This window comes from Peribacillus sp. NPDC101481, from assembly GCF_044767165.1.
GTDB lineage: Bacteria > Bacillota > Bacilli > Bacillales > DSM-1321 > Peribacillus.
The window spans coordinates 941063-1039901 of sequence record NZ_JBIWNJ010000001.1; the positions used below are offsets into that span (position 1 = coordinate 941063).

General features: G+C 41.5%; 99 protein-coding genes and 2 riboswitches (1 of these 101 only partly in view). Of the genes, 15 read left to right on the forward strand and 84 right to left on the reverse strand.

Annotated elements, in window-relative coordinates; genetic code table 11:
• On the reverse strand, positions 1 to 26 hold the beginning of the coding sequence (locus tag ACIROD_RS04490; protein ID WP_157831000.1) for a hypothetical protein. Its footprint begins 136 nt before the window's first position; 26 of the gene's 162 nt are visible here — the first part of the coding sequence; the start codon lies at positions 24 to 26; its stop codon lies off the left edge, out of view.
• A 305-nt stretch (positions 27 to 331) separates the two neighbouring features.
• Here ACIROD_RS04490 and ACIROD_RS04495 point away from each other — a divergent pair, with 305 nt between their 5' ends.
• A complete protein-coding gene (locus tag ACIROD_RS04495; RefSeq protein ID WP_034308217.1) occupies positions 332 to 505 on the forward strand; it encodes a hypothetical protein in 174 nt (57 codons plus the stop codon).
• A gap of 104 nt (positions 506 to 609) precedes the next feature.
• Here ACIROD_RS04495 and gndA read toward each other — a convergent pair whose 3' ends face one another.
• From gndA to mce, 5 genes are all read right to left on the reverse strand, one after another.
• Complete coding sequence (gndA, locus tag ACIROD_RS04500; protein ID WP_101222501.1) at positions 610 to 2022, reverse strand: NADP-dependent phosphogluconate dehydrogenase; 1413 nt, start codon at positions 2020 to 2022, stop codon at positions 610 to 612.
• Between the two features lie 42 nt (positions 2023 to 2064).
• Positions 2065 to 3339, reverse strand: coding sequence for a DNA polymerase IV (locus ACIROD_RS04505; RefSeq protein ID WP_101222502.1), 1275 nt, complete (start codon positions 3337 to 3339; stop codon positions 2065 to 2067).
• A 382-nt stretch (positions 3340 to 3721) separates the two neighbouring features.
• Positions 3722 to 4843 (reverse strand): tripeptidase T, encoded by a 1122-nt coding sequence (locus ACIROD_RS04510; protein ID WP_101222503.1) that lies wholly within the window; start codon positions 4841 to 4843, stop codon positions 3722 to 3724.
• A 232-nt stretch (positions 4844 to 5075) separates the two neighbouring features.
• On the reverse strand, positions 5076 to 6626 hold the full coding sequence (locus ACIROD_RS04515) for an acyl-CoA carboxylase subunit beta (RefSeq protein WP_402938312.1): 1551 nt from the start codon (positions 6624 to 6626) through the stop codon (positions 5076 to 5078).
• A complete protein-coding gene (mce, locus tag ACIROD_RS04520) occupies positions 6623 to 7048 on the reverse strand; it encodes a methylmalonyl-CoA epimerase (protein ID WP_230176991.1) in 426 nt (141 codons plus the stop codon). Before mce ends, ACIROD_RS04515 begins: the two co-directional genes overlap by 4 nt.
• Positions 7049 to 7214: 166 nt before the next feature.
• On the opposite strand from mce, the gene prli42 reads away from it, so the two are divergent.
• Positions 7215 to 7310, forward strand: coding sequence for a stressosome-associated protein Prli42 (gene prli42 / locus ACIROD_RS04525; RefSeq protein WP_155726463.1), 96 nt, complete (start codon positions 7215 to 7217; stop codon positions 7308 to 7310).
• 40 nt (positions 7311 to 7350) lie between these two features.
• Here the strand turns inward: prli42 and ACIROD_RS04530 are convergent, their stop codons facing one another.
• The 15 genes from ACIROD_RS04530 to ACIROD_RS04600 all read right to left on the reverse strand — a co-directional run bounded on the left by ACIROD_RS04530 (position 7351) and on the right by ACIROD_RS04600 (position 26578).
• Positions 7351 to 7866 carry a L,D-transpeptidase gene (locus ACIROD_RS04530; RefSeq protein WP_063233115.1) on the reverse strand — a complete coding sequence of 172 codons (516 nt, stop codon included), beginning with the start codon at positions 7864 to 7866 and terminating at the stop codon, positions 7351 to 7353.
• Between the two features lie 31 nt (positions 7867 to 7897).
• The gene (locus ACIROD_RS04535) at positions 7898 to 8887 is read right to left on the reverse strand and encodes an aromatic acid exporter family protein (RefSeq protein ID WP_402938317.1); all 990 of its coding nucleotides are present in this window, start codon (positions 8885 to 8887) and stop codon (positions 7898 to 7900) included.
• Between the two features lie 191 nt (positions 8888 to 9078).
• Positions 9079 to 9801, reverse strand: a complete 723-nt coding sequence (locus tag ACIROD_RS04540) for an amino acid ABC transporter ATP-binding protein (protein WP_101222507.1) — start codon at positions 9799 to 9801, stop codon at positions 9079 to 9081.
• Positions 9794 to 10453: an amino acid ABC transporter permease gene (locus ACIROD_RS04545; protein ID WP_101223460.1), complete on the reverse strand. Its 660-nt coding sequence runs from the start codon at positions 10451 to 10453 to the stop codon at positions 9794 to 9796. Before ACIROD_RS04545 ends, ACIROD_RS04540 begins: the two co-directional genes overlap by 8 nt.
• Before the next feature lie 117 nt (positions 10454 to 10570).
• On the reverse strand, positions 10571 to 11374 hold the full coding sequence (locus tag ACIROD_RS04550) for a transporter substrate-binding domain-containing protein (RefSeq protein WP_170971507.1): 804 nt from the start codon (positions 11372 to 11374) through the stop codon (positions 10571 to 10573).
• 312 nt (positions 11375 to 11686) lie between these two features.
• Positions 11687 to 12124, reverse strand: a complete 438-nt coding sequence (locus ACIROD_RS04555) for a BrxA/BrxB family bacilliredoxin (protein WP_034308239.1) — start codon at positions 12122 to 12124, stop codon at positions 11687 to 11689.
• A 210-nt stretch (positions 12125 to 12334) separates the two neighbouring features.
• Positions 12335 to 13462, reverse strand: a complete 1128-nt coding sequence (gene meaB, locus ACIROD_RS04560) for a methylmalonyl Co-A mutase-associated GTPase MeaB (RefSeq protein ID WP_402938322.1) — start codon at positions 13460 to 13462, stop codon at positions 12335 to 12337.
• Positions 13462 to 15654, reverse strand: a complete 2193-nt coding sequence (scpA, locus tag ACIROD_RS04565) for a methylmalonyl-CoA mutase (RefSeq protein WP_101222511.1) — start codon at positions 15652 to 15654, stop codon at positions 13462 to 13464. Before scpA ends, meaB begins: the two co-directional genes overlap by 1 nt.
• Position 15655: 1 nt before the next feature.
• A complete protein-coding gene (locus tag ACIROD_RS04570; RefSeq protein WP_402938325.1) occupies positions 15656 to 17572 on the reverse strand; it encodes a methylmalonyl-CoA mutase family protein in 1917 nt (638 codons plus the stop codon).
• Between the two features lie 601 nt (positions 17573 to 18173).
• Positions 18174 to 19460, reverse strand: a complete 1287-nt coding sequence (locus ACIROD_RS04575; RefSeq protein WP_402938328.1) for a dihydrolipoamide acetyltransferase family protein — start codon at positions 19458 to 19460, stop codon at positions 18174 to 18176.
• Between the two features lie 26 nt (positions 19461 to 19486).
• Entirely contained in the window at positions 19487 to 20470 is a 984-nt protein-coding gene (locus ACIROD_RS04580) for an alpha-ketoacid dehydrogenase subunit beta (RefSeq protein ID WP_101222514.1), read from the reverse strand.
• A 12-nt stretch (positions 20471 to 20482) separates the two neighbouring features.
• Entirely contained in the window at positions 20483 to 21478 is a 996-nt protein-coding gene (locus ACIROD_RS04585) for a thiamine pyrophosphate-dependent dehydrogenase E1 component subunit alpha (RefSeq protein WP_101222515.1), read from the reverse strand.
• A gap of 24 nt (positions 21479 to 21502) precedes the next feature.
• The gene (lpdA, locus tag ACIROD_RS04590) at positions 21503 to 22924 is read right to left on the reverse strand and encodes a dihydrolipoyl dehydrogenase (RefSeq protein WP_402938331.1); all 1422 of its coding nucleotides are present in this window, start codon (positions 22922 to 22924) and stop codon (positions 21503 to 21505) included.
• Between the two features lie 131 nt (positions 22925 to 23055).
• Positions 23056 to 24153 carry a branched-chain amino acid dehydrogenase gene (gene bcd / locus ACIROD_RS04595; RefSeq protein ID WP_101222517.1) on the reverse strand — a complete coding sequence of 366 codons (1098 nt, stop codon included), beginning with the start codon at positions 24151 to 24153 and terminating at the stop codon, positions 23056 to 23058.
• A 367-nt stretch (positions 24154 to 24520) separates the two neighbouring features.
• Positions 24521 to 26578 (reverse strand): sigma 54-interacting transcriptional regulator, encoded by a 2058-nt coding sequence (locus tag ACIROD_RS04600; RefSeq protein WP_402938334.1) that lies wholly within the window; start codon positions 26576 to 26578, stop codon positions 24521 to 24523.
• Positions 26579 to 26782: 204 nt separating this feature from the next.
• On the opposite strand from ACIROD_RS04600, the gene ACIROD_RS04605 reads away from it, so the two are divergent.
• Positions 26783 to 27019 carry a DUF2627 domain-containing protein gene (locus tag ACIROD_RS04605; RefSeq protein ID WP_101222519.1) on the forward strand — a complete coding sequence of 79 codons (237 nt, stop codon included), beginning with the start codon at positions 26783 to 26785 and terminating at the stop codon, positions 27017 to 27019.
• 44 nt (positions 27020 to 27063) lie between these two features.
• On the opposite strand, the gene ACIROD_RS04610 is transcribed toward ACIROD_RS04605, so the two are convergent.
• The 28 genes from ACIROD_RS04610 to ACIROD_RS04745 form a co-directional block, all read right to left on the reverse strand.
• The gene (locus ACIROD_RS04610; protein ID WP_402938336.1) at positions 27064 to 27798 is read right to left on the reverse strand and encodes a glycerophosphodiester phosphodiesterase; all 735 of its coding nucleotides are present in this window, start codon (positions 27796 to 27798) and stop codon (positions 27064 to 27066) included.
• A gap of 71 nt (positions 27799 to 27869) precedes the next feature.
• Positions 27870 to 28079, reverse strand: a complete 210-nt coding sequence (locus ACIROD_RS04615; RefSeq protein ID WP_230176998.1) for a hypothetical protein — start codon at positions 28077 to 28079, stop codon at positions 27870 to 27872.
• 1015 nt (positions 28080 to 29094) lie between these two features.
• On the reverse strand, positions 29095 to 29886 hold the full coding sequence (gene spo0A, locus ACIROD_RS04620) for a sporulation transcription factor Spo0A (RefSeq protein ID WP_402938340.1): 792 nt from the start codon (positions 29884 to 29886) through the stop codon (positions 29095 to 29097).
• A 329-nt stretch (positions 29887 to 30215) separates the two neighbouring features.
• A complete protein-coding gene (gene spoIVB / locus ACIROD_RS04625; RefSeq protein ID WP_402938343.1) occupies positions 30216 to 31508 on the reverse strand; it encodes a SpoIVB peptidase in 1293 nt (430 codons plus the stop codon).
• Positions 31509 to 31669: 161 nt separating this feature from the next.
• Positions 31670 to 33385, reverse strand: coding sequence for a DNA repair protein RecN (gene recN / locus ACIROD_RS04630; RefSeq protein ID WP_101222523.1), 1716 nt, complete (start codon positions 33383 to 33385; stop codon positions 31670 to 31672).
• Between the two features lie 22 nt (positions 33386 to 33407).
• Positions 33408 to 33857: a transcriptional regulator AhrC/ArgR gene (gene ahrC, locus ACIROD_RS04635; protein WP_034308279.1), complete on the reverse strand. Its 450-nt coding sequence runs from the start codon at positions 33855 to 33857 to the stop codon at positions 33408 to 33410.
• 329 nt (positions 33858 to 34186) lie between these two features.
• Positions 34187 to 35014, reverse strand: coding sequence for a TlyA family RNA methyltransferase (locus tag ACIROD_RS04640; RefSeq protein WP_402938347.1), 828 nt, complete (start codon positions 35012 to 35014; stop codon positions 34187 to 34189).
• 4 nt (positions 35015 to 35018) lie between these two features.
• Positions 35019 to 36911 (reverse strand): 1-deoxy-D-xylulose-5-phosphate synthase, encoded by a 1893-nt coding sequence (gene dxs, locus ACIROD_RS04645; protein ID WP_101223461.1) that lies wholly within the window; start codon positions 36909 to 36911, stop codon positions 35019 to 35021.
• 248 nt (positions 36912 to 37159) lie between these two features.
• Positions 37160 to 38053 carry a polyprenyl synthetase family protein gene (locus ACIROD_RS04650; protein ID WP_402938350.1) on the reverse strand — a complete coding sequence of 298 codons (894 nt, stop codon included), beginning with the start codon at positions 38051 to 38053 and terminating at the stop codon, positions 37160 to 37162.
• Between the two features lies 1 nt (position 38054).
• The gene (locus ACIROD_RS04655) at positions 38055 to 38288 is read right to left on the reverse strand and encodes an exodeoxyribonuclease VII small subunit (RefSeq protein ID WP_034308286.1); all 234 of its coding nucleotides are present in this window, start codon (positions 38286 to 38288) and stop codon (positions 38055 to 38057) included.
• Complete coding sequence (gene xseA / locus ACIROD_RS04660) at positions 38285 to 39637, reverse strand: exodeoxyribonuclease VII large subunit (protein ID WP_101222526.1); 1353 nt, start codon at positions 39635 to 39637, stop codon at positions 38285 to 38287. The genes ACIROD_RS04655 and xseA overlap by 4 nt, the downstream gene beginning before the upstream one ends.
• Positions 39638 to 39766: 129 nt before the next feature.
• A complete protein-coding gene (gene folD, locus ACIROD_RS04665) occupies positions 39767 to 40642 on the reverse strand; it encodes a bifunctional methylenetetrahydrofolate dehydrogenase/methenyltetrahydrofolate cyclohydrolase FolD (RefSeq protein ID WP_101222527.1) in 876 nt (291 codons plus the stop codon).
• A gap of 69 nt (positions 40643 to 40711) precedes the next feature.
• Entirely contained in the window at positions 40712 to 41104 is a 393-nt protein-coding gene (gene nusB / locus ACIROD_RS04670; protein ID WP_101222528.1) for a transcription antitermination factor NusB, read from the reverse strand.
• Positions 41105 to 41553: 449 nt separating this feature from the next.
• Positions 41554 to 41958 (reverse strand): Asp23/Gls24 family envelope stress response protein, encoded by a 405-nt coding sequence (locus ACIROD_RS04675; RefSeq protein ID WP_222620245.1) that lies wholly within the window; start codon positions 41956 to 41958, stop codon positions 41554 to 41556.
• 37 nt (positions 41959 to 41995) lie between these two features.
• Positions 41996 to 43348: an acetyl-CoA carboxylase biotin carboxylase subunit gene (gene accC, locus ACIROD_RS04680; RefSeq protein ID WP_101222529.1), complete on the reverse strand. Its 1353-nt coding sequence runs from the start codon at positions 43346 to 43348 to the stop codon at positions 41996 to 41998.
• A gap of 14 nt (positions 43349 to 43362) precedes the next feature.
• Positions 43363 to 43854, reverse strand: coding sequence for an acetyl-CoA carboxylase biotin carboxyl carrier protein (gene accB / locus ACIROD_RS04685; protein ID WP_101222530.1), 492 nt, complete (start codon positions 43852 to 43854; stop codon positions 43363 to 43365).
• Positions 43855 to 44468: 614 nt separating this feature from the next.
• Positions 44469 to 45062: a SpoIIIAH-like family protein gene (locus tag ACIROD_RS04690; RefSeq protein WP_101222531.1), complete on the reverse strand. Its 594-nt coding sequence runs from the start codon at positions 45060 to 45062 to the stop codon at positions 44469 to 44471.
• Between the two features lie 14 nt (positions 45063 to 45076).
• Positions 45077 to 45748: a stage III sporulation protein AG gene (spoIIIAG, locus tag ACIROD_RS04695; RefSeq protein WP_402938356.1), complete on the reverse strand. Its 672-nt coding sequence runs from the start codon at positions 45746 to 45748 to the stop codon at positions 45077 to 45079.
• A 7-nt stretch (positions 45749 to 45755) separates the two neighbouring features.
• Entirely contained in the window at positions 45756 to 46364 is a 609-nt protein-coding gene (gene spoIIIAF, locus ACIROD_RS04700; RefSeq protein WP_101222533.1) for a stage III sporulation protein AF, read from the reverse strand.
• Positions 46365 to 46380: 16 nt separating this feature from the next.
• Positions 46381 to 47589 (reverse strand): stage III sporulation protein AE, encoded by a 1209-nt coding sequence (spoIIIAE, locus tag ACIROD_RS04705; RefSeq protein ID WP_402938360.1) that lies wholly within the window; start codon positions 47587 to 47589, stop codon positions 46381 to 46383.
• Positions 47590 to 47622: 33 nt separating this feature from the next.
• Positions 47623 to 48003, reverse strand: a complete 381-nt coding sequence (gene spoIIIAD / locus ACIROD_RS04710; protein ID WP_230177096.1) for a stage III sporulation protein AD — start codon at positions 48001 to 48003, stop codon at positions 47623 to 47625.
• Positions 48004 to 48026: 23 nt separating this feature from the next.
• Positions 48027 to 48230 (reverse strand): stage III sporulation protein AC, encoded by a 204-nt coding sequence (spoIIIAC, locus tag ACIROD_RS04715; RefSeq protein ID WP_034308319.1) that lies wholly within the window; start codon positions 48228 to 48230, stop codon positions 48027 to 48029.
• Positions 48231 to 48251: 21 nt separating this feature from the next.
• The gene (gene spoIIIAB / locus ACIROD_RS04720) at positions 48252 to 48767 is read right to left on the reverse strand and encodes a stage III sporulation protein SpoIIIAB (RefSeq protein ID WP_402938363.1); all 516 of its coding nucleotides are present in this window, start codon (positions 48765 to 48767) and stop codon (positions 48252 to 48254) included.
• Entirely contained in the window at positions 48760 to 49692 is a 933-nt protein-coding gene (gene spoIIIAA, locus ACIROD_RS04725; RefSeq protein ID WP_402938366.1) for a stage III sporulation protein AA, read from the reverse strand. Before spoIIIAA ends, spoIIIAB begins: the two co-directional genes overlap by 8 nt.
• A gap of 739 nt (positions 49693 to 50431) precedes the next feature.
• Positions 50432 to 50989: an elongation factor P gene (efp, locus tag ACIROD_RS04730; protein ID WP_034308328.1), complete on the reverse strand. Its 558-nt coding sequence runs from the start codon at positions 50987 to 50989 to the stop codon at positions 50432 to 50434.
• Between the two features lie 26 nt (positions 50990 to 51015).
• Positions 51016 to 52077, reverse strand: coding sequence for a M24 family metallopeptidase (locus ACIROD_RS04735; protein WP_101222538.1), 1062 nt, complete (start codon positions 52075 to 52077; stop codon positions 51016 to 51018).
• Positions 52078 to 52524, reverse strand: a complete 447-nt coding sequence (gene aroQ, locus ACIROD_RS04740; RefSeq protein WP_402938370.1) for a type II 3-dehydroquinate dehydratase — start codon at positions 52522 to 52524, stop codon at positions 52078 to 52080.
• Between the two features lie 95 nt (positions 52525 to 52619).
• Positions 52620 to 53132 carry a YqhR family membrane protein gene (locus ACIROD_RS04745; RefSeq protein WP_101222540.1) on the reverse strand — a complete coding sequence of 171 codons (513 nt, stop codon included), beginning with the start codon at positions 53130 to 53132 and terminating at the stop codon, positions 52620 to 52622.
• 332 nt (positions 53133 to 53464) lie between these two features.
• On the opposite strand from ACIROD_RS04745, the gene ACIROD_RS04750 reads away from it, so the two are divergent.
• Entirely contained in the window at positions 53465 to 54418 is a 954-nt protein-coding gene (locus ACIROD_RS04750; protein WP_402938373.1) for a DUF1385 domain-containing protein, read from the forward strand.
• A 138-nt stretch (positions 54419 to 54556) separates the two neighbouring features.
• Positions 54557 to 54931, forward strand: coding sequence for an SA1362 family protein (locus ACIROD_RS04755; protein ID WP_048677789.1), 375 nt, complete (start codon positions 54557 to 54559; stop codon positions 54929 to 54931).
• Positions 54932 to 54955: 24 nt separating this feature from the next.
• Here the strand turns inward: ACIROD_RS04755 and ACIROD_RS04760 are convergent, their stop codons facing one another.
• A complete protein-coding gene (locus tag ACIROD_RS04760) occupies positions 54956 to 55837 on the reverse strand; it encodes a patatin-like phospholipase family protein (RefSeq protein WP_402938376.1) in 882 nt (293 codons plus the stop codon).
• An 83-nt stretch (positions 55838 to 55920) separates the two neighbouring features.
• Complete coding sequence (splB, locus tag ACIROD_RS04765; protein WP_101222543.1) at positions 55921 to 56946, reverse strand: spore photoproduct lyase; 1026 nt, start codon at positions 56944 to 56946, stop codon at positions 55921 to 55923.
• Positions 56947 to 57072: 126 nt separating this feature from the next.
• Here splB and ACIROD_RS04770 point away from each other — a divergent pair, with 126 nt between their 5' ends.
• Positions 57073 to 57261, forward strand: coding sequence for a hypothetical protein (locus ACIROD_RS04770; RefSeq protein WP_101222544.1), 189 nt, complete (start codon positions 57073 to 57075; stop codon positions 57259 to 57261).
• Between the two features lie 151 nt (positions 57262 to 57412).
• Here ACIROD_RS04770 and ACIROD_RS04775 read toward each other — a convergent pair whose 3' ends face one another.
• The gene (locus ACIROD_RS04775) at positions 57413 to 59983 is read right to left on the reverse strand and encodes a vitamin B12-dependent ribonucleotide reductase (RefSeq protein WP_260359035.1); all 2571 of its coding nucleotides are present in this window, start codon (positions 59981 to 59983) and stop codon (positions 57413 to 57415) included.
• A gap of 388 nt (positions 59984 to 60371) precedes the next feature.
• Positions 60372 to 61208, reverse strand: a complete 837-nt coding sequence (locus tag ACIROD_RS04780) for a lipoate--protein ligase family protein (protein WP_101222546.1) — start codon at positions 61206 to 61208, stop codon at positions 60372 to 60374.
• A 203-nt stretch (positions 61209 to 61411) separates the two neighbouring features.
• Here ACIROD_RS04780 and ACIROD_RS04785 point away from each other — a divergent pair, with 203 nt between their 5' ends.
• Positions 61412 to 61795: a rhodanese-like domain-containing protein gene (locus ACIROD_RS04785; protein WP_076365383.1), complete on the forward strand. Its 384-nt coding sequence runs from the start codon at positions 61412 to 61414 to the stop codon at positions 61793 to 61795.
• Positions 61796 to 61934: 139 nt separating this feature from the next.
• On the opposite strand, the gene gcvPB is transcribed toward ACIROD_RS04785, so the two are convergent.
• Genes gcvPB through gcvT form a run of 3 tightly spaced genes read right to left on the reverse strand, consistent with a single transcriptional unit; the run spans position 61935 to position 65855 of the window.
• Positions 61935 to 63392 carry an aminomethyl-transferring glycine dehydrogenase subunit GcvPB gene (gcvPB, locus tag ACIROD_RS04790; protein ID WP_101222547.1) on the reverse strand — a complete coding sequence of 486 codons (1458 nt, stop codon included), beginning with the start codon at positions 63390 to 63392 and terminating at the stop codon, positions 61935 to 61937.
• Complete coding sequence (gcvPA, locus tag ACIROD_RS04795) at positions 63385 to 64731, reverse strand: aminomethyl-transferring glycine dehydrogenase subunit GcvPA (protein ID WP_402938381.1); 1347 nt, start codon at positions 64729 to 64731, stop codon at positions 63385 to 63387. The genes gcvPB and gcvPA overlap by 8 nt, the downstream gene beginning before the upstream one ends.
• Positions 64732 to 64748: 17 nt before the next feature.
• Positions 64749 to 65855 carry a glycine cleavage system aminomethyltransferase GcvT gene (gene gcvT, locus ACIROD_RS04800; RefSeq protein WP_101223462.1) on the reverse strand — a complete coding sequence of 369 codons (1107 nt, stop codon included), beginning with the start codon at positions 65853 to 65855 and terminating at the stop codon, positions 64749 to 64751.
• A 138-nt stretch (positions 65856 to 65993) separates the two neighbouring features.
• Positions 65994 to 66077: riboswitch (glycine riboswitch) on the reverse strand.
• A gap of 3 nt (positions 66078 to 66080) precedes the next feature.
• A riboswitch (glycine riboswitch) is annotated at positions 66081 to 66168 on the reverse strand.
• Between the two features lie 376 nt (positions 66169 to 66544).
• Between gcvT and ACIROD_RS04805 the strand changes: the two genes are divergently transcribed.
• Positions 66545 to 68233 carry a DEAD/DEAH box helicase gene (locus ACIROD_RS04805; protein WP_101222549.1) on the forward strand — a complete coding sequence of 563 codons (1689 nt, stop codon included), beginning with the start codon at positions 66545 to 66547 and terminating at the stop codon, positions 68231 to 68233.
• On the forward strand, positions 68211 to 69008 hold the full coding sequence (locus tag ACIROD_RS04810) for a YqhG family protein (protein ID WP_402938385.1): 798 nt from the start codon (positions 68211 to 68213) through the stop codon (positions 69006 to 69008). Before ACIROD_RS04805 ends, ACIROD_RS04810 begins: the two co-directional genes overlap by 23 nt.
• Positions 69009 to 69054: 46 nt before the next feature.
• On the opposite strand, the gene ACIROD_RS04815 is transcribed toward ACIROD_RS04810, so the two are convergent.
• The 9 genes from ACIROD_RS04815 to ACIROD_RS04855 form a co-directional block, all read right to left on the reverse strand.
• Positions 69055 to 69240, reverse strand: a complete 186-nt coding sequence (locus ACIROD_RS04815; RefSeq protein ID WP_063233067.1) for a YqzE family protein — start codon at positions 69238 to 69240, stop codon at positions 69055 to 69057.
• Between the two features lie 107 nt (positions 69241 to 69347).
• On the reverse strand, positions 69348 to 69734 hold the full coding sequence (comGG, locus tag ACIROD_RS04820; RefSeq protein WP_230177009.1) for a competence type IV pilus minor pilin ComGG: 387 nt from the start codon (positions 69732 to 69734) through the stop codon (positions 69348 to 69350).
• The gene (gene comGF / locus ACIROD_RS04825) at positions 69727 to 70209 is read right to left on the reverse strand and encodes a competence type IV pilus minor pilin ComGF (RefSeq protein WP_402938388.1); all 483 of its coding nucleotides are present in this window, start codon (positions 70207 to 70209) and stop codon (positions 69727 to 69729) included. The genes comGG and comGF overlap by 8 nt, the downstream gene beginning before the upstream one ends.
• Positions 70157 to 70495, reverse strand: a complete 339-nt coding sequence (locus tag ACIROD_RS04830) for a hypothetical protein (protein ID WP_402938391.1) — start codon at positions 70493 to 70495, stop codon at positions 70157 to 70159. Before ACIROD_RS04830 ends, comGF begins: the two co-directional genes overlap by 53 nt.
• Positions 70482 to 70925 (reverse strand): competence type IV pilus minor pilin ComGD, encoded by a 444-nt coding sequence (gene comGD, locus ACIROD_RS04835; RefSeq protein ID WP_101222554.1) that lies wholly within the window; start codon positions 70923 to 70925, stop codon positions 70482 to 70484. The genes ACIROD_RS04830 and comGD overlap by 14 nt, the downstream gene beginning before the upstream one ends.
• A 7-nt stretch (positions 70926 to 70932) precedes the next feature.
• Positions 70933 to 71244, reverse strand: a complete 312-nt coding sequence (gene comGC / locus ACIROD_RS04840) for a competence type IV pilus major pilin ComGC (protein ID WP_290370120.1) — start codon at positions 71242 to 71244, stop codon at positions 70933 to 70935.
• Between the two features lie 76 nt (positions 71245 to 71320).
• Complete coding sequence (gene comGB, locus ACIROD_RS04845; protein WP_402938394.1) at positions 71321 to 72355, reverse strand: competence type IV pilus assembly protein ComGB; 1035 nt, start codon at positions 72353 to 72355, stop codon at positions 71321 to 71323.
• Entirely contained in the window at positions 72339 to 73424 is a 1086-nt protein-coding gene (gene comGA, locus ACIROD_RS04850; RefSeq protein ID WP_402938397.1) for a competence type IV pilus ATPase ComGA, read from the reverse strand. Before comGA ends, comGB begins: the two co-directional genes overlap by 17 nt.
• Positions 73425 to 73519: 95 nt before the next feature.
• Positions 73520 to 73900: a Spx/MgsR family RNA polymerase-binding regulatory protein gene (locus ACIROD_RS04855; protein WP_101222556.1), complete on the reverse strand. Its 381-nt coding sequence runs from the start codon at positions 73898 to 73900 to the stop codon at positions 73520 to 73522.
• A gap of 214 nt (positions 73901 to 74114) precedes the next feature.
• On the opposite strand from ACIROD_RS04855, the gene ACIROD_RS04860 reads away from it, so the two are divergent.
• Together ACIROD_RS04860 and ACIROD_RS04865 are read left to right on the forward strand one after the other, a co-directional pair.
• Positions 74115 to 74816, forward strand: a complete 702-nt coding sequence (locus ACIROD_RS04860; protein WP_402938400.1) for a helix-turn-helix transcriptional regulator — start codon at positions 74115 to 74117, stop codon at positions 74814 to 74816.
• An 85-nt stretch (positions 74817 to 74901) separates the two neighbouring features.
• Positions 74902 to 75144, forward strand: coding sequence for a DUF2626 domain-containing protein (locus ACIROD_RS04865; RefSeq protein WP_076365317.1), 243 nt, complete (start codon positions 74902 to 74904; stop codon positions 75142 to 75144).
• Positions 75145 to 75197: 53 nt separating this feature from the next.
• Here the strand turns inward: ACIROD_RS04865 and ACIROD_RS04870 are convergent, their stop codons facing one another.
• Together ACIROD_RS04870 and ACIROD_RS04875 are read right to left on the reverse strand one after the other, a co-directional pair.
• Positions 75198 to 76298 carry a class I SAM-dependent methyltransferase gene (locus tag ACIROD_RS04870; protein WP_402938403.1) on the reverse strand — a complete coding sequence of 367 codons (1101 nt, stop codon included), beginning with the start codon at positions 76296 to 76298 and terminating at the stop codon, positions 75198 to 75200.
• Positions 76299 to 76589: 291 nt separating this feature from the next.
• Positions 76590 to 77216 (reverse strand): MBL fold metallo-hydrolase, encoded by a 627-nt coding sequence (locus tag ACIROD_RS04875; RefSeq protein ID WP_101222559.1) that lies wholly within the window; start codon positions 77214 to 77216, stop codon positions 76590 to 76592.
• Positions 77217 to 77447: 231 nt separating this feature from the next.
• On the opposite strand from ACIROD_RS04875, the gene ACIROD_RS04880 reads away from it, so the two are divergent.
• On the forward strand, positions 77448 to 77621 hold the full coding sequence (locus ACIROD_RS04880; RefSeq protein ID WP_101222560.1) for a DUF2759 domain-containing protein: 174 nt from the start codon (positions 77448 to 77450) through the stop codon (positions 77619 to 77621).
• Between the two features lie 41 nt (positions 77622 to 77662).
• Here ACIROD_RS04880 and ACIROD_RS04885 read toward each other — a convergent pair whose 3' ends face one another.
• The 5 genes from ACIROD_RS04885 to ACIROD_RS04905 all read right to left on the reverse strand — a co-directional run bounded on the left by ACIROD_RS04885 (position 77663) and on the right by ACIROD_RS04905 (position 84172).
• The gene (locus ACIROD_RS04885; protein ID WP_402938406.1) at positions 77663 to 78835 is read right to left on the reverse strand and encodes a YqgU-like beta propeller domain-containing protein; all 1173 of its coding nucleotides are present in this window, start codon (positions 78833 to 78835) and stop codon (positions 77663 to 77665) included.
• A gap of 173 nt (positions 78836 to 79008) precedes the next feature.
• Positions 79009 to 80175 (reverse strand): M14 family metallopeptidase, encoded by a 1167-nt coding sequence (locus ACIROD_RS04890; RefSeq protein ID WP_402938408.1) that lies wholly within the window; start codon positions 80173 to 80175, stop codon positions 79009 to 79011.
• A 768-nt stretch (positions 80176 to 80943) separates the two neighbouring features.
• Positions 80944 to 82797: an LTA synthase family protein gene (locus tag ACIROD_RS04895; RefSeq protein WP_402938411.1), complete on the reverse strand. Its 1854-nt coding sequence runs from the start codon at positions 82795 to 82797 to the stop codon at positions 80944 to 80946.
• Positions 82798 to 82976: 179 nt separating this feature from the next.
• On the reverse strand, positions 82977 to 83948 hold the full coding sequence (locus tag ACIROD_RS04900) for an ROK family glucokinase (RefSeq protein WP_402938414.1): 972 nt from the start codon (positions 83946 to 83948) through the stop codon (positions 82977 to 82979).
• A 14-nt stretch (positions 83949 to 83962) separates the two neighbouring features.
• On the reverse strand, positions 83963 to 84172 hold the full coding sequence (locus ACIROD_RS04905; protein ID WP_101222565.1) for a YqgQ family protein: 210 nt from the start codon (positions 84170 to 84172) through the stop codon (positions 83963 to 83965).
• A gap of 213 nt (positions 84173 to 84385) precedes the next feature.
• Here ACIROD_RS04905 and ACIROD_RS04910 point away from each other — a divergent pair, with 213 nt between their 5' ends.
• Positions 84386 to 85243 carry a hypothetical protein gene (locus ACIROD_RS04910; protein ID WP_402938417.1) on the forward strand — a complete coding sequence of 286 codons (858 nt, stop codon included), beginning with the start codon at positions 84386 to 84388 and terminating at the stop codon, positions 85241 to 85243.
• Here ACIROD_RS04910 and ACIROD_RS04915 read toward each other — a convergent pair.
• The 5 genes from ACIROD_RS04915 to ACIROD_RS04935 form a co-directional block, all read right to left on the reverse strand.
• On the reverse strand, positions 85231 to 86775 hold the full coding sequence (locus ACIROD_RS04915) for a rhomboid family intramembrane serine protease (protein ID WP_402938420.1): 1545 nt from the start codon (positions 86773 to 86775) through the stop codon (positions 85231 to 85233). The genes ACIROD_RS04910 and ACIROD_RS04915 overlap by 13 nt on opposite strands.
• 165 nt (positions 86776 to 86940) lie before the next feature.
• Positions 86941 to 87129: a hypothetical protein gene (locus ACIROD_RS04920; protein ID WP_101222568.1), complete on the reverse strand. Its 189-nt coding sequence runs from the start codon at positions 87127 to 87129 to the stop codon at positions 86941 to 86943.
• Positions 87130 to 87204: 75 nt separating this feature from the next.
• Positions 87205 to 87777, reverse strand: coding sequence for a 5-formyltetrahydrofolate cyclo-ligase (locus ACIROD_RS04925; protein WP_260359048.1), 573 nt, complete (start codon positions 87775 to 87777; stop codon positions 87205 to 87207).
• Positions 87778 to 87956: 179 nt separating this feature from the next.
• Entirely contained in the window at positions 87957 to 88106 is a 150-nt protein-coding gene (rpmG, locus tag ACIROD_RS04930) for a 50S ribosomal protein L33 (RefSeq protein WP_028391797.1), read from the reverse strand.
• Between the two features lie 118 nt (positions 88107 to 88224).
• On the reverse strand, positions 88225 to 88833 hold the full coding sequence (locus ACIROD_RS04935) for a hypothetical protein (protein WP_101222570.1): 609 nt from the start codon (positions 88831 to 88833) through the stop codon (positions 88225 to 88227).
• A 426-nt stretch (positions 88834 to 89259) separates the two neighbouring features.
• Here ACIROD_RS04935 and ACIROD_RS04940 point away from each other — a divergent pair, with 426 nt between their 5' ends.
• The gene (locus tag ACIROD_RS04940; RefSeq protein WP_260359049.1) at positions 89260 to 89640 is read left to right on the forward strand and encodes a hypothetical protein; all 381 of its coding nucleotides are present in this window, start codon (positions 89260 to 89262) and stop codon (positions 89638 to 89640) included.
• A gap of 2 nt (positions 89641 to 89642) precedes the next feature.
• Entirely contained in the window at positions 89643 to 90095 is a 453-nt protein-coding gene (locus tag ACIROD_RS04945; RefSeq protein WP_101222572.1) for an endolytic transglycosylase MltG, read from the forward strand.
• A gap of 68 nt (positions 90096 to 90163) precedes the next feature.
• On the opposite strand, the gene phoU is transcribed toward ACIROD_RS04945, so the two are convergent.
• The 7 genes from phoU to ACIROD_RS04980 form a co-directional block, all read right to left on the reverse strand.
• Complete coding sequence (phoU, locus tag ACIROD_RS04950) at positions 90164 to 90817, reverse strand: phosphate signaling complex protein PhoU (RefSeq protein WP_101222573.1); 654 nt, start codon at positions 90815 to 90817, stop codon at positions 90164 to 90166.
• A 20-nt stretch (positions 90818 to 90837) separates the two neighbouring features.
• Positions 90838 to 91659 (reverse strand): phosphate ABC transporter ATP-binding protein PstB, encoded by an 822-nt coding sequence (gene pstB, locus ACIROD_RS04955; RefSeq protein WP_402940108.1) that lies wholly within the window; start codon positions 91657 to 91659, stop codon positions 90838 to 90840.
• A gap of 21 nt (positions 91660 to 91680) precedes the next feature.
• Complete coding sequence (pstA, locus tag ACIROD_RS04960) at positions 91681 to 92559, reverse strand: phosphate ABC transporter permease PstA (RefSeq protein WP_101222575.1); 879 nt, start codon at positions 92557 to 92559, stop codon at positions 91681 to 91683.
• Positions 92560 to 92562: 3 nt separating this feature from the next.
• Complete coding sequence (pstC, locus tag ACIROD_RS04965) at positions 92563 to 93462, reverse strand: phosphate ABC transporter permease subunit PstC (RefSeq protein WP_402940111.1); 900 nt, start codon at positions 93460 to 93462, stop codon at positions 92563 to 92565.
• 138 nt (positions 93463 to 93600) lie between these two features.
• Complete coding sequence (locus ACIROD_RS04970) at positions 93601 to 94566, reverse strand: PstS family phosphate ABC transporter substrate-binding protein (protein ID WP_106026896.1); 966 nt, start codon at positions 94564 to 94566, stop codon at positions 93601 to 93603.
• A gap of 212 nt (positions 94567 to 94778) precedes the next feature.
• The gene (locus ACIROD_RS04975; protein ID WP_402938427.1) at positions 94779 to 96947 is read right to left on the reverse strand and encodes a peptidoglycan D,D-transpeptidase FtsI family protein; all 2169 of its coding nucleotides are present in this window, start codon (positions 96945 to 96947) and stop codon (positions 94779 to 94781) included.
• A gap of 193 nt (positions 96948 to 97140) precedes the next feature.
• Positions 97141 to 98361 (reverse strand): MFS transporter, encoded by a 1221-nt coding sequence (locus ACIROD_RS04980; protein ID WP_402938429.1) that lies wholly within the window; start codon positions 98359 to 98361, stop codon positions 97141 to 97143.
• Positions 98362 to 98839 lie beyond the last annotated feature (478 nt).

Consider the following 98839-nt stretch of genomic DNA (forward strand, 5'->3'; position numbering starts at 1 on the left):
GCTACAGCCCACCAGATGATGAACATAAGTCACCCGCTCCTTCTCTCTTCTATCTGCCTACTTGTATCCTACGGTCCGTCCATCTCTTTCAATGTTTATATTCCTCTTTTCGCAGGTGTTTAAACCTAAAAAGCATGGATGAATGACATACATCATACTATGTTTTTCCTAAAAAAGGTAAATTAATTGGAACTATTTACAACTAGTTCATCTTTACCATTTTAACCCTTCCAACCTCTTTATAGAAATAGAATGGTAAGTCCTTGCTAAGGTTACACTAGAAAAGGCGCCAGTGACGGCACCACTAACTTCGATGTGGAGGGATTAAACGATGGACATTCGTGAAGGATTAATTCCAACAGCCTTGGGCACAGCCGTGACAGCTGCGGGTTATGCAATGAAGCAGACCCGTGGCTCAAACAAAATGGTAGCTAATACGGTTTTTGGTTTCGGTCTGGCACATGTTGTATTAGGGGTCATTGACCTTGTAGAGCATCGGAGATAGTAAAAAAAGAGGGCGCCAAGCGCCCTCTTTTTTTACTACAACTGGATCCCGAAACAAAAAAGCCGGTTTAAAAGGGAATCCCCTTCAAAGCCGGCTTGAACTTTTTATTTTTCCATCCATTCGGTATGGAACGTTCCTTCTTTATCAATGCGTTGATAAGTATGAGCTCCAAAATAGTCACGCTGTGCCTGAATAAGATTAGCTGGCAGCGTTTCTGTACGATAGCTGTCGAAATAGGCAAGTGCTGATGACAAGCAAGGAACCGGGATTCCATTCATCACTGCCGTTGATACTACCTCACGCAAAGCTCCTTGATAGCTTTCGACGATTCCTTGGAAGTAAGGATCTAGAAGAAGGTTGTTCAAGTTCGCTTCACGATCGTATGCTTCCTTGATTTTTTGGAGGAATTGTGCACGGATGATACATCCGCCACGGAAAATCATCGCGATGTCCCCATATTGCAAGTTCCAGTCATTTTCTTCCGATGCTGCTTTCATTTGTGCAAATCCTTGTGCATATGAACAGATTTTGCTCATATAAAGTGCTTTACGGATACTTTCGATCAAAGCCTTTTTGTCGCCTGTAAATGATTCGGCTTTTGGCCCACGAAGGATTTTACTCGCTTCAACACGCTCGTCCTTGATTGCTGAAATAAACCGGGCGAATACGGATTCCGTAATGATTGGAAGCGGAACACCAAGATCAAGCGCACTTTGACTTGTCCATTTCCCAGTACCTTTTTGGCCAGCTTTATCTAAAATGACATCGACCATCGGCTTGCCGGTTTCTTCATCATATTTTTTAAATATATCAGCAGTAATTTCAATTAAATAGCTATCAAGTTCCCCTTCATTCCATTCAGAGAAGACTTCATGCAATTCTTGAGCAGATAATCCAAGAAGATTTTTCAGAAGGAAATAAGATTCGGAAATCAATTGCATGTCTCCGTATTCAATACCATTATGTACCATTTTAACATAATGACCTGCCCCATCCGGTCCGATATACGTGCAGCAAGCATCCCCATCGACCTTAGCTGAAATGTCCTTCAAGATCGGTGCAACCAGTTCATATGCTTCTTTTTGACCTCCAGGCATGATGGATGGACCTGTCAGAGCTCCTTCTTCCCCTCCTGACACGCCTGTACCGATGAAATGGATGCCAAGCTTGCTTAACTCCTCATTGCGGCGCTGAGTGTCCTTGAAGAAGGTATTCCCTCCATCAATAACGATATCACCTTTTTCAAGTAACGGTTTTAACTGCTCGATTGTTGCATCCGTTGCCGCTCCTGCTTTAACCATCAATAAAATTTTGCGGGGTGTTTCCAAAGAATTGACGAATTCTTCAAGCGTATAAGCGGCTGTTACGTTTTTGCCTTCCGCTTCCTTCATCATTTCGTCCGTTTTTGATCCTGAGCGATTATACACGGAAATTGAATATCCCCTGCTTTCAATATTAAATGCAAGGTTCTTGCCCATTACGGCTAGTCCGATAACGCCAATCTGCTGTTTTGTCATGATTCATCTTTCCCTTCTCTATATCTTTACACAGCCTGTACGCTAATCTTTGTCAAAAGAAGGATCATTCCTCCTGGTTTGCTCAAAGAAATCTTTACTGAAGCTAGTGTCTGTTCCAATTGAACGATTTTTCAAGGGTAATCCCTTTTTAATAATATTTTCTCCGTACTTATTTTGCAAGTGTTCCATCGCTTCATACAGAGGTTCTTTTTCTGCATCCTCTTGAAAGGAGAAAATATCCAGTTGCTTGAAGGCCGACTCTTTTTCGATGACATCATAGGCAGTGACACCAAGAAGCCTGATTCCTTCCCCATTCCAATTTTTCATGAATAGATCGATAGCTCCATCCAAAATATCCTTTTTTTCAAAAACTGGATTAGGAACCGTTCTGCTTCTCGTTATAGTGCGGCGGTCTTTGTAACGGATCGTCACACCTATTTTTTGACCAAGCAGGCGTTTATTTCTCAAACGGACGGCTACCTTGCCGGAAAGCTTATCCAATACACCAATCAGTTCTTTTTGATTGGCAGAGTCATGCGGAAGAGTTGTCGAGTTCCCAATGCTCTTATGCTCAAAAATCGCTTCGGGATCCACTACTCTGGGGTCGATTCCATTAGCCCTATCTTTCAAACGGATGCCATTGATACCAAGTAGCTGTTTAAGTTGACTATCATTGGCGTGTGCTAGGTCCCTTATCGTCTTTATCCCGATAGTTTGAAGCTTTTCCGAGGTCTTATCCCCGATGCCGTGCATTTCGCCAACTTGTAAAGGCCAGAGCTTTTCCGGAATGTCCCGTTTCCTTAACACAGTGATTCCCATAGGTTTCTTCATATCGGAAGCAGTTTTGGCCAAAAACTTATTAGGGGCAATCCCGATGCTGCAAGGGAGATCCATCGTATTAAAAATTCTTTCCTGAATGCTATTGGCTATATCTAAAGGCGAACCCAACTCGGCGCATTCACTAATATCCAGATACCCCTCATCAATCGAAACCGGTTCAACCATCTCTGTATATTGCCTCAATACATCGAAAATAGCCAGTGATGCCTTTCGATAGCGCTCGAAATTCGGTTTCTGAATGACTAATTGAGGACATAGTTTTTTTGCCTGCCAAATCGGCATGGTCGTTTTAACCCCGAACTTCCTCGCCTCATAGCTGCAGGTGACGATTATCCCCCTTCTCTCTTCAACATTGCCCGCAATGGCTAGCGGTTTGCCTTTCAATGAAACATCATATGACATTTCCACTGAAGCATAGAAACTATTCATGTCTACATGGAGAATGACCCTGCCATTTTTGGGATACATGTCCTTCATGTTTGACCGTCACATCCTTGTAAAAATAAGAAACACCGGATTATAGGGACAATAAAAAACCATTTCTATTAAGGTACCCCTATTTATCTTTGGTAACCTCGGTGAAAGATGCTCCACTCCAAGAAAAACAGCCATCATGTCATTGATGACTGTAATCCTACAATACTTTGAACGCCTTCCAAATATATACGAGTTCTTGCTGATCAATGTCGTAATCAAACGGCAATACCGATTACTTAATAAGGCACCGTTCAATGGGTATAAATCAAGAATTTCACGGGTTCAATCGAAAAGGCATATCCCTTATCCTTCGCAAGAAATGCGACCACCTTTTCGATTCACTCAGGAAAACTCCTACATTACACTGTCATATTGCAGGTGATTATTCCCCTGATACTTCTTTGATGATAGCGACGACCATTTCAGCTAGCTTCGTTAATTCCTCAACCGGAATTCTTTCATTCGTAGTATGGATATCTTCATAGCCCACTGCGAGATTGACAGTAGGGATGCCAAAGCCTGCAATGACATTCGCATCGCTTCCTCCGCCGCTTTTAACCAGCTCGCATGGACGGCCGATTTTCTCTGCTGCCTTCCTTGCAATTTCGACTACATGATCACCAGCACCATATTTAAAACCAGGATACATGACGTTAACTTCAACTTCAGCACGTCCGCCCATTTCAATGGCTGCAGTCTCAAATGCCTCTTTCATTTTCGCTACCTGTATTTCCATTTTTTCAGGAATCAAGGATCTTGCTTCTGCAAGGATTTCCACATGGTCACAAACAATATTGGTTTGCTGTCCACCCTGGAAACGTCCGATATTGGCTGTCGTTTCCTCGTCGATTCTGCCTAATGGCATTCTAGAGATTGCTTTGGCAGCGATCGTAATGGCCGAAACGCCTTTCTCAGGAGCGACACCAGCGTGAGCAGTCTTGCCTAAAATGGTTGCAGACACTTTCGCCTGAGTAGGTGCAGCAACAACCACATTGCCCACTTTTCCATCACTATCAAGTGCAAAACCGAATTTAGCCGTTACAAGGGAGCGATCCAATGCCTTTGCACCAACCAAGCCAGATTCTTCACCGACTGTTATGATGAATTCGATTGTTCCATGTTCGATATTCTGTTCTTTCAACACTTTAAGCGTTTCTAGCATGACCGCTAATCCAGCTTTGTCATCCGCCCCTAAAATGGTCGTTCCGTCTGACACTATGTATCCATCTTTGATGGAAGGCTTGATTCCGTTCCCTGGAACAACCGTATCCATATGGGAGGTGAAATAAATGGTATCTACGCCTTCTTTCATTCCTTTTAAAGTACATACTAAATTCCCTGCACCATGACCGGTAACTGCTGTTGTATCATCTTCAAAAACTTCTACACCCAGTGCCCCGAATTTTTCTTTCAGCACTTTGGCGATGGCTGCTTCATTTTTCGTTTCGGAATCAATCTGCACCAATTCCATAAATTCATTAACTAAACGTTCTTCATTAATCATAAAATAAAACCTCCAAAAAAGTTTTCCTCTTTAATTATACTTCTAAAAGCCGCGCCCCGGCAAATAATGTGATAGGAAGAACCCAGCCTGATAAAACATGCTGGTCATTTCCCTGCCGGAGGGCCTTGTTAAAAAGATGAATGAAGACTTAAATATTGTTTTCTTTAAAATGATAGCTTCCCAGTATGGAAAAGAGCCCAAAACAGATGGTTTGGGCTCTTTTCCATGTTGATCACAACGGGATATTTCCGTGTTTTTTCCATGGTCGAGTTTCTTTTTTGTTGCGCAGCATTTCTAGAGATTGAATGATCTTAATCCTGGTTTCACGGGGATCAATAACATCATCCACCATTCCAAGACTTGCGGCAACATATGGATTGGCGAACTTCTCACGGTATTCTTCAATTTTAGCTGCACGTGTCGACTCTGGATCTTCGCTATTTTGTATTTCACGGGCAAAAATGATATTTGCCGCTCCAGCAGAGCCCATTACCGCAATTTCAGCATTCGGCCATGCAAACGTAAGATCCGCACCGATGGATTTACTATTAAGTGCCACGTAAGCTCCTCCGTATGCTTTACGCAGGATGATCGTCAATTTTGGTACTGTCGCTTCCGAATAAGCATACAGGAGCTTTGCACCATGGCGAATGATCCCGCCATGTTCTTGTTTAACGCCCGGGAAAAAACCCGAAACGTCTTCAAACGTAATTAGCGGAATGTTAAACGAGTCACAGAAACGAATGAAACGGGCAGCCTTATCTGATGAATCAATATCAAGCCCCCCTGCCAACACCTTTGGCTGGTTACAGACAAGCCCCACTGATTTCCCTTTGATGCGCGCCAAGCCGACAACTATGTTTTTTGCAAAACCCTCTTGAACTTCCATAAAGGAATCCTCATCGACAACCTGCTCCAATACTTTCCGGACATCATATGGACGGATCCCTTCATAAGGTACTACATCCGTTAAGTCCGGACGGTAGTCATCTCCATCGTCAGCTTCCAAAACCGGCGGCTTCTCTTCATTATTTTGTGGAAGATAGCTCAGGAGGCGTCTAACGTCTGCCAGTACTTGCTCCTCAGATGCCCCCTTGAAATGGGCATTACCGCTTATGGTATTATGTACAGTCGCTCCACCCAATCCTTCAGATGAAATCTTTTCACCTGTAACCGTTTCAATGACTTTAGGCCCTGTTATGAACATTTGGCTCGTTTTTTCAACCATGAAGACAAAGTCGGTTATGGCTGGGGAATATACGGCTCCGCCTGCACAAGGTCCCATAATAACCGAAATCTGTGGAATGACCCCTGAATAAATCGAATTCCGGTAAAATATTTGGCCATATCCGTCAAGCGAAACTACACCTTCTTGAATACGAGCCCCGCCAGAATCGTTCAAACCAATGAATGGCGCTCCATTTTCCGCTGCCAAATCCATAACATTGGCAATTTTCAGAGCATGCATTTCACCGAGTGCTCCGCCAAAAACAGTAAAATCCTGTGAAAACAGATAAATGTCGCGGCCGTTGACCTTGCCGTAACCGGTGACAACCCCTTCTCCCGGCCCTTCTTCCTTTTCCATGCCAAAATTGGTATTACGGTGTTTGATAAAAGGATTAAGCTCTATGAAAGTACCCGGATCAACTAAAAGTTCAATTCTTTCCCTTGCAGTTAGTTTTCCCTTTTCATGCTGCTTATCGATTCTTTCTTCACCGCCGCCCATTTCCACTTTACGGCGTCTGTCATATAGGTCATTGATTGTATCATATATGTCTGTCATTCCTGCTCCTCCTTTGATAATGCTTGTTCACAAAGCTCATATAATACACCCGCGGTTGACTTGGGATGAACGAAAGCAACATTCGCATTGTGCGCTCCCTTTCTTGATGAGTCATCAATCATGCGCAATCCAGATTCTTTGATTTCCTTTATTCTATCTTCAATATCATCGACCCCAAGGGCAACATGATGAATCCCTTCACCGCGTTTTTCAATGAATTTGGCGATTGGGCTTGCCGGTGATAACGCTTCCAACAACTCCAAACGCGTATTGCCTGCCAGGATGAAGGCCACTTTCACTCCTTGGCTCTCCACTGTCTCGATTCCTTCAAGTTGCAATTTCAACGTTTCCGTGTAAAGCGGCAAGGCTTCATCCAGGGACTTGACGGCAATACCGATATGATCGATATTTTTAATCATCATAAAAACCTCCATGCTATGTATTATTGGATGACTCCATTAAAATACTACTAATCTTGCATAAAACCTTTTAAGATTCGGAATAATATGAACATTATACTTTTACTTGTTTCTACTAAATGTTCAAGTTAAAATAAAATCAATTAAACTGTTTTAAGGGAGAGGGCATATGGGAAACAAGAAAATCAGAAAAATCGTCGTGTATTTAATGCTTATCTCAATGTTATTAACAAGCTTATTATCAGGTATCGCATTTCTTTTGTAATAGACACCGTAATCGGGAGGGAAGCAAAGCTTCCCTCTCTTTATTTTATCGCTCCATTTTTCTTTGCCAACGTTTTGAAATCCTCGTTCGATATGGTGATCAACACCTTAGTGCCGATGGGGACTTTTTCGTACAAACGCTCTACATCGGATTTATGCATCCGTACACAGCCATTTGATATGTATTTACCAATTGATGATGGCTGATTCGTACCATGGATGCCGTAAATCCTCCCATCGGTATTTCGTGCATCGAATCCAATCCACCGCGACCCGAGAGGGTTCCTTGGATCGCCTCCAGGAATATTCTTTTTCCGGTAATATGGATTGACCGCTTTTACTTTTACCGTGAAAATCCCTTCAGGCGTCAGTTCCTGACTCTTTCCCGTACCGACCGGCAGAATCTCCTTGACCTCGTTATCATCAATGAACGCCAATTTATTGTTGGCTTTATTGATGATGATAAACGGATCGCCAGGCTTGACCGACTGAGGTTGGGCCTGTACCTGAAGCGGCCACAACGATAGCATAAGCAACAAAGAAAGGATCCATTTCATTTGTATCAATTCCTTTACTTTTTTGCTTAGTTTAAGCCAAGTGCCTCTTTTTCATTCGGTTGCTGGTCAGCTCGGGCAACCCCTTGAAAGAATGCTTCAACAATAAATAGCGCTCCATTTCCTTCATGAGCTGCAGTAATGCGGCCCTGGATTCGAACTCTTCCCGTGTCTGCGGCAGTGCCATTCCCCTAAAATGAATCTCCATTTCTTCAAGTTTTTTCAGATAAAGAATGGCCGTATTTTGCGGGTGGACGTTTTCTGCCAAATCTTCTATAAAATCAGCCACTATCCCGCTTTGCTTGACGACCAACGGAATATTCGTGACTAGGGGAAGAATTCGTTCAATTATTTCAAATTGCTTTTCACGCATTTTGAAATAATGGTAATACAGGTCTTCTTCCCTTAAAAAATGATTTTCCACATCCCTGAAGGCAAGGCTTTTGGCCTGATTAAGAAGATTGGCCGTTTCGGTGATTTCCTTACCATCCCATGTGTGATCATTATCCCTTAAGTAGCGGACAATCCCCATCAAGATCGCACTAAAATTAGTTTCGATACTTTCCTGATAGGCCAGCAGTTTGTCATCGACACTGGGCATGTACAGGTTCATGACAAGCGCCACTCCAACTCCAACTGCAATTAATATCGTTTCATTGATCAGCAGGGAAAAAGTGATGTCACCAGACCCATATAGGTGCATGATGATGACGCTGCTCGTTACAATCCCCTCATTAATCTTCAAGGCAACTGTCGTTGGAATGAAAATCAAGAGGATCAAACCTATTACCAGCGGGTGGAATGCGATGAACTGAAACAATAGGGATGCATAGGCCATTGCAATCAAACAAGCTAATAACCGGTGCCAGGAGGCATACACCGACTTCTTTTTCGTAACTTGAATGCATAAGATCGCAATGATTCCCGCAGCAGAGAAATATTCGAGATTAAGCATTTGTGCAATAATAATTGCCAGGGTGGCCCCCAAAGCAGTTTTAATCGTCCTGTATCCGATTTTAAACATTGTTATGTATCACCTGGCTCTTTCTCTATCTATTATAATACTATCAGGAAATGAGATATTTTCACAGTCCTTTGCGAGTTAAATTTCCAATTTTTCTAAATACATTCACGCAAAAATACATTATAGGAAAAAAATAAAAAAGGTAACCTAAACGTTACCTTTTTTCACAATTATATACTATTCACTTTAACTTATAAAACTTTTTCCAAAAAGTCTTTTGCACGCTGGCTTTTCGGATTGGTAAAGAATTCTTGCGGAGCACTTTCCTCAACGAGCAGACCTCCGTCCAGGAATAGTACTCGATCGGCCACTTCTTTGGCAAACCCCATTTCATGCGTTACGATCAGCATGGTCATCCCCGTATGTGCCAGTGACTTCATAACCTCAAGCACTTCTTTTACCATTTCGGGATCAAGCGCTGAAGTCGGCTCATCGAAAAGCATTACTTCCGGGTTCATTGCCAATGCCCGTGCAATAGCGACCCTTTGTTTTTGTCCGCCTGACAGTCGATTTGGATAAGCCGATTCTTTATCGGCCAAACCGACTTTAGTCAAAAGCTCACGAGCTTGTTTTACAGCCTCGGCCTTTGATAATTTTTTCACCTTCATTGGTGCATATGTCAGATTCTCCAGTACGGTTTTATGCGGAAATAAATGAAAATGCTGAAATACCATTCCGACATTTTCACGCACCTTCATGATATTGGTCTTTTTTTCAGTGATGATTTGATCTTTAAACCTGATTTGACCATCAGTTGGAGTTTCCAGCATATTGATGCAGCGCAAGAAAGTTGATTTTCCCGACCCTGATGGACCGATGATCGCTAACACTTCACCTTGCCCTATCTCGGTGCTGATTCCTTTTAATACCTCGAGCTTGCCATAGTTTTTTTTGAGTCCATCAATTTTAATCACTGCGTCTCATTCTCCTTTCAATCACTTTGCCTAAGATGGTGAGAACCATGACCATCACATAATAAATGAGGCCGGCAAATAATATCGGCTCGAAGAATTTATATGTCTCACCGCCGACAATATAAGAACGGCGCATGATATCCCCTAATCCAATAATGGTGACGACGGCTGATTCCTTCGTTAAGGAAATCAATTCGTTCACAAGGGATGGCAGGATATTCTTGATGGCCTGCGGTAGGATAATATTAAGCATCATTCCTGAATAGGGAACACCAAGTGCAAGCGAAGCCTCGCGTTGGCCTTTATCGACAGCTAAAATGCCTCCCCTGATAATTTCAGAGATGTATGCTGCTGAATTTAGCCCGAATGCTAAAAATGCTGCTTGGAACGCTTCGATTTGAATCCCTAATATTTGTGGTGAACCAAAATAAATCAGCATTAATTGCAGCACTAAAGGGGTACCGCGAAAAATGGATGTATAAAAGTCAGCAATCCAATTTAAGGGCTTGATTCTGCTGATCTTAAGTATAGATAATAATATTCCCAAAACAAATCCGATTACTGCCGCTACCGCTACAACCTTTAATGTAGTCGGTATCCCCTCCAGGATATATGGAAGGGAAGGAATAATCCTTTCAAATTCAAGATTCACTCCATTCATCCTCTCTTATGAAGGCCGTTAACGGGCCTTTCTCCTGCTTCATTTTATTAACAATAAAGCGCGGAAAAACGTTCAGAAGGCATTCTGAACGCTTTTCATCTCTCTGTTTTATTCAGTTTCACTGCCACCGAACCATTTTAATATTAATTTTTCCATTTCGCCATTTTCCATCATTTTTTTCAACTCGGCATTGAATTCTTCAGTTAACTTGCTTCCTTTTTGGAATGCGATTGCCGAACCGGCATCTTGATCACCAGACTCGATCACATGGCCCACCAATTCTTTATTATCTTTCAAGTAGCCTTTTGCAACAGTATCTTCCATGATCACGGCGTCAAAACGTCCTGTTGACATTTCTTGAACAACTTCTGGAATACGATTCCGTTTTTCAACTTTCATCCCGATATTTTGGGATTTATTCAAATCATTTGCCAATGTCTCCTGGATGGATGCAAGCTGTACGCCTACCGTTTTCCCTTTTAAATCTTCAACAGTTTTGATCTTACTGTCCTCTGTCGTGATGATCATGTTTTTAGCTGTATAGTAAATATCACTGAAATCGACTGATTGCTCACGTTTTTCAGTTGGAGTCATTCCAGAGATAACGAAATCGACCGATTTATTTTCCAGAGCAGGAACAAGACTATTAAAGTCAATGTCCTTCACTTGGACTTCATAACCTAATTTTTTTCCGATTGCTTTAGCGATATCAATGTCAAATCCTTTGATTTCATCACTTTTAGACGTTTCAACAAATTCAAATGGCGGATAATCCGCAGATGTTCCCATTACCAGAACCTTTTTGTCTTCTTTGTCAGCTGTGTTCTTATCTTCTTTCTCTGATGTTCCGCATGCCGCTAAAATACCTACTAATAAAACAGAAGTAAGCAACAATGCTAACTGCTTTTTCAACTTCATTATTATTCCTCCAAAATGATATTTTCAATTCTCTTGTTATTAAATTCGGTTTAGTTAAAATTTGAATAACTAATATTCATACACTAATGTGTATTTTAACACACTCTAATAATTATTCAATAACGTAAATAATAGATTCATTTTTCAGAATATTACTATAATTCCATTTCTGGATTCACGCTTTTTCCTTAAAGGGAATATTTCGGCTTCCTTATCTATCTTCTTTCCTAAACGTTCCTTATTTATGCAGATTCATGAATAAAAAAACCCGCCGATTGGGCGGGTTTTTTAGGTTATCGCTATGGGTTACACTTCTTCGCAATATTGATCGAAGTAGTCTTGTAATTTTTCTACTACAGACATCGGGTGGTGTCCTTCAATTTCATGGCGCTCTATCATCGTGATGATTTTTCCATCCTTAAGCAATGCAAATGATGGAGATGACGGCGGATATCCTTCGAAATAATCACGGGCTTTCTCCGTCGCCTCTTTATCTTGCCCAGCAAAAACGGTTACAAGCTGATCTGGGCGTTTATCATTATGGATTGCATGTGCCGCTGCAGGTCTAGCTATTCCCCCGGCGCAGCCACAAACGGAGTTGACCATAACAAGTGTCGTTCCTTTTTGTGCAAATACTTCCTCAACTTCCTCGGGAGTAGTCAATTCTGTATATCCAGCAGTCTTTATCTCATCGCGAGCCTGTTTGACTACGTCGTTCATTAAAAAATTAAAATCCATATTCATGGCATGTGCTCCTTCCAAGTTTTCTCTTCAATCCTATCATAACAATTGCGACTTCGTGATTCAATAAATTTACCTGTCAAAACTGCATAAACCATTTCCGAACACGTTTAAAACGAAAGGTAAGCGGGAATCATGTGTGTAACAACAAGACTTACAAAAGGATGGGGCAGGCGTGGGAGACAATCCACGCCTGCCTCATCCCATTTCTTTTTAATTTGACTTAAATGTATCGGTAAAAGATTGAAAGGCCTGCTTAACAGCAGCAGTGACCGTTTTATTCCCTGACATCACTTGATTCTCGAGAATTGGGAGAAGACTCTTGACTGTTTCATTTTTATAAAACATCATTTTAAGCTGGTGATCCATCAATGAATAAAGCCATTCCTTAGATTGCATTCTTCTCCGTTCTTGAAAAACACCCGATTCCTTGGTCAAATCGGAAAATTCATTCATTACATCCCAAAGCTCAGGAATTCCTTTACCGGTTATGGCTGAACAAGTATATGCCTTTCCTGCCCAACCCTTTGTTGCTGGCTGAAGGAAGTGCAAGATTCTGCTATATTCGGACTTCGTCCTAATCGCCAGCGGAATGTTCTCTCCATCGGCTTTATTGACCACAATTCCGTCCACAAGTTCCAGAATACCTTTTTTCATCCCTTGTAATTCATCTCCGGCACCTGTAAGGACAAGGAGCATGAAGAAGTCGACCATACTTCGAACTATAGCTTCACTCTGACCGACACCGACCGTTTCAATCAGTATCACATCAAATCCTGCCGCTTCACAAAGCAACATCGTTTCCCTCGTTTTGCGGTGAACTCCTCCTAGAGTGCCTTCGGATGGAGAGGGTCTTATGAAGGCATAGGGGTTTCTTGCCAGCTCCTCCATCCTTGTCTTATCGCCTAGTATACTTCCGCCATTGATCGAAGAGCTTGGATCGACGGCTAGAACGGCAACCTTATGGCCCCTGTCACACAAATAGGTTCCGAACGTCTCGATGAAGGTACTTTTTCCGGCACCGGGCACTCCGGAAATCCCGATGCGAATCGAATTTCCTGTATGAGGAAGGATGCTATGCAATAATTCCTGTGCATGATCCAAGTGGTGGGATGCATTGCTTTCAACCAATGTAATCCCTTTAGCCAGCTTGGCCCTGTCACCTTTTATGATTCCCTCTTTAAGTTCATGGACCGGTATGTTTACATTATGTTTTTTGACGAATTTGCTTTTAGAAGGTTTGTTATGGCTTGCTGCTAATTCTACACCTGGCTTTAATGAAGAAGCAAAACCTTCTTGATTGTTTTGATCGACCCATTCGGGCTTCTTGTCTTCACTCATTATTGAGCCACTTCCTCATATCCGAGGCGATTGTATATTTCCTGAAGCACTTTCTTTGCTGCCTGCGGAATGACCGTACCAGGTCCAAAAATGGCTGTAGCTCCATTTTCCATTAGGTAATCATAATCCTGTGCAGGGATGACGCCGCCTACGATCACTATAATGTCCTCACGTCCCAAGTTCTTCAGTTCCGTCATAAGCTGCGGCAACAATGTTTTATGGCCGGCAGCAAGCGAACTCATTCCGACTACATGCACATCATTTTCCACGGCCTGGATGGCGGTTTCTTTCGGTGTTTGGAATAATGGACCGATATCGACATCATAGCCCAAATCCGCAAACCCCGTTCCGACTACTTTAGCTCCGCGATCATGACCGTCCTGACCCATTTTAGCCATTAACAAACGCGGTCTTCTTCCTTCATTTTCAAGAAACTCTTCCGTCATGCGGACGACTTCTTCAATTTCCGCTTCCTTTGAGTATGCCGAGCTGTATACACCGCTGATAGAACGGATCGTTGCTTTGTGACGTCCAGCAACCTCCTCAATCGCATCGGAGATTTCACCTAATGAAGCCCGTACTCTTGCAGCTTGCACAGCCAGTTCAAGAAGATTGCCTTCGCCAGTTCTGGCAGCCATGGATAGCGCTTGAAGGGCTTCATCCACCTTTTCCTGATCACGTTTCGCTTTTAATTCGCTCAAACGCTTAAGCTGACTTTCGCGAACTGCTGTATTATCAATCTCCAGTATTTCAATCGGATCTTCTTTTTTCAAACGATACTTATTTACACCTACGATCGTTTCATCCTGAGAATCGATTTTAGCCTGACGCTTTGCAGCGGCTTCCTCGATCCTCATTTTTGGAAGGCCGGTTTCAATAGCCTTCGCCATTCCGCCAAGGCCTTCGATTTCTTCTATGTGAGCCCAAGCCCGTTCGATCAATTCATTTGTGAGTGATTCTACATAGTATGAACCCGCCCATGGATCGATTACTTTTGTGATCCCCGTTTCCTCCTGCAGATATAACTGTGTATTACGTGCAATTCGTGCCGAGAAATCCGTTGGCAGGGCAATGGCCTCATCCAATGCGTTCGTATGCAGGGACTGTGTATGCCCAAGTGCAGCGGCATGCGCTTCAATAAGGGTCCTTGCGACATTGTTAAACGGATCCTGCTCGGAGAGGCTCCAGCCGGAGGTTTGGGAATGGGTTCTCAATGCCATCGCTTTATTATTTTTCGGCTCGAATTGTTTCATCAGTTTTGACCAAATGAAACGAGCCGCCCGCATTTTCGAGACTTCCATGAAATAGTTCATTCCTACAGCCCAGAAGAATGACAGTCGTGGTGCGAACTTATCGATATCAATACCTGCTTTCATTCCGGTACGTGCATACTCAAGCCCATCAGCCAACGTATAGGCAAGTTCGATATCAGCCGGTGCCCCCGCTTCTTGCAGATGATAACCGGAGATGGAAATGGAATTGAATTTGGGCATATATTTGGATGTATACTCAAATATATCAGCTATGATTTTCATGGACATTTCAGGTGGGTAGATATACGTATTCCGAACCATGTATTCCTTTAAGATGTCATTTTGAATCGTGCCTGAAAGCTTATCCTGTGTTACGCCTTGTTCTTCAGCTGTCACGATATAAAATGCAAGAATGGGTAATACTGCGCCGTTCATCGTCATTGACACGGACATTTGATCAAGCGGAATGCCGTCAAATAGGATTTTCATGTCAAGAATTGAATCAATGGCAACTCCCGCCTTTCCCACATCACCGACAACGCGTGGATGATCGGAGTCATAACCGCGGTGTGTAGCTAAATCAAAGGCAACTGAGAGCCCTTTTTGCCCCATCGCCAGGTTACGTCTGTAAAACGCATTGGATTCCTCAGCAGTCGAAAAACCTGCATACTGACGTACCGTCCAAGGACGATTGACATACATCGAAGGATACGGTCCTCTTGTAAAAGGAGCGATGCCTGGCACACTTTCCATATGCTCCAAGTCACGATTATCTTTCTCAATATAAAGCGGTTTGATTTTTATTTGTTCATTGGTTTCAAACAAAAGATCCTCAATGTTTTTCCCAACGGCTTTTTCGGCTTCCTTTTTCCATGCCTCCACCGTACCTTTAACCTCAGACTTAGCAGGATTTATAGCAGAAAAATTCGGTTTTTTCATTTCAGTTCACCCCCAGCTTCTGCAATAATTCCGATAAAATGGCTATTGCATTCGTTTTGACATGGATAAAATCTTTGACTCCGGCTTCACATAGTGTAATCTCAAATTCTTCTTGCTGCTTGCCGGCACTATAAATAGTGATTTCAGGGAATTGCTTTTTAATTTCTTTAATGGTGACTGGCGCCAATTCCGAATAGTCACCATCACTGCCGCAAACACAATAGATAGGGAGCTTGGTCGCAGCTACATAATCGACTGCTTCCTCAACGGTTTGACACCCCTTACTGCCGGTTGTTTCAATACCACCTGCTGCAGCAAGACTTGTAACGAAATCTGCACGAGGTTTATAAGATTTGAGATTTTTCAAATTAATTAAACCAATAGTTGGGGCCGTTCCACTTATTTCTTTATACTTTTCACTGCGTAGCCTTAACTGTTCGAACTGAATGGATACCCGATCCAAGTAAAGTGGTGTAATGCCAACTGGCTTCTCAACTTTCATATATGACACATGGTTATCCCGTGTCGTGTTTTTAATCTTATCAGCAGGATTCGGATATACATTCGTTCCGATGATACTTTCTTTTCTGAAAGCCGCATTTTGAACCTTTTCTTGGTAAACTTCAGCTATTTCCTTCTGAAGGGTGCCTTGTTTAATTAGCTCAAGAATCCCTCCAGCTGCATCGATTTCAAGGAATTTCGCCCAAGCCTTTTCAGCCAATTCATCCGTTAGTTGCTCAACATACCATGAACCGCCAGCAGGATCGACCACTGTTGTGATATTTGTTTCTTCTTTTAAAATCAAGTGAATATTACGGGCAATTCTTTCTGAGAAATCATCGGTTTCACCAGTTGCGTGTGTGAATGGATGAATTTGAAGATATTGAATGCCTCCAATTGCGGCAGCGAAAGCTTGGTTTGTTGTCCGAAGAATATTGACGTGCTGATCATATAGCGTTTCTGTCAACTCGGAAGTAACGGCATGTATCTCCATTTTAAAATGGTCAGATGCTGTATCGAAAGCTTCTGCAAGACCTGCCCAAAGCCTTCTTGCAGCCCGTAGCTTAGCGATGGACATGAAGTAATTCGAATCCACAGCAAAAGAGAATACTATTCTTTCGGAAACCGAAGCAATAGAAAGCCCTTGCTTTTGCCCTTCCAATAGATATTGGACCGCTGCCGATAATCCGTAAGCTATTTCTTGTACGGCATTGGCTCCTCCATTATGGTAGACTGCCGTATTAATCAAAACTGTTTTTAAATCCCTGCCTACCTTCTGATAATCTTGGATTGTCTTCAGCCAGTCTGCAAAATAGTTATCCGTATCTTCTGGCAGCTGACCGCAAATGAGCCATTCTGCAATGGGATCTTCAGCAATAACGCCTGTCATTTGGGTATTTTGTGCTTCAGCAACCGCTTTGAAATGAGGGAATAATCCTTTTTGTTTCCCCTTAAGGTCAATGAAAACCGGTATTTCTTTTAATGGGATATCCTTAAACAATTTTTCAGCCCTTGCTCCCTCGGCAAGCAATCGTGCAGGGTATGCCACGACATTTTGACCGCGCTTGAATGAAGCCTTCATCTTTTCATTTGCTTCTTCAGCCGTGATACCGCTTACAGGTTGAACGACAAGCCAAGGTTTCTCATGATATCCCGTTGGGGACGTTCCTCGGGTGAAAGGGAAGAATCCTGGAAATTCAGCTTCAGCTACTTTTTCCGTTGATTCCGCCTTTTCTGTATAGAGCGGATATAAAGTGATGCCCTCATATGTATTCGTTTTTAGCTTTTCTACACTTTTCCCTTTTAAACTTGCTTCCGCAGCTTCTTTCCACTCTTCAAAAGAAGGCTTAGGAAAGGTTATGTTTTTTACATCTTTCAGTTCCATCTGTAATCGCTTTCTTATCTTTTGCCGCCTCATACGCCCTGTCCCTTCATTGGGAGAACGAACGCTCAGTCAGTTTTGGATAAGAAAACCACCCTCCCGTCAATTTAATCTGGATTATACTAACATTCTACCATATTTTTCTTGAAATTTAAGACAATAGAAATTAGCAAATCTGTTATAAGGGAAAACACTAGCCTATTTCGCCTCTTTATAAATCAAGTACAGCCCTGATCTGTATTAGAACAGCTCTTAATAAAATAATAGCAAAAATAAAATTTTTGTCGATGTTTTTCTACGGAAAAGAGAAATGACTGGGTTAAACTTTGGCGAACGAATCGGCATACTTCATCTTTGACTAAATCAAAAGTGAAAGGGAAATCGATAACTGCTAGACTAAATGAAGTTCAGGAACCACCCTCATCACCTTAGGTATGGTTTCAAAATTTTAGAACAATGGTGATTGAAACGGGTTTGCGAGACTCCTGCTTGGAAGAGCTCGTCCAGTGGAACCCCATGCCTGGAGTTCCAAACAACGTTCAAATTGTAGCAATCATAAAAAAACTGTAGGCAAACTCGATTCATCGAGTTTGCCTACAGTCTAAAGGAATAACCCTCGGCCTTCCTTTTTTTCATTTTAGTAAATGGAAGTGTTATCTTTGGAAATCTTTTCGATGATTTCTTTAACCCTCGCGAGGAATCGTCCGCATACCAGTCCGTCCAAAACACGATGATCAAGTGATAAACAGAGATTTACCATATCTCGTACTGCAATCATGTCATTTATGACCACTGGGCGTTTTACAATCGTTTCAACTTGTAAAATGGCCGCCTGTGGATAATTGATGATTCCCATGGACTGGACAGAGCCGAATGAGCCAGTGTTATTAACAGTGAACGTACCACCTTGCATATCCTCTGCTTTTAACTTACCCGACTTCACTTTGGATGCAAGTTCCTGTATCTCCCTTGCTATACCTTTGATTGATTTTTCATCTGCATTTTTAATGACCGGTACAAATAATGCATCTTCAGTTGCAACGGCTATCGATATATTGATTTCTTTCTTTTGTATGATTTTTTCGCCTGCCCACATCGAATTGAGCTCTGGAAATTCCGTAAGGGCTTGAGCAACCGCTTTTACGAAAAAGGCAAAGTACGTTAAATTATAGCCTTCTTTTTGTTTAAAGTCGGATTTTAGATTATCACGCAATTTCACCATATTGCTTGCGTCAACTTCCACCATCGTCCAAGCATGCGGGATTTCGTGCTTACTTTTCAACATATTGGACGCAATTGCCTTACGGATTCCGGTAACGGGTATTTCCTTGTCACCAGCAGCAGTCGGCACATTTGTTACTGGACTGGTTTGACGACTAACTTGAGGGGCGACCTCTTTTGGAGCCGGATCGGATATCACGGAAGGCTCATCCGCCTTAGGAAGATTCCCTGATTCAACAAGTTTCAGTAAATCTTTACGGGTGATCCGTCCCTCATTCCCCGTTCCTTTAACCTTTGAAAGATCGATTCCATGCTCCTGGGAAAGTTTTAACACGGCAGGCGAATAGCGAGCTTTCCTTGATGGTTCGGCCGCTTGCTGCACTTCTCTTGTAACAGGTGCATCAACATTTTCCTCATTCTGAGAAACAGCTTGCCCAGCATTATCGTTATCCGTCTTTGCCGTTTCGACTTCAATCGAGCAAATGACTTCCCCGACTGCCAATGTTTGATTCTCATCCGCTTTCAATTCCTTGATGATGCCCGTAAAGGAGGAAGGAACCTCAGCATTTACTTTATCCGTCATCACTTCAGCTAGCGGATCGTATTTCGTGACATGATCCCCAGGCTTCACTAGCCATTTACTGATGGTTCCCTCTGTGACACTTTCGCCTAGTTGAGGCATCTTCATTAATTCCATAGCCATAAATCGTTCCTCCTTCTTAACAGTCATTAATACTCAGCCAATTCCCTCATTGCTTTTTCCACTTTATCAGGATTCACCATAAATTGTTTTTCCATCGTAGGCGCATATGGCATGGCTGGTACATCAGGTCCGGCCAATCGTTTTACAGGGGCATCCAAATCAAAAAGGCAATGCTCGGCAATGATGGCTGCGACCTCACTCATGATGCTTCCTTCTTTATTATCTTCCGTAACCAGTAATACTTTCCCCGTTTTAGAAGCCGCTTCTATGATAGCATCCTTATCCAAAGGATAGACGGTACGCAAGTCAAGAACATGTGCAGAAATTCCATCTGCAGCTAATTTTTCTGCTGCCTGAAGGGCAAAATGCACACAAAGGCCATAGGAGATGACAGTAATGTCTTCCCCTTCCCTTTTCACATCCGCCTTACCGATGGGAAGTACATAATCTTCAGTGGGTACCTCACCCTTGATCAAGCGGTACGCGCGTTTATGTTCAAAGAAAAGCACTGGATCTTCGTCGCGAATGGCAGCTTTAAGCAAACCCTTTACATCATAAGGAGTGGAAGGCATCACTATTTTCAAACCCGGCTGATTGGCAAAGATCGCTTCAACCGATTGTGAATGATAAAGAGCTCCATGAATCCCTCCGCCATATGGAGCACGGATTACCATTGGACAGCTCCAGTCATTATTAGAACGATATCTAATTTTGGCTGCCTCCGAAACGATTTGGTTAATGGCAGGCATGATGAAATCAGCGAATTGCATCTCAGCTATCGGCCGAAGCCCATACATGGCGGCTCCAATTCCAACTCCTGCAATTGCAGATTCAGCGAGCGGGGTATCGATGACCCTGGCTTCACCGAATTGGTCGTATAAACCATTAGTGGCTTTAAAGACCCCACCTTTTTTTCCTACATCCTCACCCAATACGAATACACGGGAATCACGTTCCATCTCTTCCCTCATTGCCATTGTCACGGCATCTATATATGAAATCACTGGCATTCTATTACCCCCTTACTTTTGTGCATACACATGATTCATAGCACTTTCAGCCTTCGGATATGGAGCATTTTCAGCATAATCGGTTGCTTCGTTGACTATCTTCATGACTTCATCATTCATTTGTTTCTCTAGGTCATCATCCATGATTCCCACTTCTTTTAAATACGCTCCAAATGTCATTATGGAATCCTTCGTTTTGGCTTCGGCCACTTCGTCCGCCGTCCGGTAGCTTCGGTCATCATCATCACTTGAATGAGGTGTGAGCCTGTATGAAACGGTTTCTACCAGTGTAGGACCTTCTCCCCTTCGTGCACGGTCAGCCGCTTCTTTCACCGCTGCATACACTTCCAACGGATCATTGCCATCCACCGTTATTCCAGGCATCCCATAGCCAATCGCCCTGTCGGAAACATTTTCACACGATAGCTGTTTCGAAATAGGAACGGAAATCGCATATTTATTATTTTCACACATGAAAATGACCGGTAGCTTATGCACACCTGCAAAGTTGGCCCCTTCATGAAAATCGCCCTGATTGGATGAACCTTCCCCAAACGTTACGAATGTTACCAAATCCTTACCTTCCATCTTCCCTGCAAGGGCAATTCCAACAGCATGCGGGACCTGTGTCGTTACAGGTGATGATCCAGTGACAATCCTATTTTTCTTTTGACCGAAATGACCAGGCATCTGGCGCCCGCCGGAATTGGGATCTTCCTCTTTGGCGAAACCGGAAAGCATCAAGTCTTTAGCGGTCATTCCGAAGGTAAGTACCACACCTACATCCCGATAATAAGGCAGTACATAATCCTTTTGCCGATCTAGCGCAAACGCTGCCCCAACCTGTGCAGCTTCTTGCCCCTGGCAGGAAATCACGAAGGGAATTTTCCCGGATCGGTTTAAAAGCCACATGCGCTCATCAATTCTGCGGGACAAAAGCATTGTCCGGTACATATCTAAAACCGTTTCCTCATTTAAGCCTAATTGTTCATGACGTTTTTCTACCATCATAAAACCTCCTGACCTTATTCTTTAAGAATGTATGGCACGTCCATCGACAGCAAGGGCCGCCTCTCCGATTGCTTCAGAAAGACTTGGGTGCGGATGGATTGTTTTGCCTATCTCCCAAGGTGTCGCATCAAGCACTTTCGCAAGTCCCGCTTCAGAAATCATATCCGTAACATGTGGCCCGATCATATGAACGCCCAGTATATCATCCGTTTTCTTATCGGCGATGATTTTGACAAAACCATCCGCTTCCCCGAAAACAAGGGCCTTACCAACTGCACGGAATGGGAATTTCCCAATTTTAAGATCAAAGCCTTCCTTGTTTGCCTGTTCTTCCGTCAAACCGACACTTGCAGCTTCAGGGCTTGAATACACACATTTTGAAATGAGCGAATAATCCAGCCGTTCCGGTTTTTGGCCTGCGATATGTTCAACGGCCGTAATGCCTTCATGGGAGGCAACGTGAGCCAATTGCAGACCGCCGATACAATCACCGATCGCATAAATATGTGATTCCTTCGTTTGGAAGAAGTCATTGGTTTCAATAAAACCTTTTTCTTTCACAATTTCCGTATTTTCAAGGCCAATCCCTTCAACATTTGCTGATCTGCCTACGGACACCAACATTTTTTCAGCTGTGAATTCCTCTACCGAACCTTTGACTTCAGCAGAAATGGATACTGAAGCATCCGTTTTCAGGGTTTCAGGCAATACCTTGGCACCTGTAACGAACTTGACGCCTTTTTTCGTTAGGAGACGAAGCATTTCACTGGAAATATCATGGTCTTCAGTCGGGATGATTCTATCTGCATATTCGAGTACTGTCACTTCCACACCAAAATCATTAAGCATCGAAGCCCATTCAATGCCGATAACTCCACCGCCTACAATAATCATTGATTTTGGCAGGCTCTCAAGCTTTAGAGCTTCATCCGATGTAAGCACCAATTCCCCATCAATCGCTAAACCGGGAAGTGTCTTCGGACGCGAACCCGTTGCAATGATGACATTCTGGGGAATGAGCATTTCATTTTCACTGCCATCATTCATTTCCACGGAAATTGTCCCAGGCATCGGTGAAAATATAGAAGGACCCAGTATACGCCCTAACCCTTCATAAACCGTTATCTTTCCTTGTTTCATCAAGTGCTGAACACCTTTATAGAGTTGATCGACCACTTTATTCTTTCTTTCCTGCACCTTAAGGAAATTCACCTTTACATCCCCGGTAACAATACCGAATTCCTCACTTTTCACTGCAGTCTGATAAACTTCCGCACTCCTTAAAAGTGCTTTCGAAGGGATACAGCCTTTATGTAGACACGTTCCGCCGAGCTTGCCTTTCTCCACGACAGCCGTTTTCAATCCTAATTGAGCAGCCCTTATTGCCGCCACATACCCGCCTGTTCCTCCTCCGAGGATAACGAGGTCAAATTCTTCAGCCAAAACCACTCCTCCTCACAAATACATACAGTTTGTCACCATTTTTACTTGTCCTATGTTTATTACGTTATCCATGTTGAAAATTCCTGTGTTTATTAAAAAAAACACAGGAATCTAATCTTGTAAAACTACATTCATTTTCTTCCATTCAAGATATGTTTTTCATTTTGCAGGAATTGGCTCCTTGAATTCCTCATGCGAGCAATTCGCTCCTCTGCCATCCTATCCGCGGCTTTATAAGTTGGGATTTGATCACGTTTTGCAATCTCGATGACTCTTTCAATTGTATCATAAACCGTTTCCACTTTCTTAAGGGCTCTTTCCCGATTATACCCTAAAAGCTCATCGGCCACGTTTATGACTCCACCTGCATTAATAACATAATCAGGGGCGTATATAATACCTTTTTCATGAATTTGATCGCCATGAACAGTTTCTTTTAACTGATTATTGGCCGCACCTGCAATGACCTTCGCCTTGATTTGATTGATTGTTTGATCATTTATGACAGCCCCTAAAGCACACGGTGCATAGATATCACAGTCGACTCCATAAATTTCATCTGGATTAACTGCGGACGCCCCAAAGGACTCAACCGCACGGGCCACGCTTTCTTTATTGATATCCGTAACGATCAGCTTGGCGCCCTCCTCATGAAGGTGACGGCATAAATTATAAGAAACATTCCCGACGCCTTGGACCGCAACCACCTTACCTTCTAAAGAATCAGTTCCGAATGCCTCTTTTGCAGCAGCCTTCATACCTCGGTATACCCCATATGCAGTTACAGGGGAAGGATTACCCGAAGAACCGAATGCAGGGGAAATCCCAGTGACAAAATCCGTCTCCTCATGAATGAGATCCATATCCTCAACCGTTGTACCTACATCTTCAGCTGTTATATAACGCCCATTCAGCCCTTGGATATATCTTCCGAATGCACGGAACATCTCTTCATTTTTATCCTTACGCGGGTCGCCGATGATGACGGTCTTCCCCCCGCCTAAATTCAAACCTGCAGCGGCGTTCTTATATGTCATTCCTCTCGAAAGCCTTAAGGCATCTTCAATGGCATCTTCTTCAGATGCATACGTCCACATCCTTGTGCCTCCAAGCGCAGGCCCTAATGTTGTATCATGAATGGCAATAATCGCTTTCAAACCCGATTGTTTGTCCTGACAGAATAGCAATTGCTCGTAATCATACTTCTCAAGATATTTAAAAATTTCCATAAAGGAATCCTCCCTAGATGTTTTAATACATGTCAGATATGAGGACACTGAATTTCTCCTCATTCCTACTTGTTCCCACGTTCATTTTAAATAAAATCCGCTACTCACATGATATTTTCCCTATGGGGAATGGTTCCCTTGAAAAATCCATACACCTTTAAATATGCAAATAACATGCCAATAAAATACATAATGAGAGCGTTTTTATCCAAAATAAGGAGATGCTGGTTTATATGTTGGCAACTATAGCCTATAACAAATTGAAAAAAATTTCATGTTAGAAGTGGAGTCTCGCTTAAATTAAAATAAATCAGAAAATTCCGTGCAGTTTTTTTCATAGTGCGCAATTACTTGCGTGCAAAAAATTTCACAGTTTTAGTTTTTCCATTTTGTAATATAGATTTCTGACAGATATCCCAAGAGCTTTTGCCGTAAGTGTTTTATTTCCCTTGTGGGTATGGAACGCTTGCTGAATGATATCGGCTTCATACTGGTCTATTATCTCCGAGAGCGGTTTCCCCGATACGTAGCCAGAAGGGTTCATTAATAATTTCTCTTGCTTTACTGGAATCTCTTCGATAAAATCCGGAATATGCTGTATATCAATGATCGTCTCGTTCAATTTCATGAAAATGATTGCCCGTCCTAAGATATTTTCCAGTTCCCTAACATTACCTGGCCAGTTGTAGATTTGCATTTTATGTATAGCTGCTGCTGTAATTCCCTCTATGCTTCGTCCATACTCCTGATTGATTTTATTAATCAAATGCTCCGCCAATTCTCTCAAATCCTCTTTTCTCTTTCTTAATGGAGCAATGAAAATAGGCATGCGGTTCAGCCTGAAATATAAGTCTTCCCTGAATGATCCGTTTGCGATTGCCTCTTCGAGATTGATATTCGTAGCGGCTATGACCCGGACATTGATGGGAATCGGCTTCGTCCCCCCCACTCTGACGATTTCCTTTTCTTGTAAAACTCGAAGTAACTTAGCTTGGATGTTGGCTGGTAATTCACCAATTTCGTCCAAAAAGATACTCCCTTGATTTGCCTCTTCAAAAAAACCGACCTTTCCGCCCCTATTTGCTCCTGTAAATGCTCCTTCATCATAACCGAACAGTTCACTTTCAAGTAATGATTCCGAGATGGCCGCACAATTTACACGAACGAATTTATTGAATTTCCTATCGCTCGCATTATGGATGGCATGTGCAAATAACTCTTTGCCAGTCCCTGATTCCCCTCTTAATAAGACAGTAGCAGGTGTTCTTGCCGATAATTTCGCCTGTTCAATGGGAAGCTTCATCTCTTCGGAAGCCCCGATTATATCATCAAAGGAATATTTAGCCTGCAATGTCCGGATGATCTGTCTTGCCCGATTCAGTTCGTGGGTCAGGGCTTGAATTTCCGATACATCATGAATGACGCCAACGCTCCCTTTCAGGCACCCGTCCACAATGATTGGAGCAACATTCACGATCACTTCCTTATGTTTTGGGCCGACACGCATATTGACACCCCGAACAGGCTTTTTTGTCTGAAGTACTTTCATATGCATACTTTCACCTTCATAAATATCAATGGAAGCCGGCTTACCGATCACTTGGGTCTTTGTTAATCCCGTGATTCTTGTATATGCCGGATTGATCAAAAGCCCCCTGCCTTGATCATCCACAACGGATATGGCTTCATCACTGGATTGAATGATCGCCTGAAGCATCGTCTGTATCTCTTTTAAATCGGTGATCTGCTCCGCCAATTGTACAGCTTCCGTTTTATTCCTAAACACTGAAAAAGCCCCTATGATTTTCTTATCGGCATTCACAAGAGGTATCCTTGTCGTTATGAGTTCCATTCCATTGCTAAGGGTGATTTCCTGATTCACTTCTTTTTGGTTTGTTTGCATCACTCGCAGCAATCCAGTTGAAGGGATGAAATCTTTGATATGTCTGCCTATCACATCCTCGCGCTTTGTGTCAGTTGCTCGTTCAGCACTATCATTGAACATGATGATAAATCCTCCATGATCAATCACCACCATCCCTTCACTGGTCGTATTAAGAATCAAGTCCATTTTTGCCGAGGTATTCTCCAATTTACTTATTAAACGATTTTTCTCTTCAAACAACTTAGTCATAATGAGGGCGACACTTCCAGGAATGAGAATCGTTTGTTCGTCCATGTCCCTTTTTATCTTTTTATAGACAGACGGGTCTCCGGTCGTATCAAAAATGATGTCCAAATCCCGCTCCAATCCCAGGCTCCAATTAGTCACTGAAGGGATCCCTCGTTCCTTTGCAGCAAGCATCCCTTCAGCGGATTCATTCGTATCAGCCATACAAACAATGGAGAATACTTCACTTTCCGATAGGAGTTTCAACACGGTTGTCCCTCCCACTCCTCCCCCTACTATCATGACCTTTTGCATGAGCCATCCCCCTTAAGATATAATTACCCTTTTATTAGATCAATCTATGCAATTTTTTTCATACTTCACACCATTTTACCATATCGGCCCCCTTTAAAAACAGCCACCAACTCCCAGTCATTATCTATATTCCCGAAACTTGACAAATAATTTATATCCTTTATCATTTTTTAAAGACGGAATTTTCGGAAGGGATTTGACTGCATGAAACGTTTAATCGCTTTTTTGATTCTTTTTATACCCGGTGCCTTTGCTGCCTATGGCATAAAAATAATGAGGGACATGGTGTTCGGTATTCTACAGCCTCCCTATCCAGTCCTTTGGCTGCAATTTTTAATAGGACTACTCATTACGATTGGCGGAATAGCCTTCATCGCCGGCTTCGTCCTTCATCGAGATCGAAAACAAAATAAGGTCCAAAGCAGGTTCAATAAATTTTAAACGCAAAAAGAAGGTGCCATGTATCAATATGGCACCTTCTTTCTTTATCTTGATTTCAATCCTTCCCTGACCCGTACGGCTGCCTCGGGAAAATCGGTTATGATGCCGCTGCACCCCAATTTGAATAGCCTCTTCATCTCGGCTTCTTTATTAATGGTATATGGCCGTACAGGAACACCCATACTCACAGATGTTTGAATGAGCGCATCAGGGACAACCCGGATATTTGGATGGATTGCACTTCCTCCTATTGCCTTGGCATATATCCAAGGCATGTATAGACCATCCCTATAAAGCGGTGCGGTTTCCAATTCAGGTGCCAATTGATGGCAATTGACCAAGCTATAATGATTGAAAGAAGAAAGGATAATCCTTTCCTCCATATCGTAAGTACGGATGAGTCGGATGACTTTCTCTTCTAAGCCTGGATACATAAAAAGTGTATTTTTTAACTCAATGTTGCAAAAAAGCTGATTATCGTCAAGCCAAATGAATAGTTCTTCAAGTGTCGGAATCTTTTCTTTACCCAATTTACCAATATAGTTTGAAGAAGCATTAAGGTTTTTCAACTCCTTCAAGGTCCTGTCTTTTACATATCCCGAGGCATTCGTGGTCCGATCGAGCTTTTCATCGTGAATGATGACCACTTCCCCATCTTTTGAGAGCTGGACATCCGTTTCAATACCGTCCGCCCCGACACGGGCAGCTTCTTTGAACGCCGACATCGTATTTTCCGGATGTGTTCCTGCTGAGCCTCGATGTGCAAAGATTAAGGTCATGGAGAAACGCCGCCTCTCTCAATAATGGTTATATCCCAATGTTATGAACAGAAACAGCAAATTATTTTCATCTAGTTCAATACTTTAATAAAATGCAGTTGATTATTTTCTGCATAGAAGGTTCCTTTCGTCAAATCACTCAATTTTTTTTGCATGCTTTTGATTTGCAAGCAAGCATCCGGAAAAGCCATTTGACCAATCGTAATTTCCCCTCCCCCTTTTGATTCAAGCATATCCATGATTGACTTCCGTTTTTCATCCAATATATATATTTGAACCATCAACCTCTCGTATTGATTTCCAGTTTGTTCATATTGAAAATTTTGCTCACAAGTCAATTCTCCAAGAGGCGTTTGATAAACTTCAAGCTTTTCATTATTGATTCAAGTTTCATTATTATTGAAACATATTTTGTCTTCCCAATTCCTCAATCAGCGTCTATAAATAACCTGAAAGAAATTTTACCAAAAAATATCATAAATTTAGTTTAATATCCGTTTCAATAGTATACAAAAAAAGATTGTCCAAAATGGAAAACCTCCAATATGTTTTGCGCCTCTGAACTTTATAACTTAAGATTAAACTATGCTTCTTTTTTAACGAGCTTCTTCTACTTTTTTAAACATTTCTCCCCTCCGGTCCTTTTCTAACAGGTTTCCGGATTCCCATTACACCAGCTTTATCACTCGTTTAAGTCCACTTTATTAACTGAGTTGAATCTGTTACGGAATCGAAAGGTAAAATAACCGACATTATTACGCAACTATTTTCCAACTGTGTTGCAATGCACATAGTCGAGTGTTTGAAAATGTGCGTATAAAGATGCCTGACCTTATAAATTTACAAACGAAGTCGGCAAGTAGAAATCATAAAAAAAACGCCCAACAATGGACGTCATGACTCTTCCCTATAAAATATTTGATTGACCGTGATTTCCTTTCACTAATGAGCTTTGCATTGTTAAAAAGGTTCACTGGCCTCTTTTTCGTAGCGGTTATACTGATATACGCTTAGCCCTATAATTGCGCAAATTCCGTTCGGGTCATACGATGGTCATGACGTCATTCTTTCAATCGATACGGATTGACATAAATACCAGGCCCCTATACAAAAATAATAGCCGCCCAGTTTGGACGACTGCGGAATTTTCCTATATACTGACTCGTAACGATGCCGTTTATCCGCAAAATACGATCAGTCTTTATTGATATTCCACCGGAAAGTTTATCGGATTAGCGATAAATTCACGGTTAAATTCCCGTCCAAATTGCCGTCAAATCAACGATCCTACACTTGTCAAGAAGCTTTGTGTTCGAGACGCAGCTTATCAGCAACCATGGCAATGAATTCGGAATTTGTAGGTTTTGCCTTAGTCATGCTTACGGTATATCCGAAAAGGGATGAAATGGATTCTATATTGCCACGGCTCCAGGCCACTTCAATCGCATGACTGATAGCACGTTCAACACGGCTCGCCGTAGTATTGTATTTTTTTGCGATATCCGGATATAAAACTTTGGTGATGGAACCCAATAGTTCAATATCATTATATACCATGGATATGGCTTCCCTTAAATACAAATAGCCCTTTATATGTGCAGGGACTCCAATCTCATGAATGATGCTTGTGATGCTGGCATCGAGGTTCTTCGGCTTGGATTCATTTTGGGGACGATAGCTAAACTGACTATGATTTTTTAAAACTGCCTGACCTTTACTGCTTACCTGACGTATGTGATTGGCCAGATTTTCCATATCAAATGGCTTCAGGATAAAGTAAGACGCACCCAAATCAACAGCTTTTTTCGTTACATCTTCTTGACCAAAGGCAGTAAGCATAATCACATTAGGCATGGCACCCCGTTTTACTTCACGAAGTTTTTCTAGCACACCTAACCCATCTAAATGAGGCATGATAATATCGAGGATCAATATATCCGGGTCAACGCTTTCAAGCATACCCAGGCAATCTTGACCGTTATGTGCCACCCCAATTACTTCCATGTCATCCTGTGCAGAAATGTATTCTTCCAGAAGGCCAACAAGTTCTCTATTATCATCTACAACGCACACCTTAATTTTTTTCACGCTTGATTTCCTCCTCAACTACAATTGGTCTTTTTTTCTATATGACTAAATTCTATTGTAATTGAACTTTTCGACAATGGAAACTAAATTCCTTTTATTTTTGAAAAAATATAAGGAATTCAATATTATTCTCCGGATATCTCTTGTTTTCGACTTCGTTTGCTATTCGAATAAAGCGATTGTCGAAAAATCTTCATTTCGTTATCATTTTATCACATCGTTTCAAAAAAACCTCTATTTTTTGAAGAAATCAATTTAATTCCTACCCAAAATCTATGCTATTCATAACTTTCCATTAAAAAGGGGCATCCAAAAGGATACCCGGATTCTTAGCTTGCCTTTTCATAATTATCTTTGTCGTATATATTAATACCGGCTTCGTTTAACATCCATTCGATATGGACTCCATACCCACTTGTAGGATCATTAACGAATACATGGGTGACTGCACCGATTAATTTCCCATTTTGTATGATAGGACTGCCGCTCATACCTTGAACGATCCCACCCGTTTTTTGTAGCAATTCCTTATCCGTCACTTTTAAGACCATTCCCTTAATTGCGGGGAACTTCTGTGGTATGGAACTGACGATTTCAACATCGAATTCCTCCACTTCAGAACCATCCACCACTGTAAGGATTTTTGCTGGTCCTTCCTTTACCTCATGGGAAAGGGTGATGGGGAGTGGCTTATCGTTAATTCCATTTTTAAAATCTTGATTTAACTTCCCAAAAATTCCAAAGGGACTATTGCGATTGATATTTCCTATTTTTTCTTTATTGGAAGAAAAGCGTGCAAGTTTTTCTCCCGGATCACCATTGCTTCCCTTTTCGATGGATGTGACCGTCGATTGAACAATCTGTCCGTCCTTGACAACAATCGGCTTCTTTGTATCCATATCGGATATGACATGTCCCAAAGCCCCGTATTTTTTCGAATCCGGGTGATAAAACGTCATCGTTCCGATGCCAGCTGCCGAATCACGGATATACAAACCCAATTTGTAAGTTCCTTCATTCTTATCTTTTAGAGGTAATAGGGTACTGTGAAGCACTTCATTATCACGGTTAATGACAAGATTCAACGCCTCACCCTTTTCACCTGCCTGCTGAACAAAAGGGGTTACATCCCCCATCTTCTTTATCGTCTGACCATTGATTTCTGTAATAATATCACCGATTTGAATTTTTGCTTTTTCTCCCGGTGATTTTTTCCCCTGCGCAGTATCAATAAGATGATGACCTACTACGAGAACCCCAAGAGTATTAAGCTTTACTCCAATGGATTGGCCTCCAGGCATGACCTTAAAGTCTTTTAACACCCTGATGTCGACCTTTTTGGCAGGTAAGCCTGCTACATCGAGTAACACTTCATTCGTACCTGGTTTCTCAGCACCAAGTGTAATCGAGGCTTGTTCATCATGAAGCGAAATTCCATCACTGGATCCCGAAGTTTTTGCAGTAACAGGCAATGATTTGGAAATACTATATTGACTTCCTTCAAATAGTACAAGATGATTTGGAATTAAAAAATATTCACGAGATGGCTGGTATAACCCTAATGTTAATAGCGAAACAAGGAGAATTCCACCGATGATCCTGTTTATCCATATAAATTTCAATCCATTCACTCTCCTCGCTCTCTGAAACTTTATGGCTACACCTTTAATTTAGCCCTCATGACAATCATTTATAACAGGTGCAAAAAATAAAAGCTATCCGTTTTTGGATAGCTTTACAATGAATGCTTATGATAAGTTTAAATAATGTTCTTACTGGCCCTTCATGATGTAATCTTCAGCCTTTTGGCCAGCTGGATTAATTCATTGGCATGCTGCTTCGTCAAATCCGTTATCTCGACTCCTGAAATCATCCTGCCGATTTCTTTTACTTTTTCGGTTTCAATTAGCGGCTTGACCGAGGTATTCGTGCGTCCGGCCCTTACATTTTTCGCTATAAAAAGATGGGTATCCGCCATAGCGGCCACTTGTGGCAAATGGGATATGCACAATACTTGTGATCCAGTTGCCACTTTATAGATCTTTTCGGCAATGGATTGTGCAACCCGTCCGCTCACACCTGTGTCAACTTCATCAAATATAATGGATGTTATGCCTTGATGCTTGGAGAAAATGCTTTTCAAAGCCAGCATGATCCTCGACAGTTCTCCCCCAGATGCGATTTTGGAAAGAGGTTTTAACGGTTCACCTGGATTGGTGGAAATATAAAATTCCATTGAATCCAGACCTGACTGATTAATGCCCCTATCTGACAATTCATCGAAAGTATAAGCCGTTTGAAGGAAATGTGGTTCGAAAATTGTCTTTTCCATGTATAAATCTTTTAATTCCTGATGGATCTTTTTGGTTAACTGCTGAGCGAATTTCTGGCGAAGTTCAGAAAGATTTTTTGCTTCGACAATTAAATCTGCCTTGATGGATTTCATTTCCTTTTCGAGCTTCGCTATATGGGTTTCCCTATTTTGCAGTTTTTCGACTTCTTCTTCTATAGCGGCTCCATATTCCAGGATTTCCTCGATGGTCCGCCCGTATTTCCGCTTTAATTGATTTATTTCATTAAGGCGGCCTTCAATGAATTCCACACGTTCTGTATCATAATCCAAGGAGTCTAATTGGTCTCGGATGTTTGACACGGCCTCTTCAAGCAGGAAGTAGCTATTTGAAACGGTTTCAGAGCTATTCTTTAAACCCTCATCAAGCCCTGCCGCTTCCTCTAAATTATTCATGGCTACGGAAAGCCAATCAATTGCATGCTGCTCACCATTTAAAGCATTATAACTGGTTTGCAGCGCTTCATGAATTTTTTCGAAATTATTAATTTTCTTCCGCTCTTCCATCAATTCTTCATCTTCGCGTAACTTCAAATCAGCTTTTTGGATTTCATCGAATTGAAATTGGATCAAATCAAGGCGATGGACCATTTGCTGTTCATTTTGGCTCAAGCCATTCAATTGTTTAGAAGCGGTTTCATAACGTTTAAATAGCTTTTGGTATTCAGTGAGCGCAGATGCGATTTTTTCACCGCCGAATTGATCGAGCAGTGGAAGATGGAGTCGTTCATCCATTAATTCCTGATGCTCATGCTGACCATGGATATCTATCAATGTCCGGCCTATCTCGCGTAAAGTGGAAATCGTTACAAGCTTACCATTCACCCTGCAAACGCTTTTGCCGCTTTGTGAGATGTCCCTTCGAAGTATCGCCATCCCATCATTCATATCCAGGCCAAACTCTTCCGCTTTGGCAAAGACCGGGTGTTTTTCATCTTCAATTTGGAATAATCCTTCTATTTCGGCCTTAGACTCTCCATGCCGAATGAACTCTGCTGAACCACGTCCACCAACCAAAAGATGAACGGCATCTATTATGATTGACTTCCCTGCCCCTGTTTCTCCTGTCAAGACCGTCAAGCCTTTCTCAAATGAAACGGACAGGCTGTCTATGATCGCAAAATTCCTAATCGATAGTTCTGTTAACAAACTAGGTCACCTCACAACATTATTAGAGCATGTCCAAGAATTTGCCGGAAATGATCTTTGCATCTTCCTCAGAACGGCAGATAATCAAACAAGTATCGTCGCCGCCGATCGTCCCGAGTATTTCTTGCCAATTTAAATTATCAATCAATGCGCAGATTGCCTGGGCATTACCTGGGAGCATCTTCATAACCAGTAAATTGTTGGCTGAGTCAATGCGTACAAATGCATCGACAAGGATTCTCTTTAATTTTTGAAGTGGATTGAAGCGCTGGTCGGCCGGCAGACTGTATTTATACCTTCCATCCGTCAATGGAACCTTTACAAGGTGAAGCTCTTTAATATCCCTTGAAACAGTGGCTTGAGTTACATTGTATCCAGCTAATTTCAATTCTTCAACTAACTCATCCTGGGTTTCGATATCATTATTCGTTATGATGTCCCTTATTTTTATATGTCGTTGTCCTTTATTCATAAGTAGAAGCACCTCTTCTCAACTGTTGCTCATATTAATGGTAATTGGTATCACTTTCATTTTTCACTTAAGCAAGCTGCCCCAATATGGGATTGCTTCGTTATTTTCAGTACGTGCAAATAGGCCGCTTTAGAAAGTGGCTAATATTAATGTTATCGGATTTTTATGCAATTGTACAACTTTTTCTCTAAAAATGAATACAAGTCTATTTTTTGTACGTACCTATTTTATGTATGCACCCTTAAATGATTCAATGGGATGACCACAATGTAAAGGTAAAAAGCTCCTTTAGCCAACCATTCAGCCAAAGGAGCCCATACAAGTTCTAACTATTCTTTTTTAAATTGTGCATGGGCATCTCCAACGATGTCATCAACCGTTTTCGAAAGCAATATCGCTCCATCATCCTTCGACCCTTGCCAGTGTAAATGAAGTAAGAATTCAATATTCCCATCACCGCCTGTAATCGGTGAGAAGGAGGCATCCTTAATATCATAGCCTTCCTTTATAGAAAAAGAAATGATCTTATCCAATACTTGTTTATGAATTTTGGGATCGCGAACAATCCCCTTTTTACCCACTTGATCCTTTCCAGCTTCGAATTGCGGTTTAACCAATGCAACGACATCACTATTCGGGACGAGCAAGGTCTTTAGCACAGGTAAAATTAACGTAAGCGAGATGAAAGAAACATCAATGCTTGCAAAGTTTGGCATCTCCCCATCGAGATCGGCGGGTGTAACATAACGGAAATTGGTTCGTTCCATTACCTTAACCCGCTCATCCTGCCTAAGCTTCCAGGCAAGTTGATTATAGCCCACATCAAGCGCATATGACATGAGAGCGCCATTTTGCAACGCACAATCCGTGAACCCACCAGTCGATGAACCGATATCAAGCAGTACTTTTCCATTCACTTGTAAATCGAATTCCCTTAATGCCTTCTCAAGTTTAAGACCGCCTCTTGAAACGTAAGGCATGACTTTTCCTTTGATCGTGAATTCGAGATCGACCGGCACTTTTTCCCCCGGTTTTTCGTACCTTTCTTCATTCGCGTAAACAAGGCCTGCCATGACCATACGCTTCGCTTTTTCACGTGTATCGGCCAAGCCTTGTTCTACAAGTAATACATCTACTCTTTCTTTCATCACTTTCATATTGTCAGGCCCTTTTTTCTTTTTTGGGTGTTATCATTTTAATCTTCTTGATCGCGGTCTCAGTCGTTAAACCGATTTCTTCAAGCAGTTCATCGACACTTCCATGTTCAATGAAATAATCAGGTATCCCCATTCGATCTATAATTGCCCCATAAAATCCTTGATCATGGGCATATTCAAGTACTGAACTACCAAAACCACCTTGAAGAACCGCTTCTTCTATTGTCAAAATCGGCATTTTTTCACCAAGGAGACTGCTTAGCATGTTCTCATCCAAAGGCTTAATGAAGCGGGCATTGATCACCTTAACTGAATAATCCTCTTTCTCGAGTAGTTCTGCCGCTTCAAGAGCCATCGGAATCGTTGTACCGAACGTTAAGATGGCAGCATCCGTTCCTTCTTTAAGAACTTCCCACGAACCGATTGGAATCTGCTGTAATTCAGTATCCATCACAACTCCCCAACCATTCCCACGAGGGAAACGCATAGCAATCGGACCATCATTATAGTTTAAGGCCGTATTGACCATATGCTGACCTTCGTTTTCATCTTTCGGCATCATCAATACCATATTCGGTACATGGCGTAAGAAAGCAATGTCGAAAACGCCTTGATGCGTTTCACCATCGGAGCCAACCAATCCGGCACGGTCGATCCCGATGAATACGTTCAAATTCTGACGGCAGATATCATGCACCACCTGGTCATAAGCCCTTTGCAGGAATGTTGAATATATAGCCAGGAAAGGTTTCATTTTTTGCGTTGCCAATCCGGCTGCAAAAGTTGCAGCATGCTGCTCGGCAATCCCTACATCATAGAAACGCTCTGGAAACTCTTGGGAAAAGCCCACCAATTTCGAACCTACGGGCATTGCAGGTGTAATCGCGACAATCCGCTCATCGTCACGGGCTAGCCTGCTGACAGTATCGCTTACAAGAGCGCTCCAAGCAGGACCTTTACTAGGGGATTTCACGAAATCGCCTGTCTCGATTTTGTATGGGCCTGTCCCATGCCAGTTTCCTGTTGTATCCAGCTCGGCAGGTGAATAGCCCTTGCCTTTTTTCGTGATGACATGCAGCAGTACAGGCCCCTTCGTTTTCTTGGCATATCTTAAATTCTCCAGCAATTCTTCATAATTATGACCATCCACTGGTCCTAGGTATGTGAAACCGAGCTCCTCGAAAAAGATTCCTGAAACCAATAAGTACTTCATGCTATCCTTCAGGCGTTCAGCTGTAGCTGCAAGTTTGCCACCGACTGCAGGGATTTTTTTCAAAAGCAGCTCCAATTCATCTTTTGCCCAGTTATATTTGCCTGCTGTACGCAATCTTCCCAATATCGTGTGCAGGGCACCTACGTTAGGGGCTATGGACATTTCATTATCATTCAGGATAACGATCATGTCCTTTTTTTCATCACCGATATGATTTAACGCTTCAAGCGCCATTCCGCCTGTTAGGGCACCGTCCCCGATCACTGGCAAAATAAAACTGTTTTCACCTTTGATATCACGGGCAGCCGCCATTCCCATTGCAGCTGAAAGGGAAGTCGAACTGTGACCGGTTTCCCAAACATCATGGGGGCTTTCAATCATTTTAGGAAAACCGCAAAGACCTTTGTATTTCTTTAAGGTATCGAACTCCCCTGCTCTGCCAGTCAGGATCTTATGGACATAGGATTGGTGTCCGACATCCCATAAAATTTTATCATTCGGACTGTCGAATTCTTTATGCAAGGCTATAGTCAACTCGACGACACCTAAATTCGGACCAATATGCCCACCTGTCACCGATAATTTTTCCACAAGGAATTTACGTACTTCCACACTTAACTCGACAAGTTCTTCATTATTCATCTTCTTCAAAAAAGAAGGGTCTTTTATAGATAGAAGATCCAAACAGGACCACTCACTTTCTGTCATTTTCGGTTGTAAGCATAAACAAAGCCTCATAAAAGAGGGCTATGGGGGACTTGACCGAAAAATTGGTTTTAAGTTAAAAAATAGCCGCCAACACCCAGGTGATTTCGGCGGCTTAATATACCTATTTTATCACGTATCTCAATTAAAAAATTCATTATGATTTTCACATATTTTTGCACAATGAGTATACCATAAAACCTCAATTGATAACAAATTTAGCTCAATCAATGGTTACGGTTCGCTATTAAATCGGTTAGTTCATTCAACAAACCCGTTTGTAGGGCTGTTTTTCCTAAAGCGGCATGGGCAAGTTCTATATGATGCTCCAACTTTTCCTTTGCCCCTTGAAGCGTGAGTAAAGAAGGATATGTGCTTTTATGATTACCCACATCACTGCCAACCGGCTTGCCGATCAACTCGACGGACCCTTCAATATCCAGAATATCATCCCGAATTTGAAATGCAAGCCCCAGGTGGTATGCAAAGTCACGTAAATGGAGTTGCTGTTCTTCATTCGCCCCGGATAATATAGCACCGGAAAGGATGCTTGCAGTCAATAACTTCCCTGTTTTATGTTCATGGATATACTCTAATTCCTGAAGGGTCAGCTGTTTATTTTCACCTTCCATATCGGCAACTTGACCTCCAACCATTCCTTCGGCTCCGGCAGACTTCGCAATTTCACTTACAAGGTTCAGCTTCATTTCAGCCGTCACCTCGGGATCGATCATATCCGTCACCAATTGAAAGCTGTATGTAAGAAGCGCGTCACCTGCCAATATTGCAACCGCTTCACCGAACACTTTATGGTTAGTCGGTTTTCCGCGGCGGAGATCATCATCATCCATCGCTGGAAGATCATCATGAATCAAAGAATATGTATGGATCATTTCAATGGCAGCCGCTGCAGGTATCCCGATCCTCAAGCTTTTCCCAAAGGCCTCCAGAACCGCAAAGACCAATAACGGGCGAATCCGTTTACCCCCTGCCTCCAGCGAATAGATCATGGCTTCTTTGACCACTGCCGGTGCTTTAAGTTTATTGACATATTCTACGATTTCCCGTTCTATAACCGTTTTATATTCTTTAGAAAACATTTCAAAGGACGCCGTACCCATGTCATTCTTCCTCCTGTACAGCGAAGTTTTCAAGTTCCCCATCTTCGCGTAAAATTTGAGTCAACTGATCTTCAACAGCCTTAAGCTTTGAATGGCAAAGCCTTGATAAATCCATTCCTTGTTTATATATGGAGATGGCTTCTTCCAAGGGCACATCGCCTTCTTCCAACTGTTCCACAATTTTTTCGAGATTCTCCATCGCTTCTTCAAATGTAGCTTCTTGTTTTTTTGTCATGGTTCAATCCGCTCCTTTATTTCTTTAATTTCACATTCAAGGGTTCCATCTTTAATCGAAACCGCTATCTTATCCCCTTTGGATACTTGCTGTGTACTTTTCACTAATGTCTCATCTTCAGCAAAAACTAATCCATAGCCCCGTTCCATGATTTTTAGTGGACTGAGGGCAGACAAAGTGGCTGTAATATGAACGAATTGCTGTGATTTTTGCCGATAGATGGCTTCCATGGCCCTACGTAAAACCTTTGCATGCTGCTGCAATTCATCTTTCGCATTTTTCACCGCTTGTTCAGGATGCTGCTTTTTCAGAATTTCGTTCAGCTGATTCAGCTCATCTCTCTTTTTCATGAAATATCGCGTGCTGGTCCTCCCTAGCCTGTCCATCGTCTTGTCTAGCTGTTCCAGCTTCTGTTCATACATTTTATGCGGATAACGGAAAGCATAAGACCTCTCCATCCTGGTCAAACGGGTTCGTTCAAAATTGACCGCTTCTTGAATGGAGCGGGTCAACCGATTTTTGCGGTTCATCAGGCGTTCGAGTATTTCATTTAAGTGAGGAACCGCTAACTCCGCTGCACCAGTCGGTGTAGGAGCACGCATATCGGCGACAAAATCAGCAATGGTAAAATCGGTTTCGTGACCGACAGCAGAAATTACCGGTATATCGGAATCATAAATCGATTCAGCCACTATCTCCTCATTAAAGGCCCATAGCTCCTCGATCGACCCGCCGCCCCTTCCAACAATGAGAACATCACTTTCCGCCCTTGCGTTAGCCATTGAAATTGCCTTGGCAATCGATTTAGCGGCATTATTCCCTTGTACAAGTGCCGGATAAACGATAATCCTGGCGATTGGATATCTCCGCTTGATGGTTATCAGGATATCTCTTAATGCAGCTCCGGTCGGAGATGTTATGACTCCTACAGACTTAGGGTACTGCGGGATCGGCTTCTTATGTTCGGCCAAAAACAAACCTGCCGCCTCCAGCTTTTTCTTCAGCTGTTCATAAGCAAGATACAAATCCCCCACACCATCAGGGGCCATGCTTTTCACATAAAGCTGATACTGTCCCCCAGCTTCATATAATGATATATCGCCCTTAACAAGTACCTTCATACCATTTTCGGGCAGGAATTTCATCCCTTTATTATTGGCGGCAAACATAACGGAAAGAAGTCGGGCCTTCTCATCCTTTAAAGTAAAATACATATGTCCGCTTGTATGTTGTTTAAAATTCGAAATTTCACCTTTTATGTATACATTTTGCAAATGGGGGTCGGCATCGAATTTCCTTTTGATGTACTTAGTTAAAGCCGACACACTCAAATATTGTTGGTTGCTCATATAATGTCTCCTTCCGATTGAAATCGGATTTAAAGAAAACTCACCTATGGATCCATGAATGGAAAAAAAGCGGTCTCCCGTTATTATAAAACAAGAGGTCCGCTTCTTTAAAATAATTTAACGTTTTTTTCAGCTTTTTAATGCTTGCTTGTTCAGTTCAAGTGCTTTTTGAGCAGATTTGACCGTATTCTTCATAAGCATCGTAATCGTCATGGGACCAACGCCTTTAGGAACAGGTGTAATGTATGAAGCCTTATTTTTCACTTCATCAAACGCCACATCACCGCAAAGCTTCCCTTCATCATTCCTGTTCATTCCGACGTCAATGACGACTGCGCCTTCTTTAATATGGTCACTCGTGATCGTGTCCCTCTTTCCGACAGCTGCGACAACGACATCGGCTTGCTTGGTATAATATGCAAGATCCTTTGTCCGTGAATGACAGTAAGTAACGGTTGCATTTGCATTCAAGAACAATTGTCCTGCTGGTTTTCCGACGATATTACTTCTCCCTACGATGACAACATGCTTACCTTCAAGGTCATAGTCGATATACTCAAGCATCACCATGACGCCGTATGGGGTACAAGGTAAAAATGCATCCTGTCCCGTCATCATCCGCCCAATATTAATCGGGTGGAAACCATCTACATCCTTTTCAGGGGAAATCGCTTCAATGATCGCTTTTTCCTGAATATGTCCAGGCAATGGCAGCTGCACCAATATACCATGAATGCTGTCATCCTGGTTTAATTCAGCAATGCTCTGAATTAATTCCTCCTGAGAGAGCTCCGCAGGCTTTTTAATTAATACGGAATGCATGCCCAAGTCCTCACAGGCCTTTTGCTTATTGCGCACATAGGTTTGTGATGCTTGATTGTCACCCACCAGGATTACAGCCAAACCTGGAACGATATTTTTTTCACGTAACTGTTGAACTTCCTTACTGATTTCCTGCCTAACTGACTCTGCAATTTCTTTACCATTAATGATTTGAGCTGACATGTGTTTATTCCTCCCAAGTTAATTTTGCTAAAGAAATTGCTGAGAGAATCCTTGCTCAAGGCTACAGCTTTAGCTGCCGCTTTTCACCTTCACTTTGGATAAAACGGCATTTACAAAGCTGCTCGATTGATCATCACCGAATTTCTTAGCAATTTCAATAGCTTCATTCATTGCAACACTTACAGGAACATCTTCACTGTGAATCATTTCATAAACCGCGATACGCAGTAAATTCCGATCAATGTTCGCCAGTCTTTCCAACGTCCAATTCTCTAAATTGTCCCTGATCATTCCATCAATTTGTTCACGATTTTCCGTTATCCCCATTACTAATTTCTTGAAGTATTCATCAGTAGGAGCACCATCCAGTACGCTTTCCATTGCTTCTTCTGCATTCGAGTTGGCAATATCTATTTGATATAGTGCTTGAAGGGATTTTTCACGGGCTTCTCTTCTTTTCATAATCTTACTCCTTTAACATCTACTATTATATATGAAAATGCTAGAACAAACGAACATTAAATAACATTTTTTCAAAAATATTAAGATTTTCGCTATATTATTAAAAAAATAAGCTAAATCCCACTAAAATTAAGGCCAAAAGACTCAAATATCTTGATTCAGGATAACAATACAAGATTACATTCGGAATTAAACGGCCAACACAGTCCCATACTTTTTGAAAGTGTCAAAAAGCTCATGCCTAGCTTTCATGCTCATATTTCACCTTTTACACTCTAACAGAAATCACCCTTGAATTAAAGGGAAACTTCCAGACACCGCCTTATTATGTTCATTTAAATTTAATATTATAAGCAGGCCTCAAAAACGGGGTATCTGGAGTTAACTTTCAAAAAAACAAAAACCCGGCTTTTGCCGGGTTTTTGCAGGTGCGAATCGAATGAAGCCACTTACACTTCTTGTTCGTAATCCGCTTCTTGTTTAGCGTTTTCAAACGCAATGCCCACTACATGAATGTTCACTTCGCCCGCGTCGATAGCGGTCATATTCAACAAAGCTTCACGAATGTTATCTTGCACTTCCTGAGCAACTTTCGGAATTGAAACACCAAACTTCATGACACAATAAAGTTCGACTTTGATGGATTCTCCCGTTAAGTCCACTTTAACACCCTTACCGTGGTTCTTTTTCCCAAGCTTTTCAACAACACCCGTAGCGAAATTCCCGCGCATATGTGCAACACCTTCAACTTCCGATGCAGCGATACCCGCAATCACCTCTATTACCTCAGGTGCGATCTCCACTTTGCCCAGCCCACTATTATAATCATTCATTTCGAGTAATTGGCCTTCCATTTCACTCATTCAAAAGCACCTCCTGTCTTCCTTTACATTATGAGTTCATTACATCATATATTTCAAGGAATTTGGTATTAAATTCTCCGGAAACAAATTGTTCATGCTGAAGTAACTTAATATGGAAAGGAATTGTGGTACTGATCCCTTCAATGACAAACTCACCTAGGGCGCGTTTCATCTTTTCGATTGCCTCTTCCCTAGTAGGTGCATGGACAATCAATTTAGCGATCATGGAATCGTAATACGGCGGTATCGAGTACCCAGGGTATGCCGCGGAATCAACACGAACTCCGTAGCCGCCTGGCGGTAAATACATTTGAATCTTACCTGCGGAAGGCATGAAATTCTTTTCTGGATTTTCAGCATTGATCCGGCATTCGATAGACCATCCGTTATAAGTGACATCCTCTTGCGAAAGCGATAGTTTGCTGCCTGAAGCAACTTTGATCTGTTCTTTAATCAAATCCACGCCCGTTACCATTTCTGTAACAGGGTGTTCAACTTGGATACGTGTATTCATTTCCATAAAGTAGTATTTTCTATTCACATAGTCATAAATAAATTCTACTGTTCCGGCACCTGAATAATTAACGGCAAGTGCTGCCGTTACTGCAGCCTGCCCCATTTCCGCACGTGTTTCACCATCCAATGCCGGTGAAGGGGTTTCTTCAACAAGCTTTTGCAAACGTCGCTGGACCGTACAATCACGCTCACCTAAATGGATGGCATTGCCATGATTATCTGCCATGACCTGTATTTCAACGTGTCGGAAGTCCTCGATGAACTTTTCAATATACACGCCTGGATTTCCAAATGCCGTCGCGGCTTCCTGTTGTGTGATGTTAATGCCTTTAATTAGCTCTTCTTCCGTCCTTGCGACGCGGATACCTTTACCGCCCCCGCCGGCAGTAGCTTTGATGATGACTGGATAGCCCATTTCATTAGCTAAAGCTACACCCTCATCCGTATCCTTGATTATGCCTTTAGAACCTGGAACGATCGGTACACCAGCTTTACGCATGGTTTCCCTTGCTACGTCCTTTGTTCCCATTTTATTGATAGCTTCGGGGCTAGGACCGATGAAAATGATATTGCATTCACGGCATAGCTCAGCAAAGTCAGCATTTTCAGCAAGGAAGCCATATCCTGGGTGAATCGCATCGGATCCGGTTTTCTTGGCTGTGCTGATAATGTTCGTTGTATTTAAATAACTGTCTTTTGATAATTTAGGACCGATGCAATATGCTTCATCCGCAAGCTGGACATGTAATGCTTCTTTATCAGCTTCTGAATAGACCGCAACAGTCTCGATTCCTAATTCCTTGCATGCCCGGATGATTCGGACAGCAATTTCCCCGCGATTAGCAATTAATACCTTTTTAATCATTTAGAAACAGCTCCTCATTCCGGCTTTACTAAAAATAATGGTTGACCATATTCTACAAGCTGGCCTTCTTTTACAAGGACTTCAACGATTTCACCGCTTACTTCGGCTTCGATTTCATTGAAAAGCTTCATGGCTTCCACGATGCAGACGATGGAATCCCCTGTTACTTTATCGCCTGTTTTTACGTATGCAGGTGAATCCGGTGCAGGAGATTGGTAGAATGTCCCAACCATCGGAGAAGTGATTTTATGTAAATTTTCAGTGTCTGCTGCAGCCGGTTTTGCAGGTTCAACAGCTTTCGGTACTTCAGGGGCAGGGGCCGCTGCGGGCTTGACCTCTACAGCTGCATTGGTTTGAACAACTGCTGGAGCTGCTGCTTGGTGTAATACTGTACCCGTTTCAGTTTTTTTCAATTTAATTTTCGTTCCTTCATTTTCAAAAACGAATTCACTGATATTTGATTGATCGACTAGCTTAATAATTTCACGAATTTCTTGCACTTTCATTTTGTGGCACCCCTTGTCTAATTTAATATGAGTTTGTGAGGCAATAATATTTTATGTAACCTTACCCTTAGCTTATCCTACTTTGTCCAATACTGCACAAAGTAGCCGCTTTCTTTATGCGAATGCGAATAAACTGAATACAAACCTCATCTGTATTATAACAGATATTTCACTTTCTCAAAATATTGTTTCCCTTAGAGAATTGAAAAGTTTATGACCAGCTTCTAACATCATACAATATTAGCTTATACAAATTCAATGATAGATTAGTTGTAACTTGTTATCCATACTTTTATATTACACCTTTATTATAATATTGTGAATATTTTTCAACTGGGACACCTTAACGCTTTCTCTTGAATTTTGCATTCATTCGTAGAAAATCAGCAATAATATCCACTATAATTACTTTTCTAGAATATTACGGAGGATCATTATCACCGATTCTATTTGAGTTCCTGATATCAATTGACATAAAAAAACTTTTCCTCTAAAGTTTCCCGGTTTAAACTATTTAAAAAAATCATAATAAAAAGCCTCCCTTTTTTTATTAAGGAGGGCTTTCTAATTTTTAGGATGTTGCACTGTTCTGTATCAGCGTTCTGTATGTGTCATCACTTTTCCGGTTGAAAGTCGACCACTACATTTTGCGCATCGCTCACTTCTTTCCTTACGAGGCGGATAATGTTATTAGCCTCTGTTTTCGTTTGTTTATCGGCCTTGACACTCACCTTTACATCCGTTCCGTCCACCCTGACCAGTGCGGCATTGTAATCCATGGCAACAATTAAGTTTTCGATGATATTTTCTTTTACTTTCGTTTCACTTAATTGTTCGATTTTTGCATAAGCCTCGTCTCGTTCTTCAGCTGATAATTCTGTGTTGCCCATCTTTGCAGTCAATTCTTCATTCAGCTTCGCCCGTTCATCTTCAATCTGCATCCTTAAAGATTCGAACTCATCTCCAGATGCAATGGTTACAGAGGAACCTTCTGTATTTTTGGACGTTTCTTTTTCACTTTTAGTTTCCCCTTTTGTATCCGCTTTGTTCTCTGTTTTGCTTTCAGTTTTATTTTCTTTCTGTTCCATTTGCTCTGTTGACGTCATATCGGCGGCATTTTCTTCCGGAGCTGTTAAATAATAGACTGAAAGCACAACGACCAAACTTAGCATAGTCAATAACCAAACGGTTTGTTTTTTTAATAACATGTAGATTTTCCCCCTTATTTTTTAGGCATGACAGAAACCCTATGACTCGGTACATCAAGTGAGCGTGTGACAGCCTCGATGATCCACTTCTTTATTTGAATGTTTTCGGCCCCTTTTGCGACTACCAGGACTCCTCGTACACTAGGTTTTTTCGTTTCCGAAATGATCGGTCCTTCTTTCTCACCGCTCTTGACCAAAACGAGCTGATCATCAACCGATGTGTCTTCGACCGTCCTTTTGCCGCCTTCCTGGTCGGTTTCTTCGGTGACTTGTTTTTGGGTGACTTTGTTTCGTTCATATACTTTCTTCTCGGATGCATCGACGTAGATTACGACTTTTACATCCTGGACACCTGCAATGGATTCAAGCGCTTCCTTCATTTCATTCTGTAGATATATTTCATAGTCTTTTGTAGTCTTGAATTCTGATTTCTTCTGACCGAATGTTTCAACATCCTCTTCATCATCCTGCTGTTTATCATTATTGAATACAGTCGTCACTTCAGATGTTTGTCCCGTCTGGTTGGTGGTTAACAAATTCCCGGCCATCATGATTCCCGATCCCAAAAGGACAACTATTAGAGCATAGACATACAGGGAAGGTTTTTTTTCCTTAGGCTCTTTTTGGTCAGGGTCTTTATTTAATAGTTTTTGCAGCCAGGATAATGGACCTTTGTCTTTGTTCAATACTCAGTCACTTCCTTTCCCCGGCGATTTCAATGATCTCTTCATCAACGGACCAACTTGTTGCCAGAAACCTTTTGACAGCATCCAGATTGGCATCATTTGAAGTGGATGGGCTATCTGCATTGATATCAACCTTCGCTACTGCCTCTATCTCCGAGTTTTCTTTCCCTTCTGCCTTTTCCAATGAGATGGTTATGTTCTGCAGATCATCAACACCAGGTTCTTCCTCATTCTTGACCCCTACATCAATTGAACTAATCTTCATGTTATAATCCACCATCAGCTCCTCTTCCACTTCTGTCTGTAATTGGACAGCCATTTGTTCTAAAATATATGCACCCTGTGCTGCTTGTATTTCTTTTTTCTTCATTTCTGTCAAATTTCCTAAATCTTTTTTTTTCTGATCCTCAAATTCACTAGTAGCCGCAGAGAGGATTTCGTCGAAGTCCTTATTGAATAATCCCAATATAGGAGTGATGATGATCGCAATCAGTAAAAGTCCGATTACCATTTTGGCATACTTCTGTAAAGCCGAATTCGGAAGAAGCATATCGATCACAGTAGCCAGCAATACAAATATGATGATGTTGGATACCCAGCCAGCTAAAAAACTCACCAAGCCCTCCTCCTTTCTAACGAACCATCAAGGTAATGTTTCCAGAGGCGATAATTACCGTGATACTTAAAAAAAACATGAGTGAGACAATGGCCAATGCAGCGAAAATATAAATCATGCTTTTACTAATAATGTCTAGGCATTTTATTACAGGTCCTCCGCCAAGCGGCTGCAAAAGGCTCGCTGCCAATTTATAGACAAAAGAAATCATCAGGATTTTTATGGCGGGAAACGTGGTAATGAGCAAGAGTATGATGACGCCAGACAAGCCGACTGTATTCTTCAATAGAACGGAGGCACTTATGACCGTATCCGTTGCATCGGTAAACATGCGCCCTATTACCGGTATAAAGTTACCTGTCACGAATTTGGCCGTCCTGATCGTCACTCCGTCAGCTACAGCAGATGATGCCCCCTGAACGGATATCACACCAAGAAATATGGTCATGAAAGCCCCAAGGATGCCGATAGCAAAATTACGGAGAAGCTGTGCCAGCTGTGTCACTTTGTAATGTTCGGTCAGCGTACTGACAATGCTTAAAATCGCTGCAAAGAATAATAACGGAAGGACGACAAACTGGATCAAGATACCGCTTGTATTCATCAAAAACATCAAAACCGGATGAAAGAAGGCTGCCGATACAAGTCCCCCTGAAGCAGCTATCAATGCCAAGAGTAAAGGGATGAGTGCCATTAAAAAGGAAATCATCAAATCTATCGTATCTTTTGTATATTCAATCGCCACATGAAAACTGTTAAGTGCCAAAATGATCAGCACCATATAAACGATTGCATAAGCGACCTTACTCACGGAGCTTTGCTCGAACGCATTCTGCAAAGACTGGAGGAACATGCTGAAAACGGTTAATAAAATGAGTGATCCCAGCAGCTTTCCATTCACGAGCAGTTCATGAAAAATGAATTTTGTCATTCCCTTAATCCATTGCTCAAAGGAAAATTTCTTGTCGCCGCTTACGAAGTCCATAAAGCTCCCTTTCTGGCTTTCCGGTAGAAACCCTCCATATTCCGTAACGATGTCATCCCAATATTGTTTGAGCTCATCGACACCCAGCCTTTCTATTTGGGCTTGTACCAGCTCGGACTGCATGATGGGCTCTTGTTCGATTTCACCATTTTCAGGATTTTCGGCAGCTTGTCCAATAGATGCATGCAAAAAAAAGAGTAAAACGAATAGAATGGATAAGTAAGGCATCCGCTGCTTCATACATTCACCTCATTGACTAGTAGGAGTAATCCGTTAACTTGGGAGCATCTGTATAATCGTTTCGATAATGACCGTTAAAATCGGAATCGCCATGGCAAGTATCAAGATTTTTCCGCTTAATTCTATTTTGGAAGCGAGGGAACCTTGCCCTGCATCTTTTGTAATTTGAGAAGCGAATTCTGCAATATAGGCAATTCCGATTATTTTTAAGATGGTCTCTAGATACACGGTATTTACATTTGCATTAACCGCAATTTTTTCTAACATTAAAATAATTTCGTATATTTTGTCAGCTAAAAAAAGAAAAATGGAACATCCTACAAAAACGACAAGCAGGAATGCTAAATTTGGTTTTTGCTCTTTGACGATCAATGCCAAGAAGGTGGCAACTAGGGCAATGGCCACGATTTTTATGATTTCAATCGCGAATCCCTCCCTTACTGAAATAGAAATACAGATTTAATTTTTTGAAATAAATCCTCTACTACAGAAGCTACCATGAATAAAATATAGATGAATCCGAAAAGTGTCACCCACTGGGCATATTCCTTCTTCCCAACCTGATCGAGTATCGTGTGAAGAAATGCCACTACTAGCCCCACACCCGCTATTTTAAATATGATGTCCACATCAATGCCCATTTTCATTCCCCCCACATATTCCTACATCAGCAAGATGATCAATAATAGCCCTGATAAAAAACCAAGACTTTTCATCATTTTTTCATATTTCCCCTGTCGGTCGAGTGCATCGCTCTCTTCCCGTTCCAAGTGTGCCATCGTTAGCATGATTTGCTTTTGCTGATGATATTTATCGCTTTTTCCAAGCGTCTCCCCAAACTGTGAAAGAATCTCGAATTCTCCCTGTTTTAAAGCAAGGAATTGCCATATTTTCTTCAAACTATCATCCCATGCTTCCTTGACAGTGGTCTCTCCGGACTCGAGCCGGTTTGCAAATGCATCGAAAAAGATGGATAAAGGTTTGGCCATCTGTTTAGAAAGTTTCCTCGCCGCTTCTTTCAAAGGTGTATGACCAAACATTATTTCGGCTTCAAGCGATTGCATGGCGACTTTCAGCTGTCTCAGTTGACGAGGCCTCATACTTAATTTTTTCGCAGCTTCGAAACCTGCCCATGTCGTTGCAATAATAATGATCGCAGCTCCTATTAACTTAAACATGCGGGTTCACACCTTCCCCTAAGAAAATGGGAACTCCAGCAGCATCAAGGACTTTGTAGCTCCTCTTACCGGATTTACATCTCTGTAATTCTATAAAACGTTCAAAGATGTTTTGCTTTAATATTTCGGCTATAAAAGGTCGCTTCTTAATTTCATCCAGTGTATGGCCATGTGTAGTTATCATGAGTTTAATACCTGCGTTCACCGCTTCCAGCACAGCCTGCGTATCCGCCGCGCGGCCTATTTCATCCACGATCAATACATCCGGGGACATCGAACGGATCATCATCATCATCCCTTCCGCTTTAGGACATCCATCGAGCACATCAATCCTTGTTCCAAATTGGAGCTGCGGCACTCCATGAACACATCCGGCAATTTCCGAGCGCTCGTCCACTATCCCCACCTTTTGAGGGGCAATGCCGTGTTTTTCATTACCACTGGATATCATTCTTGCAATATCACGTAATATGGTCGTTTTTCCCGTTTGCGGAGCACCGATCAACATTGTATGCTGCCATTCCCCGTCATATAAGTAAGAAGTGAGCGGTTCAGCTGCACCTATTTTTTCACGTGCAACCCGAATATTGAAGGAGGAAATATCCCTGATCGCTTTGACAGATCCATTTTCCAAAATCACCTTGCCAGCAAGCCCCACCCGATGTCCGCCTGCTATGGTTATATAACCTCGCTTTAATTCTTCCTCAAGTGTATATAACGAAAATTGACCTATTTGATTCAATAATTGATCCGCATCCGAATGGGTCACTTCATAGGAAAAGAAGTATGGTTCCCCACCTACAATGACCTCAAGCGGCCTTCCAACCCGAATTCTCAGCTCTTCCATCTTATCGATCATCATCGGTGTCATCCCCCGGAGTTGCTCACATATTTTTTTCGGTAAAAAAGAAAGAATCGTTTCCATTTTGACAATCCTCCTGTATACACCACTTTCAATAAAATATATGCCGACCAGCCTGCAATGATGACAGGCTATTAAAGAAACAGACCATTTATTGATTTTTTTATACTTCGGGGTCTAAAAAACACACAAAAAAAAGCCGAGAAATTAATCTCGGTCTCAGGCTGTAAAAAAATTCGAACAAAGCGAGTTTGCCCACAGGTTTTTATGGCTTGTACAATTTGGAAGTTGATTATAACGTAGGGGCACTCGCTTTCCGCTGGCGGTCCGCCCTTGGCGGCATTGCCGCCTGTGGGTTCTCACCTGGACGCGGTTTTCCCGCAGGAGTCTCGAACACCCGCTCCAATCAACTTTTTTTAACTTTTAGATAGATCCCTTTTACCTAAAGTCTTTATTGTTTTAAAATAGAATTATTAAAACTTGAGTGATGTGTTTTCTTTTTTAACATGATTCTATTCAGCGAGATCAGCTTGAAATGATTACTTTAGACCAACTGGTTCCAGCTTGTAAGTACACAACAACAAATAAAAAGGGCTATCGTGAGTACAAATCCTACAGTGTACAGAAAATAAAGACCACCAGATAGTGGTGACACGCCATATTCGGCAAGAATATATGGAATCATCTGCGTCATCAAGAAGCCAAATCCACTAAAAAATCAAAAAGGTTTCGGAATGAGTCCATTCCGAAACCTTTTTGTCTACAAACTGAAACCGAGATCTTCATCTCGGTCGTCTTTCAATTATGCACGTGATACGTATGATCCTTCATTTGTATTGATCAATAGTTTGTCACCTTGGTTGATGAAGAATGGAACTTGAACCGAAAGGCCCGTCTCAAGTACGGCTGACTTCGTGCCGCCTGAAGATGTATCGCCTTTAATTCCCGGCTCCGTTTCCGCCACTTCAAGTTCCACTGTGTTTGGAAGCTCGACCCCAAGTGTTTCCGCTTGGAAAGTCATGATATGCACTTCCATATTTTCCTTAAGGAATTTAAGTTCACGTTCAATGCTTGATGCAGGCAGCTCGATTTGGTCATATGTTTCGTTATCCATGAATACATGGCTATCCCCACTTGCATAAAGGTACTGCATCTTGCGGTTTTCGATATGTGCTTTAGCAACTTTTTCACCAGCACGGAATGTTTTCTCTTGGATTGAACCCGTACGAAGGTTACGAAGTTTAGAACGTACAAAAGCTGCACCTTTACCAGGTTTAACGTGTTGGAACTCGATAACCTGCCAAATTCCATTATCTACTTCAATCGTAACACCCGTGCGAAAATCGTTTACAGAAATCATAAATTTGTCCTCCTACATGTACATGTTTACAGAATGATTAACTCTTTAGTTGAATGAGTAAGTGCTTCGTTACCATCATGTGTAACGATTGTATCATCTTCAATCCGCACTCCGCCTACCCCCGGTAAGTAAATGCCCGGTTCAACGGTTACGGCCATACCTGGTTCTAAAATGATATCAGACCTAAAGGATAATGCTGGACCTTCATGAACTTCAAGACCGATACCATGTCCAGTCGAATGTCCAAAATACTGCCCGTATCCCTTTTCTTCAATTAGATTTCGAGTTAGTGCATCCGCTTCCTTGCCAGTCATACCAGGTTTGATCCCAGCCATTCCTCGCAGTTGAGCTTCTAAAACAATGTCATAAATATTAATAAGTTCTTCACTTGGCTTGCCAACCGCTAATGTCCGAGTGATGTCAGACACATACCCATTATAGTATGCCCCGTAATCCAATGTGACGAAATCGCCTTTTTCAATGATTTTATCCGTAGCCACTCCATGCGGAAGTGCGGACCTTAAGCCGGATGCTACAATAATATCAAAGGAAGAAGAAGTTGCCCCTTGTTTCCTCATAAAGAACTCAAGTTCATTGGATACATCCAGTTCCGAGATCCCTGGACGCAGGAAATCGAGAATATGTGTAAACGCAGCATCAGCAATAGCAGCCGCTTCCTTTAATATCTTAATCTCTGAAGAAGTCTTTATCAAGCGTAAATTCTCAATAACCCCCGACACCGGCAAAAGTTGTCCATCAATGGCCGCTTCGTATGCCTTATATGTAGCATAAGTCAGGTGTTCTTGTTCAAAGCCCAGCTTGCCGATATTCATCGCTTTAGCCTGCTTGCCGACTTCTTCGATGATGGTTCCTTTATGTTGAACGACCTCATAGTCCGGGGCCTGCTTGCCCGCTTGTTCCACGTATCTGAAATCAGTGATGAATTTAGCTTCTTTTTGGGAAATAAGTACAACGCCTGCACTTCCCGTAAAGTTGGTCATGAATCGACGGTTATATGTACTGGTAATCAAAAAACCATCAATGCCCGCCTTTTCCATTGAGGCTCTTAAGCGCATTAGTTTATTCATTTAATTTCTCCCCTTTGCAATCTTTGTGATCGCCTGCAACGCCAATTCATATCCGTGTATCCCCAAGCCGACAATCTGTCCCGCCGATACCGCGGCGGTCACTGATTCATGCCGAAAGCTTTCACGGGCATGTATGTTCGAAATATGCACTTCCACCACTGGAACATCAATTCCGGCTATTGCATCACGAATCGCATAGCTATAATGAGTAAAAGCTCCAGGATTAATGATAATCCCGTCGATCCCATGATCCTCTGACCAATGGAGCTTGTCGATAATCGCTCCTTCATGGTTCGTTTGAAAAGAAGTCAATTCCACTTCTAACCCTTGTGCTTGCTGCATTAATTGCGCTTCCACATCCGCAAGCGTCGAGGATCCATAATGCGCAGGTTCACGCTTCCCCAAGCGATTTAAATTCGGTCCATTGATTAGTAAGATTTTTGTCATCATCAAACACCTGCTCATGTTAAAAGAATGCCTTTCCATGAACATTCTATCATAATTACAAATTGTCTTACTACTTTTTTACAACCAAGAAGCAATCAGCTTTCCGATTGCTTCTCGGCTTTGTTTTTTTGACGGATATATTCCTGTTGATCGTATGAAATAGAAAACCCTACAAAAAGACCGTATATAATAAAAATGCATACACTAGTTATAACCGTATTTGCTGACATTTTAGAAAAGGTTGGCAAATCGACGAACATCGGTTTCAGGATAAATACCAGCAAAGCCCAGCAAACCACCCCCAAAATAATACCCGGAAAAATACTCTTCATCCTTTTAAAAAGACTATAGTATATAAAAGCGATCCCCACGGATAGAATTCCGAACAAAATTATGGTCATCACCGTACCGAGCCAATGATCGATCCAGGTCATATTGGACCACGAGGTAAGTATGAATTTTGGGCTAAAATCCATAAAGTTAATATAATGGGCTATGATTCCGATAAAACTGGCTAAAGCCCCCCCAACAAAACCGACAGCAAGTACATTGTAGATTAACATGCTTTGATATTCCTGTTGAATTTGTCCTTTTTCATTAGAAGACATATCAATCACCTCCGCTACGTAGTATGCCCTTTGTTAAATAGAACTATTTTTTTTTATTCTTAGGAAGGAGAATCACTAGAGGTTTTGGGATTTATTCTGTATGATTAAATCATAAATAATCTGCTTTTTTCAGAGGAAAATACCCATCCTCTGTTGAAGTTTATAATGTACACGGGATACTAGCTTCCTGTGATTCAACATTCATAAAGTAATTGCAGGGTTAAAGCTTCCATTCAATTTTGGAGGAGCGCCTTTACCCTTGTGATGCTTGATAATAAACATGTTAGCACCCTTGAGAGAGCTACGTGAATAACTATTAGGTTGGTGTAGAAATGTCTGAGGTTCAAAAACCCGTTTACGGAGGGCAGGCTGTTGTGGAAGGCGTCATGTTCGGCGGCAAACATCACACAGTCACTGCGGTACGCCGCAAAGATTCGTCGATTGTATATTATCATCTGCCTCGTGAATCGAAACCTGTTGTCAACAGCTTAAAAAGAGTACCGTTTCTACGGGGTATCGTATCACTGGTTCAGTCAAGTGCCACCGGCTCGAAACATCTGAACTTTTCAACTGAACAGTATGAAGAGGAAGATGGAGAAAAGCAGGAAGAAAAGAAAAACGAAACGAAAGAATCTTCTAAAATGAGTGTATGGCTTGGAGTTGCCGTAATTGGCGTACTTTCCTTCCTATTCGGGAAGCTGCTTTTCACTTTGATTCCAGTCTTTCTTGCAGAGTTGACAAGACCAATCTTCAGCGGCCATATGGCCCAGGTTTTAATGGAAAGCTTGTTCAAGTTGATATTATTGCTGGTATACATTTACGTAGTATCCATGACGCCATTGATCAAGCGGGTCTTTCAGTATCACGGAGCAGAGCATAAAGTGATCAATTGCTTTGAAAGCGGAAAAGAATTGACCGTAGCGAATGTGCAGGCAAGTTCACGCCTTCATTATCGCTGTGGCAGCAGCTTTATTTTATTTACAGTCATAGTAGGCATGTTCGTCTATATGTTGGTTCCGACCGACCCATTATGGCTCCGTGTCGTGGATCGCGTTTTGCTTATCCCCGTCGTGCTTGGCATAGCCTTCGAGGTATTGCAGTTGACCAACAAAGTAAAGGATATTCCCATTCTGCGTTACCTTGGCTATCCCGGCCTTTGGCTTCAGTTATTGACAACCAAAGCCCCGACAGATGATCAAGTCGAAGTCGCATTAGCCTCATTTCAAGAACTGTTAAGGATGGAAAAAGAGACCAAAAAAGGTTTAGAATCGGATGTAATTGTGTAAAACATCTATACACATTTTGATTATGAAAAATCATATACTAAACTAAGGGAATGACCTTCATTTTTTTCAAATATTTTACATGAAGAATGTTTAAAATAAGCTAAAAATGCTTATGATGCTCTTAAGGAGGTGTCTTTGTTGAAACGTTTCATATCTTTCATGATATACGGAATCATCGCCCTCGGAGTCCTCGGACTATTGAGCCGACTATTTAATGACCCGATTGGCTTTTTTAGAAACATTCTCATAATAGCCATTGTCGCAGGGATTATTTATATGATTTATACCGGATTAACAAAGGGAAAACCAGTTAAGAAAGAGCAGCAAGCATTCCGAAAGGCTGCCCGCCAGTCGAAAAAAAGGCTAAAAAACCGAACTTCGAAAAAAGATAATGTGGCTAGCTTCTCTGCAGCAAAATCATCCAAGAAAATAAAATGGAGAAAGAAAACGGATAGTCACTTAACCGTTATCGAAGGGAAAAAGAATAAAAAGAAAAATCGGGCTTCTTTTTAAGAGCCCGATTTTTTTTATTTATCATCAATAAGTCCATTTTTTAAGAAATTCTTTCGTGCACTGCCTACCCCGTTTCATCAAATCTCCCTTTTGTTCATCATTCAGATTGAAATCCATCGCAGAAACGCCTTTCATCGGAATAAATACAATATTATGGACGTGTTTCTTGGAGATATATCGTGCATCATGGGCATCTTTCATCGTTTTGAATAGTGCGGAGAACAATTCAACCGCATTATCCACCTCATGCGGTTTCCATATCTCATCGACACTCAGCCGCAAGCCTATGACCGGCCGTTCCTTCCTTACATGATCTGAATTGAATAACCACATAGGAAAATTGCTCAAAACACCTCCATCAACAAAAAGGAACTTGCTTTTTCCGACATCGAGTTTGACTGGTTCAAAGAAATAAGGAATGCTACAACTCATTCTTACTGCCTTTGCAACTGGAAAAGTATTCGGATCAATGCCATAGTTCGGCAGATCATCAGGCAGAACCACCAGTTTCCCATTTGTGATGTCAGAGGTTATGATACGAAGGGATTTCGGTCGTACATCCTTAAAGGTGACTACATTCCTTTCGGCAAGTTTGCTGGCAATCCAACCTTCCAATGCGTCGCCTTTATAAAGGCCAAGTTTCCAGTATACAAGGAGCCATTTGGCAAGCGGGATAGGCAAAAGACCACGCCTTTTATCCAGCAGGCCGCTTAAATCTATATCAAGAAATAGCTTTTCCATTTCTTTTCCGGTGTACCCAGCTGCCACGAAAGCTGCAATTATGGATCCTGCACTTGTACCTGCTGTCCGATGGAATAAAAATCCCCGTTCTTCTAATTCCTGCAGGGCTCCCACTAAACCATAGCCTTTAATCCCGCCTCCGGAAAAAACGCCGTCAATAATCATAGCTGCCCTCCCCTAATCCGGTCTTTACATTTCTAAGCAGGATTAGAGGGATTTATGACAGTTTTAAATAGAAATTACCCTCATCAGGTAAAATACTGAATTTCCGCTTTCGGGAAAAATTCCGCGATATACCCACGAATGGTCGTTTCCAGTTCTGCGGCTTCTTCGGTTTGGTAAACATATTTACCAATGCCATATCTGCCCCATTTATATTTACGCTTCGTTTCGTCCAGTTCCAATTTTGTTTTCGGGTAGTTTTTTTGAATCACTTTTTTTGCTGGACCAGTGAACCGATGCTGGATTAATTCAAAAGTCAAATCCGGTATATCCACCCCTTTTAACGCCTCGCTTAATCGTTCGAATAATTCGTGATAGCCATCCTTCCATGCTTCATGACGATATATGGGAGCTACGATAAAACCCAGAGGATATCCGGCACCTGCCACTTTTCGTGCCGCTTCCATCCTTTCCTCGAAGCTCGATGTGCCTGGCTCGAAATTCTTTATCACAAAACGCGAATTTATACTGAACCGAAATCTCGTTTTTCCATTATGTTCAGCATCCAACAGATGGTCGACATGATGAAATTTAGTTACGAATCTTAAAACCCCATATTCACTTTTGCCAAAATATTCTATGGCCCTTTTTAAAGAATGTGTCAAATGGTCAATTCCGACAATGTCCGATGTACAGGCTGCCTCAAAACGTGTGATTTCAGGCTTTCTCTCATTTATATATTTTTCGGCTGCCTCGAAAATCTCGTCAAGATTCACATATGTCCTAATATATGGTTTCGATCCGAGTGTCGTCTGTAAATAGCAATAGTGACAGTGCCCCATACACCCTGTAGCAAGAGGGATGGCATATTCAGCAGATGGTTTTGAGGAATCGAATTTCAATGTTTTTCTTATTCCTACCACAAGCGTCGATTTGGCGACGCGATATTTTTGCAAATCGTTTTCCCCAGGAAGGTCCCTAATTTGGTTATGGGATGTGGTCTCCCGGATTTCAATGTTCAAATCTTCGAATTTCTTCTTCAATTCCCGGCCAAGAGGGTATTCCAGTGCCCTGGGCTCTATATACACTAATTGTGGCATAAATGGTTTCATTCCGTTCTCCATTCTGTTCATACTTTTAATCAAACTACACAATCTAATTCATAAGGATAGTTTTTCTTAATTCTGTTATCATCATGATTGTTTTTACTTGGAAATTCAAAATGAAGGAGATGCCATATGGCTAATAAAAAACGAGATTTCTTGACAAATGGAACGGGGAAACAAGCGATCACCGTCCAAACAGATAATAAATATCCAAATCCAAGGAATATACCTGGAGACTCGGTCGATGAATTTTCGGTATTGAAAGATGGAAACCAATATCTAGCCGAGAAGGAAATAGGGCAGCAAAATGAAAATGGTTGATTGAACGTAAAAAGAAGACCGAATTTACGATGATTCGGTCTTCTCTATTGGTTTGTAATTGAACAGACGGTAACTAACAAACATTTAAGACACTAAAAAAAGCCGTTAAGATAGGCTTTGCAGCATACTTAACGACTTCCCTTACATCAGCTTATAGCCCGCATTTTAATTGTGCTCCGCAATTCGTGCAAGTATTGCATCCGCCCATTTCCTGGACTTCGCCTTTACGGCACACCGGACAAGTGTTGCCCACTTCCGACCCAATCGTAACGTTAGTCGAACGCAGTTCATTTATCGTATCGACCAATACGACTTTTTTCTTTACTTCCACATCTGTCAATTCATCCATTTCAAGCTGCTCGTCCATTTGGTTTTCTTCCGCTTTGAGCGTAAGAACCTGACTGTCACGGCTGCCATCCACATATACAGTACCGCCTTTTGCTCCGCCTTTGTATAGACGTTCATATACTTTTTCAACTTGTTCGACAGTATATCCTTTTGGAGCATTTACCGTTTTACTGATCGAGCTGTCAATCCAGCGTTGAATGATGCATTGAACATCAGCATGTGCTTCTGGAGCTAATTCCATAGCGGAAATGAACCATTTTGGAAGCTCTTCTGTATCGGCTTCTGGATGACGGTCCAAGTATTCCTGTACAATGTCAGCCTTAACTTCAATGAATTTACCAAGACGGCCGCTGCGGAAATACGTGAAGGAGAAATATGGTTCAAGACCTGTTGATACCCCGACCATAGTTCCTGTGCTTCCTGTAGGAGCAACTGTCAATAAATGAGAGTTACGGATGCCATGTGCAGCAACACTTTCCCTGATATCTTCAGGCATTTTTTCCATAAATCCGGTTTGTGTGAAACGTGTTCTAAGCTCATCGGATTCTTTGTCCGTTGACCCGATCAGGAACGGGAAACTGCCTTTTTCTTTAGCAAGTTCCACGGAAGCCCTGTAAGCTGTCGTCGCAATCGTTTCAAACACCTTGTCAACCAGGATATTTCCTTCTTCAGAGCCATATTCCGTCTCACAGTAGATCAAAAGGTCATGCAGACCCATTACACCAAGTCCAACCCGTCGCTCGCCCAGTGCCTGTTTTTTGTTTTCTTCCAAGAAATAAGGAGTTGCGTCAATGACATTGTCCTGCATACGCACACCGACTTCGACAGTCTGCTTAAGTTTCTCGAAATTAACGGTTTTGCTTTCTTTATCAGCCATCTCAGCCAGATTGACTGCCGCAAGGTTACATACTGAATATGGGGCCAATGGCTGTTCTCCACAAGGGTTCGTCGCTACGACCTGTTGACCGTATGCTTTGGCATTCGTCATTTCATTAGCATTATCGATAAAGAAAATACCTGGTTCAGCAGAATATGTTGCACAAATGTTTATTAAATTCCAAAGCTCTTTAGCGCGGATTTTACGGTAAACACGGACTTTGTGACCCATTTTCTCCCATTCGCGAACATCGCCGACATTATGCCATTCTTCATTGTAAATGGCCATTTCTTCGGCATTATAGCTTTCAACATCAGGAAAACGCAATTCGTATTCCGCATCTTGTTCCGCCGCTTCCATGAATTCCTTAGTCAGGCAAATCGAGATGTTGGCTCCAGTCAGAAAATCAGAATTATGGACACTGTATGTTCCCCCTGTACGGAGCTTTTCCTCTGCATCCCTAATGATTTTCTCGCTGAATCCACCTTGGCCAGGAATCTCCTTATAATTGATGATCCCTTGATACATAGCCGTTTCCTGTTCCGTGTGCGGAGTGAATTTCAATTTATCCGTCGCATATTTCTTGATTGCTTCGTCTTTAGTATTTTCCACTAAGTAACGCAGAATCCTTGGGTTTTGCATTTTAGAAATGATGAACTCTGCAATATCAGGATGCCAATCAGCAAGCATGATCATTTGCGCGCCGCGTCTGCTACCGCCCTGTTCAACAAGATGCGTCAGTTTCGCAATATCGTCAAGCCACGACACAGAACCCGAGGATTTTCCGTTTACGCCTTTTGCCAGAGTGTTTCTTGGACGCAGTGTCGACCCGTTCGTTCCCACTCCGCCGCCGCGGCTCATGATTTCCATCACTTGTTTCCTATGTTCTGAAATACCTTCACGTGAATCCGGTACGAATGGCATTACATAACAGTTGAAATAAGTAACATCCGTATTGGAACCTGCACCATATAATACTCGTCCTGCCGGGACGAAATTAAGGTTCTTTAATTCTTCATAGAATTTATTGAACCATTCCGTTCTTTTTTCTTCCGTGGTTTCCACTGATGCCAATCCCGTTGCATTACGTTTCGCAATTTGTTCATAGTATATTTCAAGCGGCTTTTCGATAATATCCAAAGGACGGTTTACAATTCCCGTCTCCATTTCTTCCGGGTTATCCAGAACGCCACGGAACTCTTCATCCACCAAAACCTTCGCTTTTTTGGTTTCCCAATCTATTTCAACGATGTAACCGAGACCCCTTGCCGGGAATTTCGGATCTTCCTTAATCGTCAACACGACGAAATCGCCTGCCGAGAGTGTGATTTTTTCAGTATCCTTAAAAGAATAGCGGTCAAGCATGACTAGACGGGACACTCCCTTATGCGCCATTTTCATATCAGCAGTTACAGGGTGAACCTGGGGAAATAAAGAAATATCCTTATTCAACCTTTCTAGATCAACCTTTAAAGCTTCTTTTATTACAACCGACATAATTCCCTCTCCTTTATATGTTTCAAGATCCGTTCTTGCTGCCGCAAAAATCCTTATGTAACCTTACATGTCCGTTTCGCTTAACAAGTACCCTAAATTTATCATAGCGAAACTCAAAAATCAACATATAGTGTCGCATTAAATATTTCAACTACTATATATTGTGTTTGTTTTGAATAACTTTTAATTTTGTCAAACGATAAATCAATTAATATAGTTAGCAAAAGGGAGGAAAATGTCGATTTACAATAATTTTTCATCAGATTTCAATTAATTTGGACCTTGCTTTTTCCCCATCCCTTTTAGGGCTTATCCCTGCAAGGGATGCGTTATTTGGTCAAACAAATCTGAAAAAACTTTTTTATTATCCACTCTAATTATGCTTCCTCTATCTCATGAAATTCCAATCATCGCTTTCATATTTGCTTTCTGCAATGGACTTCACTTCCAGCAATTGCTTTTCGGTGAGGACGTATGGCTCTAAATCGACCGAAAGTCCTTCGGCAAAACCTTTTTCAAAAGCTTCTTTCGCTTCAGGGATGGTAATCTTTCTCCCTGCAATATCATTTATGGCCACAGCTTTGTTTTTTAGGTTTTTTTGCATTCTCTCTTTAACCCTGTCATTTGAGAATTTAAATACGCTAAAAAGCTTATCATCATCAAGTTCAAGCAAAATGGATCCGTGCTGAAGGATGACGCCTTTTTGCCTGGTTTGAGCGCTGCCAGCGACCTTCCTGCCCTCAACGACCAGTTCATACCAGCTTGGAGCATCAAAGCAAACCGAAGACCTGGGCGATTTTAAAGCCGCTTTTTCCTGATCGGTTCGAGGCACGGCAAAATAAGCATCCAATCCCAGATTCCTGAATCCCATTAATATTCCTTCAGAAATGACACGATATGCTTCAGTAACGGTAGTCGGCATTCCCGGATAGGATTCTGGAACGATTACGCTATAAGTCAATTCATGCTCGTGCAGTACCGCTCGTCCTCCTGTTGGCCTGCGTACAAAACCAAGGCCCTGCCTTTTGACCTCTTCGATATCAATTTCCGCTTCCGCCTTTTGAAAATAACCAATCGACAATGTAGCTGGATCCCAGCCGTAAAAGCGTATGATTGGCGGAATTTCCCCTTTGCTTTGCCAGTTTAACAGAGCTTCGTCCAGTGCCATATTAAAAGCCGGTGAACAATACCCCGAATCTATAAAACCCCATTTATCTTTAGCCATCCTTACCCCTCGTTTCGATAGACTGTTTTTCAATACCCCACAAAAAACTCACATGTAGTAGTTTAACAGACTTTAACACTCTAAAAAAGAAAGTACCATCAAGTCCATGAAGAATTTGATGAAAATTCTTTTTGATTATTGGTTAAAGCAATTATATAATAAAGATTGTCTGTATTCGTTAAGGTAGAAGGGAGTTTTTATGTTTGGAAATATTATATACACTGCTCATCATCTTAGGAGTGGTTATTGCGTATTCACTTTTTAATTGGTACCGCCAGCGTAAAATCGTTAAAACACTAACACAGGACGAATTTATCGCTAACTACAGAAAAGTGCAGCTAATCGATGTGCGGGAACCGAATGATTTCGATAATGGCCATATCTTAGGCGCAAGAAACATCCCTATGACTCAAATGAAAACACGCTTGGTCGAAATTAGGCCGGACAAGCCTGTATATTTGTACGCTCAAAGCGAAATCATCAGCGGCAGAGCTGCAGCCATGCTATACAAAAAGGGCTACAGGGAGCTTTTTCACCTAAAGGGCGGTTTCAAAATGTGGACCGGGAAAATCAAAGCAAAGAAATAAGACCCCATCTCCGCATGGGCTCTTTTTAATTCAATAGCTCAAGGAAAAGAAAGTTAATTGCTGGACTTTAATGAAATCTTACATAAACATGAAAAATCCCCGCCGGCAGGCAGGGATTTTTTTCGTATAAGCTATCAATCTAGGCTTGATAACGCAGAACAGGTTTTCTTGCAGCAAGAGTTTCATCAAGCCGCTTTATAACGGTTGTATGCGGAGCTTCCTGAACGATTTCCGGGGTTTCTTCCGCTTCCTTGGCAATCTGGATCATCGCATCGATGAACGCATCCAGCGTTTCTTTTGACTCGGTTTCAGTCGGTTCTATCATCATTCCTTCCTCCACGTTCAACGGGAAGTAAATGGTTGGAGGATGATACCCGAAATCCAGTAATCTTTTGGCTATATCGAGAGTCCTAACCCCCAATTTCTTTTGCCGGCGTCCGCTTAATACGAATTCGTGCTTACAATGACGATTATATGGTAAGTCAAAATAAGGTTCCAACTTGCGCATCATATAATTGGCATTGATGACCGCATTTTCGGTGACGGCTTTAAGGCCATCAGGCCCCATTGAACGAATGTACGTATATGCCCTCACGTTAATCCCGAAATTACCATAATAAGGTTTTACCCTGCCAATGGATTGCGGACGATCATAATCAAGAGCGAATTGCTCACCTTGTTTAATTATAAGAGGTTTAGGCAGGTAAGGAATCAAGTCCGACTTCACACCTACAGGACCAGAACCCGGACCTCCGCCGCCATGCGGACCCGTGAATGTTTTATGGAGATTTAAGTGAACCACATCAAAGCCCATGTCACCCGGGCGTGCTTTTGAAAGGACTGCATTCAGATTGGCTCCGTCATAATAAAGCTTCCCACCTGCATCATGGACAAGTTGTGCCATTTCCAAGATGTTTTCTTCAAATAATCCCAATGTATTGGGGTTCGTCAGCATCAAGGCCGCCGTATCAGGTCCAACAACACGCTTTAAATCTTCAAGGTCGACTAATCCATTTTCATCGGATTTCACTGTAATCGTTTCAAGTCCGGCAACAGTGGCAGAGGCAGGATTCGTACCGTGTGCAGAATCAGGTACAATCACTTTCGTCCGTTCTGTATCGCCATTCGCTTCGTGAAAAGCGCGAATCATCATCAACCCTGTCCACTCACCATGTGCACCTGCTGCAGGCTGTAATGTCACTTGGTCCATCCCGGTGATTTCAGTTAAGTGTTCCTGCAAATCAAATAAGAGTCCCAATGCTCCCTGAACGGTAGCCGGATCTTGATATGGATGGATATGGGCAAAGCCGTTGAAACGTGCCACGTTTTCATTTATTTTCGGATTATATTTCATCGTGCATGAACCCAGCGGATAAAAACCCGAATCCACCCCATGATTCCGTTTGGAGAGTGCTGTATAGTGACGCATGATATCCAGTTCGGACACCTCAGGCAGTTCTGCCTCTTCTTCACGGATGTAGTCGGCAGGAAGAATTTCTTCGAGCGGAATAGTTGCAACATCCATTTCTGGCAGACTGTACCCGATTCGACCGGAAGTACTGATTTCAAAAATGAGTGATTGATCTTGATTATTCATGTTGATCCCCCAATTCCTGCGCAAGTGCATCAATTTCTTCTTTTGTTCTAAGTTCAGTTACCGCAACCAGCATATGGTCTTTCAGCTCAGGATAAACCGTCCCTAAATCAAAGCCGCCGATCATCCCTTTTTCAAAAAGGCTTTTATTGATTTCTGAAAACGAAGCAGGCAGTTTAATGATAAATTCATTGAACGAAGGACCGTCGAATATCAGTTCCACCCCTACTGCCATAATTGCTTTTTTCGCATAATGCACTTTTTGAATATTTTGCACGGCCATTTCCTTGACACCCTTTTTCCCAAGGGCGGTCATTGCAACAGAAGCTGCCAACGCATTCAAAGCTTGATTGGAACAAATGTTGGATGTGGCTTTGTCACGGCGAATGTGCTGTTCACGAGCTTGTAGCGTTAGTACAAATCCCCTTTTACCATTTTCATCCACGGTTTGACCGACGAGTCGGCCCGGAACTTTCCGAACAAGTTTATTAGTAACCGCAAAATATCCACAATGAGGTCCACCGAATGCCGCTGGAATGCCGAATGGCTGGGCATCCCCCGTTACGATATCTGCACCGAGTGCACCAGGGGATGTCAAAGCTCCCAATGCAAGCGGATTACTGGAAACGATAAACATGGATTTGACGCCATGAATGATTTCTTCCATTTCCTTCAATGGCTCGATCCGGCCAAAAAAGTTCGGATATTGCACGATCACTCCTGCAATGTCCTCATTCGCCAATTCCTTTAAAGCAGCTAAGTCCGTCACACCGTCTTTATAAGGAATTTCGATCACTTCCACGCGTTGCCCTTTCGCATATGTCTTCACGACTTCTCTTGATTCAGGATGAACGGTTCCTGAAATGAGAATCTTCTTGCGCCGTGTCTGTCCTGAAGCAAGCATGGCTGCTTCAGCCAGCGCTGTCCCGCCGTCATACATGGAGGAGTTAGCCACATCCATGCCCGTCAATTCACATATCATCGTTTGATATTCAAAGATTGCTTGAAGCTCTCCCTGTGAAATTTCAGGCTGATAGGGTGTATAAGCCGTGTAAAATTCAGAACGGGATAGAACATGATCGACGATGACCGGTGCATAATGGTCATAGACACCCGCACCAAGGAAGGAAGCATAGTTTTTAAGATCCGCATTCTTGGCAGCAAGCCTTGATAATTCTTTCATTAATGCTGGTTCCGATTTAGCAGGCTTGATATCGTATTCTCCTTGAAAACGAACGCTCTCAGGGATATCATTGAAAAGTTCTTCAGCAGTGGATACCCCTATCGCTTTCAGCATTTCTTGTTTATCTTGCTCTGTCATGGGTAAATAACGATGTTTCATCTAATGACCATTCCCCTCTATTTACGTGGTTTTTTATAAAAAGGTGTTTGTATTATAACGGCTTTCAAACGTTTGGAACGGATCTCCACTTCGACTTCCGCATCCAGCACTGAAAATTCCTTATCGATAAGTACCAAACCCACGTTTTTCTTCAACGTTGGTGATTGGGTACCGGTCGTGACCTCGCCAATGACTTTATCACCGCTGTAGACCTTATACCCATGACGTGGAATGCCACGGTCTATCATTTCAATTCCCACAAGCTTGCGAGGAGCTCCTTTCTCCTTTTGCTCAGCAAGAACGGCTTTCCCGAAAAAATCAACTTCCTTATCGACTTTTACTGCAAAACCAATCCCGGCTTCTATCGGGGTGATGTCTGCTGAAAGCTCCTGCCCATACAACGGCAGTTTCGCTTCAAAACGCAGGGTATCACGAGCACCTAAACCAATCGGCTGAACTCCCTCTTCGTTTCCGGCATCCATAATCGCCTTCCAAAGGGCTGGACCATTTTCACTGTCACTATATATCTCAAAGCCATCCTCACCAGTGTATCCAGTACGGGATACCATCGTGGAGATACCGTTAATCATGACATTTTCCTTGAACTTGAAAAATCCAATTTCACTTAAAGCAGTATTTCCCGATAGTTTTTGTAAAATCTTCTCTGCAGATGGCCCTTGAAGTGCCAGCTGTGTATAGTCACTAGATACATTCTTGATTTGGACATCTTCCGATAAATGAGCTTGCAGCCAATTGAAATCTTTTTCTGTGTTCGCTGCATTGACCACGAGCAGATAGTCATCCTCAGACCTTTTATACACGATTAGATCATCAACCGTGCCTCCGTTTTCATAACACATGGCGGAATATTGGGCACCGCCCTGTTTCAGCTTTGATATATCATTAGTCAGCATCTTTTGTAAAAAGGAAAGGCTCCCAGGACCCTTAACATCGACTTCACCCATATGGGAAACATCGAATAACCCCGCTTTTGTACGTACGGCTTCATGTTCGTCCTTTATACCCGAAAATTGGACAGGAAGTTCCCAGCCGCCAAAATCAATCGTTTTACCTCCGTATTCACGATAAACCTCAAATAGTGGTGTTCTTTTTAAATCGGTCAAAAAATGACCCCCTTCAGATTTTTTTAAATTAATTGGCTTCATTATCAAAAGCTTCTTGTCATTACGCATCAGATATATCCTGATTCATGATGTGAAAAAAGCACAAAAAAGGACAGAGAAAGCCCGTTTGAGCTTTTTCTCTGTCCTGAAACCTGAAAGTTTACCTATGTAATAGGTTTTCCCCTTTGGTGGCCGTCCCAAAACGGGCGGCGCTCTCCAGAGTTGCGTCCAATAAGAGTTCTTTTGCCTGAGAGATTCACTGCTAAGTTTGCTCCTTCGGCGCTACATCCGTAGTCTCTCCCCTTATCTTCACCCGCATATAAATGGTCTACCAATGAAAGGAAGCGAATAAGCCACCAAACATCGGTAAAACCCCTGAGCATCGTGGAATGCATTCTCTGCCAATTCTCCTGAAACCTCAGAAACCGTTTGATTGGTCTCCTTCAGTAATCTTGGATAAATTAGAAGTCTATAGCCCATACTAAGAAAACGCGAACTGCAAAATCGATGTACAAAGATTCTTTGTAGCGTTGGGAAATTGGAATTTTCTAAATATACTTATATCCTACCCTAAGAAACTTATCTCTGCAATATCTTTTGAAGAGAAATATTTTTATTACTTCACATATGAAATGTTCGGGTTTTGACCTTTTATTAAGGAAAATATGATTTAAGAGGGAGTTATTTCTATGAAAATCAATATATCCTTTAATTCTGAATGGAATGACGAGTTTCTGCAAAAGATGGAAAATGACGGTCCATGGGGAAACTGGGAGCTTTATAAGCTCGCGGTTCAAATGGAGGAAAATCTTATCATCCCTGATTTTGAAGGTTTACAGGCGCCCAAGCACCTTCCGCAGTTAACCCCGCTTCCCCATCAATTGGAAGCAGCCAAGCAAGTGGTGGAAAAGATGAATGGAAAAGCCATTTTAGCTGATGAGGTAGGGCTCGGAAAAACAATTGAAGCTGGATTGATCCTAAAAGAGTATATGATTAGGGGCCTTGTAAAAAAAGTTTTGATCCTTGTTCCGGCTTCCCTTGTCACACAATGGGCTTTTGAATTGAACACCAAGTTTCATATACCGGCAGTCGTTCAGAGAAAAAGCTATGTTTGGGACTCCTGTGATGTGGTCATTTCATCCATTGATACAGCGAAACGAGCTCCACATCGAGATATCATTTTCAAGCAGGAATACGACTTCATCATTATTGATGAAGCTCATAAACTTAAAAATAATAAGACGAAGAACTATGAATTCGTCCAAAATCTGAAAAAGAAATTTTGTTTACTCCTGACAGCCACTCCGATTCAAAATAAAGTCGAGGAAATTTTCCACCTCGTTTCGTTATTGAAACCAGGCCACTTGGGAAATGCCTCACTTTTTTCAGAAAAGTATAAAGGGAAAGGCCGGAACATTATTGAAGATGAACACCTAAAGGAACTTGTCAACACTGTCATGATTCGAAACCGGCGGGCCGATACTGGCATTGAATGGACAAAACGGCATGTGGAGACCATCACCATTGAATTTTCTCCAACGGAACAAGCATTGTACGATGCTGTTTCCAAATTCAAACCTATTTCGGATGGTTCTAAAGGAAGCGCCTTTTCGGCTCTCACTCTCCAAAGGGAAGCATGCAGCAGCAGAGAGGCGGTCTTTTATACATTAAAGAATATGAAAAATAAATATGATCAGCCTTCCCCTGACTTTTTAGCAAAGCTTGATGATTTATTTTCTAAAGTGAATGAAACGGTTCAGAACTCAAAGGCTGAAAAAGCTTTGGAACTGATCAAGAAAATTGATGATAAAGTCATTATCTTTACCGAATACCGGGCGACTCAGCTATATCTACAATGGTACCTACAGCAGAATGGAATTTCTTCAGTTCCTTTCCGAGGCGGTTTTAAGCGCGGAAAGAAAGACTGGATGCGAGAATTATTCCAAAAAAATATACAGGTATTGATTGCAACAGAAGCTGGCGGGGAAGGGATAAACCTTCAGTTTTGCCATCACTTGATTAATTTTGACCTGCCATGGAACCCGATGAGGCTCGAACAGAGAATCGGACGGATACACCGCCTTGGTCAGGAAGAAGATGTGATGATTTATAACTTTGCCACGAAAAATACAGTGGAAGAACATATTCTGAAGTTACTATATGAAAAAATAAATTTATTCGAGAAAGTAATCGGCGAATTGGATGATATTCTAACCAAACTGGATATTAACAACATTGAAGAATATTTGATTGATGTAGTCGGTGAATCCAAAACAGAGGGCGAAATGAAAATCAAGATGGATAATTTTTCATCGTTAATCCAATTCGCCCAATCAATGAAGGAAGGTGAGGTTCATGCAGCAACGGGAAATTCATGATTTTTTAATAACTTACTTTAAAGCCAATGATTGTGAAATACTGGATAATGCACCAACCCACCTTACAGTGCAATTGACGATTGATATGGATAAAGAATTAATGAACAGACCCTTTTATTGGCATTATCTAGAAAAAACAGGCGGCGTTCCAAACCCAGCACAGATGACTTTGATTACCGATCCAGAACTAGCTCCATCCGATTTAAAGGGAGAAATGATTCATTTTGGCTCCCCTCGCCTTCACCAGATTATTCAATCTACCAAAAAGCTGGCAGGATATACTAGACTTTTTGAGGATACCCCTCCATCAAAAGGGGGAAATAATCCTTTGTTTCCTTGGCTGACCCTGAATGTGAAAATATCCTATCAATGCGATCGTAAAAAGGATACCTTCATGTCGATCGGTTTGAATTTAATCTCAGGTGAGATCATGGAAAGGTTTCACCATCGGGTTTTACCGATAAAGGTCACCCCCAAAATACCGGATTACTCCTTTACGCTTTCACCGCTCATCATGCCCAAGAGCGGATTGGCAAGACTGGATACATACATCAGGACCAGTTTCGAGGATGATGACCATTCCTGGGCAGAGGAAGCAATGCTTCGCTGGCAGAATGACTTGAATTTATTGGAGCATTTTTACAAGGATATGGAAGAAAAAAGTGAGAGCTATTTTACTGAAAAAGATGCCTTAAAAGCTCAATATGAACCCAACATCCGAATATCCATCATCAACGGAGGGTTATTTTACCTTTCTGATAGGGCATTGGGATAAGTAAGAACAATAAAAAAACAGATGCCCTAAATTCAGGACATCTGTTTTATTTTTTGATATTTTTCCTTACGAACATCGACAAAGCAAAAGGGACAATGCCAAACCAATGGGACATACCATGATTTTTATCCTCTTTTCTGTGACGGCGCTTTTCTTTTCGTTCTTTTTTCGTCAGATTAAAATACTCGACAAGCTGCTGAGTCAGATATTTAATATAAGCGTTTGTAGACATATAAAATAATCACCCTATGCAAAGTATGCCCCGTTTACGCAGCTTTTATTCCTTTGCTTGTTCCCTGAACACGTGTACCTGACTTAAAAGAATGTTGATTTTGCGTATTAAACAGCCTGCTTTTCCAACCATTCTTTCACTTTCCCAGCTTCTTTATCGTATTGAATGATGACCCTTCCCTCGCGGTCATTTTTAGTCGTGGAAGAGAACTCGATATAGACATAAGGACCTTCTTCTTTCATTACGGAATACCGCACCACACCATTAGGGTATGAAATTTCCCCCTGGATGATTTTTGGGATCTCTTCGCCCCACTCTGCCGTCACATCCTTGATCGCTAAATGGACAAGATGGTCGGCCACAAGCGATTCTTCCACTTCTTTATAAAATTTTTTATCAATGATAAACTGATCGATCATTAGTATTGTGAACATGATGAAAACACTCGCTACAATCATGACCATCGGGAAAACGACTCCTTTTTGATTATTCATCGACTTTCGTGACATTCCTAAAGAAAGGATGAAATCTTCGACTGAAAGTAGTCCCTGCTTTATCCGTTATATTTATAACAATGACACTGCCATCCTTCTCAACCCGGAATTTCGAAATGTTCTGTAAGATGACCTCATGCCCCATACCATTCACTCGTCTTCGGACCTTATCTTCATATTGTTCAAACGATGATAATTGTTCATCTGAAAGCATCAAATATAATTTATTTCCCATTACATCCTGAGCTTTGGAACTCCGGACCTCCTGCTTCATTTGCATGGTAACGACCTCCCACTCTTTAGGATGCAATTTATCAACGGACCCCATCTGGGTGTGAATGATTGAAAAAAGCTGTAGAACAAAAAGGGACGTCGTCATTAATATCATTAAAGAAAAAAGCATTTCGATCATCGTAAAGCCATCATTTTTTCGCAGCATCACAAATGGATTCAAGATTACCCGATTCATCTTCATAACGTACACACCCTTCAATCATCCCCGGGAAATCCCCATTGTCCTTCCAAACCAATTCATAGGATCTTCTTTTGTAAATGATTTCCTGACCAATTGCTTGTATTTCCCCATCCATGAACGCCGTCAATCTTTCATATAATAAATGGTGGGCTTCCGTCCTTACGGCAATATCATTCCGATGCGTCATTAACTCTTCAAGAATCGGTAAAATGGCAAGTACAAGGAAAATACAAATGGAAAATGCGGCCATCAGCTCAAGGTAAACGTAACCTTTACAATTTCTCAATCCTGAACCTCCCTTTACCGATATTGAGGACCAATTTGTACATTCCTTTTGACGTGTCAATCATAATCGTTCCGGCTTTTGAAGCATTTCCATACTGATTAAAATGGAAGCTAAACCCCAAAGTGCCACTTAAAAACTGAATATCCTTTGGTATGCTCCTCTCTAGAACGATTCCTTCCTTATAAGATGACACGGTATAAACCTTTTTGGCATTATTAATATGAAGGTAGATCAAGCTCTCATGACTGATGGCATACTGCTGTGCATAGAAGATATCTTCATGGAATTGAGAAAGAAATAGCCTATTTTCCATGCCTTTAGTGAAGCTAGGATATAGATTAGGACCGATGGAAATCAGTAGTACAAAAATAACGAGGACAATAAGGGTTTCAGATAATGTATACCCCCCATTGGACTGCCGTATATTCACTTCTCTCCTACTCAACGACCGTTATCTTTCCTTTACTATCCAAACTAATATCATCCCCATTAGGACAGGATGTCTGTTTGAGATAGCCTTGACTTTCCAATTCACCGATACTTCCGGGCAGTTTAGCATTATCAATCTCATAAGCCTGTACCTGTGCTTGGGCCATCTTCACGAATGCTTCACAACCTTTGGACTGAATCGTAGATTGGTTCTTTGTGATATTGGGGATTGTTATAATCAAAAGGATGGAAATTACCAGTAAAACAATAAGCATTTCAATTAGTGTAAACCCACGTTCATTCATCACGTTCTTCAACATATCCATCATGCTCCTGAACCACCTGAATACTAGATGGCTTCGAGCATTTTCACCTCCGGAATACAATAATAAAATCCTATATACTTTCGAGCAGTGAGAACATCGGCAGCAAAACCGCTAAATAAATGGACACGATCAACAGACCTATCAGTGAAAACATGAGAGGCTGAATGATTTTTAAGATTGCATTCATTCTCTCTTCAATTTTCTCCAGTATAAAACGACTGTAATGAAGTAGCTCCGCATCAAGTCTGCCATATTTTTGACCATTTGCAGCGACCACCGGCAAATTACCATCGAAATATGGAAGCTCCCGAAAAATCAATTCAAGTGATCTGCCCTCAATCAGATCATCCTTAATGATATTGCATAGTTTTTGGTAAAAGGGCTGCTGTTGGTTTATCGAGAATAATTTAATGCTATCGTTAATCGATAGCCCTCCGGAGAGTAAGCCACTTAATTGGCTTGCAAAAAAATAAGTTTCGTATAATTTGATGAAGTTCCCGAATATCGGAATTCTCATCAAAATCCTCCGCTGCCTTAATGGGCACAATCCGTTAAACCAAAATCGTTTGAGTACATACAAGAATAGGAGCAATCCGAGTAAAAAGAAGGGGAGTGCTGGAAGAAAGAATGTGGAAGCTGATATTAATCTCAAGAGTGTATGCTGATCGACATCCATCGTGAAATAGATTGTCTGGAATTTAGGAAGGAGAACACTCTGAAGAATATAAAAAACAATACCTACAAAAAAGACTAAGAACACGGGATACACCATTAACTTTTTTACTTTATCCATATCCTCGGTTCTTTTCTTCCAATATCGCCCTCCTTCCACCAACGCCCGTTCCAGGTCGCCGTATTGTTCTCCATAAAATATATAACTTACAAGCTGCGGATGAAAATTCAGATGGGTCAGCACCAAGTGCAGCGGGAAACCGTTCCTTAAATCGGCTTTAGCCTGAGTGAAGTCTTCCGCTTTCTTCTTTGATTCCTGAAATTCAAGAAAATGCAGAGCCTCCGCCAAGGGATAACCATGCTTCAATAATTCACCTAGCTTCGAAATAAAAACCGCCTGCTCTTTTACCCTCCATTTACTTTTTGGTTTCATGGTATACCAGCCGTTCATATTCCTCTGAATCCACATAGCCCATCGCAACCGCTTTTCCAATTTCATCCTTCAATTGGCGGTAGCTGACCGTTGCCATTCCTTTTTCATCTCCCATTATCCTGAGAACCTCAGCCAGGCTTTTTCCATAGAGCAATTCATATACACTGGCCCTTTTATTCCTGGCAGTCATCTTGCAAGCAAAAGTACAGTCCCCTTTACATGGAAGACATCGCAATTCAACCAGCCGCTGTGCTGTCACGCCAATCAAGCTCTGTTCAATCTCAAGCAAGCTGACACCAAATTCCAGTAACCTGGAGATGGCGCCCTTGGCATCCCTTGTATGCATGGTTGTAAGTATCAAATGACCGGTTAATGCGGCACGCACTGCAATTTTGGCAGTTTCTGCATCCCTGACTTCCCCAACCATGATCACGTCGGGGTCATGCCTCAGGACAGCTTTTAGACCGACAGAATACGTAATGCCCGCCTTTTCATTGATTTGGACTTGCAGTACCTTTTCGGATACATTTTCAATGGGATCTTCAAGTGTAATGATATTTCGATTGATCATTTCGTAGGCATGGTGAAGCAGGGAATATAATGTCGTGGTTTTTCCACTGCCAGTCGGACCTGTAAATATGAGCATGCCATGGGAATGCTTCAGGAGTGCAATCAATTTTTGGACGGTATTTGGAAATAAGGATAACTGTTCGAGAGGAAGGATATTCTGTTGGGGTATTAAGCGGATGACCAAACTTTCGAGATGGGCAGTGGGTAAAGTGGAAAGGCGGAGCCCGACAACCTGGTTAGCCAAATTAATGGTGAGGGCACCACTCTGGGGCCTCCTTTTCTCCCCTATATCCATCGAGGCAAGGAACTTCAAATGAGCGATCAGCCTTTCAGCTTCAAAGAATGATAATGTTTCCTGGGGTACAAGCTTATTGTCTATCCTGAATTGGATGAGAGGTCCCTCCCTCCGAAAAAAAATGTGGATATCCGATGCAGATTCCTGAATGGCACGGGTTAATATTTTTTCTGCGGTCTTTTCAATCGATATCAATTCATTCATCACCTCCTATATTTCTTGTTGTAAGGATTCGACAATCCACGACAAATTCCTGCTCAGAATAAAAAAAATTCCCGAAAAGAGCTTCGAGAATCATCTTACATGCTCACTTTCAATTCAAGCCTTTGGGAAACCAAATTTCTTAAAGCGTCTACATTATGACCTATCACCAGCTTTTCCCCGTCCATTAGGATGGGTCTTCTTAATAACTTCGGTTCTTTTGTTAATAATTGGATGACATCAGAAAGCATCATTTCGTCAATATTAACTTGTAAGTCTTTGTAAGCTTCACTTCTTGTTGCCAAGACTTCATCAAGTCCTTCCGTTGTCAATTCAAGTATTCTTTTTAACTCTGCTGCAGTTGGAGTTTCTCTGAATAAATGCCGTTCATCGAAGGAAACATGATTGGCCCTTAACCATTTTTTTGTTTTTCGGCAAGATGTACAACTTGGGTACGAAAAGAAAGTTAACTGTGCCATACTAATCACTCCCCGTTCACATTTTGTATACAATTATAATATATATAATGATTGTATAACATTTGTACAATTGATGTATATTTTTTTGCATTATAAAACAGTTTAAATTGTGAACTTTTTTTAAACTAAAGTGAGTTAGCGCTTTCTATTATTCCATTTTTTTCTGCCTGCATTATAATGAACATAGGTAAACTATGGAATACAGGAGGGTGTAATGGAACAAACGTTAAAAATAACAAACGTGTTAGCAGATCCCACCAGATATTATATATATCAGCATATTGTGAAAAACCATGGCGATGTTTCGGTACAGCAAATTGCCGATTCTTTTAACATCCATCCAAATGTTGCACGTTTACATTTGTCAAAACTTGAAGATATCGAAATGTTGACCTCGGATGCCCGAAGGACGGGTAAAGGCGGTCGCCCGAGCCGGCTTTATCGATTATCCGATAAAGTCATTCAGCTTCATTTTCCACATAGGAACTATCAGCTGCTTTCCAGGATTGCAATTCAGACGATGATGACATTAGGGGAACATGGAAAACAGGCTCTTTATGAAACGGGAAAAGGCTACGGGGAGGAACTGATAAAGCAGCAACTAGCCCTGAACTCGAAGTCGATCGATCGAATTGCTTTTGAGGAAAAAGTCAGCATGCTTAAAAATGCGGCTACCATAGCAGGGTTATCTCCTGAAATACAAGCAAGCGAAGAAGAAAATAAAATATACTTTCGTATCTTCAATTGCCCGTTTAAGGAAGTTACTGAAGTGGAGCCAGGGACAATCTGCTCCATGCATAATTCATTTTTAGAAGGTATGTTCGAAGCCTTGTTTGATAATGTCAATATTGTGGAATTAGAAAACATGATGTCCAATTGTACAGCATGCTCATACCAGGCTTCGGTTCTCACATAGAAACAAAAGGCATCCTTTACATTACCTTACAATTTCATTTATAATTATTTAGAATGTACACGACTAGACATAAGGAGGGATTCGGATGGAACGCATGTTCAGAGTATGTGGATTTTGGACAGGAATTATGGCAATTTTCTTTTATCTTGGCCATATGCATCAAACGTCTTTGCTTTTCTTTGCACAAACGATCTTTTTTGTTCTTTTAAGTTATTTGAAATTATCTGAGCGCATGTATATTTATGTTTTCGGCGCCTATCTTACCGTTTTCTTTGCAGGATTTTCCTACTGGAGCGTATTTATGATGACTCCTGGTACTGCGCATTAAGAACAAGCAATATTACATAACCCATGAATTTTGATTCATGGGTTTTTTACTTGTCACCATTCAGGAAAGATCCTTACATCGTCTGCTAAATTCTTCGATTGAAGCAACACTTTGAAATGTTCACTAAATCCCCCTGGAACGATTAGCCCGCGAATTGCACGATTACGCTTCGCCGTTTTCGAGAATGGATCAGTTCCTTGATGGTCCCTCAATTCCTCTAATATTCCTGCCTTAAGCAAGAATTCATTTTGAAGAAAAAGCCCATGATTGGAAAGATCCTTTCTTTTTCCAATCTCGATTAATGTGTCAAAATGGATATGTGTCGTCAAATCCATATCACCAGGATACATAAGTGGATCTTTAATCATTTGGTGCTCATAATAGCCCCTCAAGCTCCCTTGAAGATGAGCTGGCTCCTTCCATTCCCTTTCGGTATAGCCATAATCAATTGTAAGGAGTATACCCGATTCGATACAGGAAACGATCTTCTCATATTCACGGATCATTTTTAACGGAACTTCATATCGTTGTCTTTCATTTAAGGTGATAGTTCGTTCTGTAAGGTAAGATAGAATGTCAGGGTTGTCCAAAGGTTCCCTCATCTCTACAAAATCTCCTTCCTTTTCAGTGACGAAAACCTCTACGAGGGCTCCCTTATACTTTTCGATCACATGTACAGGCAACGCGTCGAAAAGTTCATTTGAAAAGAGGATACCATTTACCTTCGTCCATTTTTCCAAACTGGCAGCAGAAACTGCCTGTTTGAACATCCCTATACGTTCTTGCTGAAGCCTTCTATGAAATGGACTTTCATCCACAAGGATATAAGTCAAAGAGTCCCATATCTGCGGTTCCAATTCCTTCATGGAAACGAGGATATCATAAGCGAGCTTACCATCACCTGCGCCGACCTCGATGATTTTTGGTGAAACTCCGCAGCTTTTTATTAAATAAACGAACCATCTGGCCAGAGATCTCCCAAATGCATCCCCAACATTGCCAGACGTATAAAAATCCCCTCTGGAGCCAATCTTCTTTTTTTCGCGTACATAGTAACCTATATTGGGCGCATATAAAACAGCTTCCATATAGTCATGATAGGAAATTCTTTTTTGGGGGCTTCCTGCAATCAATTCCTTTAAGTGATTTTTCAACACAATGCCTCCGTCTCCATGATCTTCAATCATATGAAAATTAAATGTTCCTTTTCTTTACAAAACACATAAGTTCACAAAATGTTCAATTTTTTCATCTTCATAAGCGTGCCATCATTACAAAATGAATGTTTTCGACAAATCTTAGTTCAGAGCTGAATCAAAGTCATGCACACAAGGCAAGGCCCCGGTTTTTATATTCAGTATAGTTCTGGAAATGACCCATTTCAATATTTTTACATAATTAAGAACTTTAAAAAAACAGGTGCCATACGGCACCTGCAAAGGTCATTATCTCAAAAACGGATTAGTATTCTTTTCATCCAGAATGGTCGTGACAGGCCCATGACCAGGAAATACGATCGTATCATCAGAAAGTGACAGCAGCTTCGTTTCAATGCTATTTAACAGCACTGCCTCGCTTCCGCCTATTAAATCGGTTCTGCCTACGCTTCCTTGGAACAAGACGTCCCCTGAAAATAGGAGCCGTTGCTCCTTGGCATAATACGAAACGCTCCCTGGTGAGTGTCCGGGAGTTTCGAATACTTCGAAAGTGAATCCCCCAATAGTAAGTTCTTGCTCATTTGCCAGGAAGTGATCTGCAGGCTTCATGCGCATTGGATTTTCAGGGAACCAGTTTTGAGAACCATTCAATGCGGGATCAAGTAGCCACTTGGCCTCTTTTTCATGAATATATGCAGGTATCCCATAATGTTCCCGAATAGCATCAAGAGCACCGATATGGTCAAAATGTGCATGTGTCAATAAAATCGCCAAAGGCTTTAAATTTTTTGTTTGTATGTACTGTATGATTTTCTGCGGCTCTTCACCCGGATCGAAAATGATGCAATCCTGTCCATCGGAAACTACATAACAATTCGTTTGCAGCGGGCCTAGAGGTATTTGTGTCCATTTCATTTCCATCAGCTCCAATATGATTTTCTATCTTCATCTTACACTAATTAGGCTGCTAATGTTAATCCAGTTTACTCAAGTCATAGAAGTGTCACCTATTAAACCTCGACAAATAATTGAAAAAATATTAAGATATTAACAAATGCAATCTTTTCTACATATTTTTGGTAGTTGCTTTATTCTCTGGGTATATTATTAGGGATTAAGTATTCATTACGAAAAGGGGGTTTTGACATGATATTAATGGTAGTTTTCGGTCTTGTGGCTATATTAGGAGTAGTAGCTGTGTTTACCTCATTAAAAAAGAGAAACTTCTTAGGATTCATTTTTGCTGCCGGCAGTGCAGTCGTGTTTGGCTGGTTCACTGTCATGACTGTCATCAACAGCGGTTTTCCAGTTGCCCATTGAAGAAAAAAGCTCGCCATCCGGCGAGCTTTTGTTTTAGGTCATCATGTTTGTTTGAACAATCTTTGTATTTGATGGGTTTTCATATCAATGATTTTCTCAAATTGATATCCATATAAGCAGAAGTTGCCATCAAGCGAACAGCTTAATGGTTCATTTTCCATGTCCTTCATCAATTCTTCTTGTGTGCCTTTTTCCCAATTAAATTTAGTTAAGGTAAACCTTCCCTTATATTGGTCCGCATCTTTTGATTCATTAGGAATAAACGTTATCAATTCCTTGTCTTTTTCAATGAAATCATAGGATGGAATCACCCAATCTGAAAAGCTTTTCAATAGTGGTACGGAAAAAGAATGGATCGGCTTGTTTGATGGATCATAAAATGCATATGTACCCCGATCTTGATTTTCTGTCTCCACTTGAATCGTCATCAGCGCTTGTTTCATTTTTTTAAAGTGAATGACATCGAGCATAAGGCTTTCCGTTCCATCCCCATTAAGCGCTTTTCTTTCTAGGGGTGCCGTCAAAGCAGGTTCTTCCCTGTCCCAATCGAGAAACATCAAATCTTTTTCACTTGCCCATTGAGCAAAGGGCTGTGGAAAGTCCAGAGTTTCCATTGTTTGTTCATCTGGATTCAACACATAACTGTTGTATGTCCAATCTTCATAAAAACTCGATAAAAACAACCGGCCATCTTTAAATGAATTCCACTCATAAGCTAATTCATAGGCTGGGATCGCCACGGAATACAGTGGATTTCCCGTTTTATCGAGTATTGTGATGGATGCTTTACCCGAAGAGGTGAAGGACGATAACAAAACATGCGTACCAGACGGACTGATCGATACTTCAGAGAACTCAAAAGCCGGCTGATAGAAAACGGAAGTATCATTCGTTTCCAAATTCCATGCCATCAGCTGGGATAATTCATTACCATCCCGCTTCACAGAATATAAAATGGTTTTGGAATCCAGCCATCCAACAATGGCTTCGATTTTATCCGTTTCTGCAGTCGGGACCTTTAAATTGCTTACTGAAGTTTCAAGGTTTGATTGGGAGTGTTCTTTTTCCGTATCATTTACGGGTTTACTAAGGTCCTTGGAAGGCTCACAAGCCGAGATAAGAAGGATAGTGGAGATAAATAATGGGATGATACACAACATCTTACAAATGGAAAGCCGCATACAAAGTGCTGCTTTGGATACTTTAATCTCCACACACCTCCCTCTTCAAAACTAAAACGCCTGGCATATGTGAGCGAGACATTAGAAAGAGAGTAAGGATTAACCAATCGAATCCTTACGACTTTCATTATAAAGTAAAAAAGAGAAAATGTGGCGAATAATGATCTTATATTTTTTTGGAAGTATATCCCTTAGGGGGAAATGTATCACATATAAAGGCCTGCCACCAATATCTTGACGGTATCTTCATATATACCCGGAAAATGGGATAGCGGAAGCGGATTTATGCCCTTTCCCAATTCGATTGTGAAACCGCCGCGTTTGAATTCCTGAATGAACCAATCTTTATACCCGGCATGGCTGTCAACGTATTGTACGGCCCGATATCCGCTGCGTTCCTCAAACTCCCTTGCAACATTCGCTGCCTCTTCAGGTTCATGTCCCTCATATCCCCAATAGAATTCTTTTCCCTGGGTGTGAAGTGCAAGCACTCTTTCGAAATTCCGCCTCATTGCCAGCTCCTTCATGGCCAATGCTTCTGGTTCTGATAACGCGGACTCTCCTGGAAAATCTCTTGGAGCAGGGGCTTTTGGAATCTTTCTACGCTTTTCAATCTCCCAATTGGCAGGATATTGATTATTCAGGTCAACACCGCGGATATTGGCTTTCCAAGCATAAAAGGCAGGGTTGCCATTGTTTATTTTTAAAACATCGACCTTCCCCTCTGCCGCCTCCTCCCCCTTCAGGACAAGCTCGACTCCATCCGGATTCACCATTGGAACAATCGAAATGGTCATATCCCGATAAAAGGGCATACAATCCATTCCGCAAAGTGTACGATCATTCGTTACTGCCAGCAGAAAATCATTCAGCCATTTCATCAAAACCGCCGAAGTGATCCATTCATTAGCATGGAATGAACCGTTATAATGTATGATCTTATCGCCTTGACCGATCCTTACCTCAAGGAGTTCTTTTCCCAACACACTCCTCCCGATCGATTCAACCTTAATAAAGGGGTAATGAAAAGATAAAGTATCCAGATCGTCAAGAAGTGATTGATAATCATAGGGCTTGTCGGTGACAATCATGGGATTCATGACCCGGACGGGCACGGAAAAAGGTTTTTGTCCACCTTGATTCAACAATGATACCCCATCGATGGGCAGGTGATATTGTAATGCGATTTCGGCAAAATCGATATCTAACCGGGACTCTTCCTGAACAATGTATCCAGGTATCTGTACTTCCATGCCATTTGGCAAAACCCCGCCAGTAATGGCGGGATTGGCATCCTCTATCAAAACCCGGGGAATTTGGAACAATTGACTGTAATATGCCAAATCATCCCCGCTTCTGCTCACGACTTTCATTCAGCCTCCGCCCCTTTCATTGTTTTATCTTTATGAAGCGAAAGACAGAAAGATGTTCAGGAAGTCTCACGTGTTTCAATAATTGTAATGGGTACTGATTTTCCTGAAGAAACAAAAAAAAACCTGGATTGCGCCAGGTATCAGTAGACAAACTCGATGAAAATCACCTACAGTTTGTTTGTGCAATTTGAACGTCGATTTCCTCTTCAGGCACTCGCTTTCCGCGTCCAAGGGAGCCGCGCACCTTACATTCCAATCAACTTTGTTTTAACTTTTAGATAGGACACTATTGTCTACAGACTTTTTGTTTTAGTATTTAAACTGATGTAACTTGAGTCTATTCAGCGATATCGGCTTGAAATGATTACTTTAGATCAATTGATGCCATCGAACGATTTGTAGTCGGCACGATTGTAACACGAGATATGATAGGAATATCCTAAAAGTCTATAGCGGAAAAGTTGATTGGAAGAGTTGGAAAACCGAAAGCTGTTGTCACACGTGCAGCTTATAAAACACCTGCAATTACCGAGTTACTTATTATCGTGAGTATCAATCACCGAAACATAATTGCGCAACGAGTTCTTTTTTTAGCACAAAGATCATCAAAAATAGTGACACGTCATAATGGGCAAGAATAAGTGGAAGTATCACGAGAGGTCAACTGTTTCTCCATACCTGCTTCAATTCCGATAAAGAATCAAAAGGTCCCATCTCGGAACCCTTTTGTGTACAAAAAGAAACCTGGATTGCGCCAGGTTTCTTTTTTCAACGTTGCTCATAAAATCGGAGCAAATCCCCGTAAATGATTTTGTCGGAGTAATCAAGCTCCTGTTTCGCCTTTTCCAAATACTTCTCACAGGAACCCTTTTCAGTCGCCCTCCCAGTCTTTTTATCATAGCAGGTATCCATCGTATAGAGATAATCCTTCGTGATGAAACTGCTATCGCGAAGAACGGTGAATTCTAATTTCTCTTCAGAAAATAGATCTTTGCCGAATTCGATATAATCATCATTTTCAATCCCCAATAAATGAAGGAGTGTCGGCCTTACATCAATTTGGCCGGAAACGGTGGAAATCGTTTTTCCCTTCTGACCGGGGATATGTATGATGAGCGGGACACGCTGAAGCTGGATGGATTCGAAAGGTGTGATTTCCTTCCCAAGGAACTGGCTCATGGCAGAGTTGTGATTTTCCGAAATTCCATAATGGTCCCCATATAGCACAATTATGGAATCCTCATATAATCCATCACGTTTCAAATCGCCGATAAATCGTTCCAAGGCTTCGTCCGTATAACGTACGGTCGGAAAATATTGATTCAATGTTTTGGAATTTGAATCGTACGGCTCCAATGTCCGGTCTTCCTCATTCAAAGTGAATGGAAAATGATTGGTTAACGTTATGAACTTGGCATAAAAAGGCTCAGGCATCCTCTTCAGGTGAGAGATTGATTGTTTGAAGAACGATTTATCATTCAAACCCCAATTGATGGAATTCCCTTCAGAGACTTTGTATTCATCACTGTCATAAAACCGCTGGTACCCTAGGGAATCGTACATTATGTCACGATTCCAAAAGCTTTTATTATTGGCATGCAAGGAAGCCGTATAGTAACCTTCTTCCGATAAGATTTCGGGGGTGGCTTTGTATTCATTTTGGGCATGAGTGAAAAATACTGCACCTCTGCCTAAAGGATAGAGGGAATTCTCAATAATGAATTCTGAATCGGATGTTTTCCCCTGGCCAGTTTGGTGATAAAAGTTATTGAAATAATAGCTCTCTTTAATGAATTCGTTCAGAAAAGGAGTGATTTCTTCACCGTTGACAGTTTTATTGATGACAAAGCTTTGTGTGGATTCCAATGATACAAGGATCACATTTTTGCCTTTTGCCAGACCATAAAGATCATCATTAACCTCTTTTTGATTGGCACGGACATAATTTTCAATTTCCGACAATTCACTGCCATCCGCAAGGGCACGTTGAGCTGATGATTTCGTCTGTAATATTGCATCATAGAGGTGATAATGGTACGTACCGATATTCTTAACGAGGATTTCGCGGTCAAACGTTCTTGTCAGTAGTTCAGGACGCGCCGCTTCAGCTAAAGCTAAGTTAAAAAATGTCACTCCTAATGCGATTAACATGAAGAATCTACGATCCTTTGGATTATATCGACATTCATGGAATGTTTTTGGTTTGTATTTCAGCAGCAGCATCAAGAAAAGGATATCGGCAAAATACAATAGGTCACTCGGATTGATCAATTCATGTACACTGCTTCCAAGGTCGTTCATATTGCTCGTTTGAAAAAGAACGGGAATCGTTAAAAAGTCATTGAAAAAGCGAAAAAAAACAAGGTTGGCAAAGAGGATGAAGGTGATGGAAAAACTCATGATCATTAAATATGCTGTCCTTCTATTTTCTTTTAAAAATATGTGCACGCCAAGAGTAAGCAAAAGGAAACTGAAAGGATTGATGAATAGTATGAACTCCTGGAGCCAATTATCAATATCTATCTCAAAACTTGTTTTATAAGCAATATATGTTTTAAGCCAAAGTGAAATGAATACGACCCAAAACAATGAATATCCCTGTTTTTTGAAGACCCTTTTCAATCTTGGTCCCTCCTCATCGAAGAAGCGCTGGAGCCATGGTCCTGAGCGCCTCAATCATGGGTCATGGTTCTCCCTCTATTTAAATGCAGGAACGATTGCCCCACCCATCAAAGCGGGGAAATTTTTTCAAAAATCCATCTTTTTTTCTTATACCCCTGTTAGCACAGGGCAGCAAGGCATCACGTATTCATTTGGCTTTTAATGAGCCAGGCTCCACCTATCACCCCTGCATCATTGCCTAGTGTGGCCAGGCTGATTTTCGTTGATTTACTAACCCGTTTGAATGCATACTTTTCGAAGGCAGCACGGACAGGATCAAGCAAAATGTCTCCCGCTTGTGAAACTCCCCCGCCAATGACGATTTTATCTGGATTCATGACATTCCCAACATGTGATAGTGCCAGTCCCAAGTAATTGCCCACCTTATCCACCACAGCTTTGGACATAGGATCACCTGCTGCAGCGCATTGGAATAACAGTTTGGAATTAACCGTATTTCCCTCGTCGACTTTCTGCTGAAGCAATGACTTTTCATCGGCGGTATTCAAGGCTTCTAAAGCCATACGGACGATTCCCGTTGCCGAAGCAACCGTTTCCAGACAACCAGTCTTGCCACAATTGCATGGTGCCCCTCCGTCCGTTACGACCGTTATATGCCCTATTTCTCCAGCAGCCCCACTGGTACCATGGACGATTTGCCCATTATGGATGATCCCGCCGCCTACACCCGTTCCCAGAGTGACACAAACGAGGTCTTTGGCTCCATTACCGGCACCTTTCCACATTTCTCCCAAAGCTGCCATATTGGCATCATTATCGATCACAGCTGGAAGAGATGTCTCCACTTCCAGTAAATCTTTTAAGGGGTAGTCCTTCCAGCCTAAATTGACGGCTTCATATATGGAACCGTTAACAAATTTCACGGGGCCTGGAGCACCCATTCCTATCCCTACTATCTTACTCTTCGGTTCATTAAGTTCAACGAGCTTCGCATCAATTGCTTTTGCTATATTAATCGTAATGAATTTTCCCTTTTCGGAGATGTCCGTGCTGATTTCCCATTTATGAATGATCTCTCCGTATAAATTGATCAGAGCCAGTTTGGTAGTTGTACCGCCTAAATCCACACCCATCAGCCATTTTTCCATCATTCTCACCTTTTTTATCAATTTTTTTTCTGTTTTTCCCTTTCAAGAGACAATTGCTGTCTAATTAAAAGGATCGCCATTTGATAATCTTTCGTATCCATCATCTGCATACGGTGGATTTCCCTTATTTCGGCCTCCATCATTTCAAGCTCGGCTAAGCGATCACCAATATAGATAAATGTACCGAATCTTTTCAAGTATTGTTGAAGATCATAATATGTTTTCATAGTAAACCTCTTTACTCTTTTCTTTAGGAAAGTATATCGAATCAGCCTTTTGGTAACAAGCGACCAATTCCCCCTTTGATAATTTCCCCCATCCCCCTCATACATGTCCAACTGTATTCATATGATGAAATATCAAGAATGTGGACTCTTTCGATTTGATTCAACAGCTTAATATTTTTAACCACTCATCACGCGCGAAAACGGAGGGGAAAAATGAAAGTACAATTGAAGTATACCGTCTTTTTGGTCTTGACCACCATTTTTGTCATCCTATATTTATCAAATCATAAAAGGGCAGAGGAAACCATCATTTTTTTTCCCATCGATTCCTCGCTTCATTTTGAACATGCTTCCACCAACCTGACACCGGAGGGCACCGGGGATTCAACCTATACCATCACTTGGAGGGTGGAATCTTCATTGGACCAGACAGCTTACTTGCGTCAAGACGTATCGCTTTTATACAAAAATGGAAAATTGGCAGGAGCCTTAAAAAATTGGCGCCAAAATAAACAAGAACTCTCTCAAAAAGCGAAAACTAAAGAAACCGAGAGTGGTCGATATGAAGCGGTAACGTTTCATTATGCCGAGGTTCATCCGAGTGACACAATTTTCACCAGTGCCCAGCAGCTCAGTAAAGATAAACTCTATACAGTAACGACACCGGTTTTTCAATTTTTCCACCGTCCCCTTTCGGAAGAACAGGTTCAGTGGAAAAAAACGCTGGACGGCTTTACAGATCAAACGGTTCGAAATGGTTTGGAAAAAGCCGGTCAAGCATTTCAGGTTAATCTGGATCAGTACAAAATCATCTCTTTAACAGATTTGCCGTCAAAGAAAAATCAATGGCTTGCTGACTTCCCCCAATTCAAACGGGAAGAAATTGTGGGAAAACTGTGGGAAGGACTTTACAAAAATTACGTGTTGGGAATAAAAAAGGAGGATGGATCCACTGTGAGTCCACAAGGCAGCACCATCCCCCTATTGCTTATGGCTAAAAATCAAAGTGAAATACTTGTCTTGTTTACCCTGGAAGACGGTTCCCCAATCATGCTGCGTCAAAAGTTATAGTCGTTTTCAATTTCTGCCAGCAGTTTTGTATATGATTTATTATCCGGGGCAAGCTCAATAGCCTGAACAGCTTGCTCCTTAGCTTGATCGAATGATTCGAGATTCATGTAGACTAAGGCAAGATTGTAATGGGCTTCATGCAAATCCGGATTGCTTTCAATCGCTTTTTCATAATAATCCCTGGCTTTATTTATGTCCTTATTATCAAAAGATAAATTTCCCAGCATAAAAAGCGATAGCGGTGCATCAGGATTTGCATCAACATAATTGTTTAACATCTCTTCCGCTTTATCCTCTTCATCATCATCAATATATTTTTGGGCCATCATGGCCATCGTATTATCATCCATAGCTGCACTTTCCTGATGATTGAATCCAAAGTTAAGAAGGGCATAGGTCAGTATTGCCGACCCGATCAGAAAAGCCAGCTGCCGTAAGATATTCCTGGACTTTGGCAGATGCACCACTCCAGCAGCCAAGAACCCTCCGATCAAACCTCCGATATGCCCTGCATTATCAATTCCCGCTACTGTGAAACCATATATTAAGTTAATGATGATCAACACAATCACCGATGAGCCCATCGAGCGCATGAATAATTTCGGATAGACGATGCCGAAGTACAGAAGTGCCCCAAAGCAGCCAAAAATGGCTCCACTCGCCCCTGCGGAAAGATTCGGGGTCATGATGAAGCTGCCTAGAGTTCCAGCGAAACCAGCGAATATATAGATGAAAAGGAACCTGGCATTACCGTAAATCCTTTCAACCTCAGCTCCGATCAAATACAATGAAAATGTATTCATCAATAAATGAATGAACCCAATATGGACGATCATCGGTGTAAAGAACCGCCACCATTCCCCTTGCATGATATAAGGGGAAAATTTAGCGCCAAACTCAATCAAAGTTTTGGAATTGGTGCTGCCCCCATTAAACTCCATCAAGATGAATACAGCTATTTGTAACGCCATGAATATATATGTAAAGAATGGCTTATTGGCATTTTGAAATACCTTCTGCTCAGCCTTAGCCTTTTTGACTGACTCAGAGATGGCGTCTTTCTTCACTGCGAGAATCTTTTCCTCATCTATTTCATTATCTTCAAGAACTTGAATTGACAGTGGTTTTTTCAAAACATGTTCAAGGTTTTGCAACGAATCATGAAAGTTTTCACAAGTTAGAAGAAACGTGTTAACATTCGTTTTTTTAAAGGAAGCCACTCGTGAGCTAAAGTCATGATCATCCACCGGGGCGAATTTACTAACATAGATACTTAATATGTCAATGGGCTTTTTGTATAATTTCCTTCTGATCCTTTCCCCATTCTGCAAAGTTCGGTCGATATCGCGTTTCAGCCAATTAGCCCAATCCAAATCATGTCGAATGAGTCTAATGACTGGAAATTCTTTATTCTTATCGCTCTCTAGCCAAATCTCCTGATGGTTTTCAGTGACAGTGATCATTCGATAATCATAATGGGCAGACAACTCCCTTATGGTTTCCCAAAACAAATAATCCTCTTTAAATCCCAATGCCTTCCCCACTTTCCAATGAAACTTATGCTTCTGAAATTCCTGTTTCTTAATTAAAACTATAGACTAAATCATGAAAAAAGTAAAAAAGGAGACTGCTTTCCCGCTCCTTAAAAATAAAAAAAGGAACCCCTGATCAGGTTCCTTTTTAAGATGCAGGCTTTCTCATTTGGTCTGACTGAACATGCTTTGCATCATTTTATCCCTGAACATTGGCATATCCAAGGATTTAGTCACTAGAAATCTTCTTAAAATGCCGTTGGACAGCGCAACATTTATCAGGCGGTACCGGTTTTTGTAACCTGCATAAACAGCTAAACCAACCAAGAAGATTTGAATAATTAATCGAAGCATAACAATCCCTCCTATCCATAGTGTGATACAGGACAGGATTTTTATGAGCTAAAAGTGATAATTAATAAACTTCTTCTAATGGGAGTACGTACGTATTACCCTGGATGGGGTAATGAGTTTGCCGACCGCTATATCATGAACCTCTATCGGGAGTTCATCCATTAATTGAAGCTCGTATGTAAGGGCCAATGTATCTCCTCGGTAATAAGATAGGAAACGGTCATAATAACCGCCTCCAAAGCCTAGGCGATACCCTTCCTTGGTAAAAGCAAGACCGGGTACGATCAATGCATCCAATTCCTCTTTCCGAGCCTTGGCTGTTTCAGCCACTGGTTCAAGCAACCCGTAATAAACAGACTCCAGCTGATTGAAGGACGAGATTTTCTTGAATTCCATTGTCCTTTTTTCAGGATCACATTTTGGTACTGCCACTTCTTTTCCTTCACTCCATGCTTGTTCGATGATCCGTACCGTTGGAACTTCGGGCGGTATGGAGATGGTGATGCCAACGGTTTTTGCTTTTTTCCATTCCTCCAGTGAAAATAAGTTTTCAGCGATTCGGTTCGATAGTTCCTCATGTTCCTCTTTAGTCAGCTCCATTAAACGGGACCTAGCTTCTTGGCGGAGCTTTTTTTTATTTTCTTTCATCTCTTCCGACTCCTTTAGTCTACTTCTATCATTATCTCATAATATTTGTTCATATACGAAAAATACGGTGTCGGAAATTGCCGATCCATTAATGCAACCTGAAAATAACCACTAAAGGAAAGAGAGGAAGAAGGGATTAAAAAAATGCATAAAAAAAACAACAGGAAAAATCCTGTTGCTTACTTTGTTTCGCGGTGAGTCGTGCTGCGTTTTTCTCTTGAGCAGTATTTTTTAAGCTCAAGACGGTCTGGATTGTTACGTTTATTTTTTTTAGAAATATAGTTACGGTCTCCACATTCAGTGCAAGCTAATGTAATATTTACGCGCATTGTGTATTTCCCTCCAAACATATTGACTTTTTCACATAGGACTTTTCTATAATAGCATTATTCAATGCGAATTGCTAGTATGTTTTTTGGGAAATCCAACTTTAACTTTTTTGAATTCTTAATTGTTTACGTTTTGCATCGTAAGGAGGAGCTGATTATTTATGACTTTCGCCTCTTCTTTCGTTTCAGCATGAATGACCCAGGCCACAGCTTCCACACATTCCTTCGGCAAGATTTCAGTCTCTAGCGTAAACACACTGGTAACTTCCCCTTTGGCGAGCGGTGAATAAGCCAAGAGCCCCTCCTTCAATGATTTGAAGCATCCCTCTTGATATAGGCTTCCCTTACCTTGGATACAATATTGAGAGATGCTTTTTCCTTTCACCAATCCACCCAATAAAGCAATCGACTGAGGAGCTACATGTAAAATCGCCCGTTCATTCGGGCTGTAAAAAGCCACCGCCTGCCTTTCGAAAGCGTTTTCATAGTGAAAAAACACTTTTGGGCGCTTCGTCTCGAATGATGTATTTCTAATCGTGAACTTCGAAAAGGTCACCTGCCCTTGGGTATATGTTTGTGAAAGTGTCCGGATCTCTCCATTCGGATGACTCATCATATCTTCCTCAGGATACCAATCAAAACTCTCATCCATCCATAACCCAGCCTTTAACCCCTTACGAAATATATCCTGGTTATCCTGCGGCATATACGCGAATAGCGAATTCATATAATCATCCCTTCCCCTTCTTTATCCTTATATATAGCTTATCGTTAGGCGCTGACAGTGAATCTATCCACTTTGGAATCTGCACACCATTTTCTTATAGTCAACCGATTTTTAACTATTCAAAATATTTTGTTTTTTCGATTTATTCTATCTTTATGTTAGCACTGAATTGGCTGATGGACAATAAACACATTTTGTCGAATTTTATGTATGTTATCTCTTAAAGGTTTTTTTCCCATTTTAATGCCTGATTTTTTTTATTCAACGACGGTCATTAAGCTTTTCGACAATATTTGAAACAAAACAGACAATAAATGAAGTTTACGGCCCATTTCGGAAAATATAAAAATATGAAAATCTCCATTTTTTTAAAAATATGTGTAAAATATAAATATATTGTCGAAAATTAGCTTCTGAGGTGAAAACATGGAAACACTTATCATCCTTCTTTTTTCTTTAGCGATCGTCCTTCTCATCATTTCCTTTTTCGGTAAAGATAAAGTTGCCAAATTAGAGGAAGATTTGGAGCAGATGACACTAACGTATATGCAGGATATCTACCAATTAAAGAAGAAGGTGAAGATTCTTGAAGAGGAATTCGTTATCCAGGACGATCCTGCTCCCCCTGTAAAGGTTAAATCAATTGTCAATTCCAATGATAGCGAACCCATTCATGAAATTTTAAAAAGCCAGGTTCTATCTTTATATAGTCAAGGTCTTTCTTTGGACCAGATCGCCAAACAATCCTCATTAACGAAGGAACAAACAATTTCAGTGATCGAGCAGCAAAGATTGCGGGGTGAATGAGAATGAACAAAGCAAGACTGCAAGGTCTTTCCGCCGGTATCATTTTTACAACAACAATCTTTGCTGGCTATCATTATGGCACCGGATTATTCGAAGGCACCACTCCCACTGAGGAGGAAGCTAAGGAATTGCTCGTGAAGAAAGGATTCGTCGTTACACACCCTATGGAGGAAGCTAAAAAGACCGTCCAACCAAAGGATCCAGATAAGGATTCAATGGAGAAAGGGGCTTCAAAAAAAGATCCCTCCATCGTCACCTATACAATTAAAGTGAAAACGAATATGACCACAACCGAAATTGCCGATAGCCTTGCCAATGAAAAAATCATCGATGATGCTGCTGAATTTGAAGCTTACATGAATGACCATGATTTCTCAAAAAAAATACAAATCGGTGAGTTTGTTGTTACGAATAATATGACATATAGACAATTGGCCAATACTTTGACCCATTAATGAATAAGAGAGGCTTTTAAATGGACGATGTCCGAAAAAAGCCTCTCTTTTTTTCAATTAGGATCGGTTCATTCATTCCTGCCGATATATCTCCCTCTTACCAGGAAGTAAATATTCTCTGCGATATTCGTTGTATGGTCCGCTGTCCTTTCCAAATATCGAGCTATTAAGGAAAGCTGTGTAACCTGCTGAAGGTTTTTTTCATCTGAAAGGCGAAGGAGACTCCGAATCATATCTCCATAAAAGCTATCAACCTCGTCATCCATTTCAATGATCTCTCTTGAAAGAACTACATCTTCCTTCTCAAATGCTTCTATTGAAAGTTGAATCATCTTTAATGTAATATCATGCATCTGCTTTAATGGTGTTAAAGGCAGAATAAATGGCTGGTCACCGATTCGGATGGCTGATTTAGCGATATTCACACCAAAGTCCGCCATCCTTTCAATATCAGAGGCGATTTTTATGGCAGCAATGATACGCCTTAAATCAATCGCAACCGGCTGCTGCTTAGCAATCAGCAAAATCGCAAAGTCATTAATTTCCTCTTCCAGTAAATCAGCGATTGTGTCATCATCAATAACTTCAAGAGCCTCTTCTACATTATTGTTTTCCAATGCGGCATATGATTTTGATATGGCATTTGAAGCTAAATTAGCCAACTTCACGATTTTCTCCTGTAACTCTTTCAATTGAAGCTCGAAATTTTCACGAACGATCATTATCGCATCTCCCTTTCTCTTTAACCGAAGCGTCCGGTAATGTAATCTTCTGTTCTTTTATCATTCGGATTAGAGAAGATGGTGTTTGTATCAGAATATTCGATGACTTCCCCATTTAAGAAGAAGGCTGTTCTATCAGAGATACGTGCTGCCTGCTGCATGTTATGGGTAACGATGATAATGCTGAAATCCTTTTTCAGTTCTTGGACCAATTCTTCTATTTTCAAAGTGGATATCGGATCAAGAGCAGAAGTCGGTTCATCCATTAATATGACATCAGGTTCGATGGCCAAACATCTGGCAATACAAAGGCGCTGTTGCTGTCCACCTGAAAGTCCATATGCATTTTCATGCAGTCGGTCTTTCACTTCATCCCAAATAGCTGCCCCTTTTAAACTCTTTTCAACGATCTCATCAAGAATTTTTTTATTTTTAATTCCATGGATTTTTGGTCCGTATACAACATTTTCATAAATTGATTTTGGAAAGGGATTAGGCTTTTGGAAAACCATTCCCACCTGTGTCCTTAAATCTTCCACCTTATAGGACTGATCGAGGATATTCCTGTTTCTATATTTAATCTGGCCTGTCGTTTTCACATCCGGGACTAGCTCTATCATTCGGTTCAATGTTTTGATGTAGGTCGATTTCCCACATCCTGAAGGCCCAATGATGGCGGTCACTTCATTTTGGTGCATATCCAGATTAATATTTTTCAAAGCATGGTTTTCCCCATACCATAAATTGAGATTGGATGTTTCATACACCTTTTCCGTCAAGGCAGATGATTCGACATTTTCGATTCCGATTGCCGTTGACTCTTTTTCTCTCGTTAAGGTCATATTCATGCTTCCTTCCTCCTATCAGTATCTTTTCTGGAATTTATTTCGAATTATAACCGCTATTGAATTCATGAATATTAACAGGATGAGTAAAACGATGATTCCCGCGGCAGCAACCTGCTGGAATTCCTCCTGTGGACGGGATGTCCAATTATAGATTTGCATCGGCAGCACTGTGAATGTATCCATGACCGTTTGAGGTAAAAAGGCGATGAACATAGGTATGCCAACCACCACCAATGGAGCCGTTTCACCGATTGCACGTGATAAAGCAAGTATCCCCCCAGTTAAAATGCCAGGTATCGCAGCAGGCAGGACCACTTTCAATATCGTTTGCCACTTTGTTGCACCCATTCCAAATGAAGCTTCCCTTAAATCACGAGGTACGGCACGTATGGCCTCTTGGGCAGCCACTATGATGACAGGAAGAACAAGTAGGCTCATCGTCAAGCCTGCTGCCAATATGGACCGGTCCAAGGCTAGGGCACGAACGAAAACCGTTAAACCCAAAAGTCCAAATACTATTGACGGGACACCTGCCAGATTGGAAATATTCACTTTGATAAAAGTGGTGATCCAATTCTTCCGGGCATATTCCTCTAAATAAATGGCCGTTCCAACACCAAGCAGCAGGGAAACCGGGGCCACCACTACCATCAACCAAATTGAACCGATCAACGCTGCCTTTATACCAGCCTCTTCAGGTTTCCTGGAAGCGAAATTCTGAAGGAAATCCCCATTCAGACTGCCAATTCCTTGAGTGAATATCCGATAAAATAAGATGGCCAATACGAGGAGGCCAACCAATGTTGCCAAGAAGAATAATCCTTTACAAATCGTGTTAACAGCCAGCCTAACAGGCATTTTTTTTGCAACATGACTTTTGTTTATCAGTTTCATGTCTTAGTATTCCTCCCTGAACTTGCGAGAGATGAACTGCGCCAGTAAATTCATGATAAGCGTAAAGACGAACAGTGTCATTCCAACCGCATAAATGCTGTAGTAAATCGTTGTCCCATATCCTGCATCCCCCGAACTTACCTGTACAATATAAGCGGTCATCGTTTGAATCGATGAAGTGATATCCATGCTCATATTTGGGGTCGAGCCACCGGCAACACTCACAATCATGGTTTCCCCGATCGCTCTGGATAGAGCAAGAACGATGGATGCCACAATTCCTGAAACGGCTGCTGGCAATACCACTTTAATTGTCGTTTCGAGTTTCGTTGCTCCTAAGGCATACGCACCTTCGCGAATCGACTTCGGTACTGATACAAGGGCATCTTCCGACAAAGAGGCTATCATCGGCATGATCATGATTCCTACAACGATCCCAGGACTTAGAGCATTGAACATGTCAAGGGAAGGAAATAAATCCCGCAAAACCGGTGTTACAAAAGTTAAGGCAAAGAAGCCGTAAACGATAGTAGGGATTCCAGCTAAAACTTCTAAAATCGGCTTAATGATTCTGCGTGTTTTCTCTGATGCATATTCACTCAAGAAAATGGCTGTTGCAAGCCCTACTGGAACTGCAACCACCGCTGCTATGACTGTTATCTTCAATGTTCCCACGATAAGCGGCATAATCCCATAGGACGGTGTAGATGCAAATGGCAGCCATTTAGCTTCCGTAAAAAATTCGACGATGGATACTCTGTCAAAAAAGATGAATGTTTCAAATATAAGCGTCAGGATGATCCCGATTGTAGTAAAAACGGAAATTGCCGCCGTAAAGAACAAAAGCTTAGGAATGACTTTTTCCATATTGATTTTTTTCTTAGTTTTCTTTTCCAGAATCATTTGCTGTACAGAATAGGTTTCTGTTTTTCTAAGTTCCAACTTGCATCCTCCATTTCAGACACGCAATATTTGGATTTACAAGCTGTTACCCCCGCCTTAATCGAGTCAAGGCGGGATTTCAATAGCCTGTAATATCGTTTATTTTTCCAATTCTTTTAATTTATCAAGATCTTTCTGGTACTCTTCTTCCGGCAGGCTGATATAACCCACTTCTTCTGCAAGCTCTCCTGCATTTTCAATGACGAATTGAGTATAATCTGCAACTTGTTCTTTTTCAGCTACCGACTTATTAGCTACATATGTGTAAAGTGGACGTGACAATGGTGCATACTCCCCACTTTTAATCGTTTCATGCGTTGGCTCTACAGCACCTTTGCCGTTGTCGATAGAAATGATCTTTAACTTATCTTTATTTTCAGAGTAGTAGGCATAACCGAAGAATCCAATCGCATTTTTATCACCTTCTACACCTTGTACAAGAACGTTATCGTCTTCTGAAAGCGTAGCATTTTCCACCATTGGTTTTTCTTCAAGGATCACTTCATTGAAATAATCATATGTTCCTGAATCTGTTCCCGGAGAGTAGAATTTAATTTCTTCATTCGGCCATTCAGGACGTATATCAGACCATTTCTTCACCTTTCCATTATCAATCCACAGTTTTTGAAGTTCTTCAACTGTTAGTGAATCGATGAAATCATTATCTTTATTGGCAACGATTGAAATACCGTCAAATGCCAGTTTCAATTCTGTATATTCAACACCCTTTTCATCAAGTAAGGCACTTTCTTCTTCTTTCACCGGGCGGGATGCATTGGCTAGGTCCGTATCACCAGCGATGAATTTCTTGAATCCCCCACCTGTTCCTGATGATCCCACTGAAACCTTCACATCAGGCTGTGTAGCCATATATTCTTCTGCAACTGCCTCCATGATTGGAAAGACCGTTGAAGAACCATCCGTAATAACTTCGCCCTTGAGTTGATCTGAAGCCGCTTCATTTCCTTTACCGCTGTTTGAAGTATCATTAGATCCACATCCAGCTGCCACTGCGATTACTCCACCCATTACTGCGGTCATAGCCATAAATTTGAAACGTCTCATTTGTAAATCCCCCTAAGAATTTTATATGAATATTTTGTCCTACTCTCACATCATACTTTCAGACTGTAAATTCCGTTTAAAGCATTTGTAAATATTCAGTAAATAATTGTGTACTTATTGTAAAGATGAAAGAACTGTGCTGATCCCGTTCTTAAAATGCAAAAAAAAAAACACGTTTCCGGTTTTACCCAAAAACGTGTTTTAACCTTTTGTTATTCATTTTCCTGGCTTTTTCTAACTTCAGCCTGGTCCTTTTGAACGTCTTTACCATTCTCCACCTTCAAATCGGTCGAGGTTTCGGTATTTTCCTTCTTAGCCCGTTCTTTTTTCAGTTCGAAATAAGTATCCATGATTTCTTCACCTATTTCTTTACTCATGCTATGGCCCGTATGTCCTTGATATGCCCACGGCACAACGACCGCAAAAGCGACCTCAGGATTTTTAGCTGGGGCATAACCCACAAGCGTGATGTTCATCGTTTCTTGGGGCTCGCTATAATTCATCCGGTTCGGGCCGTCATAGAATGCTTCCGCCGTCCCGGTTTTAGCTGCCACTGTATACGATTTATTCCCAAAATAGGTATAAGCCGTTCCGCCTTGTTCCATCGCAACTTTATCGAAACCACTCTGAACACGTTCAATCCATTCGTCCTTCATATCAAGATGATTAAGGACAGTCGGTGAAACGTCTTCGGCAACAGGTCCCAATTCCTCATTATTATCAACTGGATCGCGGATTTCCTTAACCATATGCGGCTTCATGCGGTTACCGCCATTCGCAATGGTTGAAACATATTGCACGAGCTGCATCGGTGTGTACGTATCATACTGTCCTATAGCAAGGTCAAGCAGCTTACCTGGCGATGTTTCGGAACCTTTGAACCCGCTCATTTCATTAGGAAGATCAATACCCGTGCGGACACCCAAGCCAAACTGGGCAAATGAATTCCTCATGGTTGAAAACGCGCCTGAACTAATGTTCAAAGGTTCATTCGGCACATAATGCGCACCCGCAATATTAATTGCCGTTCTGAACATATAAACGTTCGAAGATACTTTCAATGCGGTCAAATCATTAATGTTCCCGAAGTCACTATATGAACCTTTAGCTTTAGTACCCTTGATCTTAAGCTTTGTATCATAAAAGTACGTACCCGGCTGGATCGCACCTTGCTGATAACCGGTTAAAACGGTAGCTCCTTTAACCGCAGACCCCATCGTATAGGAAGTCGTGATATTTCCTAATGCGAAGTCCTCAATGGTGGATTTCCCCGTTTCTTGATCCTTCTCATATTTCTTGCCAGCCATCGTTAATACTTCCCCTGTATCGGGATCCATCATGACGACAAAGGCCCTGTCCAAGAATTTGGTGTTACCCATTTTTTTCTTGGCAATCAATTGCTTTTCAATGATTTCCTCAGTTGCAAGCTGTAAATCCATATCAATTGTCAATATAAGATCTTTTCCTCGCGAACCTTCGGTAATCACTTCGGAATCGACGACATTTCCTGACTTATCGGTCACATTCCTTACTTTCGCTTTCTGACCTTGAAGGATATCTTCATATTGCGCCTCAATATAACTCTTACCTACACGGTCATTCCGGCTGTAATCACGTGCAAGGTAGTAGTTCAGGCTTTCACTAGGCAACCCTTCTTCAGATGAGGAAACTTTACCCAATACAGATTTAAGTGTTTTATTATATGTATAAAAACGATCCCAATCTGTAGATATATCGACCCCTGGGAGCGAATCAAGGTGTTCACTCACCTTGGCGAATTCTTCTTTTGTTACTTCCTTGTTTTTTACAATTTGCGGGGTAAGGGCATATCCGCTTGCAAATTCCCTATAGATGGCAAGAACTTCAAGATCCTTTTTCGAAAGCTTTGTTTCTTCTTCAGTAATCCGATCAAGCTGAAGCTTATACAAATCACTTTCTTCCATCTCGCCCTCTTCCACTTTTTTCCGTTCTTTATCGGTAATCTTTTTCTCGGCCAGCTTTGGATTCTTCAAAATCCAAAAATCCTTTTTATCGCGTTCAGTTACTTTGTCTGTTTCCTTTTCGATCAACTTCGCTAGTTTCTCAGCCGTTTCCACCATTTCTGTTTGTTTCGTACCTTGTTTACGTGTATATGTAATTGCATCCAGTGGTTGGTTATCGACCATAAGTTTCAAATTCCGGTCATACATTTTCCCACGGGGCACCGAATTATTCACGGTCACTTCCTCTGTTCTTTCAATCTCACGCCGGTAATCATCACCATAAACAATCTGTACAACACCCAAGCGTAAAATTAAAGCGGAAAACAAAACAAACACTAAAAAGAAAAGAATATTCAATCTGAAAGGCACATGCGTCTTTTTCTTTTTCTTTTTATTCACACTAAGCCACACATCCTTTTTACATAGTCATAATAGTCCTATACTATTCTATAGAACATTTATATTTTTTTCTACCTTAGTGTTCTAGAAATATTAAACATATAACGAACTTTACATAAAAAGTGACTTACGGCTCATAAATCCTAAAACGGTAAGTCCTGATATTGGAAAAGAGGCCTCTAAGGCCTCTTTTTCAGTCTTGGTCAATGATATCGATTTTCCGTATAAACCAATATATCACGGTATGCCCTGCCCCGACGATTAACAGATAGATCGGCAGTACTTCCTTTAGGTCGAATAACATGACGGAAAGTATGAATCCTGATATCGAGACGATCCTTCCAAGATGAACGAACAGTTCCCGGACAACGATATATTCAATCCTCATTTCCGCTGCCTTCCAAGCACGGCCTATAATGTCATACGTCAACGATATATAAGGGACCAAAAGAATAGGATAAGCGGTAGCGACAATTGCCCCATAAATGAGAAGCTTCCCGAATGTGATATCAAATGCAATCAATAAGACCCCTGCATACAACAGGATTCCTCCAATAAGAATGGCATTTTTCCGCATCGGCTGTTTAATATATCGTGAAGCGAAAAAATACGCGACGAATGAAATGGCAGAATTTAATAGACCGTAGCTCCCTAAGGCAAGTTCACTATCCGTCTGAATGAAAACGTTAATCGAAATGATGAACATGAAGGTGCCCTCTCGTATCCCTTGAAAAAAGTGAGCACGTGTTATCAAGAGCCAATTCCGATTATTTTTCCGTTCCTGCAATATCCGAAGGAAACAGTATCTGCCATGTGCTGGACGTCTTTTTAACGAAAAGCTAAGAAACACCGCAACGGAAAACAATAGCAAAGACAATCCGAATACAATGGAATATCCCGTGAATTTTTCAAGCCTCGAAATGATGAACCCTGAAAGAATCGGACCGACCATTCCCCCAAGAGATGACAAAATCCCTAAAAAACCATTGAAGAAATCCCTTGTTTCCGGTTCAGTTATCTCAAAAGTCAAAACATTATAGGCAAGCCAATAAAACCCATAACCGATTCCTAACAGTCCACCAAGCAACCAAAGAAAATCCGTTGCCCGTGTGCCGACCAATAGGACTGATAAATAAAATAGGGCCAAAAAGATAACACCCAGACGCAAAACAATGATTCGATCCACTTTTTTTGCCAGCCTGCCAGCAAAGACAAAAGTAAGCGGTTGAAAAAGCACCACAGTTAGATTATATACGGCAATATCCACAATTTGACCGGATTGTTTCCACAAGTACACATTAACGAATGTATTGGATAAAGCAATACTTAGGCTGTACAGCCCTCCAATAAACAAAAGGAGGTGCAGATCCTTCTTTCCCCCCGCTTCACCCAACCATCTCTCTAAAATACCCATTGTTTTAACTCTCCTTTAAATTCCACTCTAGTGTTTGAAAAAACAAAAGAATTTATGTAAAAAAAGGTAAAGAAAACTCTTCGATTGGCGAAGACAGAGAAGTAGTTGCACTTATACTGTTTTCCTTTTGATTTTGGAAAAAAACAGTATAAAGAAAACTCTTCGATTGGCGAAGACAGAGAAGTAGTTGCCCTTATACTGTTTTCCTTTTGATTTTGGAAAAGAACAGTATAAAGAAAACTCTTTGATTGGCGAGCCAGGATGGCGATGACAGAGAAGTAGTTGCCCTTATACTGTTTTCCTTTTAATTTTGGAAAAGAACAGTATAAAGAAAACTCTTCGATTGGCGAGCCAGGATGGCGATGACAGAGAAGTAGTTGCACTTATACTGTTTTCCTTTTGATTTTGGAAAAGAACAGTATAAAGAAAACTCTTTGATTGGCGAGCCAGGATGGCGATGACAGAGAAGTAGTTGCCC

Excerpts from the sequence above, each read along its gene's own strand:
- splB (WP_101222543.1), bottom strand. The coding sequence starts at position 56,946 with ATGAAACCATTTATGCCACAATTAGTGTATATAGAGCCCAGGGCACTG.
- ACIROD_RS04980 (WP_402938429.1), bottom strand. The coding sequence starts at position 98,361 with ATGGGTATTTTAGAGAGATGGTTGGGTGAAGCGGGGGGAAAGAAGGAT.
- comGA (WP_402938397.1), bottom strand. The coding sequence starts at position 73,424 with ATGAATGAATTGATATCGATTGAAAAGACCGCAGAAAAAATATTAACC.
- ACIROD_RS04935 (WP_101222570.1), bottom strand. The coding sequence starts at position 88,833 with ATGAATTCGCTATTCGCGTATATGCCGCAGGATAACCAGGATATATTT.
- ACIROD_RS04970 (WP_106026896.1), bottom strand. The coding sequence starts at position 94,566 with ATGAGACGTTTCAAATTTATGGCTATGACCGCAGTAATGGGTGGAGTA.
- comGB (WP_402938394.1), bottom strand. The coding sequence starts at position 72,355 with ATGAAACCAAAAAGTAAATGGAGGGTAAAAGAGCAGGCGGTTTTTATT.
- ACIROD_RS04760 (WP_402938376.1), bottom strand. The coding sequence starts at position 55,837 with ATGATTATTGACGGCGTTTTTTCCGGAGGCGGGATTAAAGGCTATGGT.
- ACIROD_RS04510 (WP_101222503.1), bottom strand. The coding sequence starts at position 4,843 with ATGATTAATGAAGAACGTTTAGTTAATGAATTTATGGAATTGGTGCAG.
- pstB (WP_402940108.1), bottom strand. The coding sequence starts at position 91,659 with ATGACCTTAACGAGAGAAAAAGAGTCAACGGCAATCGGAATCGAAAAT.
- folD (WP_101222527.1), bottom strand. The coding sequence starts at position 40,642 with ATGTCAGCTCAAATCATTAATGGTAAAGAAATTGCAGAGTCAGTTAGG.
- ACIROD_RS04890 (WP_402938408.1), bottom strand. The coding sequence starts at position 80,175 with ATGAAAGTCGTGAGCAGAAGCGGGGATGATTTGGCATATTACAGTCAA.
- gndA (WP_101222501.1), bottom strand. The coding sequence starts at position 2,022 with ATGACAAAACAGCAGATTGGCGTTATCGGACTAGCCGTAATGGGCAAG.
- prli42 (WP_155726463.1), top strand. The coding sequence starts at position 7,215 with ATGGGAAACAAGAAAATCAGAAAAATCGTCGTGTATTTAATGCTTATC.
- comGC (WP_290370120.1), bottom strand. The coding sequence starts at position 71,244 with ATGTTGAAGAACGTGATGAATGAACGTGGGTTTACACTAATTGAAATG.
- ACIROD_RS04750 (WP_402938373.1), top strand. The coding sequence starts at position 53,465 with ATGTCTGAGGTTCAAAAACCCGTTTACGGAGGGCAGGCTGTTGTGGAA.
- ACIROD_RS04640 (WP_402938347.1), bottom strand. The coding sequence starts at position 35,014 with ATGAAAGTGATGAAAGAAAGAGTAGATGTATTACTTGTAGAACAAGGC.
- ACIROD_RS04650 (WP_402938350.1), bottom strand. The coding sequence starts at position 38,053 with ATGGGTACGGCGTCCTTTGAAATGTTTTCTAAAGAATATAAAACGGTT.
- comGF (WP_402938388.1), bottom strand. The coding sequence starts at position 70,209 with ATGAAGATGAATCGGGTAATCTTGAATCCATTTGTGATGCTGCGAAAA.
- ACIROD_RS04910 (WP_402938417.1), top strand. The coding sequence starts at position 84,386 with ATGAAAGTACAATTGAAGTATACCGTCTTTTTGGTCTTGACCACCATT.
- meaB (WP_402938322.1), bottom strand. The coding sequence starts at position 13,462 with ATGAGTGAAGACAAGAAGCCCGAATGGGTCGATCAAAACAATCAAGAA.
- comGG (WP_230177009.1), bottom strand. The coding sequence starts at position 69,734 with ATGAATAATCAAAAAGGAGTCGTTTTCCCGATGGTCATGATTGTAGCG.
- ACIROD_RS04920 (WP_101222568.1), bottom strand. The coding sequence starts at position 87,129 with ATGCTTCGATTAATTATTCAAATCTTCTTGGTTGGTTTAGCTGTTTAT.
- ACIROD_RS04805 (WP_101222549.1), top strand. The coding sequence starts at position 66,545 with ATGAAAATCAATATATCCTTTAATTCTGAATGGAATGACGAGTTTCTG.
- ACIROD_RS04505 (WP_101222502.1), bottom strand. The coding sequence starts at position 3,339 with ATGAAGGACATGTATCCCAAAAATGGCAGGGTCATTCTCCATGTAGAC.
- ACIROD_RS04770 (WP_101222544.1), top strand. The coding sequence starts at position 57,073 with ATGGCTAATAAAAAACGAGATTTCTTGACAAATGGAACGGGGAAACAA.
- ACIROD_RS04605 (WP_101222519.1), top strand. The coding sequence starts at position 26,783 with ATGAAACGTTTAATCGCTTTTTTGATTCTTTTTATACCCGGTGCCTTT.
- ACIROD_RS04780 (WP_101222546.1), bottom strand. The coding sequence starts at position 61,208 with ATGGCTAAAGATAAATGGGGTTTTATAGATTCGGGGTATTGTTCACCG.
- ACIROD_RS04745 (WP_101222540.1), bottom strand. The coding sequence starts at position 53,132 with ATGTCTTCTAATGAAAAAGGACAAATTCAACAGGAATATCAAAGCATG.
- ACIROD_RS04865 (WP_076365317.1), top strand. The coding sequence starts at position 74,902 with ATGGAACGCATGTTCAGAGTATGTGGATTTTGGACAGGAATTATGGCA.
- ACIROD_RS04535 (WP_402938317.1), bottom strand. The coding sequence starts at position 8,887 with ATGTTTAAAATCGGATACAGGACGATTAAAACTGCTTTGGGGGCCACC.
- ACIROD_RS04945 (WP_101222572.1), top strand. The coding sequence starts at position 89,643 with ATGAACAAAGCAAGACTGCAAGGTCTTTCCGCCGGTATCATTTTTACA.
- gcvPB (WP_101222547.1), bottom strand. The coding sequence starts at position 63,392 with ATGAATAATCAAGATCAATCACTCATTTTTGAAATCAGTACTTCCGGT.
- rpmG (WP_028391797.1), bottom strand. The coding sequence starts at position 88,106 with ATGCGCGTAAATATTACATTAGCTTGCACTGAATGTGGAGACCGTAAC.
- ACIROD_RS04675 (WP_222620245.1), bottom strand. The coding sequence starts at position 41,958 with ATGGAAGGCCAATTACTCGAAATGAATGATTATAATAGTGGGCTGGGC.
- xseA (WP_101222526.1), bottom strand. The coding sequence starts at position 39,637 with ATGAGCAACCAACAATATTTGAGTGTGTCGGCTTTAACTAAGTACATC.
- accC (WP_101222529.1), bottom strand. The coding sequence starts at position 43,348 with ATGATTAAAAAGGTATTAATTGCTAATCGCGGGGAAATTGCTGTCCGA.
- ACIROD_RS04855 (WP_101222556.1), bottom strand. The coding sequence starts at position 73,900 with ATGGCACAGTTAACTTTCTTTTCGTACCCAAGTTGTACATCTTGCCGA.
- pstC (WP_402940111.1), bottom strand. The coding sequence starts at position 93,462 with ATGATTCTGGAAAAGAAAACTAAGAAAAAAATCAATATGGAAAAAGTC.
- ACIROD_RS04940 (WP_260359049.1), top strand. The coding sequence starts at position 89,260 with ATGGAAACACTTATCATCCTTCTTTTTTCTTTAGCGATCGTCCTTCTC.
- ACIROD_RS04880 (WP_101222560.1), top strand. The coding sequence starts at position 77,448 with ATGATATTAATGGTAGTTTTCGGTCTTGTGGCTATATTAGGAGTAGTA.
- ACIROD_RS04580 (WP_101222514.1), bottom strand. The coding sequence starts at position 20,470 with ATGCCAGTGATTTCATATATAGATGCCGTGACAATGGCAATGAGGGAA.
- ACIROD_RS04610 (WP_402938336.1), bottom strand. The coding sequence starts at position 27,798 with ATGACCTTAATCTTTGCACATCGAGGCTCAGCAGGAACACATCCGGAA.
- ACIROD_RS04905 (WP_101222565.1), bottom strand. The coding sequence starts at position 84,172 with ATGAAAACATATTATGATCTTCAACAATACTTGAAAAGATTCGGTACA.
- spoIIIAB (WP_402938363.1), bottom strand. The coding sequence starts at position 48,767 with ATGTTTAAGTTAATAGGAGCTGCGATCATTATTATTGCAACGACATGG.
- ACIROD_RS04570 (WP_402938325.1), bottom strand. The coding sequence starts at position 17,572 with ATGAGGCGGCAAAAGATAAGAAAGCGATTACAGATGGAACTGAAAGAT.
- phoU (WP_101222573.1), bottom strand. The coding sequence starts at position 90,817 with ATGATCGTTCGTGAAAATTTCGAGCTTCAATTGAAAGAGTTACAGGAG.
- mce (WP_230176991.1), bottom strand. The coding sequence starts at position 7,048 with ATGATGATTAAAAATATCGATCATATCGGTATTGCCGTCAAGTCCCTG.
- scpA (WP_101222511.1), bottom strand. The coding sequence starts at position 15,654 with ATGAAAAAACCGAATTTTTCTGCTATAAATCCTGCTAAGTCTGAGGTT.
- ACIROD_RS04815 (WP_063233067.1), bottom strand. The coding sequence starts at position 69,240 with ATGTCTACAAACGCTTATATTAAATATCTGACTCAGCAGCTTGTCGAG.
- spoIIIAA (WP_402938366.1), bottom strand. The coding sequence starts at position 49,692 with ATGGAAACGATTCTTTCTTTTTTACCGAAAAAAATATGTGAGCAACTC.
- efp (WP_034308328.1), bottom strand. The coding sequence starts at position 50,989 with ATGATTTCTGTAAACGATTTTCGCACGGGTGTTACGATTGAAGTAGAT.
- ACIROD_RS04875 (WP_101222559.1), bottom strand. The coding sequence starts at position 77,216 with ATGAAATGGACACAAATACCTCTAGGCCCGCTGCAAACGAATTGTTAT.
- ACIROD_RS04515 (WP_402938312.1), bottom strand. The coding sequence starts at position 6,626 with ATGACAGACATATATGATACAATCAATGACCTATATGACAGACGCCGT.
- ACIROD_RS04810 (WP_402938385.1), top strand. The coding sequence starts at position 68,211 with ATGCAGCAACGGGAAATTCATGATTTTTTAATAACTTACTTTAAAGCC.
- ACIROD_RS04585 (WP_101222515.1), bottom strand. The coding sequence starts at position 21,478 with ATGGTAGAAAAACGTCATGAACAATTAGGCTTAAATGAGGAAACGGTT.
- ACIROD_RS04860 (WP_402938400.1), top strand. The coding sequence starts at position 74,115 with ATGGAACAAACGTTAAAAATAACAAACGTGTTAGCAGATCCCACCAGA.
- ACIROD_RS04900 (WP_402938414.1), bottom strand. The coding sequence starts at position 83,948 with ATGATGGAAAAATGGCTGATGGGTGTGGATTTAGGCGGTACAACTACC.
- nusB (WP_101222528.1), bottom strand. The coding sequence starts at position 41,104 with ATGAAAAGAAGAGAAGCCCGTGAAAAATCCCTTCAAGCACTATATCAA.
- ahrC (WP_034308279.1), bottom strand. The coding sequence starts at position 33,857 with ATGAATAAAGGACAACGACATATAAAAATAAGGGACATCATAACGAAT.
- ACIROD_RS04690 (WP_101222531.1), bottom strand. The coding sequence starts at position 45,062 with ATGTTATTAAAAAAACAAACCGTTTGGTTATTGACTATGCTAAGTTTG.
- accB (WP_101222530.1), bottom strand. The coding sequence starts at position 43,854 with ATGAAAGTGCAAGAAATTCGTGAAATTATTAAGCTAGTCGATCAATCA.
- ACIROD_RS04655 (WP_034308286.1), bottom strand. The coding sequence starts at position 38,288 with ATGACAAAAAAACAAGAAGCTACATTTGAAGAAGCGATGGAGAATCTC.
- ACIROD_RS04775 (WP_260359035.1), bottom strand. The coding sequence starts at position 59,983 with ATGTCGGTTGTAATAAAAGAAGCTTTAAAGGTTGATCTAGAAAGGTTG.
- gcvPA (WP_402938381.1), bottom strand. The coding sequence starts at position 64,731 with ATGAAACATCGTTATTTACCCATGACAGAGCAAGATAAACAAGAAATG.
- ACIROD_RS04925 (WP_260359048.1), bottom strand. The coding sequence starts at position 87,777 with ATGAAAGAAAATAAAAAAAAGCTCCGCCAAGAAGCTAGGTCCCGTTTA.
- ACIROD_RS04735 (WP_101222538.1), bottom strand. The coding sequence starts at position 52,077 with ATGAATAAACTAATGCGCTTAAGAGCCTCAATGGAAAAGGCGGGCATT.
- pstA (WP_101222575.1), bottom strand. The coding sequence starts at position 92,559 with ATGAAACTGATAAACAAAAGTCATGTTGCAAAAAAAATGCCTGTTAGG.
- ACIROD_RS04575 (WP_402938328.1), bottom strand. The coding sequence starts at position 19,460 with ATGGCTATGGAATTAATGAAGATGCCTCAACTAGGCGAAAGTGTCACA.
- bcd (WP_101222517.1), bottom strand. The coding sequence starts at position 24,153 with ATGGAAATTTTTAAATATCTTGAGAAGTATGATTACGAGCAATTGCTA.
- ACIROD_RS04555 (WP_034308239.1), bottom strand. The coding sequence starts at position 12,124 with ATGAATATGGATTTTAATTTTTTAATGAACGACGTAGTCAAACAGGCT.
- ACIROD_RS04600 (WP_402938334.1), bottom strand. The coding sequence starts at position 26,578 with ATGCAAAAGGTCATGATAGTAGGGGGAGGAGTGGGAGGGACAACCGTG.
- ACIROD_RS04495 (WP_034308217.1), top strand. The coding sequence starts at position 332 with ATGGACATTCGTGAAGGATTAATTCCAACAGCCTTGGGCACAGCCGTG.
- spoIIIAC (WP_034308319.1), bottom strand. The coding sequence starts at position 48,230 with ATGGGCATTGATGTGGACATCATATTTAAAATAGCGGGTGTGGGGCTA.
- spoIIIAE (WP_402938360.1), bottom strand. The coding sequence starts at position 47,589 with ATGAAGCAGCGGATGCCTTACTTATCCATTCTATTCGTTTTACTCTTT.
- ACIROD_RS04530 (WP_063233115.1), bottom strand. The coding sequence starts at position 7,866 with ATGAAATGGATCCTTTCTTTGTTGCTTATGCTATCGTTGTGGCCGCTT.
- aroQ (WP_402938370.1), bottom strand. The coding sequence starts at position 52,524 with ATGACAAAAATCTTACTAATCAATGGACCGAATTTAAATCGCTTGGGG.
- ACIROD_RS04615 (WP_230176998.1), bottom strand. The coding sequence starts at position 28,079 with ATGGTTCAAATATATATATTGGATGAAAAACGGAAGTCAATCATGGAT.